This is a genomic window from Streptomyces scopuliridis RB72 (genome assembly GCF_000718095.1).
Lineage (GTDB): Bacteria > Actinomycetota > Actinomycetes > Streptomycetales > Streptomycetaceae > Streptomyces > Streptomyces scopuliridis.
Genome location: NZ_JOEI01000018.1, coordinates 1 through 115343 on the forward strand (window position 1 = coordinate 1; position 115343 = coordinate 115343).

Consider the following 115343-nt stretch of genomic DNA (forward strand, 5'->3'; position numbering starts at 1 on the left):
TCACGGGGGAACGGGGTACGGGGGAACGGGGCAGGGGGGTACGGGGGAGAACGGGGAACGGGGGAGAACGGGGTACGGGGGAACGCGCCGGTCCGGTGAGGCTCAGGGGGATGGAGCCTCACCGGACCGGCGCACGTATGTCCGCGGTGTACGTGCCGGCTTCAGCGTCCGCCGACCCGGCCGTGCAGCAGCCGCGAGAGCGCCGCGTGCACCTCGTCCATCGACCGCTCCGGCTGGAACGCCTGCCAGTCGAGCGCCGCCACGAGCACCATCCCGACCAGCGCCGCCGCCGTCAGCGGAACGTCGATCTCGTCGCTCAGCTCACCGCCCTCGACGGCCTCCCGGAGCACGCTCTCGACGACCGCGACGGCTTCCTGGCGAACCACCAACAGCGTCGACTGCCAGGCCCGGTTGGTCCGCCACAGCTCGGCGACGTACAGCTGAGTGAAGGCGGGATAGCGGTCGATGAAGACCAGACCGGCCCCGATCATCGCGTCCAGCGCCTCGATCTTGCTGCCGCCGCGCTCCGCCGTGGTGTCGGCCGCCGTGCGCAGGGACGAGGCGAGCAGCCCGACGCCGTGCCGCAGCAGCTCCTCGAAAAGCTCCGTCTTGCTCTTGAAGTTGTAGTAGACCGTGCCCTTGGCGACGCCGGCGCGCTCGGCGATCTCGTCCACCGTCGTCGCCGAGAAGCCCTGTTCGGCGATGAGGGTCACCGCGGCCTCGTAGAGCTTCTGCCGGGTGGCCTGGCGGCGGGTGCTGCTGCTGTCCATGGCGACGATTGTCACAGGTCCTCCGCTGTCAGAGGTCTTCCGCGCTCACAGGCTCAGCTCGGGGTGGAGCCGGTCGAGCGTCCACACCTGCTTGCGCCGCGCGGACAGGGCGGTCAGCGCCAGCGCGCCCGCGGTGAAGGCGGCGAGCACGGCACAGGCCTGCCATACGGGGCCGAGTCCGCCGCCCGAGATGAGCCTGCGCAGCGCGTCGACCACGTAACTCATCGGCAGGAAGGGGTGGATGGCGCCGAAGAAGCCCGGACTGGTCTGGACGGGATAGGTGCCGCCCGCCGAGGTCAGCTGGAGCATCAGCAGGGCCAGTACGAGGATCCGGCCCGCGGGTCCGAAGCGGGCGTTGAGCCACTGGACGATCGCGGTGAAGCAGCAGGTGACCAGCGCCAGGAAACCGACCGTTCCGGCGGCGCGCGCCATTTCCAGGCCGATGGCCCAGTGCAGTACGGAGATCAGCGCGCCGACCTGGAGCAGTCCGATCGCGGCGACCGGCAGCCAGCCCGCGAGGGCGATACGCCAGGCAGAGGCGCCGGCGGCCAGCGCGCGCCGGTTCAGCGGCTGGATCAGCATGTACGCCACCATCGCGCCGACCCAGAGGGAGAGCGGGATGAAGTACGGGGCGAAGCCGGTGCCGTAGTTGGGCGCGGCGTGCAGCGAGCGCGAGGCGAGCTGGACGGGGTCGGCCATCACTTCCGTCCGCCGGTCCCGGTCGGTCTTGTCGTAGTCGGGGATCTTGCCGACGCCGTCGTTGAGCCCTCCGGCCAGCTCGGTCGATCCGTCGGCGAGCTTGAAGAGCCCGCCGTCGAGGGTGTCCGCGCCGGTACTGAGCTTGCCGACACCGGTGTTGAGGGTGGCGGAGCCCTTCTTGGCGTCGGTCAGTCCGGTGTGCAGTCGGCCCGCGCCCTCGGCGACCTTCCGAGCGCCGGTGTTGAGGGCGTTGATCTTCGTGACGGCGGTCTCCAGGTCCTCGTCCAGCGTCGGCGCGTGCTCGGCGAGCGCCTTCGCCTGCTTCTGGAGCGTGGCGAGCCGGCCGTCCAGCGCCTTCAGATCGCCTTTGTTGTTCGTCACCAGGGTGTTGACGTCATCGGCGACGGCGGCCACGTCCGCGGCGGCGGTCCTGGCGCGGTTGAGGGGCGGGCAGGCGCTGGGGTCCGCACCGGGGGAGGCGGTGCTGGGGGCGGGATCGGGGGCGGCGGGGACGTTCTCGCAGCGTTCCGTATAGAGGGAGTTCAGCTCGTCGGAGGCCAGACGGGCCTTCGTCGCGGCGCCGGGCGCGGCCTTCACGAGCAGCCCGAGGTCGTCCCGTATCGACTGGGAGGAGTCCGCCACGAGCCGCGCCGCATCACCGATCGTCTTCCCGTTGTCCTTGAGGTACGGACGGACGTTCCCCGCCATTGAGTTGATCTTGTCGGCGAGCGACTGGGTACCGGCGGCGACCTGTTGGGCGCCGGTGTCCAGATCACTGGCACCCGTACCGAGCTTCTTCAGTCCGTCCGCCAGGTCACCGCTGCCCTCCTTGGCGGTCTTCAGCCCGTCCACGAGGTCCTTCGAACCCTTCTGGGCCTTTCCGATACCGCCCTTGAGTTCGTCGGCGCCCTTGGCGGCCTTCGCGGTGGCGTCATGGATGTCCGAGAAGGAGATGAAGATCCGGTCGAGGAAGGAGCGGGAGGCGTTGGTCGAGGCGGCGGTCCGTACCTCGGAGAACACGGTCCTGGAGATCTGCCCGACGATGTAGTTGTTCGCGTCGTTCGTACGGACCTGAAGCGCGCCGGTCCCGGGGGCGTCGCCGGAGCTGGACGCGATCCGTTCGCTGAGGTCGGCCGGCATGGTCAGGGAGAGGTAGTACGAACCGTCCTCCACGCCCTCGCGCGCCTCGGCCGCGCTCACCTCGTGCCAGGCGAAGACCTTGCTCTCGCGCAGGCCCCGGGTGATCTCGTCACCGGCCGCGATCTTCCGGCCCGCCGCGGTGGCGCCCTTGTCGTCGTTGACGAGCGCGACGGGGATCCGGTCGAGCCGTCCGTACGGATCCCAGAACGACCACAGATAGAGCGCGCCGTACAGCAGCGGCAGCAGCAGGATCGCGACGAGCGCGGCGCGCGGCAGTTTTCCCCTGCCGAACCGCTTCAGCTCAAGCGCGGCCAGTTTCGGCGAGCGCATCGGCCGTCCCTTCCTGGTTGTTCCGTGTACGGATGACGGTGTCGGTGTCCGCGTTCTCGGGGGCCTGGCCGCACACGGCGAGCACGGTCGTGCCGGCCCCGGCGACGGACCGCAGCAGCCGCCAGGCCTCCGCGCGGTCGGCGTCGGAGAGCTTGAGGTCCAGATCGTCCACCGCGAGCAGCCGGGGCCGGCCGATCAGCGCGAGGGCGACCGAGAGGCGCAGCGCCTCCAGCCGCTCCAGATCACGCACCGCTGTGCGCTCGCCCTTGGGCAGCGCGGCCGTGTCGAGCCCGGCGGCCGTCAGCGCGGCGTCGATACGGTCCCGGGCCTCGGCGGTCCGCCGGGCGCGTGGCCGCAGCAGGGCACGCGGGGACCCGCCGAACCGGCGTTGCAGCAGGGCGCGTTCGCGCAGATGCTCGGCGACGGTCAGTGCCGGGTCGAGATCGCTGACGCCCGGGACGTGGCCGAGGCCGCTGATCCGGCGTACGGCCGCCATGGCGCGGGGCAGGGGCAGGCCGGCGATCTCGGCGTGGCCTTCGGTGGGGCGCATACGGCCGGTGAGCGCGAGCAGCAGACACGTGCGCCCCGAGCCCGAGGGGCCCTCGATCACGACGACCGTGCCGGGCGCGGCGTCGACGCGTACATGACGGAACGCCCAGCCGCGCGTGCCCTTGAGCCCGAAGTCCTCGGCGACGACGGCCGCGCCGTGCGGGCCGTCCCGTCGGCTGCCTGCGCGTTCCTCGCTGTCCCCGCGTTCCCGGCTGTCCACGGGCCGCCCCCATCTTTTGTACTGACTGGTCAGTGCAAAAGCTACTCCGAACCCGCGTACGAGGCAAAGTCGCAGGTCAGGGCCGATTGTCAGTGGTGCCCCTCACCATGGACACATACGGCTACAGCACCGTCACACGACGACAGGAGGTTCCGTCATGGCCAGCTCCTACGCCGGTGCCGCACGTCGGCGCCGTACAGACGGCCCTGCCCCTGCCCTGACCGGTCCGCCGAGCGATGTCCACCCCGTCCTGCGCAGGGCCACGGCCCCGCCCGCGGCCCTCGATCTCCTCGCCAAGGCGCACGCGGGCCTGGACGAGGCCGCCGCGCTGGACGCTCCGAACGAGCGCTATGCCACCGCCCATCTCGCCGCCCTGCGCACCGCCGCCGCGGTGCTCGCCGCCCGAGGCCGTCCGGAGACCACGCCGCAGCGGCGGCGGCGTATCAGGAGCGCCTGGGAGGTCCTCACCGAGATCGCGCCCGAGCTGTCCGAGTGGAGCGCTCTCTTCGCCTCGGGCGCCCCGCGCAGGGCGCGCGCCGAGGCGGGCATACCCGGCGCGGCCACCGGCCGTGACGCGGACGATCTGCTGCGCGACGCCGGTATGTTCCTGCGCCTGGTCGAGCGGCTGCTCGTGCTCGAACCGGTCCTGCCCCAGCCCCGCGCCGAACACCCCCGGCAGGGCGATGCCGCTGGGTGACCGGGACCCACCGTTGAGGCAATAGGGTGGGCGGAGCCTGCACCGTTCACGCCCCGCCACCAGGGGCGGCACCGCGCCGAGGAGTCAACTGCCGTGTCGGACCGTTCCCCTGTTACCGGTGGGGAGACGCCCTCCCGCCCCCGCGGCGCCCTGCGTACCGCCGTGGTCTGGGAGGTCCTCAAGGACGCCCTCGGCCGCCGCGCCAAGGTGGCGGGCACCGACGTTCTGGACGTGCTCGACACCGGAGGGGGGACGGGCAGCTTCGCGGTGCCCGTCGCCCGTCTGGGTCATCGCGTGACCGTGGTGGACCCCAGCCCGAACGCTCTCTTCGCGCTGGAGCGCCGGGCGGCCGAGGCCGGGGTCGCCGAGCGTGTCCGCGGGGTGCAGGGGGACATCCACGGCCTCTTCGACGTGGTCGAGCGCGGCGGCTGCGACGCGGTGCTCTGCCATGGCGTCCTGGAGTACGTGGACGATCCGGCCGAGGGTGTACGGAACGCCGTGGAGGCCCTGCGCCCGGCCGGGGCGCTCAGCCTGCTCGCCGCGGGTCTGGGCGGCGCCGTGCTCGCCAGGGCGCTCGCCGGGCATTTCGCCGAGGCCCGGCAGGCGCTCACCGACCCGGCGGGCCGCTGGGGCGAGGGCGACCCGGTGCCCCGGCGCTTCACCGCCGAGCAGCTCACGGAACTGGCCGCCGGAGCCGGCCTCCGGGTCAGCGCCGTGCACGGCGTACGGGTCTTCTCGGATCTGGTCCCCGGCGGGCTGGTGGACACCCAGCCGGGCGCCCTGGACGCGCTGCTCCAGCTGGAAGCGGCGGCGGCGGAGCTGCCCGCCTTCCACTCCATCGCGACCCAGCTGCACGTCCTGGGCGAGAAGCGGGACTGACGCGATTCCCCGTCCTGAAGCCATTCCGAAGCCTTCCCGAGGCCTTCCCAGAGCCGTCCTGGGCCGTTCTGGGCCGCCCGGAGCACTTCCGGAACGCTGATCGCGTGGCTGATCAGCCACGCAGCCGTACATGGAGTACGCCACAGGCCCCCCGGTGGGGCGTTGGGCGCCGTATGATCGGGGTACACCATCCGGCATGACGGATCGATGGTTGGGGAATCAACGCCTCAGCGGCCGAGCCGACATGGCGGCCCGGAATGGCGAATTGGCGTTGAGGGCGGGTTTCACGGGGGCGATTCCCTGCCTATCCTTGAAGGAGCCGCATACCGGTCGCCCCCCGCGACCGACGACTAGGAGGACTCCGTGCCGCTCTCGGAGCACGAGCAGCGAATGCTCGAGCAAATGGAGCGAGCGCTGTACGCCGAAGATCCCAAGTTCGCGACAGCGCTTGAGGGAAGCGGGCTGCGTACGTACACCCGGCGACGGGTCTACCAGGCGGTCGCAGGCTTCCTGGTGGGTATCGCGCTCCTCATGGCCGGAATGGTCGCCCAGCAGATCTGGATCAGCGTGGTGGGGTTCCTCGTCATGCTGGGCTGTGCGGTCCTGGCGGTCACCGGCTGGCGCAAAGCGCCCAAACCAGGTCAGCAGCAGGCGGCGGGCGGCCCATCCGGCGGCCCCGCGGCCGCACCATCGAGACAGCGCCGCTCGATGATGAACCGCATCGAGCAGCGGTGGCAGCGCCGCCGCGACGAACAGGGTCAGTGAACGGCACGACGAACGGTACGACCGAGGGGCGAACGCGTCAGGCGTTCGCCCCTCGGTCGTTTCCGGAGGCTGTTTCCCGAAGCCGGGGGCACCGAAGTCGCCGAAGCCGGGGGCACCGAAGGGCGCCCGTCGGCGCCCCGGGCCCCCGGCTTGCCGCTCAGCCGCGCTGACGCGAGGGGCGCCAGCGCATGGTGGCCGCCCTGGTGGCCTGCGAGAGCCGCTGAGGGCTCCAGCGGGCCGTGAGGGACGTCCAGCGCTCCGAGGCGGCCCAGACCACCCGTACGGACGAGCGGGGCGCGAGGAGTGCGCGCAGCCGGGTCCAGCGGCCGGCCGAGGCGCCCAGCCCCTCCCGGACCCGCCGGGCGTCGTCGGCGAGGCCCGTACCCGGCCGTGGCTCCGGCGCGTACAGCACCTGCTCCACGGAACCGGCCACCCGGTGCACCGCCTCGGCCGCCGCTCCCTCCAGCCGGCCCAGACGCACGATGCGCTCCGCCGCCTTCCGCGGCGTCCGTGATTCATCGGGCGGGACCCCGTGGTCCCAGGCCGTATCGGTGATCTCCCGCCAGGCCGCCAGCGTGCGCGCCGTCGCGTCCGCGGAAGTGCGCCCCCCGGAGCCCAGCCGCCGGGCCCGGATCCTGGTCCGCCAGAGCAGGGGCAGCAGCGGCAGCGCCACCACCGCCAGCCCGCCCAGGACGATCCACAGCACGGTCTTCAGCGGGAAACCCGAGTCCGTCGGCGGCAGGGCGGCGCCGGGAGCGACCGTGCCGCACTCGCCCAGCTGCCGCGACGGCGCCGGGCAGCTGTCCGAGGCGGACGGCGCGACGGACGGGGCGTCCGAGGCGCTCGTGTCGGGACTGGCCGCGTCGCTCGGCCCGCCGGACGGCACGTCCGCGCGGGTGTAGTCGGGCGCGCTGCCCCGGCTCGGCGTCGGCTCGAACCGGGTCCACCCGACGCCCTCGAAGTACAGCTCGGGCCAGGCGTGCGCGTCACGCAGCCCGACGGACATGCTGCCGTCCGGCTGCGGGGTGCCCGGCGTGAAGCCCACCGCGACCCGCGCCGGGATGCCGAGCGTGCGGGACATCGCCGCCATCGCGAAGGAGAAGTGGACGCAGAAGCCTTCCTTGTTCCTGAGGAACCGCGTGATCGCCGTGACGCCGGTGCCCGAGTCGACCTCGGTGTTGTAGGTGAAGCCGCCGTCCTGCGCGAACCAGTCCTGGAGCCTGACGGCCTTCTCGTAGTCGTTGGCCGCGCCCCGGGTGACATCGAGCGCGGTCGACTTCACCATCTGCGGCAGGACCGCCGGTACCTCGGTGTACTCACTGCGCAGGGCCGACGGGGCCGGGGGCGCCGCGGCGAGCTGTTCCCGGGTCGGGTTCACCAGCAGGCTGCCGACCTCGTACTGCGCGCCGCGCGTCGACTGCCCGCGGTCGCCCACCAGCGTCCTGCCCGCCGGCTCGAAGCGCCAGCGCCCCTCGATGTCCACCTGGGTCGCCGGGTAGGGCATCGGCAGATAGTTCTGCCGGTACCAGCCGGCGGCCGAGATATTGGTCCTGATCTCGGTCGTGCTGACCCCGGGGCCCAGCCCGGGGGAGCCGGGCAGCCGGTCGGGTACGTCCTCGACCTTGCGCTGCGAGAACCGCCAGGACGTGCCGTCGAACCTGTCCAGCGCCATGATCCGCAGATACATGTCCTGGGTGTCCTGCGCGTTCGTCCTGTACCGCAGCGCCTCGCGGTCCTCCGGCTGGTTCAGATTGTCCTGGAGCGAGATCAGCGGGTTGACCGCGGAGATCGTGCCCCCGCCGCCCACCCCCGAGCCGCTCCCGCCGCCGGTGCCGCCCAGCAGACCGCCGTCCAGCGCGGGCAGGGCGGCCGGGACCACCAGCGCGACACCCAGCGCCACCACACCGATACGGCGTCCGGTACGGACCGGGGCGCGCCCGTCCGAGGCGTCGGGGCCGGACGAGAACCGGCCCGTACGCGGCGCGCCGCCGAACACCCGGCCCCACTGGGACAGCCGGTCCCGGCCCTCCGCCAGGAGCAGCAGCAGATAGCCGGCGGCCGCGAGCAGGAACCACAGCCAGCCCCCGGCGCCGCCGGAGAGCCCCGCCGCGACCGAGTAGAGCGCGAGCAGCGGCAGTCCGGCCGGGGCCGCGCTGCGGAAGGTCACCGCGATCGCGTCCACCGCGAGCCCGATGACCAGCACGCCGCCGATCAGCATCAGCCTGATGCCGTCGGTCGCGGGCGCCGGTATCGCGTACCGCCCGACGTCATCGCCGCCCTCGGTGAGCAGCCGGCCGAACTGCGCGAAGACCTCGGGGGTCGGCACGATGCCGAGCAGCGCCTGGTCCCGGGCGAAGACCACCGTGAGCATCAGCAGGGCGGCGAGGCCCTGGAGCGCCACGGTCAGGGTCCTGGCCAGCGGCACCCGCCGGGTCAGCGCGCCGACCCCGCCGACGACCGCCACCATGATTCCGGCGTGCAGCAGCCAGAGGGCCGGTTCGACCAGCGGCAGCAGTGCGCCCGCCGCCATCAGCGTGGCGGCGAAAGCGCACAGCGCCAGCCTTCCGCTACCGCTCATGACCATCCTCCGGAGAAGCCTGTCGTACCGCCCGTGACGGCCGATTCCGATCGCTGCCGCGCGGCCCGCTGCCACAGCTCGGGCAGCGCGGCCCCCGAGGGCACGGCGAGCGCGGTCCAGCCCGCTTCGCGCAGCCGCCGCAGCCGGTTCTCGACGGGCCCCGCGGGTCCGGCGCCCTGCGTCCAGCCGGTGCTGTCCAGTACGAAGGCGACGGCCACGGCGCTGCGCTGCCGCATCCGGGCCGCCACCGCACTCTGCTCCTCGTCCAGATCGCCGAAGAACGCGACCAGCAGTCCTTCGGTGGCGCCGCGCAGGACCGCGTACGCGGGGGAGAGGTCCGTGCCGTCGGAGTGCTCGACGACCGCGAGCGTGTCCATCATCAGTCCGGCCGAGTCGGCGGATTCCTGGGTGGCCCCCGCGAAGCCGTCGGCGCTCTCGCCGGGCATGGAGCTGCCGGTGTCCGTCAACAGCCGTACCGCGAAGCCGCGTTCCAGCAGATGAACCAGGGCGGAGGCCGCGCCCGACACCGCCCATTCGAAGGCGGAGTCGGGGCCCGCGCCCTGGTAGGCGCTTCGCCGGGTGTCCAGCAGCACCGTGCATCTGGCCCGCTGCGGCTGCTCCTCGCGACGCACCATCAGCTCGCCGTAGCGGGCCGTGGAGCGCCAGTGCACCCGGCGCAGATCGTCGCCGTGCCGGTAGCCGCGGGGGATCACATCGTCCTCGCCGGCCAGCGACAGCGAGCGCTGCCGCCCCTCGCCGTACCCCGACGCCTCGCCCCCGAGCCGTACCGGTGGCAGCGGTTCGGTGCGCGGGACGACGGTCAGGGTGTCGTACGCGCTGAACGAGCGGGTCAGCTCGCACATCCCGAAGGGGTCGCTCAGCCGCAGCTGGAGCGGTCCGAGCGGATACCGCCCGCGCAGATCCGAGCGCACCCGGTAGGACACCTCGCGGCGGCCGCCCGGCTCGACCCGGTCCAGCACGAAGCGGGGGCGCGGGCCGAGCACGTACGGCACATGGTCCTGGAGCATCAGCAGCCCGGTGGGCATCCGCGTGACGTTGTCCATCCGCAGCTGCACCCGCGCCTCGGAGCCCGCCGGGACCCGGGAGGGCGACAGCCGCCGGCTGCCCGCGACCCGGTAGCGGGTGCGGTAGAGGACCGCCACGCAGAGCAGCGGCAGCACGGCGAGCAGGAGCCCCACGCGCAGCAGATCCGACTGGCCCAGGACATAGGCGCAGACGGCCGCCGCGACCCCGGCCGCGAGGAACGACCGGCCGCGCGTCGTCAGTCCGGACAGCGCGGCCCGCATCCCGCCCTTCTCCTCGCCGCCCTCGGCCACCGGCCCCCCGGGTGCCATCACAGCCGCCGTACGCCGGGCTGCTGGCCGTAGAGCGGTCCGCCGTGCGGCGCCTGGCGCCCGGGGCTCTGGCCACCGCCCGCCGTCGGCACCGGCACGCGCTGCAGGATCTCCAGCACGACCTGCTCGGCGGTACGGCGGTTGAGCTGTGCCTGGGCCGTGGGCAGCAGCCGGTGCGCGAGCACCGCCGTCGCCAGGGACTGCACATCGTCCGGCAGCGCGTAGTCCCGTCCGCTCAGCGCCGCCGCGGCCTTCGCGGCGCGCAGCAGATGGAGCGTCGCGCGCGGCGAGGCGCCGAGTCTGAGGTCGGGGTGGTTACGGGTCGCCCCGACCAGCTCGACCGCGTACCGCCGCACGGACTCGGCGACATGGACCGTCCGCACCGCGTCGATCAGCTTCACGATGTCGTGCGCGTGGGCCACCGGCTGGAGGTCGTCCAGCGGAGATATCCCGCCGTGCACGTCCAGCATCTGCAACTCGGCCTCCGCGCTCGGATAGCCGATCGAGACCCTGGCCATGAAGCGGTCGCGCTGTGCCTCGGGCAGGGGGTACGTCCCCTCCATCTCCACCGGGTTCTGCGTGGCCACCACCATGAAGGGGCTGGGCAGTTCATAGGTCTGCCCGTCGATGGTGACCTGGCGCTCCTCCATGGACTCCAGCAGCGCCGACTGGGTCTTGGGCGAGGCGCGGTTGATCTCGTCGCCGATCACGATCTGAGCGAAGATCGCGCCCGGCTTGAATTCGAAGTCCCGCCGCTGCTGGTCGTAGATCGACACTCCGGTGATGTCCGAAGGCAGCAGGTCGGGGGTGAACTGAATGCGCCGCACCGAACAGTCGATGGAGCGCGCGAGCGCTTTGGCCAGCATGGTCTTGCCCACGCCGGGGACATCCTCGATCAGAAGATGCCCCTCGGCGAGCAGCACGGTCAGCGAAAGCCGTACGACCTCCGGCTTGCCCTCGATCACACCCTCCACCGACGCGCGCACCCGCTCCGCTGTGGTGGTCAGATCTGTGAGGCTCGCTCGATCGTCATAGGTCGTCACCCGGCCCTCCTCGGCCCTTTCCTCGGGCCGATGCTCATCAGACGGCCCGGCCCTCCCCGAAACACGGACACCGTCTCCGGATGGTTCCGGAACGGTGTCCCACACGCATTCTTGTTGCCGTTACCGCTTCGTGTCATCCGCCTGTGGATAAGTGGGTGTGATATGTCGGCTTTGCTGTTTATCTCGTGACGGCCTGTCCCATGACGGCGCTCAGGCGCTGGGATCGATCTCCCGCAGCAGCCCCGTCTTCACGTCGAAGACGAAACCGCGGACGTCGTCGGTGTGCGGCAGGAAGGGCGACGTCCTGATTCGCTGCATCGACTGCCGTACGTCCTGATCGACATCGCGGAACGCCTCCACGGCCCAGGCCGGCCGCTGTCCGACCTCCATCTCCAGCTCGTGCCGGAACTCCTCGGTCAGGCTCTCCAGACCGCAGCCGGTGTGATGGATCAGGACGACGCTGCGCGTGCCCAGCGCCCGCTGGCTGATGGTGAGGGAGCGGATGACGTCGTCGGTGACGACACCGCCCGCGTTGCGGATGGTGTGGCAGTCACCCAGGGAGAGCCCGAGCGCGTCGTGCAGGTCGAGCCTGGCGTCCATGCAGGCGACCACGGCGACCCGCAGTACCGGGCGCGCGTCCATGCCCGGGTCGTCGAACCCGGCAGCGTAGAGGAGGTTGGCGTCGATGAGCCGGTCGGTGACCGTCCCGCCGGAGCGGGCCGCGCCGGCGGGAGCCTGGACGGGCTCTGCGGGGAGGTGTGCGGAAGTCGACATACCTATGACGGTAGTCGTCGCCGCGCCGTTAAGCCTGCTGTGAGAGGGGACAAAGAACGTCAACGTGGCTTGGTGTGACCTAACCCACACGGGTGAGTCCGGCGGGGCTGAGCGAGTGAATTGTGCCGTTTATGGTCTTGTGGTGAGTGACCCTTGCGACGCGCTGACCGGTTGATTGACCGGAAGAGCGAGTGGACTAAAGTGACGCGAAGTTCACGGACACATCCCGGACACATTCCGAACCCACCACAATATTCCCGCATGTCGCGGCGTACGTGCGGCTCGGCCTCCTCCCGCTCGGCGGTCGGCCGACGCCTCTTCCGGCGCCGGCGGACCACCTCCCCTTCTGAGCGGGCGGGGACCCGGCGGTACGTACGGCCGCGCCGGATCTGAGAGGGCGCATGAGCGAGCGCAGCGAGCGAATCATGGAGAGCCGCGCGCCCGCGGACCGTGAGGGACGCGCATGAATCAGGTCCGGCACGTTCCCGTGATGCTCCAGCGGTGCCTCGACCTGCTGGCCCCCGCCCTCGCCGAGCCCGGCGCGGTCGTGGTCGACTGCACCCTCGGTCTCGGCGGACACAGCGAGGCCCTCCTCTCCGCCTTCCCCGCCGCACGGCTGGTCGCGCTCGACCGCGACCAGGAGGCGCTGCGCCTCTCCGGCGAGCGGCTCGCCCCGTTCGGCGACCGCGCCACCCTCGTCCACGCGGTCTACAACGAACTGCCCGACGTGCTCGCCCGGCTGGGCATCCCCCGCGTCCAGGGCGTGCTCTTCGACCTCGGCGTCTCCTCGATGCAGCTGGACGAGGCGGAGCGCGGCTTCGCCTACGCCCAGGACTCCCCCCTCGACATGCGCATGGACCAGTCGTCCGGCGTCAGCGCCGCCGAGGTACTCAACACCTACCCGCCCGGCGAACTGGTCCGGATCCTGCGCGCGTACGGCGAGGAGAAGCAGGCCAAGCGGATCGTCTCCGCGGTCGTCAGGGAGCGGGAGAAGGAGCCCTTCTCGCACAGCGCCCGGCTGGTCGAGCTGATCCGCGACGCCCTCCCGCAGGCCGCCAAGCGCACCGGCGGCAACCCCGCCAAGCGCACCTTCCAGGCCCTGCGCATCGAGGTCAACGGCGAGCTGTCCGTCCTGGAGCGGGCCATCCCGGCCGCCGTGAAGTCCCTCGCCCTCGGCGGCCGTATCGCCGTCCTGTCGTACCACTCGCTGGAGGACCGCCTCGTCAAGCAGGTCTTCGCGGCCGGGGCCACCAACACCGCGCCGCCCGGTCTGCCCGTCGTCCCCGAGCGCTATCAGCCCCGGCTGAAACTCCTCACGCGCGGCGCCGAACTCCCCACCGAGGAAGAGATCGCGGAGAACCGCCGCGCGGCCCCGGCGCGGCTGCGGGGGGCGCAGCGGATCCGGGAGGACTCTCTGTGAGCGGACCGGCCAAGCAGTTGAGGGGGCGGGCCGCGCGGCTCGCCCAGCTGATGCCGTCCGGATCCAGTTCGGCGGCGCGCACCCCCTTCGTCCTGCTGGTCGTGCTGCTCCTCGGCGGCGGTCTGATCACCCTGCTGCTGCTGAACTCCTCCCTCAACGAGGGCTCGTTCCAGCTGAGCGAGCTCAAGAAGCGGACGACCGACCTCACCGACGAGGAGCAGGCCCTGCAACGGGACGTGGACAACCGCTCCGCCCCGTACGCCCTGGAGCGGCGGGCCCGTGAGCTCGGCATGGTGCCCGGCGGCAGCCCCGCCTTCCTCAACCCGGACGGTACGGTCCGCGGCGTGCCCGGCGCCGGGGCGTCGCCCTCCGCCCAGCCATCGGCGCAGTCGGCCGGCCGGCCCTCTCCCATGGAGGAGGCCCCGCCCTCGGCTGTCTCGTCGCCGTCTCCCGCGCCCTCCGCCCCGGCGTCCTCTTCCCCCGTTACGTCCCCTCTTACGTCCTCCTCCGCCTCCGCCCGTGAGATCCCCGGGCGGGCCCCCGCACCGGCAACCGGCACGCCGGCCCCGACGACCCCCGGCAGGTGACCCAGTGCCCTCCCAGGAACCCCCGCGCCGCCGGGTGCCCAAGCCCGCGCGCTCCGGGAACGACGGACGGTCCCGGCCCGCGTCCCGCCCCGCGGCCCGCCGCCCCGGGTCCCGTAACTCGCGGCAGATCAGGCTCGGCAGCCCCCGCCCCCGGCTGCGGCTGGTCAGCCTCGGACTGACCCTCGTCATGCTGGCGTTCGTCGTCCGGCTCCTCCAGGTACAGGCGGTCGACGCCAGCGCGTACGCCGCCAAGGCGGAGAAGAGCCGCTACCTCAGCCACACGATCGCGGCCGAGCGCGGGGAGATCACCGACCGCTCCGGGATCGCGCTCGCCACCAGCGTCGACGCGTACGACATCACCGCCGACCCGTCGATGTTCACCGCCGACTTCACCAAGGTCCCTGACGCCCCCGAACAGGCCGCCGCGCTGCTCGCCCCGATCCTGGGGGTGGAGAGCGCCGTCATCGTGAAGAAGCTCAGGACCCCCGACTCCCCCCGCTACACCGTGCTGTCACGCCGCCAGACCCCGCAGGTCTGGAACCAGATCAAGGACCTCAAGCGCGTCCTCGCCGAGAAGGCGAGCAAGGCGAGCAGGGCCGCCAAGGGGAAGGCCGCCGGCGGCGCCACCGTCAGTGTGCTGTCGGGCGTCCTCCAGGAGGCCAGCAGCAAGCGCGTGTACCCCAACGGCGATCTCGCCGCCGGGATACTGGGGTACGTCAACGCCGCGGGCCGCGGCGCGGGCGGTGTCGAATCCATGCTGGACAAGCAGCTGGCCGGCGAGGACGGAAAGGTCACCTACGCCCAGTCGGGAGGCCGCCGCGTCCCCACCGCCAGTTCCCGCGAGACCCCCGCCGTGCCCGGCTCCGACATCGAGCTGACCATCGACCGGGACATCCAGTGGGCCGCCCAGCAGGCCATCACCGATCAGGTGAAGGAGTCCAAGGCGGACCGCGGCTATGTGGTGGTCCAGAACACCAGGACGGGCGAGGTGCTCGCCATGGCCAACGCCCCCGGATTCGACCCCAACGACGTCTCCGCGGCCAACTCCGCCGCCATGGGCAACGCGGCCCTCCAGGACGTGTACGAGCCCGGCTCCACCAGCAAGGTCATGTCGATGGCCGCCGTACTGGAGGAGAAGGCCGCCACCCCCGGCACCCATGTGGTCGTCCCGAACCGGCTGCACCGCGGGGACCGGCTCTTCAAGGACGACATCGACCACCCCACCTGGAACCTGACCCTCAACGGTGTCCTCGCCAAGTCCAGCAATATCGGCACCATCCTGGCGACCGGCCAGCTCGGCAAGACGCAGCCCGAGGCCAACAAGGTCCTCCACTCGTATCTGAGCAAGTTCGGCATCGGCAGCCCCACCGGTCTCGGCTATCCCGGCGAGACCCAGGGCATCCTGGCCCAGCCGCAGGACTGGTCCACCTCACAGCAGTACACGATCCCCTTCGGCCAGGGCCTCTCCCTCAACGCGATGCAGGCCGCCTCGGTCTACTCGACCATCGCCAACGGCGGCGTACGGATCGAACCCACCCTGATCCGCGGCACGCAGGGCCCCGACGGCCGCTTCACCGCCGCCCCCGCGCCCAAGAAGACCCGCGTGGTGAGCGAGCAGACCGCCAAGACGGTCGCCACCATGCTGGAGTCGGTCGTGGGCGACGAGGAGGGGACCGGCACCAAGGCCGCCATCCCCGGCTACCGCGTCGCGGGCAAGACGGGTACGGCCAACCGGGTCGACCCGAAGCTCGGCGTCTACAAGGGCTACACCGCCTCCTTCGCCGGCTTCGCGCCCGCCGACGACCCGCAGATCACCGTCTACTGCGCCATCCAGAACCCCACCAAGGGCAGCTACTTCGGCGGACAGATCTGCGGCCCCATCTACAAGAAGGTCATGGAGTTCGCTCTCAAGACCCTGCAGGTCGAACCGACCGGCAGTAAACCCGCCCGGCTGCCGGTCACCTTCAAACCCGGCGAGTGACCCCAGGGAAAGCCCCAGTGACAACCATCACCCCCGATTCCGGGAACCACCCGGAACCCCCCGCGCACCAGTCCCCCTCACGTGGCTCAGGGCCCGCGGAGCCCGGTACGCTCACCGCCGTGCCACAAGCTGATCAGTACCGAACCACCCCGAAGGACGCCCCTGTGAACCATCCGGGGACGCCCCGTCCGGACCGGGTACGCCCGACCTCCCTCGCGGAGCTGGCGGCCCGGCTGGGCGCCGAGGCACCGGACCCGGGGGAGGTGAGGGGCCCCGGGGAAGCGACCGGCATCACCCACGACTCCCGGGCCGTACGCCCCGGAGACGTGTACGCCGCCCTCCCGGGCGCCCGCTTCCACGGCGCCGACTTCGCCGCCCAGGCCGCCGACCTCGGGGCCGCCGCGATCCTGACGGACCCGGCGGGCGCCGAGCGCGCCGCGGCCACCGGTCTGCCGGTCCTGATCGTCCCGGACCCGCGGGGCCGCATGGGGCAGCTCGCCGCCGAGATCTACGGACACCCCGGCAGGGATCTGCTCCAGATCGGGATCACCGGCACCTCCGGCAAGACCACCACGGCGTATCTCATCGAGGGCGGACTGCGTGGCGCGGGCCACCGCACCGGCCTGATCGGCACCGTGGAGATGCGCATCGACGACGAGCGCATCAAGTCGGAGCGCACCACCCCCGAGGCCACCGACCTCCAGGCGCTCTTCGCCGTCATGCGCGAGCGGGGCGTCGAATCGGTCGCGATGGAGGTCTCCAGCCACGCGCTGGTGCTCGGCCGGGTCGACGGCTGTGTGTTCGATGTCGCCGTCTTCAACAACCTCAGCCCGGAGCACATGGAGTTCCACTCCGGCATGGAGGACTACTTCCAGGCGAAGGCGCGGCTCTTCACCCCGGAGCGCAGCAAGACCGGCGTGGTGAACTTCGACGACGAGTACGGCCGCCGGCTCGTCGCGGAGGCGACCGTACCGGTCACCACCTTCTCCGCGGAGGGCCACCCGGACGCCGACTGGCGCGCCGAGGACGTCGAGGTCGGCTCGCACGGCTCCACCTTCACCGCGATCGGCCCCAAGGGGGAGCGCGTCCGGGCCGAGGCGCCGCTGCCGGGACCGTTCAACGTCGCCAACACCCTGGCGGCCATCGTCACCCTCGCCGTCGCCGGGATCGACCCGCACACCGCCGCCGACGGCATCGCCGCGGTCCCCGGAGTGCCGGGCCGGCTGGAGCGGGTGGAGGCCGGCCAGCCGTATCTCGCCGTCGTCGACTACGCGCACAAGACGGACGCCGTCGAATCGGTCCTGCGCTCCCTGCGCAAGGTCACCAAGGGCAAGGTGCATATCGTCCTCGGCTGCGGCGGCGACCGCGACAAGACCAAGCGCGGCCCCATGGGCGCGGCGGCGGCCCGGCTCGCCGACACCGCCGTACTGACCTCCGACAACCCGCGCGGCGAGGACCCGCTCGCGATCCTCGCCGCGATGCTCGCGGGCGCCGCGGAGGTGCCGATCCATGAGCGCGGGGAGGTCCTGGTCAACGCCGACCGGGCCTCCGCCATCGCCGCCGCGGTGGCACTGGCCCAGGACGACGACACCGTACTGGTCGCCGGCAAGGGCCATGAGCAGGGCCAGGACATCGCCGGGGTGGTTCGCGCCTTCGACGACCGTCAGGTCCTGCGCGAGGCCATCGAGCGCTCCCTCCGCCAGGAGCCGGGCCGTGAGCCCGGCCACGAGCACCGTCACGAGAACAACAGTCAGGGATGACCCAGTGATCGCCCTCTCTCTCGCCGAGATCGCCGCCATCGTCGGCGGGCAGCCGCACGACATACCGGATCCGGCCGTCCGTGTCACCGGATCCGTCGTCTACGACTCCCGCGCGGTGGAGACCGGCAGCCTGTTCGCCGCCTTCGCCGGGGAGCGCGTCGACGGCCACGACTACGCGCGGCGTGCCGTCGAGGCGGGCGCTGTGGCCGTACTGGCCACCCGCCCCGTCGGTGTGCCCGCGATCGTCGTGGACGACGTCGTACGCGCCCTCGGCGCCCTCGCCCGTACCGTCGTGGAGCGCCTCGGCGCCACCGCCGTCGCGCTGACCGGCTCGGCCGGCAAGACCAGCACCAAGGACCTCATCGCCCAGCTGCTCCAGCGCAGCGCGCCCACGGTCTGGCCGGAGGGCAATCTCAACAATGAGATCGGCCTGCCGGTGACCGCCCTGCGGGCCGTCGAGGACACCCGCTATCTCGTCCTCGAAATGGGCGCGCGCTACATCGGCGACATCCGCTACCTCACCGGACTCGTCCCGCCCCGGATCGGCCTCGTACTGAACGTCGGCACCGCCCACATCGGCGAGTTCGGCGGCCGGGAGCAGATCGCCCAGGCCAAGGGGGAACTGGTCGAGTCCCTGCCGTCCGCGGCCGAGGGCGGGGTGGCGGTGCTCAACGCCGACGACCCGCTCGTCCGCGCGATGGTCACCCGCACCAAGGCCCGTACCGTCCTGTTCGGAGAGTCAGACGAAGCAGACGTACGGGCAGAGAACGTCCGCCTCACCGAGACCGGACAGCCCGCTTTCCGGCTTCGAACACCCTCCGGGTGCAGCGACGTGACGCTGCGGCTGTACGGTGAGCACCACGTGTCGAACGCGCTCGCCGCGGCCGCCGTCGCCCATGAGTTGGGCATGTCCGTCGACGAGATCGCCGTGGCGCTCTCCGAGGCGGGAACCCTCTCCCGCTGGCGTATGGAGGTCACCGAGCGCTCGGACGGCGTGACGATCGTCAACGACGCCTACAACGCGAACCCGGAATCCATGAGAGCGGCGCTCCGCGCGCTGGTCGCCATGGGTGGTGCCTCACGGGCCACGGGGGGCCGTACGTGGGCGGTGCTCGGCCCGATGGCCGAGCTGGGTGACGAATCGCTCGCCGAGCACGACGCGGTCGGACGGCTCGCCGTCCGGCTCAACGTCAGCAAGCTCGTGGCAGTCGGGGGCAGGGAAGCGTCCTGGCTGCAACTGGGCGCTTACAACGAGGGTTCGTGGGGTGAGGAGTCGGTGCACGTGTCCGACGCGCAGGCGGCGGTCGACCTGTTGCGCAGTGAACTGCGTCCGGGAGACGTCGTGCTGGTGAAGGCTTCGAGGTCGGTCGGTCTTGAGCGAGTCGCCGAGGCACTGATCGAGAACGCCACCGAGGGCGAGGTCGCCGGCCGATGAGGCAGATCCTCTTCGCGGGAGCCATCGGGCTCTTCCTGACCCTGATCGGCACCCCGCTGCTGATCAAGCTCCTGGCCCGCAAGGGATACGGGCAGTTCATCCGGGACGACGGCCCGCGCACGCACGGCAGCAAGAAGGGCACGCCCACGATGGGCGGCATCGCCTTCATCCTGGCCACGCTCATCGCCTACGCCCTGGCGAAGGTGATCACCGGCGAGGACCCGACCTTCTCGGGTGTGCTGGTGCTGTTCCTGATGGCCGGGATGGGGCTCGTCGGGTTCCTCGACGACTACATCAAGATCGTGAAGCAGCGGTCGCTCGGCCTGCGGGCCAAGGCGAAGATGGCCGGCCAGCTGATCGTCGGTATCGCCTTCGCGGTGCTGTCGCTCCAGTTCGCCGACTACCGCGGCAACACCCCCGCCTCCACCAAGCTGTCGTTCGTCACGGACTTCGGCTGGTCGATCGGCCCGGTGCTGTTCGTGGTCTGGGCGCTGTTCATGATTCTCGCGATGTCCAACGGTGTGAACCTGACGGACGGTCTCGACGGTCTCGCCACCGGCGCCTCGGTGATGGTCTTCGGCGCGTACACCTTCATCGGGCTGTGGCAGTTCCAGGAGTCGTGCGCCAACGCGACGACCCTGACCAACCCCAACGCCTGTTTCGAGGTACGGGATCCGCTGGACCTCGCGGTCGTCGCCTCGGCGCTGATGGGCTCCTGCTTCGGCTTCCTGTGGTGGAACACCTCACCGGCCAAGATCTTCATGGGGGACACCGGCTCGCTCGCGCTCGGCGGCGCGCTCGCCGGTCTGGCGATCTGCTCCCGTACGGAGTTCCTGATGGCCATCCTGGGCGGCCTCTTCGTGATGATCACCATGTCCGTGGTCATCCAGGTCGGTTCGTTCAAGATGACCGGCAAGCGCGTCTTCCGGATGGCACCGCTCCAGCACCACTTCGAACTCAAGGGGTGGTCCGAAGTCCTTGTGGTGGTCCGCTTCTGGATCATTCAGGGCATGTGCGTCATCGTGGGTCTGGGGCTCTTCTACGCGGGCTGGGCGGCCGAGAAGTGAACTGGCAGGGCAAGCGGGTCACCGTCGCGGGTCTCGGGGTCTCCGGGATCCCGGCGGCCCGGGTGCTGCGCGGACTGGGCGCGGAGGTCACCGTCGTCAACGACGGCGACGACGAGCGGGCCCGCGCCCAGGCCGCCGAGCTGGAGAAGCTGGGGGTCACCGTCCGCCTCGGCGACGGGGCGACCCTCCCCGACGGCACCGAGCTCGTCGTCACGGCCCCCGGCTGGAAGCCGGACAAGCCGCTCTTCCTGGCCGCCGAGGCGGCCGGGGTGGAGATCTGGGGCGATGTCGAGCTGGCCTGGCGGCTGCGCGGGCCCGGCGCGGCCCCCTGGCTCGCCGTCACCGGCACCAACGGCAAGACGACGACCGTCAGGATGCTCGCCTCGATCCTGGCCGCCGCGGGGCTGCGTACGGCCGCCGTCGGCAATATCGGCGTCTCGCTGCTGGACGCGGTCACCGGCGAGGAGACGTACGACGTACTCGCCGTCGAGCTGTCCAGCTACCAGCTGCACTGGGCGCCCAGCCTGCGCGCCCACTCCGGCGCCGTGCTCAACCTCGCTCCCGACCATCTGGACTGGCACGGCTCCATGGCGGCGTACGCGGCCGACAAGGGCCGGATCTACGAGGGCAACAGCGTCGCCTGCGTCTACAACGTGGCCGACCCGGCCACCGAGGACCTGGTGCGCGCGGCCGACGTCGAGGAGGGCTGCCGCGCGATCGGCTTCACCCTCGGCACCCCGGGACCGTCCCAACTCGGCGTCGTGGACGGCATCCTGGTCGACCGCGCCTTCGTCGAGAACCGCCGGGAGCAGGCCCAGGAACTCGCCCACGTCTCCGACGTCAACCCGCCCGTCCCGCACAACATCGCCAACGCGCTCGCCGCCGCGGCGCTGGCGCGCGCGTACGGTGTCGAGCCGGCCGCCGTACGTGACGGACTGCGCGCCTTCCGCCCCGACCCGCACCGGATCGAACGCGTCGCGGAGATCGCCGGCGTCACGTACATCGACGACTCCAAGGCCACCAACACCCATGCCGCGGAGGCGTCGCTCGCGGCGTACGACCCGATCGTCTGGATCGCGGGCGGTCTCGCCAAGGGCGCGACCTTCGACGAACTCGTCGGGGCGTCCGCGAAGCGGCTGCGCGGTGTGGTCCTGATCGGCAAGGACCGCGCGCTCATCCGGGAAGCCCTCGCGCGACACGCCCCCGAAGTCCCGGTCGTGGACCTCGACCGGACCGACACTGGGGCGATGTCGGCCGCGGTCCGCGAAGCGGCACGGCTCGCGCAGCCGGGGGACACGGTACTGATGGCCCCGGCCTGTGCCTCGATGGACATGTTCGTCAACTACAACAAGCGGGGCGAGGCGTTCGCGGACGCGGTACACGCCCTCGCCGCCGAGCACGCCTGACCGGTGTCGCAGCAGCAGGCCGCAGCCCACTGACCACTCGCGCCAGCCGCGCCAGGCACGACTGGAGGGGACAGCGACGATGGCGGCCGACGACACCGCGGACCGAGATCCGCGGCCCGCGCCGGGGCCCGTCCGGCGCGGCTGGGGCTTCCTGGGCGCGCTTCAGGGCGCTCCCGTTCTCGCGGGGGCGCCCGGTGGTGTGAAGGCCCCCGAGGAGAGCGCGCACGCCGGTGCGGGCGCCCGCGCGGGGCGCCTGGCAGGGCTCCTGCTGCGCGGCCGGGCCGCCGGAGCCGCCGTACGCCGTACGCCCGCCGCCCGGCGCGGAGGCGGCAGGAGCGGCACACCCCGGCGGCCGCGCGGCGGACCCCGGCGCTTCTACGAGCGGATGCGGCGCGCCTGGGACCGGCCGCTCACCGCGTACTACCTGATCCTCGGCAGCGGTCTGCTGATCACCGTGCTCGGTCTGGTGATGGTCTACTCCGCGTCGATGATCTACGCGCTCCAGCTGTCGCTGCCCGCCACGTACTTCTTCCGCAAGCAGTTCCTCGCGGTCGTCCTCGGCACCGGCCTGCTGCTGCTCGCCTCCCGCATGCCGATCAAGCTCAACCGCGCGCTCTCGTACCCGCTGCTGGTCGGTACGGTCTTCCTGATGGTGCTCGTCCAGGTCCCGGGGATAGGGCGTGCCGTCAACGGCAACCAGAACTGGATCTATCTGGGCGGCCCGTTCCAGCTCCAGCCCAGCGAGTTCGGCAAACTGGCGCTGATCCTCTGGGGCGCCGATCTGCTCGCCCGTAAACAGGACAAGCGGCTGCTGACCCAGTGGAAACACCTGCTGGTGCCGTTCGTCCCGGTCGCCCTGATGCTGCTCGGACTGATCATGCTCGGCGGCGACATGGGGACCGCGATCATTCTCACGGCGATCCTCTTCGGGCTGCTCTGGCTGGCGGGCGCCCCCACCCGGCTCTTCGCCGGGGTGCTGGCCGTCGCCGGGCTGATCGGCTTCGCGCTGATCAAGACCAGCGAGAACCGGCTGTCGCGGTTCTCCTGCGTCGGCGCGATCGATCTGGGCCCGGACGGGGAGTGCTGGCAGGCGGTCCACGGGATCTACGCGCTGGCCTCCGGCGGATGGTTCGGTTCAGGCCTCGGCGCGAGTGTGGAAAAGTGGGGTCAACTGCCCGAACCGCACACCGACTTCATTTTCGCCATCACCGGGGAGGAACTGGGTCTGGCGGGGACGCTGTCGGTACTCGCACTGTTCGCGGCTCTAGGCTATGCGGGTATCCGCGTGGCCGGACGCACGGAGGATCCCTTCGTGAGGTACGCCGCGGGAGGTGTGACCACCTGGATCACGGTGCAGGCCGTGATCAACATTGGTGCGGTGCTCGGCCTGCTGCCGATCGCCGGAGTCCCGCTCCCGCTGTTCTCCTACGGAGGGTCGGCCCTGCTGCCGACCATGTTCGCTATCGGGCTGCTGATCGCGTTCGCGCGAGAGGATCCCGCCGCGAAAGCGGCCCTGGCCATGCGACGGCCCGGGGTGAGATGGAAGACGATGAGACGGCGCGTCAAGAAGCGTCCGTCCGGAGAGCGGTGAATTTCGGTGCATGTCGTACTCGCCGGTGGGGGGACCGCCGGCCACATCGAGCCCGCGCTCGCCCTCGCGGACGCCCTGCGCAGGCAGGACCCCACCGTGGGGATCACGGCCCTCGGCACGGAGCGCGGACTGGAGACCAGGCTCGTACCGGAGCGGGGGTACGAGCTGGGGCTGATCCCCGCCGTACCGCTGCCGCGCAAACCCACGCCCGAACTGATCACCGTCCCCGGGCGGCTGCGCGGCACGATCAAGGCCGCCGAGCAGATCCTGGAGCGCACCAAGGCGGACTGTGTGGTGGGCTTCGGCGGCTATGTCGCGCTGCCCGGCTATCTGGCCGCCAAACGGCTCGGGGTGCCGATCATCGTCCATGAGGCCAACGCCAGGCCGGGACTGGCCAACAAGATCGGCTCGCGGTACGCGGCCGGTGTGGCCGTCTCCACCCCGGACAGCAAGCTGCGCGGCGCCCGCTACATCGGCATCCCGCTGCGCCGCACCATCGCCACCCTCGACCGCGCTCGCGTACGCCCCGAGGCGCGCGCGGCGTTCGGGCTCGACCCCAATCTGCCGACGCTGCTCGTCTCCGGCGGCTCGCAGGGCGCGCGCCGGCTCAACGAGGTGATCCAGCAGATCGCTCCGGTGCTCCAGCGCTCCGGAATCCAGATCCTGCACGCGGTCGGTCCGAAGAATGAAATGCCGCGCGTGGACAACATGCCCGGAATGCCGCCTTATATCCCGGTACCGTATGTGGACCGGATGGACCTCGCGTACGCCGCGGCCGACATGATGCTCTGCCGCGCGGGCGCGATGACCGTCGCCGAACTCTCCGCCGTCGGACTGCCGGCCGCCTATGTACCGCTGCCCATCGGCAACGGTGAACAGCGGCTCAACGCCCAGCCGGTGGTGAAGGCCGGCGGTGGACTGCTGGTCGATGACGCCGAACTGACCCCCGAGTGGGTCCAGAGCCATGTGCTCCCGGTGCTCGCCGATCCGCACCGGCTGTACGAGATGTCCCGCGCGGCCTCCGAGTTCGGCCGTCGGGACGCCGATGATCTGCTCGTAGGAATGGTGTACGAGGCGATCGCCGCACGCCGCCAGGCGTAGCGGCGCAAGGAGGCAGGGGAGCGTGGCCGGACCGACGACCGCAGAGCGTGGCACCCGACCGCGGTCGGAGTCCGGCCGCCCCGACGAGGGGCCGCCGGCCCGCCGGTTCGGGCTCCCCCGTCTCCGCCTCTCTCCCCGTCCGCTGATCGCGCTCATCGCCGTGGCCCTGCTGGTCGCGGGCGGGATCTGGGCGCTGTACGGCTCCTCGTGGCTGCGGGTGGAGAAGGTGCACACCTCGGGCACGGACGTGCTCACGCACACCGAGGTCGAGACCGCAGCCGCCGTGCCGGTCGGGGCGCCGCTGATTTCCGTCGACACGGACGGGATTGAGGCGCGGCTCCGTCAGAAGCTGCCGCGTATCGATTCGGTCGAGGTGGTCCGTTCATGGCCGAACGGCATCAGGCTGAAAGTGATCGAGCGAAAGCCCGCGCTGCTTCTCGAAAAGGGAGCAAAGTTCATCGAAGTGGACGCCGGGGGTGTGCGTTTCGCCACGGTCGAGAAGGCGCCCAAGGATGTCCCCCTCCTCGAATTGACGGTGGATCAGTCAGCCGGAACGCAACGCTTCGGAACGGAGCGGCTGATGCGCGAAGCGGTACGGGTCCGCGCCGAACTGCCGGAGAAAGTGGCCGGGGACATCAGGGTCGTACGGGTCCGTTCGTACGACTCGATCTCCCTGGAGCTGACCGGCGGCCGTACGGTGATGTGGGGAAGCGGAGAGGACGGCACGGCCAAGGCGCGTGCGCTCACCGCTCTCATGAAAGCCGTCCCCAAGGCGGGGCACTTCGATGTGAGCGCACCCACCGCGCCTGCGGCGTCGGGGAGTTGACGGGCATATGTGCTGGCCAGCACCCTGGTTGGTCAGCGCTATGGGTGATCACATAGGGTGAAAAGAAAAACGGGAGGTTCGGCGTGTTCGTTGAACGTGCGCCACTTGTCGACTTAGTGTCCTGTTCGGAAGAGTCCAAGAAGCGGACACACTGGTAACCCTGAACTTCAACGTGAGGGTTTGGGTCGGCGTTTCGGACCGTCCCATCGGCATCAGTCGTCGCGGCGCCACATCAGCGAAGCGACGACACGTAACTCGAGGCGAGAGGCCTTCGACGTGGCAGCACCGCAGAACTACCTCGCAGTCATCAAGGTCATCGGTGTCGGCGGCGGTGGTGTCAATGCCATCAACCGAATGATCGAGGTCGGCCTCAAGGGCGTCGAGTTCATCGCGATCAACACCGACGCACAAGCCCTGTTGATGAGCGACGCCGACGTCAAGCTCGACGTCGGCCGTGAACTCACCCGCGGCCTCGGCGCCGGAGCCAACCCGGCAGTCGGCCGCAAGGCGGCAGAGGACCACCGCGAGGAGATCGAGGAGGTCCTCAAGGGGGCCGACATGGTCTTCGTCACCGCCGGCGAGGGTGGCGGCACCGGCACCGGCGGCGCGCCCGTCGTCGCCAATATCGCCCGCTCGCTGGGCGCCCTCACGATCGGTGTGGTCACCCGCCCGTTCACCTTCGAGGGCCGCCGTCGCGCGAACCAGGCGGAGGACGGCATCGCCGAACTCCGCGAAGAGGTCGACACCCTCATCGTCATCCCCAACGACCGGCTGCTGTCCATCTCGGACCGCCAGGTCAGCGTCCTCGACGCGTTCAAGTCCGCGGACCAGGTGCTGCTGTCGGGTGTCCAGGGCATCACGGACCTCATCACCACCCCCGGTCTGATCAACCTCGACTTCGCCGACGTCAAGTCCGTGATGTCCGAGGCGGGCTCCGCGCTCATGGGCATCGGCTCGGCCCGCGGCGACGACCGCGCGGTGGCCGCCGCCGAGATGGCGATCTCCTCGCCGCTCCTCGAAGCGTCCATCGACGGCGCCCGCGGTGTCCTGCTCTCCATCTCCGGCGGTTCCGACCTCGGTCTCTTCGAGATCAACGAGGCGGCGCAGCTGGTCAGCGAGGCGGCCCACCCCGAGGCCAACATCATCTTCGGCGCCGTCATCGACGACGCCCTGGGCGACGAGGTACGGGTCACCGTGATCGCGGCCGGCTTCGACGGCGGACAGCCGCCGACCCGGCGCGAGACCGTACTGGGCGCGGGCTCCGCGAAGCGCGACGAGCAGCCGGCGCCCTCCCGGTCCTCGGACACCGGCCGCTCCTCCGGGCTCGGCACCGTACCGCCGCGCGAGGACGCCCCGGCCAGGCCCGAGCCCGTTCCGGCGGTCAACGAGAAGCCGCTCTCCCCGGTGAGCCCGCCGCAGGTTCCCCCGGCCCGTCCCTACCAGGACAGCCAGGCCGAGGAGCTGGACGTCCCGGACTTCTTGAAGTGATACGACAGCACGAAACACGGAGCGGCGCGCACTTCGCCTTCACCGACCGGTGGGGCGGGGTGAGCGCCGTTCCGTACGCTCAGCTCAATCTCGGCGGCGCGGTCGGCGACGATCCCGGGGCCGTCCGCACCAATCGCGAACTCGCCGCGAAGTCCCTGGCGCTCGACCCCGCGCGGGTCGTCTGGATGAACCAGGTGCACGGCCGCGATGTGGCCGTCGTCGATGGACCGTGGACGAGCGCGGACATCCCGGCCGTCGACGCGATCGTCACGCAGCGGCGCGGACTGGCACTCGCCGTACTCACCGCGGACTGCGTTCCGCTGCTGATGGCCGACCCGGCCGCCGGGATCGTGGCCGCCGCCCACGCCGGCCGTCCCGGTCTGGTCGCGGGGATCGTACCGGCCGCCGTCGAGGCGATGATCACACTGGGCGCGGAACCTTCCCGGATCACCGCCCGTACCGGACCGGCCGTCTGCGGTCGCTGTTACGAAGTCCCGGCGCGGATGCGGGACGAGGTCGCCGCCGCCGTGCCGGAGGCCCACTCCGAGACCAGCTGGTCCACCCCGGCCGTGGATGTCGTCGCCGGGGTCCACGCACAGCTCGACGCGCTCGGGGTGCGGGACCGGCAGCGCTCGGCGGTCTGCACACTGGAGTCGGACGACCACTATTCGTACCGCCGCGACCGCACCACCGGACGGCTCGCCGGCTATGTCTGGCTGGACTGATAAGCGCATGAAGGACCGGAAGACCGAACTCGCCGCGAATCTGGCGAGGGTGGAGGAACGTATCTCCGCCGCCTGCGCCGCCGCCGGGCGCGCGCGGGACGAGGTGACCCTGATCGTGGTCACCAAGACCTACCCCGCGAGCGATGTCCGCCTGCTCCATGAACTCGGCGTACGGCACGTCGCCGAGAACCGTGACCAGGATGCCGCGCCCAAGGCCGCCGCCTGTGCGGATTTGTCGCTGACCTGGCACTTTGTTGGTCAATTGCAGACGAACAAGGTCCGCTCCGTAGCCAGTTACGCCGAAGTCGTGCAGTCTGTCGACCGGATCAAGCTCGTTTCCGCGCTCTCCGCCGCGGCGGTGCGCGCGGAGCGTGAGCTGACCTGTCTGATTCAGGTCGCCCTCGACGCCGAGTCCGGTGAACGCGGTGCGCGGGGCGGCACGGCACCCGACGGAATTGAGGAGTTGGCCACAGCGGTGGCCGGTTCACCAGGACTGCGGCTCGGCGGTCTGATGACCGTGGCGCCGCTCGCCGGACCGTACGCGGGACGGCAACAGGCGGCGTTCGAGCGGCTGCTGGAATTCTCATCCCGCCTGCGCGCGGACCATCCGGCTGCGAACATGGTCTCAGCAGGGATGAGTGCGGACCTTGAGGACGCTGTGAAGGCCGGTGCGACACATGTACGCGTCGGTACGGCGGTACTCGGAGTCCGACCCAGCCTCGGGTAACGTCGCGAAGCAAGTCGGACCACAGCAGAAAATATGGTCATTTCGCCAAAAAGCGGACAGACCTAGTGGATCGCGGGCACTTGGTGACGAGGCCGATCCACCACAGAGCGGAGGACTCAGAGCATGGCCGGCGCGATGCGCAAGATGGCGGTCTACCTCGGCCTCGTGGAGGACGATGGGTACGACGGCCGGGGCTTCGACCCCGACGATGATTTCGAACCCGAGCCGGAGCCCGAGCGGGAACACCGGCGTCACCAGCCCGTGCGTCAGCAGGAGCGGGAAGAGCCGGTACGGCTGCCCCAACCGCCGGCGCAGCGCGAGCGTGAGCCGGTGTCGCTAGCGGCAGAAAGCGGACGTCCCGCCCGAATCGCCCCCGTGGCGTCCATCACACCTGAACGTCCGAGCCTGGAGAAGAACGCACCGGTGATCATGCCCAAGGTTGTGTCCGAGCGGGAGCCCTACCGCATCACCACACTGCACCCGAGGACCTACAACGAGGCCCGTACTATCGGGGAACACTTCCGCGAGGGCACTCCAGTGATCATGAATCTGACCGAGATGGACGACACCGATGCGAAGCGACTTGTCGACTTTGCCGCGGGACTTGTCTTCGGTCTCCATGGCAGCATTGAGCGAGTGACCCAGAAGGTGTTCCTGCTGTCTCCTGCTAACGTCGATGTCACGGCGGAGGACAAGGCCCGCATCGCAGAGGGCGGGTTCTTCAACCAGAGCTAGGAAGCAGCACCGGGAACGACCCGGTCGCACGGCGGGAAAGTCCCGGCGAGCGGCCGGACCAGAGTGAGCCAGGGGAGAGGGAAGCAGCGGGATGGGCGTCGCACTACAGGTGGTTTACATCGCTCTGATGTGCTTCCTCATCGTGCTTATTTTCCGGTTGGTCATGGACTACGTCTTCCAGTTCGCCCGCTCATGGCAGCCCGGCAAGGCGATGGTGGTCGTTCTGGAGGCCACCTACACTGTCACCGATCCACCGCTCAAGCTTCTGCGGCGGTTCATTCCGCCGCTGCGTCTCGGGGGCGTGGCACTCGACCTGTCCTTCTTCGTTCTGATGATCATCGTTTACATCCTGATCTCGCTTGTGAGCAACCTGGCGAGGGGAATGTGAACGATACGGTCTTGCCGACTGCCGACGACTACGTAGAGGTGAAGTAGAGATGCCGTTGACCCCTGAGGACGTGCGGAACAAGCAGTTCACGACCGTCCGCCTCCGAGAAGGCTACGACGAGGACGAGGTCGATGCCTTTCTCGACGAGGTCGAGGCCGAACTGACCCGCCTGCTCCGCGAGAACGAGGACCTGCGCGCCAAGCTGGCCGCCGCCACGCGTGCCGCCGCGCAGAACCAACAGCAGCAGGGTATGCGGAAGCCTCCCGAACAGCAGGAACGGCCGGGTGCCCCGGTACCCGCCGCCATATCAGGACCGCCGCAGCAGCAGCAGCCCCCGCAGATGGGTCCCCCCCAGCTGCCCGGTGGTGCTCCGCAGCTGCCCGCGGGTCCGAGCGCGCACGGCCACGGCCCCGGTCCGCAGGGTCATGACCCGCGCGGCCAGCACGGCCCCGGACCGATGGGCCAGGGCGGCCCCATGCAGCAGGGCGGCCCGATGCAGGGCGGTCCCATGCAGCAGGGTGGCCCCATGGGCCAGGGCGGTCCGATGGGCCAGGGCGGCCCCATGCAGCAGCAGGGCGGCCCCATGGGTGGACCGATGGGCGGCCCCATGGGCGGCCACGGCCCGGGGATGCCCCAGCCCGGTCAGGGCCCCGGCGGCGACAGCGCCGCGCGAGTCCTCTCGCTCGCCCAGCAGACCGCTGACCAGGCGATCGCCGAGGCGCGCTCCGAGGCCAACAAGATCGTCGGCGAGGCGCGCAGCCGTGCCGAGGGTCTGGAGCGGGACGCGCGCGCCAAGGCGGACGCGCTGGAGCGGGACGCGCAGGAGAAGCACCGCGTGGCGATGGGCTCCCTGGAGTCCGCGCGCGCGACGCTGGAGCGCAAGGTCGAGGACCTGCGCGGCTTCGAGCGCGAGTACCGTACGCGGCTGAAGTCCTACCTGGAGAGCCAGCTGCGTCAGCTGGAGACCCAGGCCGACGACTCACTGGCCCCGCCGCGGACCCCGGCGACCGCGTCGCTGCCGCCGTCGCCGTCCATGGCTCCGGCCGGTGCGGGCGCGATGGGACACAGCATGGGAGGCAACCCGTCCATGGGGGGCTCCATGGGCGGTTCCATGGGTGGCCACACGCCCTCGCCGGGTCCGTCGTACGGCGGTCAGCAGCAGATGTCGCCGGCGATGACCCAGCCGATGGCACCGGTGCGGCCGCAGGCACCGCAGCCGATGCAGCAGGCGCCGTCGCCGATGCGGGGCTTTCTGATCGACGAGGACGACAACTGAGGGGCGGGGTGCGCGTGAGCAGCGCGTAGCCGTCGGCAGGCTGAGGGGCTGGGCCCGGGGTATTTACCTCGGGCCCAGCCCCTTTTTTTGGGTGCGGGTGCGGGTGCGGGTGCGGGTGCGGGTGCGGGTGCGGTGGCCGGCGCGGGCGTGTGCGTGGGCCGCTGCGCGGGGCTCTCCCCTGACCCGCCCCTTCCCGAAACCGGGGCGCTGCCCGGGACCCCGGCCCCCACCGTTCCGGTGGGGTGGGTACGGACGGCGGGGCGGACCCCGCACCCCAGGGCGCCGGCTTCGCGGCGCCGACGCACCGGGCGCCACCGTCCCGGTGAGCCCCGGCTGCACCGGCTTTCGCGTCGCGGAACCTCGCGCCGGAGTGCGCCGGCTTCGCGGCGCTACCGTCGCGTGGGGGTGGAGGTGGGACAAAGGCGGGCGGACACAGGAACGGCCCGGACCGGGGATGCCGGGCCGGGCCGCTCGGGGGGCGTTAGATCTTGCGCAGGCGGAACGTGAGGGAGAGGCCCTCGTCCGTGAAGGGGGTGCCGTACGCGTCGTCCGCTTCGCCCGTGGCGAAGTCCGTGGCGAGGACCTCCTCGGAGATCAGCGGGGCGTGTGCGGTCAGGGCTTCCGTGGTGGACGGGGAGGATGTCGTCCAGCGGACCGCGATGCGGTCCGCCACGTCGAGGCCGCTGTTCTTGCGGGCCTCCTGGATGAGGCGGATCGCGTCACGGGCCAGGCCCGCGAGGCGCAGCTCCGGCGTGATCTCCAGGTCCAGGGCGACCGTCGCCCCGGAGTCCGAGGCGACCGACCAGCCTTCGCGCGGGGTCTCCGTGATGATCACCTCGTCGGGGGCGAGCGAGATCGGCTCGCCGTCGATGGTCACCGTGGCCGTACCGTCGCGCAGGGCGGCGGAGAGGGCCGCCGCGTCCGCCTCGGCGACGGCCTTGGCCACCGCCTGGACGCCCTTGCCGAAGCGCTTGCCCAGCGCGCGGAAGTTCGCCTTGGCCGTGGTGTCGACCAGCGAGCCGCCCACCTCGGAGAGCGTCGCCAGCGAGGAGACGTTCAGCTCCTCGGTGATCTGGGCGCGCAGCTCGGCGGAGAGGTCCTCGAAGCCCGTCGCCGCGATCAGCGCGCGGGACAGCGGCTGGCGGGTCTTCACGCCCGACTCGGCGCGCGTCGCGCGGCCCAGCTCGACCAGCCTGCGTACCAGCGTCATCTGCCGCGACAGCGCCGGATCGATCGCCGTCAGGTCGGCCTCCGGCCAGCTCGCCAGGTGGACCGACTCCTCCGCCTCGGCCGTCACCGGCACGATCATGTCCTGCCAGACCCGCTCGGTGATGAACGGGGTCAGCGGGGCCATCAGCCGCGTGACCGTCTCGACCACCTCGTGCAGCGTGCGCAGCGCCGCCTTGTCGCCCTGCCAGAAGCGACGGCGCGAGCGGCGTACGTACCAGTTGGAGAGATCGTCGACGAAGGCCGAGAGCAGCTTGCCGGTGCGCTGGGTGTCGTATGTCTCCATGGCCTGGGTGGTCTGGTCGACCAGCGCGTGCAGCTCGCTCAGCAGCCAGCGGTCGAGCAGCGGGCGGTCGGCCGGCGCCGGATCGGCCTGGCTCGGGGCCCAGTTGGAGGTGCGCGCGTACAGGGCCTGGAAGGCGACCGTGTTCCAGTACGTGAGCAGCGTCTTGCGGACGACCTCCTGGATCGTGCCGTTGCCGACGCGGCGGGCCGCCCACGGGGAGCCGCCGGCCGCCATGAACCAGCGGACCGCGTCCGCGCCGTGCTGGTCCATCAGCGGGATCGGCTGGAGGATATTGCCCAGGTGCTTGGACATCTTGCGGCCGTCCTCGGCGAGGATATGGCCGAGGCAGACCACGTTCTCGTACGACGACTTGTCGAACACCAGCGTGCCGACGGCCATCAGCGTGTAGAACCAGCCGCGTGTCTGGTCGATCGCCTCCGAGATGAACTGCGCCGGGTAGCGCTTCTCGAAGAGGTCCTTGTTCTTGTACGGGTAGCCCCACTGCGCGAACGGCATCGAACCCGAGTCGTACCAGGCGTCGATGACCTCCGGGACCCGGACGGCCTCCAGCGAACAGCCCTCGGTGGGGCAGCCGAACGTGATCTCGTCGATGAACGGGCGGTGCGGGTCCAGCGCCGACTGGTCGGTGCCCGTCAGCTCGCTCAGCTCCGCGCGCGATCCCACGCACGTCAGGTGGTTGTCCTCGCAGCGCCAGATGGGCAGCGGGGTGCCCCAGTAGCGGTTACGGGACAGCGCCCAGTCGACGTTGTTGTTCAGCCAGTCCCCGTACCGGCCGTGCTTGACCGAGTCCGGGAACCAGTTGGTCTTCTCGTTCTCCTCCAGCAGCCGGTCCTTGATGGCCGTCGTACGGATGTACCAGGACGGCTGCGCGTAGTAGAGCAGCGCGGTGTGGCAGCGCCAGCAGTGCGGGTAGCTGTGCTCGTAGGGCACATGGCGCAGCAGCAGGCCGCGCGTGCGCAGGTCCTCGGTGAGCGCTTCGTCGGCCTTCTTGAAGAAGACCCCGCCGACCAGCGGGACGCTCTCCTCGAACGTGCCGTCGGGGCGGACCGGGTTCACGACCGGGAGGCCGTACGCGCGGCAGACCTTGAGGTCGTCCTCGCCGAAGGCCGGGGACTGGTGGACCAGACCCGTACCGTCCTCGGTCGTGACGTACTCGGCGTTGACGATGTAGTGCGCCTCGGTCCCGTCCGGGAAGTCGATCAGCGCGAAGGGGCGCTTGTACGTCCAGCGCTCCATCTCACGGCCGGTGAACGACTCGCCGGTGGTCTCCCACCCCTCGCCCAGCGCCTTCTCCACCAGTGGCTGGGCGACGACGAGCTTCTCCTCGCCGTTCGTCGCGACGACATAGGTGACATCGGGGTGCGCGGCGACGGCGGTGTTCGAGACCAGGGTCCAGGGGGTGGTCGTCCAGACCAGCAGCGCCGCCTCGCCCGCGAGCGGTCCCGAGGTGAGCGGGAAGCGGACGAAGACCGAGGGGTCGACGACCGTCTCGTAGCCCTGCGCCAGCTCATGGTCGGACAGGCCCGTCTGGTCGCGCGGACACCAGGGCGCGACGCGGTAGTCCTGGACCAGCAGGCCCTTGTTGAAGATCTCCTTCAGCGACCACCAGACGGACTCGACGTACTCCGGGTCCATCGTGCGGTACGCGTCGTCCAGATCGACCCAGTACCCCATGCGGGTCGTGAGCTCGGCGAAGGCGTCGGTGTGCCGGGTGACGGACTCGCGGCACTTGGCGTTGAACTCGGCGATGCCGTACGCCTCGATGTCCTGCTTGCCGGTGAAGCCCAGCTCCTTCTCGACGGCCAGCTCGACGGGCAGGCCGTGGCAGTCCCAGCCGGCCTTGCGGGCGACGTGGTAGCCGCGCATGGTGCGGAAGCGCGGGAAGACGTCCTTGAAGACCCGGGCCTCGATGTGGTGCGCGCCCGGCATGCCGTTGGCGGTGGGCGGGCCCTCGTAGAAGACCCACTCGGGGCGGCCCTCGGACTGTTCGAGGCTCTTGTCGAAGACCTTGCTCTCGCGCCAGAAATCGAGCACGGCGTGCTCCAGCGCGGGCAGATCGACCTGGGCGGGCACCTGGCGGTACTGGGGCGGGGTCACTGGTGTCATGGGGCGCTTCCTCCGGCGGAACTGCGGCATCTCCGTCGGAGGGACGAGAGCAGTGCTCCCGCGGTACCACCCTCCTTGGCCCCGGGCGTGCGCCGCCCGTGGCCCCCTCATTGGGGTCGCGCTGCCGGTTCTACTCGCTCCGGTGGGACCGGGGCTTTCTTCCGGCGGCTCCGGGGTGATGCTTCACTTCGCGCTCTGCCCCCGGGCTCTCACCGTCCCCGGGTCGCTCATGGCCGCGTACGACGCTACTCGTCCCCATCCACGCCTCTCGCTCGGCCCAGTGTACGGGGCCGGGCGGGGCGCGGCCGACCGGTTTACGCGGGGAGCGCCGTACGGCCGAACGTATGACCCGAATGGTTATACCGGCCCGGTGGGCTCGGCGGCGGCCCCTCGGCGGATTACCGGGCGGCGAGCTGGGCACAACCGATGCAGGCTGGTCTTGTCGTCGACGTGGGGAGGGCCGATCCGGCGGCGTGCCCCGTTGCCGCGGGGCTGGGGTCGATTTATCGTCCCAGCACGATTCGCGAGCAAGATCACCCTATGTGAAGGGGCCGCGGCCATGGTGGCGAAGAAGACCGCCGCGAAGAAGACGACCGCGGCGAAACCGGCGACCGAGAGCGCGGCCAGGACCACGGCGAAGGCCACAGCGAAGTCGGCGGCGAAGAAGACACCGGCCAAGAAAGCACCGGCGAAGAAGTCCGCGGCCAAGGAAGCAGCCAAGAAGACGGCCAGGAAAGCGACCAAGAAGGCACCGGCGAAGAAGACGGCCGCGAAGAAGTCCGCGGCCAAGAAGGCGGCGCCCGGCCGGGCGGCCGCCGGTGAGACCGCGAAGAAGGCCGCGTCCGCGGCCGAGGGGGCGGCCCAGGCCGCGGAACAGACGGGAGCCAGCACGGTGGGAGCGAAGAAGACCGCGGGCGGCGGGGGTACGGCGGCCGGCCGGCGTGGATCGGGGGCCGCGACGGCGGTCCCCACCGCGCGCGCCGCCGCCACACCCCCGGAGGAGCTGGCCGTACGGCCGGGCGAGGATCCCTGGACGCCGGAGGAGGTCGCGGCGGCCCGCGCCGTGCTGGAGAGCGAGGTGGCCAGACTGCGCGCCGAGATCACCTCGTCCGAGACCGCGCTGGCCGGGCTGATGCGGGACTCCGGGGACGGGGCGGGTGACGACGACGCGGACACCGGCACGAAGAACATCACGCGGGAGCACGAGATGTCGCTCGCGGCCAACGCCCGCGAGATGCTGGAGCAGACCGAGCGGGCGCTCCAGCGGCTCGACACCGGTACGTACGGGCTCTGCGAGGTCTGCGGTAAGCCGATCGGCAAGGCCAGGATGCAGGCGTTTCCGCGGGCCACACTCTGTGTGGAGGACAAGCAGAAACAGGAACGTCGCGGCTGAACGCGTTCGCGTGTGCCGTACGCTCGTCCTCAGTCAGGTACCTAGGGTTGAGGAACTTACGTGGCAGAGGCGGAGCGCAGCATCGGTACGCCGGAGGTTGACGACGAGGCCGCGGCTGCCGCCGAGCAGCCCAGAGGGAAGCGCAGGATCGCCGCCCTCTTCGCCGTGGCCGTGGTGGCTTATCTGCTGGACCTCGGCAGCAAGATGCTCGTGGTGGCCAAGCTGGAGCACCACGAGCCGATCGAGGTGATCGGCGATCTGCTGAAGTTCGAGGCGATCAGGAACCCGGGCGCCGCGTTCGGTATCGGCGAGGCGTTCACGGTGATCTTCACGTGTATCGCGGCGGCGGTGATCGTGGTGATCGCCCGGCTGGCCCGCAAGCTGTACAGCCTGCCCTGGGCGATCGCGCTGGGTCTGCTGCTCGGTGGCGCGCTGGGCAATCTCACCGACCGGATCTTCCGTTCGCCCGGCGTCTTCCAGGGCGCCGTGGTCGACTTCATCGCGCCCGCGCACTTCGCGGTCTTCAATCTCGCCGACTCCGCGATCGTCTGCGGCGGCATCCTCATCGTGCTGCTGTCGTTCCGGGGTCTCGACCCCGACGGGACCGTCCACCGGGACTGAGGGTCCGGGGGCGCGCGGTCCGGCGCCTTGTAGCTACAAGGCATACTCGACAGGTGAGCTTTCCCGAGATCAGAACCCTGCCCGTGCCCGATGGCCTGGAAGGCGAGCGCGTCGACGCCGCCATCGCCCGTATGTTCGGGTTCTCCCGTACGAAGGCGGCCGAGCTGGCCGCCTCCGGGAAGGTCCTGGTCGACGGCGCCGTCGTCGGGAAGTCCGAGCGTGTGAACGGCGGGGCCTGGCTGGAGGTCGAGATGCCGGGGGCGGCCGTCCCCGTGCAGATCGTGGCCGAGCCCGTCGAGGGCATGGAGATCGTGCACGACGACGACGACATCGTGGTGATCGTCAAGCCGGTCGGCGTCGCCGCGCACCCCAGCCCCGGCTGGAGCGGTACGACCGTCATCGGCGGCCTGGCCGCCGCCGGCTACCGCATCTCCACCTCCGGGGCGGCCGAACGGCAGGGCATCGTGCACCGGCTGGACGTCGGGACCTCCGGGCTGATGGTGGTGGCCAAGTCGGAGCGCGCGTACACGCTGCTCAAGGCGCAGTTCAAGGAGCGGGTCGTCGACAAGCGCTACCACGCGCTGGTGCAGGGCCACCCGGACCCGATGAGCGGGACCATCGACGCCCCCATCGGGCGCCATCCGAACCACGACTACAAGTGGGCGGTCACCGCCGAGGGCAAGCCGTCGGTGACGCACTACGACCTGATCGAGGCGTTCCGGTCGGCCTCGCTGCTGGACATCAAGCTGGAGACGGGCCGTACGCACCAGATCCGGGTGCACATGTCCGCCCACCGCCATCCGTGCGTGGGCGATCTGACCTACGGCGCCGATCCGACGCTGGCCAAGCGGCTTGGGCTGACCCGGCAGTGGCTGCACGCCGTACGGCTCGGCTTCGAGCACCCGTCGGACGGGCGATGGGTGGAGTACTCCAGCGGCTACCCCGACGATCTCCAGGCCGCGCTGGACAAGGTCAGGGCGGAGAGCAACGGATGACCCCGGGCGGCGACGGCGCCGGCTTCCAGGTGCGGATCGCGGCCGGACCGGCGGACATCGAGGCGTGCTTCGCGGTCCGCAAGGAGGTCTTCGTCGTCGAGCAGCGGGTCTCCGAGGACATCGAGTACGACGGCCGTGACGCGCGGGCGCTCCAGCTGCTCGCGATCCGCGAGGACGGGACGCCGCTGGGCACCGCGCGGCTGCTGTACGGGCCCGAGGCCGCCGACAGGACCGGCGGGGACCCGTCCGTCGGCTCGCTGGGACGGCTGGCGGTCGTCGCGTCGGCCCGCGGTCTCGGTATCGGCGTGGCGCTCGTACGGGCCGTCGAGGACGCGGCCCGCGAGCGCGGCCTCACGGTGGTGGACCTGCACGCGCAATCGCACGCGCTGGGCTTCTACGAGCGGCTGGGATACGCGGCGTACGGCCCCGAGTTCCAGGACGCGGGCATAGCGCACCGGTCGATGCGCCGGACGCTTCTGCCGTAACGCTTTCGATCACTGGAGGGCCCACCGTGGACCAGTTGGCGCTGCTGCTCGTGCTGTTGCTGGGCGCGGTGGTCACGGTTCCGCTCGGGGAGCGGCTGGGGCTGCCCTCGCCGGTGCTGATGACCCTGGCGGGGATCGTCCTGGCGCTGCTGCCGTTCGTACCGAACGTTCAGGTGCCGCCGGACTTCATCCTTCCGCTGCTGCTGCCGCCCCTGCTGTACGCCGCCGTACAGCGCACCTCCTGGCGGCAGTTCGCGGCGAATGTGCGGCCGATCCTGCTGCTCGCGGTCGCGCTCGTCTTCGTGACGATGGCGGCCGTCGCGGCGGTGGCCAACTCCATCGTGCCCGGACTGCCGATCGCCGCCGCGGTCGCGCTCGGCGCGCTCGTCGCCCCGCCCGACCCGGTGGCCGCGACCGCCGTCGCGGGCTCCCTCGGACTGCCCCGGCGGCTGGTCTCGATCCTGGAGGGCGAGGGGCTCTTCAACGATGTCACCGCGATCGTGCTCTACCACGTGGCGATCGCCGCGGTCGTCAGCGGAACGTTCTCCTGGCCGAACGCGGTCGGCTCGCTGGTCCTGTCCGCGGTGGTGGCCGTGGCGATGGGGCTCGCGCTCGGCTGGATCTCCAACAAGCTGATGTCGGTGCTCGGTGACGCGACGCTGCAGATCGGACTCTCGCTGCTGGTGCCGTTCGTCAGCTATGTGCTGGCCGAGGAGCTGCACGGCTCGGGTGTGCTCGCCGTCCTGACCACCGCGCTCTTCCTGGCCACGCACACGGCGGACGCCGACGACGTGATGGGGCGGCTGGCCGGCAACTCCTTCTGGCAGATCGTCGACACCCTGGTGACCGGCGTCGCCTTCGGTCTGATCGGGCTGGAGCTCCACAACGCCTTCGGCGCGGCCGGCGGCCACGCGTACGAGATGCTCGGCTGGGGCGCGGCGGTCATCGGGGTCGTCGTGTTCGTACGGCTGCTGTGGCTGCTGCCGGCGACCTGGCTGGCCAAGCGGATGCACAAGCTCCGCGACTACGACGAGGAGATCCCGACCAGCTGGCGCGAGACCGTCGTCATGTGGTGGGCCGGGATGCGCGGGGTGGCCTCGGTCGCCCTGGCGCTGGCGATCCCGCTGAAGACCGACAGCGGCGAGCCGTTCCCCGGCCGCGAGGAGATCATCTTCATCGCGTTCGCGGTCATCATCGCCACCCTGGTCATCCAGGGCCTGACCCTGCCCTGGCTGGTCCGGAAGCTCGGCGTGCGGGCGGACACGGACGCGGAACGCGAGCTGGAGCACTCGCTCGCGATCCGCGCCGCCAAGGCGGCCAAGCGCCGGCTCAGGGAGATCGAGGACGTCGAGGACCTGCCGGAGGAGATCAGCGAGCGGCTCCAGCGCGGCGCGGGCGACATCGGGGTGCGGATCAGCCCCGATCTGATCGATGACGAGCGGCGTGAGTGGGTCACCAAGCGGGTGGAGCGCATCAAGACCGTCCAGCGCATTCAGCGCGAGATGATGTCGGCGGCCCGCCACGAGGTCCTCTCGGCCCGCAACGAGCCCGGCTCGGACCCGGAGATCGTGGACCGCGTCCTGCGCCACCTGGACGTGCGCAGCATGCGCTGAGCGAGCGTGTGCGCGGTCTCAGCCGCGGCCCGTGCGGGGCCGCGGCGTGTCCTCGTCGCGGTCTCCCTCGTCGTGCTCGTCGTGCTCGTCGCGCTCGTCCCGTTCCGTCCGCTCGGCGGGCAGCGGGCTCCGGCCGCGCGGGAGAAGTCCATGGGCGAGATCCGTCGAGATCCTCGGCAGCGCGTACGGATGCGTCTCCACCAGCCAGCCGATCAGCTGCTCGCGTACCGCGCAGCGCACCGTCCAGATGTCGTCCGCGTCCTTGGCCGTGACCACGGCGCGCACCTCCATGGTGGTCGTGGCGGTGTCGGTGACCGTCAGATTCCAGGCCCTGCCGTCCCAGGCCGGGCACGCCAGCAGGATCTCGTGGAGCTTCTCGCGCATCGGCCCCATCGGCGCCGAGTGATCCAGCTGGAAGAAGACGGTGCCGGTCATCTGGACCCCGCCGCGCGACCAGTTCTCGAACGGCTTGCTGGTGAAGTACGACACCGGCATCGTGATGCGCCGCTCGTCCCAGGTCCGTACGGCGAGGAAGGTGAGCGTGACCTCCTCGACCACGCCCCACTCGCCGTCCACCACCACCGTGTCGCCGATCCGCACCATGTCCCCGAACGCGATCTGGAAGCCCGCGAAGAGATTGCCGAGCGTGGACTGCGCGGCCACACCGGCGACGATGCCGATGATGCCCGCGGAGGCCAGGATCGAGGTGCCGATGGCCCGCATGTCGGGGAAGGTGAGCAGGATCGCCGCCGCCGCGACCACCACGACGACCGCCGTCACGATTCGCATGATCAGCGTCACCTGCGTACGGACCCGGCGGATCCGGGCCGCGTCCCGGGTCGTGGCCGCGTAGCGGGCGTACGTGGACTCCACCGCCGCCGACACGATGCGTACCACCAGCCAGGCACCGGCGCCGATGAGCACCAGCGAGAGCGCCCGGCCGATCCCGTCGTGATGGCTCTCGATGATCCGCCACCGGGTCTGCCGGAACGTACCGCGCAGCAGGGCCGTGAGCAGGACCACCTGGAGCGGCAGCCGGCAGCGCCGCAGCAGCCCCCACAGCGGGGTATCGGAGTGCCGGGCGTCCGCGCGGCGCAGCACCAGATCGACGGCCCAGCCGAGCGCGAGCGTCAGCAGCACCGAGCCGCCGAGCACGAGAAGTGGGCGCAGTACGTTCTCCATGGCTCCCTCGTCGGGTGTCGATACGGGCTGGCAGGATGGCCGGATGGACATCATGCTCTTCCATTCCGTTTACGGTCCGCGCCCGGCCGTGCACGCCGCGGCGGACCGGCTGCGTGCCGCCGGGCATCAGGTGCGCGTGCCCGACCTCTTCGAGGGCCAGACCGCGACCTCTGTGGAGGAGGGTATGGCCTTGAAGGAGAAGATCGGAAAGGACGAGCTGCTGCGCCGCGCGGTGCTGGCCGCCGCGCCGTACTCGGAACGCGGTCTGGTGTACGCGGGTTTCTCACTCGGCGGCTCGATCGCGCAGACTCTGGCGCTCGGCGACACCAAGGCGCGCGGGCTGCTGCTGTTGCACGGTACGTCCGAGATCGCGGAGAACGCGTCCGTGGACGACCTGCCCGTACAGCTGCATGTCGCGGACCCGGACCCGTTCGAGTCGCACGACTGGCTGACCGCCTGGTACCTGAAGATGCGGCAGGCCGGCGCCGATGTGGAGATCTACCGCTACCCGGGGGCGGGGCATCTCTACACCGACCCCGAGCTGCCGGACTACGACGAGCGGGCCGCCGAGGAGACCTGGCGGACCGGGCTCGCCTTCATCGACTCGCTCTGAGGCCGCCTGAGGCGGTTCTGAGGCCGCTCCGAGGCCGGGGACCGGCCAGCGTACGGGCCGCTCCGCCCGTTCCACCCGTTGCGAGCCCGGCCCGGAGGGTTCCCGCCTCCGGGCCGGGTGGTTTCCCTGGTCAGCCCTTGAGGGCCTTGGTGACCGCCGCGTTGAACTCCGCCACCGTCATGGGCGGGTTCTCGGTGCCCTCGGCGGTGAGCTTCTTGCCGTCCAGCTTCAGCGTCGGGGTGCCGCTCACCCCGCTCTTGTCGAAGGTGGCGGACATCTTCATCGCCCAGGCGTCGTACGTACCGTCCGTGACGTCCTTCTGGAACGCCTTGTTGCCCTTGAGCGCGCTCACCGAGTCCGCCACCTGGATCAGATAACTGTCCTTGGCGAACTTGTCGTTGGTCTCCTCGGGGTGGAACTTCGCCGAGTACAGCGCGGTCTTGTACTGGAGGAACGCCTCGGGGCTCACATTGAGCGCCGCGCCCAGCGCCGACAGGGCGTTCTTCGAGCCCGTGCCGTTGTCGGAGTTGTCGATGAAGGTCGCGCCGACATACTTGATCTTGAATGTGCCGGAGTCGACGCCGTTCTGGACGGTCTCGCCGACCGTCTGCTCGAAGCTCGCGCAGACCGGGCAGCGGGAGTCCTCGTACAGCTCCAGCGTGTTCTTTGCGTCGGCCTTGCCGATGACGACGGTCGTACCGTCCGTACCCTCGGTGTTCTTCGGGGCGACGACGGACTTCTCGTCCTTCATCGCCTCCCAGTGCGAGGGCTTGTTGGCCTGGACGACGGCGAAGCCCACGCCGCCGGCTATCGCGAGGACCACGACGGCCGAGCCGAGGACGACGAGCTGGCGGCGGACCTTGTCCTTCTTCGCCTGCCGCTCGCGCTCCTCGCGCAGCCGCTCGCGGGCTGCCGCCTTGTTGGCCTGGTTGTTGCGTGCGCTCATGATGGTTCACTCCGTGTGATGACGTAACTGCTGGGGGACGGGGCGCGGCTCAGACAGAGCTGAGCGCGAGGCGCGGCGGCCCCCGCCGTCCTACGGAGTGCACGAGAAGGCGGGTACGGGACGGCCGCGGGCGGGCGGCGGGGCGCGGCCCGCGCCGTACGGCCCGGCGGACCGTGCCCGCCGCCGCGACGGCGATCAGCAGCGGGCGGAAGGCACAGGCGCCCGCGGCCCGGACCAGCCGGGAGAGCGCGGACTCGCCGTGCCGCAGCCAGGCCGCGGCGAGCAGCCCGACCGAGACATGGGCGGCCAGCAGCAGCCAGGGCAGAGCCGGGTCGGGAGAGTTCAGCAGCGTGGACGCGGTGGCCTCGGGGGAGACCACCCCGGGCAGCGGCGTACCGAAGGCGCCCCCGCACAGGACATCGAGGCCGACCGAGCGCAGCGACCCCGCGACGGGGCCGCCGGCCGGGCCGTAACAGACGTGCTGGCCGCTGGTGAAGACGGTGTCCGCGGCCAGTTCGAGCGGGACGAGCAGGGCCGCGATCCGCCAGAAGCCCCGCTCGCGGCCCGCCGCCGCGTACGCGACCAGGAACACCACGACGCTGAGCGCGGCGACGACGGTCAGGGGCAGCGGGGCCCGGGACAGCAGCACATGCGAGCCCGCGGACAGTGTCACGACCAGTGCCGTGAACAGTGCTGCCCGCGCCGCCCTGAGCCGCGTCCCTGATATGTCCATCGTCGCCGAGTGTGCCATGCGTCCCTGTAAGCGGTCCTTAAAAAACGGGCAGGCCTCAGCCCAGCCGGCCGTTGCGGAACAGGTCGACGAAGATCTGGTGGTCGGCCCTGGCCCGCGCCCCGTACGCGTGCGCGAAGTCCACCAGCAGCGCGCCGAAGCCCTCCTCGTCGGCCGCGATCGCCGCGTCGATGGAGCGCTCCGTGGAGAACGGCACCAGCGAGTGGCCGCTCTCGTCGTCCGCCGCCGCGTGCATCGTGGCCGTCGCGCGGCCCAGGTCGGCGACGACCGCCGCGATCTCCTCGGGATCGTCCAGATCCGACCAGTCCAGATCGACGGCGTACGGCGAGACCTCCGCCACCAGCTGCCCCGTCCCGGCCAGCTCGGTCCAGCCCAGCCATGGGTCGGCGTGGGCCTGGAGCGCCCGCTGCGAGATCACCGTGCGGTGGCCCTCGTGCTGGAAGTACTCCCGTACGGCCCGGTCGGTGATGTGCCGCGAGACCGCCGGGGTCTGCGCCTGCTTCATATAGATCACGACATCGTTTTCCAGGGCGTCGCTGTTGCCCTCCAGCAGGATGTTGTACGAGGGCAGCCCCGCGGAGCCGATGCCGATGCCGCGCCGTCCGACGACGTCCTTCACGCGGTACGAGTCGGGGCGGGCCAGGCTGGACTCGGGGAGGGTCTCCAGATAGCCGTCGAAGGCCGCGAGGATCTTGTAGCGGGTGGCGGCGTCCAGCTCCATGGAGCCGCCGCCCGGCGCGAAGCGGCGCTCGTACTCCCTGATCTCGGTCATCGAGTCGAGCAGCCCGAAGCGGGTCAGCGAGCGGGCCGAGCGCAGGGCGTCGAGCAGCGGGCCCTGGGCGGTGTCCAGGGTGAAGGGCGGGACCTCGTCGTTCTTGGCGCCGGTGGCCAGCGCGTGGATCCGCTCGCGGTAGGCGCCCGCGTAGATCTCCACCAGTTCGGTGATCTGCTCGTCACTGAGTGCCTTGGTGTAGCCGATCAGGGCCAGGGACGCGGCGAAGCGCTTCAGATCCCAGGTGAAGGGGCCGACGTACGCCTCGTCGAAGTCATTGACGTTGAAGATCAGCCGGCCGTTGGCGTCCATGTACGTACCGAAGTTCTCGGCGTGCAGATCGCCGTGGATCCATACCCGGCCGGTGCGCTCGTCGAGGAAGGGGCCGGTGACCCCGCTCGCCGTACGCTCCCGCTCCAGGTCGTGGTAGAAGAGGCACGCCGTGCCCCGGTAGAAGGCGAACGCGGAGGCCGCCATCTTCCGGAACTTCACCCGGAAGGCCGCTGGATCGGCCGCCAGGAGCTCACCGAACGCGGTGTCGAAAACGGCGAGAATCTCCTCGCCGCGCTGCTCGTCAGCTGCTTCAACGGGTCGCGGGACCGACATCGCGGGGTGCCTCCTGGTGCATGACAGTGGAGTGAGGGGCCTCGTCGCCCCTCGGAGTGGGCAACGCGTGACGCTACTCGCGAGTGCCCGCCGCTGTCAGTCCCGAGACGTAGACTTCGAGGCTGTCCCCCCAGACTGTCCGCAGCGCTGTGGGACCCCGGGTTCACCCCTGGAGAACAACAGATTCACCCCTGGAAACCACACCGTGTCGTCCGCTCGCTGGAGGCCCTCGCCGTGACCAAGCCGCCGTTCACGCACCTGCATGTCCACACCCAGTACTCGCTGCTGGACGGTGCCGCGCGGCTGGGGGACATGTTCAACGCCTGCAAAGAGATGGGCATGTCCCATATCGCGATGACGGACCATGGCAATCTGCATGGCGCCTACGACTTCTTCCATCAGGCGAAGAAGGCGGGGGTGACGCCGATCATCGGGATCGAGGCGTACGTGGCGCCCGAATCCCGGCGGCTGAAGCGGAAGGTGCAGTGGGGCCAGCCGCACCAGAAGCGGGACGACGTGTCCGGTTCCGGTGGTTACACGCACAAGACGATCTGGGCGGCGAACCGGACCGGGCTGCACAACCTCTTCCGGCTCTCCTCGGACGCGTACAAGGAGGGCTGGCTCCAGAAGTGGCCCCGGATGGACAAGGAGACCATCGCGAAGTGGTCGGAGGGGCTGATCGCCTCGACGGGCTGCCCCTCGGGGGAGCTCCAGACGCGGCTGCGCCTCGGCCAGTTCGACGAGGCGCTTAAGGCGGCCTCCGAGTACCAGGACATCTTCGGCAAGGACCGTTATTTCCTGGAGCTGATGGACCACGGCATCGAGATCGAACGCCGGGTGCGGGACGGGCTGCTGGAGGTCGGCAAGAAGCTGGGCATCCCGCCGCTGGTCACCAACGACTCCCACTACACGTACGCGAACGAGGCCACCGCCCACGACGCGCTGCTCTGCATCCAGACCGGCAAGAACCTCTCCGACCCGGACCGCTTCCGCTTCGACGGCACCGGCTACTACCTCAAGTCGACCGACGAGATGTACGCGGTGGACCTGTCCGACGCCTGGCAGGAGGGGTGCGCCAACACCCGCCTGGTCGCCGAGCAGATCGACACCGAGGGCTGGTTCCAGGAGCGGAACCTGATGCCGAAGTTCGAGGTGCCCGAGGGCTTCACCGAAGTCTCCTGGTTCCGCGAGGAGACCATGCGCGGCATGGCCCGCCGCTTCCCGAACGGCATCCCGGAAGACCGCATGCGCCAGGTCGAGTACGAGATGGGCATCATCATCGACATGGGCTTCCCGGGGTACTTCCTCGTGGTCGCCGACTTCATCATGTGGGCGAAGAACAACGGCATCGCGGTCGGCCCCGGCCGTGGCTCCGCCGCCGGTTCGATCGTGTCGTACGCCATGGGCATCACCGACCTCGACCCGATCGAGCACGGCCTGATCTTCGAGCGGTTCCTCAACCCCGAGCGCATCTCCATGCCCGATGTCGACATCGACTTCGACGAGCGCCGGCGCGGTGAGGTCATCCGCTACGTGACCGAGAAGTACGGCGCCGACAAGGTCGCCATGATCGGCACGTACGGCAAGATCAAGGCGAAGAACGCGATCAAGGACTCGGCGCGGGTGCTGGGTTACCCGTACGCGATGGGCGACCGGCTCACGAAAGCGATGCCCGCCGACGTCCTCGGCAAGGGCATCGACCTCAACGGCATCACCGACCCCAAGCACCCCCGCTACGGCGAGGCGGGGGAGATCCGGGGGATGTACGAGAACGAGCCGGATGTGAAGAAGGTCATCGACACCGCGAAGGGTGTGGAGGGCCTGGTCCGGCAGATGGGTGTCCACGCGGCCGGCGTGATCATGTCCAGTGAGACGATCACCGACCACGTCCCCGTCTGGGTCCGGCACACCGACGGTGTGACGATCACGCAGTGGGACTACCCGCAGTGCGAGTCGCTCGGCCTGCTGAAGATGGACTTCCTCGGCCTGCGCAACCTGACCATCATGGACGACGCCGTCAAGATGGTGAAGTCCAACAAGGGCGTCGACCTCGACCTGCTCTCGCTGCCGCTCGATGACCCGAAGACGTACGAACTGCTCTGCCGCGGCGACACGCTCGGTGTCTTCCAGTTCGACGGCGGCCCCATGCGCTCCTTGCTGCGCCAGATGCAGCCCGACAACTTCGAGGACATTTCCGCCGTCTCGGCCCTCTACCGGCCGGGCCCGATGGGCATGAACTCGCACACGAACTACGCGGAGCGCAAGAACGCCCGCCAGGAGATCACCCCGATCCACCCGGAGCTGGAGGAGCCCCTCAAGGAGGTGCTCGGGCTCACCTACGGTCTGATCGTCTACCAGGAGCAGGTACAGAAGGCCGCCCAGATCGTCGCGGGGTACTCGCTCGGCGAGGCCGACATCCTGCGCCGCGTGATGGGCAAGAAGAAGGCCGACGAACTAGCGAAGAACTTCGTCCTCTTCGAGGCGGGCGCCAAGAAGAACGGCTTCTCGGACGAGGCGATCAAGGCGCTGTGGGACGTTCTGGTGCCGTTCGCCGGATACGCGTTCAACAAGGCGCACTCCTCCGCGTACGGACTGGTCACCTACTGGACCGCGTATCTCAAGGCCAACTACCCCGCCGAGTACATGGCGGCGCTCCTGACCTCCGTGAAGGACGACAAGGACAAGTCGGCCGTCTACCTGAACGAGTGCCGGCGCATGGGCATCAAGGTGCTGCCGCCCAACGTCAACGAGTCGCTGTCCAACTTCGCCGCGCAGGGCGACGACGTGATCCTGTTCGGCCTGACCGCCGTCCGCAACGTCGGCCAGAACGTTGTCGACTCGATCATCCGGTCCCGCAAGGCGAAGGGTAAGTACGCCACCTTCCCCGACTTCCTCGACAAGGTCGAAGCGGTCGTCTGCAACAAGCGCACCGTCGAATCGCTCATCAAGGCCGGCGCCTTCGACGAGATGGGCCACACCCGCAAGGGCCTGGTCGCCCATCACGAGCCGATGATCGACAACGTGGTGCAGGTCAAGCGCAAGGAGGCCGAGGGACAGTTCGACCTCTTCGGCGGGATGGGCGAGGAGGAGACCAGCGAGCCCGGCTTCGGACTCGACGTCGAATTCTCGGACATCGAGTGGGACAAGTCGTATCTGCTCGCCCAGGAGCGGGAGATGCTCGGTCTGTACGTCTCCGACCACCCGCTGTTCGGTATCGAGCATGTCCTGTCCGACAAGTCCGACGCCGCGATCTCCCAGCTGACCGGCGGTGAGCACGCGGACGGCGCGGTGGTCACCATCGGCGGCATCATCTCCGGTCTCCAGCGGAAGATGACCAAGCAGGGCAACGCGTGGGCGATCGCGACGGTCGAGGATCTGGCCGGCTCCATCGAGTGCATGTTCTTCCCCGCGACGTATCAGCTGGTCTCCACGCAACTGGTCGAGGACACCGTCGTCTTCGTCAAGGGCCGGCTCGACAAGCGCGAGGACATCCCCCGCCTCGTCGCCATGGAGCTGCAGGTCCCCGACGTGTCGTCGGCGGGCACCGACGCTCCTGTCACCATCACGATCCCGACGGTGAAGCTCACCCCGCCGATGGTCAGCAGGCTCGGTGAGATCCTCAGCCACCACCGGGGCAACTCCGAGGTCAGGATCAAGCTCCAGGGCGCCAGGAAGACCACGGTGCTCCGGCTCGACCGGCACCGCGTCCAGCCCGATCCGGCGCTCTTCGGCGACCTGAAGGTCCTGCTGGGCCCGTCCTGCCTGGCTGGATAGCCCTGCCTCGGTGAGGCGGACGCATATGAGGGGCACCCCAGCACGTGGGATGCCCCTCATACGGTTACGGACGGCGGGTGGTGGGGTCAGTTGTGGCCGAAACGCTTCTGCTTGCCCTTGTGGGCTACATCCGTCGGCGTGATCCTTGACTGCACCTGCTCTGACCGGTCCTCCATCGACGAGGACTTCGACTCTTCGGTGCCACGCTCGGCGTCCGAGCGGGCGTGCTGCCTGTTGCTGCGATCCCGGTTCTTGTGCTTGGCCATGGTGCTGCCTCCTGCCGGGGGTTTGGATGCCAGGCCGCGTCAAGCCTCACATACACCGCCAATCGGCGCATTTTGGATCATTGCCGTGTGTAGTGGTCCCTCGTCAGGGGCCTGATCGGTTCTGTAGCGCCGATACGCCACGCCGATGATCGAGTTCCGGACGTTAAGCCTCTTGCCGTCGGGCAGACTCGAAGGAAACCCGCAGTAACTCCCGATCTCACGATCCCGAGGTTCCCGAAAGAAGGTGGAACACGTGGACCGCTGCGTCGTCCTGGTGGACGCCGGCTATCTGCTGGGCGCCGCCGCGAGTCTCCTCGCCGGAGAACCGGCCCGTTCCCGCATCACCGTCGACCACGCCGCCCTCATCCAGGGCCTGCGCGAACGGGCCGAGGCCGATACGGAACAGCCGCTGCTCCGTATCTACTGGTTCGACGGTGCCCCCGATCGGGTCCCGCAACCCGAGCACCGCCGGCTGCGGGTCATGCCGCGCGTCACCGTCCGGCTCGGCGCCCTCACCCGCAGCGACGGGCGCTGGGCACAGAAGGGCGTGGACGCGGCGATGCACGCGGAGCTGACCGAGCTGGCCAGAAATCGCGCCTGCTCGGACGTGGTGCTGGTGACCGGGGACGGGGATCTGCTGCCCGGCCTGATGTCCGCGAAGGAGCATGGCGTCGCGGTCCATCTCTGGGCCGTGCAGGCCGCCGACGGCGACTACAACCAGTCCGAGGACCTGGTCGCCGAGGCCGATGAGCGGCGGGTGCTCGACCGGGCCTGGATCACCAAGGCGGTACGGGCCAAGGACCTGGGCGGCGTTTGCGCGCCACCGCCGGCACCGCGGCCCGAGATCGCGGCGATTCTCTCGGCGCCGCTGCCGGAGTCGGCGCTGGCCGCGTCTGCGGAGCGGGCGGCGGAGGCGGAGGCGGCGGGCAGCGCCGCGGCTGCCGCCGCGGGTGCCGGGCGCAACGGCTCGTCGCCCGCGCCCGCCCCCGCGGGGCCCGGCGCGGAGCCCCCGTCCGCCACGGGCAGCAAGGGCGTCCCGACGCCCAAGGACCTGGCGGGCCTGCGCGGCCCCGGCGCCCCGACGCCGGGTCCGTCGGGGCAGCAGTCCGGACAGCAGTCCGCACAGCATCCGGCGGGGGCGACGCTGCGGTGGTCCTCCGACAAGGGGTGGATCGAGCGACCGGGCAGCGGCACGGCGGGCGAGCCGCCGGAGACGGCCTCGCTGCCGACCCTGGCCCAGCTGACCAGCGCGGAGCAGCGCTGGGCGGACCGGGAGGAGGACATCACCACGGTGGGGGGCGATCCCTTCGAGGTGGGGCAGGTGTTCGCGCGGCGGTGGATGGAGCGGCTGCCGGAGGCGGGGCATGTGCAGAAGCTGTCCGTGATGTATCCGCGGGTGCCGCACCGTATTGACGGGGAACTGCTGCGGTATGCGGCGCGGTTCGGTCTGCTGGCGCATAAGGACGACCAGATCGATGAGCATGACCGGTATGCGATTCGGGCGGGGTTCTGGCGGGAGATCGATGTGCGAGCGGCGGCGGATACGGCTTCGCCGTAGGTTGCGGGTTGCGGTTGCGGCTGCCTGGGCCGGGGGCCGGAGCCTCCGGAGGTACATGTCCGGACGGCATGATTTACGGCGCGCAGCTGCCCACAGTCGGAAGACGGGCGTTCGCGCGCCACAAATCACGCTTTAGTGTCCGGACACGCACCTCCTACGACCCCGGCCCCCTCCCGCCGGTGGGTCGGCCCGATCGCCGCCCCGGTGGGGGTGAGGGGGTGGGTGCAACCCGGTGGTCCCCCAACCCGCCTCCCCTTGCTGGGGGTTGGGGCGGGTGCGGAGGTGCGTGTCCGGACGTAAAGCGTCGCAGCTCGCGCGAAGCGCGGTGAGGAAAGCAGTCCGGACACGGACCTCCGGAGGCCCCGGCCCCCGGCACCACAACGCACCCGCACAAGAAAACCGGCCCGGACACCCGCACCCGCACCCGCACTCGGAAACCGGCCCTGGCCAAAGACGACCCCCACCCCCGCCGGAACCGTCCCGTACCGCCACAACGTAAGGTCCTTGCTCGTGAGTACGGTGTGCGTGGTGCGCGACTTGGTCAAGACGTACCCCGCCGCGCGCGGCAGGCGTGGCGTCCCCGGGACGTCCGCGGTGCGGGCCACCGATGGGGTTTCGCTCGATGTGCGGCGCGGTGAGATCTTCGGGCTTCTCGGGCCCAACGGCGCCGGCAAGTCCACGCTCGTACGCCAGCTCACCGGCCTGATGCGGCCCGACTCCGGTGACGTCGAGGTCCTCGGGCACGATCTGGTGCGGCATCCCGAGCGCGCCTCCCGGCTCATCGGGTATCTCGGCCAGGAGTCGACCGCGCTGGACGAGCTGACCGTCGCGCTCGCGGCGGAGACCACCGGCCGGCTGCGCGGGCTGTCGCTGCGGGTGGCGCGGGCCGAGCGGGACGATGTGCTGGCGGAGTTGGGGCTCACCGAGATCGCCGGGCGGCCCCTGAAGAAGCTGTCGGGAGGTCAGCGGCGGCTGGCCTGTTTCGCCGCCGCGCTGGTGGGGGAGCGGCCCGTGCTGGTTCTGGATGAGCCGACCACCGGTATGGATCCTGTCGCGCGGCGCGCGGTGTGGGCGGCCGTGGACCGGCGGCGGGCCGAGCACGGCGTGACCGTACTGCTCGTCACGCATAACGTCATCGAGGCCGAGACCGTGCTCGACCGGGTCGCCGTGCTGGAGCGGGGCAGGGTCATCGCCTGCGACACCCCGTCCGGGCTCAAGGAAGAGGTCGCCGGTGAGGTGCGGGTGGAGCTCGTGTGGCGCGAGCGCGCGCCGCTCGATGTTCCCGAGGTCGCGGCGCTGCGCGATTCGGCGCAGGAGTCGGGGCGCCGCTGGGTGCTGCGGCTCGCACCGGACGAGGCGCGCGCGGCGGTCGCCGCGGTGACCGGCGGCGCGGCCTTCGCGGCGCTGGACGATTTCACGCTGGCGACGCCGAGTCTGGAAGATGTCTATCTGGCGCTCGGCGGCCGGGCGAAGGGGCTGGTCAAGGCGTGAGCAGCCGTTTCGCGAGCGACGCACGTACGTACGCCCGTACCGAACAGGAGCAGCACCAGGTGAGCATCGTGCCTGCGGAGGCCGTGTCCGGGAGAGTCAGCACGGCGGCGGAGACCGTGAACGAGCCGGCGGACGGCGCGCCCGCGCCGCTCGCGCCCCGGGCGCGGCTGCTGCCCTCGCTCGCGGCCGTGTACCGCGCCCAGCTGTCCCGGGCCCGGGTCGCGCGGATCCCGCTGCTTTTCGTGGCGACGTTCCAGTCGGTCGGGATCATGATCCTGATGCGGGGCGTGGTGGACGGGGGCGACGAGGCGCGTGCGGTGGTCGCCGGGTCGAGTGTGCTCGTCGTCGCGTTCGTGGCGCTCAATCTGCTCGCCCAGTACTTCGGTCAGCTCCGTGCGAGCGGTGGGCTCGACCACTACGCCACCCTGCCCGTGCCGCCCGCGGCGGTGGTGCTCGGCGCGGCGGGTGCCTATGCCTCGTTCACGGTGCCAGGCACCGCGGTCACGGCCGTCGCCGGCAGTGTCCTCTTTCAGCTGCCGCTCACCCATCTCTGGGTGCTGGTCGCGGTGATTCCGCTGTCGGGCGCGGCGCTCGCCGGTCTGGGCGCGGCGCTCGGACTGCTCGCGCCCCGTCAGGAGCTGGCGACGCTGCTGGGCCAGCTGGGCATGTCGGCGGCGCTGCTGCTGGGTGTGCTGCCCGCGGACCGGCTGCCGGGACCGATCGGGTACGCGCGTGATCTGCTGCCCTCCACGTACGGGGTGGAGGCTCTTGCCCGTACGTTCGACGCCCGTCCCGACTGGCCGGTGGTCGCTTTCGACCTGGCGGTGTGCGCGGCCGTCGGTGTGTGCTCGCTGGCCGTGGCGACCTGGGCGTACCGGAGGGCGGCGGTCCGATGAGGCACCCCTTGGCCGGGACTGGCACGATGGCACAGTGACCGCACCCTTGACGCCGCCCCATCAACCGCCGCACGACGATCCCTGGCAGACACCGCCGGCCGGGGGATCGCCCTATCCCGGGGCCGAAGCGGAGAAGGGGCCCGATATGAGGACCGAACTGCGCCAGGCCGTCGTGGTGATGGTGGCGGTCGCGGTCCTGGGGGTGGCGCTCGGGCTGCTGTGGCTGTGGCTGTCGCCTCGTGTCCCGTTGATCTCGGACGAGACGGCGGTCTTCCTCAAGGACACCGAGGGCGAGGAGGCGATCGCGGCTGACGGTACGTTCATGCTGCTGGCGCTCGCCTTCGGGCTGGTCAGCGCGGTGCTGGTGTTCGTCTTCCGCAGGCGTGGCGGTATCCCGCTGGTGGTGGGCCTGGCGCTGGGCGGACTGCTGGGCGCGGTGGTGGCCTGGCGGGTCGGCGTCTGGTTCGGCCCTACGTCGGACGTGGTGGCGCATGCCAGGGCGGTCGGCAAGGGCGTCACGTTCGACGCGCCGCTCGCACTGAACGCGAAGGGCGGGCTGCTGGCGTGGCCGATCGCGGCGATGGTGGTCCATCTGCGGAGTCGCCCAAGTACGTCCAGTACGAGGGCGATCCTCCGCCTTGCGATGCACGGCACCAGACGCCGCGGGCTGATCCACGAAGATCGACCGGACAGGCCCTAGGGGGCGTCAGCTCCGGCCGATGGGGGCCATGACCGCCGACGTGAGGGCCGCCAGATCCGCCGGGGACAGCTCGACCTCCAGGCCCCGGCGGCCCGCCGAGACACAGATCGTCGCATGGGCCTCCGCCGACGCGTCCACTACGGTGCGTAGCCGTTTGCGCTGGCCCAGGGGTGAGATTCCACCGCGTACATAACCTGTCGTACGTTCCGCGGCCGCCGGGTCCGCCATCGAGGCGCGTTTGCCGCCGACGGCCGCCGCGAGAGCCTTCAGATCGAGCGAACCGGCGACCGGCACGACAGCCACGGTCAGTTCGCCGTCGACGTCCGCGACCAGGGTCTTGAAGACCCGGTCGGGAGAGACGCCGAGGGCCTCGGCCGCCTCCTCGCCGTACGAGGGCGACGCAGGGTCGTGCGCGTACGCGTGCAGGGTGTACGGCGTGCCCGCAGCCGTCAGGGCGACCGTCGCGGGGGTGCCTCCGGACTGCTGCTTCTTGGACTTCTTCGCCAAGGCGGTTCTTTCCGGGGTGAGTTGAGGGGTGTCAGTTGGGGCTGGGCGGCGTGTGCGTCAGGGTCACGGCGGGCAGCGAGGGGAGATGGCGGATCACCGCCGTCTCGGCCCGCAGGAGCTTCAGCTCCTCGCGCAGCCGGGCCGCGATGTCCGGGGCCTCCAGCAGCCGCTGCTTGGCCGGGATGTCGAGTACGGCCGCCGCGGCGACCAGATAGGACACCACCGAGGGCTCGTCGGGCAGTTCGTCGCCGGAGAGCGAGCGCTCACGCGCCCCGGCCAGCCGCTTCTGGTAGTTCCGGAACGCGCGCAGCACGCCTTCGGCGAGCGTGCCCGCGCCGTCGCCCGTCTCCTCGGGGAGCTCTTCCAGCTCGGCCGTCAGATACGGGCCGCTCGCGTCGACCGAGAGCAGCCGGACGCGGGTGGTGCCGGTGGCCACCACCTCGAAGCTGCCGTCGGGGCGCTCGCGGATGGTCGCCGCGTCGGCGACGCAGCCCACCGGGTGGAAGGATTTCAGGGGGTCGGGGCCGAAGCCGGCGGCGGGCCCACGGTCGGTCAGGGCGGTTCCGTCCGGCATTCCGGGTGCTGTCGGCGCGACTTCGTGCCCGTCGCGGATGGCGACCACGGCGAAGCGGCGCGGCTCGGACTCATCGGTCTTGAGCAGCTCGCGCATCATCGCGCGGTAGCGCTCCTCGAAGACGTTCAGAGGCAGGACGAGGCCGGGGAACAGCACCGCGTTCAGCGGGAAGAGAGGGAGGCGTGCGGTGGTCACAACGGTCAAGCGTAGTGGCCGCGGGGCCCTCTCCGTTCTGTCCTGCTCCGCAAAGGCATCGCCGAGGCCACTTGGATCCGTACGGCGTGCCGCGATTCGAGGAACTGACCCAGCGGATCGTCGGTGAACGAGGTCCACGGGAAGGACGTCGCGTACGGGCCGATCAGCCGGAACTGCTCCAGCGCCTCCTCCCACCGCCCCCGTTCCACCAGCACGTACGCCAGCAGATTGCGCACCTCGGCCGGCCACGGGTCGCCCGCCCCGTACTCGGCGGAGACCGCGATCGCGAGATCGGCCGCCGCGTCGATCCGGTCCGCCTGTACGGAGGTGGGCTCGCCGCTCAGCAGCAGCGTGAAGGCGGCGCGCACGGGCAGCGCGCGGACGAGGGAGCCGGGCAGGGCGTCGTGCGCAGCCTGCTCGGCGAAGTCGAAGCACTCGCGGTGCGAGCCGTACCACTCGGCGGAGAGGTACTGGAGGGCCGCGACATGGCAGCCGTAGTGGTGCGAGGAGCGGCGTACAGCCCGCTCCCACAGCGACTCGAACGCGGTGTGGGTGGCGTGCGTACCGCGGGCGTGGTCGAGCGCGACCCGCCAGGGCACCGGATCGCGTGGATCGCCGGCGGCCGCCGCGTCGATCATCGGGCCCGTCTCCCGGAGCCGCTCGGCGCGGGCCGGTGACTCCCAGGCCCTGCGGATGGCCAGCTCGGCCCGGACGAGCAGCGCGTCGGGATCGCGGGGCGCGGCGCGCAGCCAGGCCGTGAGCCAGCCGTCCCGGCCGTACGCGAACGCGGCCAGCCGCATCACATAGCGGTCGCGGTTCTCCCACTCGGCGGCCTCGCGCGTCGTCGCGAGCAGCTTCGCCGCGGGCTCGTACTCGCCGAGAGCGGCGGCGACGAGCGCGGGAGCGAGCCGCTCGTCGGGAGCGTCGAGCAGCACCGCGTCGTCCGGCGGCAGCCCGGCGGCGAGCTGCGGGGTGTGCCGGACCATACGCGCGGTGCTGATCAGGGCGCGGAGCAATGACATGGTGCGGACCATTGAAAACCGCAGGTCGCGGACGCGCCAGGGGGCGGCTGTGAAGCTTTCGTATCGGGCGAAAAGGTTGTAGCGCCCAAAGTCAAGGCGAGGTAAAGAAACCCGGGATGCCGATACATCCCGGGTGCCGAGCTCTTACAACTAGCCGCGCCGCAGGAGCCGCGACGCGCCCGCCGCCACCGTCGTCGCCAGGATCCAGCCCAGCATGATCAGCGCCGCCGCCGCCCACTGCCAGCCGCCCTCCAGCAGCCAGTAGCCGTCCTGGCCCAGGTCGATCACCGGGATCAGCAGATCCAGGGCGAACAGCGCCGGGTTCCACGCCGGGTGGCCGTCGCCCTTCATCGCCGGTGGAGCGTGGCGGGCGAAGGCGACCGTACTGGCTCCCCACAGCACCGCCATCCACAGCGCCGCCCGGCCCGGCCGGTAGCCGTAGGCCACCGTCCAGTCCTGGAGGTAGCCCCAGAGCTTCGCTGCGAGCGGCAGCGTCTCGCGGCGCCGGCGCTGTTTGGCGAGGAGGACTTCGCGCGCGTCCGCGTCCTCGCCGCTGTTGCGCAGGACCTGGGCCAGGCGTTCGTACGGCTCGGGGGAGTACTCAGGGGTCGCCGCCGCCACCCACTCCAGCCGCCTGATCAGCGGGAAGTGGCCGAACGGGACGAGGTTCTCGTACACGAAACCGCCCATGGCGAGCCCGCCGGGGCCCGGCCAGCTGGTCGACATGTCGACCAGCGTGATGATCTTCGCGCCGCTCAGGACGACCCGGCCGTCCTCCACCCGCTCGCACTTGAACCGCAGCTCGGGGGTGTTGATCCGGCGCAGCGACAGCTCCTCCGTGGGGGCGAGATAGAACCGCGCCTGGTCCATGTCGACCGCGTCGCCGAAACGCCCGTCGTCCAGCCGCACCCCACCCCGGCACTCGAAGCGCTGCAGCCGCGTGCCGAGGAACGGCGTGGCGACGCTGCCGACGCCGTGCGGGGGCGTCATCCCCGGGTCGCCGGTCTCCGTGCTCACCCACGCGCCCGTCATGTACAACGAGCGCTCCACCGTCAACTGCGGGGCGTTGAGTGCCCGACGCTCCTCCGCCGCGCGCAGCCGGCTGCCCCGCAGGCTCAGCGACACACCGATCTTGGCGCCGCGCAGACTGACCTCGCCATATGTCTCGATCTGATCGGCCTGGAGGTCCTGGGCGACGGACATTCCGTCCGCGGTGATCGCCCGGCCCAGCCGGTCGGGCCGTACATCGATCTGGCTGATCAGCAGATCCGTACCGATTTGCGCGTCGGTCAGCCGGATGCCCCGCTCGACCCGGCAGCGCGGCAGATGGAGATCTCCCTCGGTGTGCAGCCGGGCGGCCTCCAGCCGGGGGATGGCGCAGCCCACCATCCGCAGGGTCGTGAAGTGCGACTCGGGCAGCACCACCTCGTTCTCGAAACGGCAGTGGTTCAGCTCGACGTACGGGGCGATCGTGCCGCCCGCGAGATTGAGCGTGCCGGTGATCTGCACCCCGCGGAGCTTGAGCGCGGAGACCCGGCCGGGCAGCGCGGCAGGGCCGTTGAGCAGCAGTAGCGCGATGACCCTGGCGCGGACGCTGCGGTCCGTGCCCCAGGGACGCGGCGCGAAGGGGTCGTTCAGTAATGCGTCCGACGTGCTCAGGTCGTACGTGCTGCCGTTGCGGAACGACTGCCACATGCCGAGTTCCGCCGCGCTGAGCCAGTCGGGAGATTCGTCGTTCTGCGGCTCGGTCACTGCCGCGCCTCCGCTTCCCCTGTGCGTACAGATGGTCCGTACAACTGATGACGGATGGTCCGTGCGACTGATGAAAGGTGGTCGTACATGCGTTGTTCCCGCTGAGTGACGTGCTGAACGCTAATGGTGACCCGGAGTGAACATGGCGTGTATCAGCCAGTGATACGCGCGACCGGCGGCCTGATCCGGTCTGAGAGAATTGACCCCGTGATCTCACGAATCGATCTGCGCGGCGACACCCTCCCCGAGGGTGGAGACCTGCGTGACCTGCTGCCCCGAGCCGAGTTCGACGTGGAAGCCGCCCTGGAGAAGGTGCGCCCGCTCTGCGAGGACGTGCGCCATAGGGGTACGGCGGCGCTGATCGATGCCGCGGAGAAGTTCGACGGAGTGACGCTGGAGCGGGTCCGCGTGCCCGAGAAGGCCCTTATTGACGCCCTGGAAGCGCTTGATCCGGCCGTACGGGCCGCGCTGGAGGAGTCGATCCGGCGCGCCAGGCTCGTTCACCGCGCGCAGCGCCGCTCCTCGCACACCACTCAGGTCGTGCCCGGCGGCACGGTCACCGAGAAGTGGGTGCCGGTCGGACGGGTGGGGCTCTACGCGCCCGGCGGACGGTCCGTCTACCCGTCGTCGGTGATCATGAACGTGGTGCCGGCCCAGGAGGCGGGCGTCGAGTCCATCGCCCTGGCCTCTCCCGCGCAGAAGGAATTCGGCGGTCTGCCGCACCCGACGATCCTGGCCGCGTGCGCGCTGCTCGGGATCGACGAGGTGTACGCGGCCGGTGGCGCCTCGGCCGTCGCGATGTTCGCGTACGGCACCGCGGGCCCCGACGGCTGCGCGCCCGCCAACATGGTCACGGGCCCCGGCAATATCTGGGTCGCCGCCGCCAAGCGCTACTTCACCGGCCGGATCGGCATCGACGCCGAGGCGGGCCCGACCGAGATCGCGGTCCTCGCGGACGCGACCGCCGATCCGGTCCATGTCGCGGCCGACCTGATCAGCCAGGCCGAGCACGACCCGCTGGCCGCCGCCGTCCTGGTCACCGACTCCGCCGAGCTGGCCGACGCCGTCGAGAAGGAGCTGGAGCCGCAGATCGCGGCGACCAAGCACATCGAGGACCGGGTGGTCCCCGCGCTCTCCGGCCGGCAGTCCGCGATCGTGCTGGTCGACTCCGTCGAGGACGGCCTGCGCGTCGTCGACGCGTACGGCGCCGAGCACCTGGAGATCCAGACCGCCGACGCCGCCGCGGTGGCCGCGCGGGTGCGCAACGCGGGCGCGATCTTCGTCGGCCCGTACGCCCCGGTCTCGCTCGGCGACTACTGCGCGGGCTCCAACCACGTACTGCCGACCGGTGGTTGCGCCTGCCACTCCTCGGGGCTCTCCGTCCAGTCCTTCCTGCGCGGTATCCACATCGTGGACTACAGCGAGGAGGCGCTCGCCGAGGTCGCCCACCATGTGGTGACCCTCGCCGAGGCCGAGGACCTGCCCGCGCACGGCGCGGCGCTGAAGGCGAGGTTCGCGTGGAAGGTGCCCGGAAAGTGACGTTCGGTATCGACGATCTGCCTGTACGGGACGAGCTGCGCGGCAAGTCCCCCTACGGCGCGCCCCAGCTGGACGTCCCCGTGCAGCTGAACACCAACGAGAACCCGTACCCGCTGCCCGAGCCGCTGGTCGAGCGGATCGCCGAGCGCGTCCGCGAGGCCGCCCGGGGCCTCAACCGCTACCCCGACCGGGACGCGGTCGAGCTGCGCACCGAGCTGGCCCGGTATCTGACCCGCACCGGAAAGCACCCGCTGACCGCCGCGAACGTCTGGGCCGCCAATGGCTCCAACGAGGTCATCCAGCAGCTGCTGCAGACCTTCGGTGGCCCCGGCCGTACGGCGATCGGTTTCGAGCCCTCTTACTCGATGCACGGCCTGATCGCCCGCGGCACCGGCACCGGCTGGCTCTCCGGCCCGCGCAACGAGGACTTCACCATCGATGTGGAGGCGGCGCGCAAGGCCCTCGCCGAGCACCGCCCCGACGTCGTCTTCATCACCTCGCCCAACAACCCCACGGGCACCGCGGTCGACGCCGGGACCGTCCTCGCGCTCTACGAGGCCGCCCAGGCCGCCAGGCCGTCCCTGGTCGTGGTCGACGAGGCGTACGTCGAATTCAGCCACCGGGACTCCCTGCTGCCCCTCATCGAGGGCCGGCCGCGGCTCGTCGTGTCCCGCACGATGTCCAAGGCGTTCGGGGCGGCCGGGCTGCGTCTGGGCTATCTCGCCGCGCATCCCGCCGTGGTCGACGCCGTCCAGCTGGTGCGCCTGCCGTACCACCTCTCCGCCGTCACGCAGGCCACCGCGCTCGCCGCGCTGGAGCACACCGATACGCTGCTCGGGTACGTCGAGACGCTCAAGGCCGAGCGGGACCGGCTGGTAGGGGAGTTGCGGGCGATCGGTTACGAGGTCACCGAGTCGGACGCGAACTTCGTCCAGTTCGGCCGCTTCGAGGACTCCCACGCGGCCTGGCAGCGGATCCTCGACCGGGGTGTCCTCATCCGTGACAACGGCGTACCGGGCTGGCTGCGGGTGACCGCGGGCACCCCGTCCGAGAACGACGCGTTCCTCGACGCGGTACGCGACCTCAAGAAGGAGCAGCGCGCATGAGCCGCATCGGCCGCGTGGAACGCAGTACGAAGGAGACCTCCGTCGTCGTCGAGATCGATCTCGACGGCAGCGGCAAGGTCGATGTGTCGACCGGGGTCGGCTTCTACGACCACATGCTCGACCAGCTCGGCAGGCACGGCCTGTTCGACCTCACGGTGAAGACCGAGGGCGATCTGCACATCGACTCGCACCACACCATCGAGGACACCGCGCTGGCCCTCGGCGCCGCCTTCAAGCAGGCCCTCGGCGACAAGGTCGGCATCTACCGCTTCGGCAACTGCACCGTCCCGCTGGACGAGTCGCTCGCCCAGGTGACGGTGGACCTGTCGGGGCGGCCGTATCTCGTGCACACCGAGCCCGAGAACATGGCGCCGATGATCGGCGAGTACGACACGACCATGACCCGGCACATCCTGGAGTCGTTCGTCGCCCAGGCGCAGATCGCGCTGCACGTACACGTTCCGTACGGGCGCAACGCGCACCACATCGTGGAGTGCCAGTTCAAGGCCCTCGCCCGTGCTCTGCGGTACGCCTCCGAGCGCGACCCGCGTGCGGTGGGGATTCTTCCTTCGACCAAGGGTGCTTTGTGAGCGACGCACACGCGGCCGCCGGGCCGCAGGTGGACACGATGGCCGCACCTCTGCGCCGCGTGGGCGACGGTGACATAAGCCGCTGCCGCGGCGGGGCGAACGGGGAGACGCTGTGACCGGTCTGTCGACCATTCTGATCGTCGTGGGGCTCTTCCTCGCCGGCGGTGTGTACTCCTTCCACAAGCAGAAGCTGCCCAAGGGCGTGATCGTGCTGCTGGGAATCTGCTCCGCGCTGTGTCTGATCGCCGGAGTCCTGCGCATCCAAGGGATCTGGGAATGAGCAAGAACGTCGTCGTCTTCGACTACGGGTTCGGTAATGTCCGCTCCGCGGAGCGCGCCCTCGCCAGGGCCGGCGCCGACGTCGAGATCACCCGCGACTTCGACCGCGCCATGAACGCCGACGGGCTGCTCGTCCCGGGTGTCGGGGCCTTCTCCGCCTGCATGCGGGGGCTCACCGCCGCCCGCGGCGAGTGGATCATCGGCCGCAGGCTCGCCGGCGGTCGGCCCGTCATGGGGATCTGCGTCGGGATGCAGATCCTCTTCGAGCGCGGTATCGAGCACGGCGAGGAGACCGAGGGCCTCGACGAGTGGCCCGGTACGGTCGCGCCGCTCAAGGCCCCGGTCGTCCCGCACATGGGGTGGAACACCGTCGAGGCGCCGGAGGGCAGCCGGCTGTTCGCCGGGCTGGACCCGGAGGCCCGCTTCTACTTCGTGCACTCGTACGCCGTGCACGAGTGGGGCCTTGAGGTCACCAACCCCAAGATCCGCGCCCCCAAGGTCACCTGGGCCACCCATGGCGAGCGGTTCGTCGCCGCCGTGGAGAACGGCGCCCTGTGGGCCACCCAGTTCCACCCCGAGAAGTCCGGCGACGCCGGCGCCCAGCTGCTGACCAACTGGATCGGAACCCTCTGATGTCATCTGTGCCCCCGGGGCCCTCTGTGCCGAAGCTCGAACTCCTGCCCGCCGTCGACGTCCGCGACGGCCAGGCCGTCCGGCTGGTCCATGGCGAGTCCGGTACGGAGACGTCGTACGGCTCCCCGCTCGAAGCGGCCCTCGCGTGGCAGCGCTCGGGCGCCGAGTGGCTGCATCTGGTCGACCTCGACGCGGCGTTCGGCACCGGTGACAACCGCGCGCTGATCGCCGAGGTCACCGACGCCATGGACATCAAGGTCGAACTGTCCGGGGGCATCCGCGACGACGCCTCGCTCGCCGCGGCCCTCGCCACCGGCTGCACCCGCGTCAACCTCGGTACGGCCGCGCTGGAGAGCCCCGAGTGGGTCGCCAAGATCATCGCCGAGCACGGCGACCGGATCGCGGTCGGCCTCGACGTACGCGGTACGACGCTGCGCGGGCGCGGCTGGACCCGTGACGGCGGTGATCTCTACGACACACTGGCCCGGCTCGACTCCGAGGGCTGCGCGCGGTACGTCGTCACCGACATCGCCAAGGACGGCACCCTCCAGGGCCCCAACCTGGAGCTGCTCAAGAACGTCTGCGCCGTCACCGACAAGCCGGTCGTCGCCTCCGGCGGGGTCTCCTCGCTGGACGATCTGCGCGCGATCGCCACGCTCGTGCCCGAGGGCGTCGAGGGCGCGATCGTCGGCAAGGCGCTGTACGCCAAGGCGTTCACCCTGGAAGAGGCGTTGGCGGCGGTGTCCGGATGAGTGACGGCGTACGGGAAGGCGCACGCGCCGGGGAGGTACGGAAGATCTCGTCCGGCGGCCCGTGGGAGGACTCCATCGGCTACTCCCGCGCGGTGGAACTCCCCAACGGCCTTGTCCTGGTGGCCGGGTGCACGGCGATGATCGACGGCAGGATCGCGGCGGGCGGCCCGTACGAACAGGCGAGGGCCGCCTTCGGGGTCGCCGTCAAGGCGCTGGAGGAGCTGGGGCTCGGCGCGGAGCATGTGGTGCGCACACGTATGTACATCACCCACGTACGGGACTCCGACGAGGTGGGCCGCGCCCACAAGGAGCTGTTCGACGCCGTACGTCCGGCCGCGTCGATGATCGTCGTCTCCGGCTTCATCGACCCGAGTCTGGTCGTCGAGATCGAGGTCGAGGCGTACCGGCCCGAGGCACACCGGGGAGGTGCCGGATGACTCTCGCCGTACGGGTCATTCCCTGTCTGGACGTGGACAACGGCCGGGTGGTGAAGGGCGTCAACTTCCAGAACCTGCGGGACGCGGGCGACCCGGTCGAGATGGCCAAGCTGTACGACGCGGAGGGCGCCGACGAGCTGACGTTCCTCGACATCACCGCCTCCTCCGGCGACCGCGAGACGACGTACGACGTGGTGCGCCGCACGGCCGAGCAGGTCTTCATCCCGCTCACGGTCGGCGGCGGCGTACGCACCCCCGAGGATGTCGACAAGCTGCTGCGGGCGGGCGCGGACAAGGTCGGCGTCAACACGGCGGCCATCGCGCGCCCCGATCTCATACGGGAGATCGCCGAGCGCTTCGGGCGCCAGGTGCTGGTGCTGTCGGTCGACGCGCGGCGCACGCCCTCGGGGTCCTTCGAGGTGACGACGCACGGCGGACGCAAGGGCACCGGCATCGACGCCGTCGAATGGGCGCACCGCGCGGCCGAGTTGGGGGCGGGGGAGATCCTGCTCAACTCGATGGACGCGGACGGTACGAAGGACGGCTACGACACGGAGATGATCGCGGCCGTACGCGCGCATGTCACCGTGCCCGTCATCGCGTCCGGGGGCGCGGGCAGGCTCGCGGACTTCGCGCCGGCCATCGAGGCGGGCGCCGACGCCGTACTGGCCGCCTCCGTCTTCCACTTCGGTGATCTGCGGATCTCGGAGGTCAAGGGCGCGCTGCGCGGGGCGGGTCATCCGGTGCGCTGATCCGGGGCGTTGGCCTCGGTGGGGGTCCGGGGCGTTGACCCCGGTGCGGATTCGGTAGTTCGGCCTCCGTTCGTGAAGGCCGGGCAGGTCCGGTGAGAACCGGCGAGAACTGGTGAAGACCGGTGAACTCGCCGGTGCTTATCCGCCGGTTGCGCCGCGACAGTGGAATCGCCAGTCATCATCGCGGTTCCATTCCGGTGCGCCCGGCGGCATCCGACGGTTTGCGGCGGCTTCAGGCGGCTTCCGGTGTGGCTCCGTCACGACCGAGAGGCACCCGCCGTGTATCCGTCCTCCCCACCACGCCCCGCCACCTCCCACTCCCCGCGTTTATGGGCGGGCGCGCTCGCGACCGCCGCGCTGGTCGCGGCGCTGATCCCCGGCGCGTCCGGTGCGCGCGCCGCCGGCCCCGCCGGGGCCGCGGACAATCCGTACGAGCGCGGACCGGCCCCGACCGTGGCGTCCATCGAGGCCGACCTGGGCCCGTACGCCGTCTCGCAGACCCCGGTCTCCCCGGTCTCCGTCAGCGGATTCGGCGGCGGCACGATCTACTACCCGACATCCACGGCGGACGGCACCTTCGGCGCCGTGGCGATCGTGCCCGGCTTCACCGGCACGCAGTCGAGCCTCAGCTGGCTCGGACCGCGGCTCGCCTCCCAGGGGTTCGTCGTCTTCACCATCGACACCATCACCGTCCTCGACCAGCCCGCGAGCCGGGGCCATCAACTCCTCGCCGCACTCGACTATCTGACGGAGCGTTCGGCCGTCAGCGGCCGGATCGACAGCGCGCGGCTCGGCGTCATGGGCCACTCGATGGGCGGGGGCGGCACCCTGGAGGCCGCCAGGAGCCGTACCTCACTGAAGGCGGCCATCCCGCTGACCGCCTGGAACCTGGACAAGACCTGGCCCGAGGTGCGTACCCCCACCCTGGTGGTCGGGGCCGACGGCGACACCGTCGCGCCCGTCGCCACGCACTCCGAGCCGTTCTACACCTCGCTGCCGGGCTCGCTCGACAAGGCGTATCTGGAGCTGAAGGGAGCCACCCACAACGCGCCGAACACCGCGAACACCACGATCGCGAAGTACAGCGTCTCCTGGCTGAAACGGTTCATCGACAGTGACACCCGCTACGAGCAGTTCCTCTGCCCCCTGCCCCAGCCGGGCCCGGCGATCGTGGAGTACCGCGGGAACTGCCCGCACCCCTCCTGATCCTCAGGATTTATTGCGCAGTTTATATTGCGCAACTTTTCTTTCCGATCTAACCTCGGAGGCATGTCGGACACGGAACCTCGCAGAATCACGGACCTCGACACGCTCAAGGCGTTCGGTCATCCGCTGCGCATGAAGCTCTACCGGGCGCTCTACATCGCGCGTACGGCCACCGCTTCGCAGCTCGCCGACCAGGTGGACGAGGCCGTCTCACTGGTCAGCTACCACCTGCGCAAACTCGCCGATCACGGGCTGATCGAGGAGGCCGAGCCGCAGGGGAACGACGGACGGGAGCGATGGTGGCGGCAGGCCTCGCAGGGGCTGAGCTTCCATGACGCGGACTTCCACGACGCGCCGGAGAAGGCCGCTACCCACGCCGCGGTAGGACGGATGTCCTTCGAGCAGCGCTCCGATCTCTACCGCGGCTATCTCGACACTCAGGCAGCCTGGGGCGCCGAGTGGCGTTCGGCCTCCTTCAGCAGTGAGTACCTGGCCCCGCTCACCGCCGCGGAACTGGCCGCGCTCAGCGACGAGTTGCACCGGCTGGTCAAGAAGTACGAAGCCGCCGGCCGGGCCGCCGAGGGCGCGGGGGACACCGAGGGGCGCGAGAACGTCGCGCTGCACCTGTACGGATTCCCGTTCCGCGTCTGAGGCCGGACCGTCAGCCCAGGGCATCGCCCCGCCCCGGCCCCGAGAGGATCGCGCCCCCATGAGCGCCACCGCCGTACCCACGCCCGCCGCCCCGGCCCCGGAGCGACCCGCCCACCGTGACCGCAACGTACTGCGCTGGCTCGCCGCCTACACCGCCTCCATGGTCGGCGACAGCGTCTACTACATGGCCCTGTCCTGGGCCGCGATCCGCACCGGCAGTCCCGGGCAGGCCGGTCTCGTACTCGCCCTCGGTGCCGTTCCGCGCGCCGTGCTGATGCTCGGCGGGGGAGTGCTCGCCGACCGTTTCGGGCCGCGCCGGGTCGTCATCGGCAGTGACGCGGCGCGCTGTGTCTTCATCCTGGGCATCGCGGTGGCGCTGCTGTTCACCACCCCCTCCCTCTGGCTGCTGATCACGGTCGCGCTCGTCTTCGGGGCCGTGGACGCGCTCTTCCTCCCCGCCGTCGGCGCCCTGCCGCCCCGGATCACCGCGCCCGGCCAACTGGCGCGTGTCCAGGGCATGCGGGGGCTCGCGGCCCGAATCGCCAATGTCACCGGCGCGCCGCTCGGCGGGCTCGCGGTGGCGCTCGGCGGCTCGGCCATGGCCTTCGCCGTCGCCGGGGCGCTGTTCGCGCTGTCGCTCCCGCTGCTGCTCGCCGTACGCATGATCCCGGGGCCGGCGAAGTCCCCGGCGGACGGCGCGGAGGCCGGCACCGCCTGGGGCGAACTGCGGGACGGGCTGCGCCACATCCGCCGCCATCGTGTGCTCGCCCCGCTGATGCTGGTGATCGCCGTCGGTGAACTGGGCTTCGTCGGCCCGCTCAACATCGGACTCACCCTGCTCGTCCAGGAGCGCGGCTGGGGCGCCGACGGCATGGGATGGATCGTCGCGGCCTTCGGCGTCGGCGCGGGCGTCAGTTCACTGCTGCTCACCGTGCGCGGACGGATGCAGCGCGCCGGACTCGTACAGTCCGTCGTCCTGTGCGGCGGAGCCGTCGCCGTCGCCGCACTCGCGTACGCGCCCTCGCTCGGCCTGGCCGTCCTCGCGGGCGTCTTCATCGGACTGCTGGCGGGGCTGAGCGGCGCGCTGACCGGAGCCCTGCTCCAGACGGCGGCCGACCCGGCCTATCTGGGCCGGGTCACCTCCGTGGCGACACTCTTCTCGCTCGGCGTCGCACCGCTCTGCTATCCGGTCACCGGTGCGGCGGTCGGTCTGTGGGGCACGGGTCCGGTCTTTGTCGTCAGCGCGGCCGTATGCGGTACGGGGGGCCTGCTCGGCCTCTGCTTCAAGGCCCTCCGCCGTGCCGAACTGCCCGCGCCCTGAGGCACGTAGCCCCCATGTCAGGCCCCTGGGCAAGTAAGTCCGAAGTCCCGTCTGCCCGGGGGCGGACGACGCCACTTCGGACTTACTCGTCTAGTGCCGCGACCGGGCAAACATTGCCGGGAGGGGCACTAGATACCGAGGCTCGCTTCCTGGAGCCGGGCGATCGCGTCCTTGTCGCCGTCCAGCTCCACATGCGCCGCCGCCTGCCGGCCGAACGCGAAGAGCAGCAGCTCCCCCGGCTCGCCGGTGACCGTCACCACCGGTGTGCCGCGGTGGGCCACGGCCGTCTGGCCGTCCGGGCGGCGCAGCACCAGGCCGACCGGGGACTTCCGGCCCATCATCCGGCCGCCCTTCTCCAGCCGCGACCACAGCGTGTTCGCGAAGACGCTGTCCAGCTCCCGGGGCGACCAGTCCGGCTGCGCCCGCCGTACGTCCTCGGCGTGGACATAGAACTCGACGGTGTTCGCGACCTCGTCGATCTGCTTGAGCCCGAACGGGGACATCCGGGGCGGGCCCGTACGGATCAGCTGGATCAGCTCCTCGTACGGCTTGGCGAGATACTCCGCCTGCACCCGTTCGAGCCGGTTCTTGAGCACGGCCAGTACCGTCCCGCCCGCCGCGTCGGGGCGGCGCTCGCGGACCACGACATGGGCCGCGAGATCGCGGGTCAGCCAGCCTTCGCAGAGCGTCGGCGCGTCGGGGCCCGCCGCCTCCAACAGGTCGGCGAGCAGAAGTCGTTCACGCTTCGCATGGGTCGACATACCGTAAGCCTACGGCGGCCCGGCCGCGTCCGCCCAGTGGACGTCCCGGTCGCGCGTCCCGCGGGCGCGGCACAATGGCCGTATGACCAGCACGCCCCCACCCGCGGGCCCGGCCGGCGGGCTCGACCCCGCCATCGCCGACCGGCTCAAGCGCAGCGCCGACGGCCTCGTCCCGGCCATCGCCCAGCAGTACGACACCGGCGAGGTGCTGATGCTCGGGTGGATGGACGACGAGGCCCTGCACCGCACCCTGACCACCGGCCGGTGCACCTACTGGTCGCGCAGCCGGGGGGAGTACTGGGTCAAGGGCGACACCTCGGGCCATGTCCAGCACGTCAAATCCGTCGCCCTGGACTGCGACGCCGACACCGTCCTGGTCCAGGTCGACCAGGTGGGCGCCGCCTGCCACACCGGCGCGCGGACCTGCTTCGACGCCGACGTACTGCCGCTCGGCCACTGACGTCCCGGCCGTACGGGTACGTCGTACCGTACGGAGCGACCGCCGGTGACCGTACGGAGCGGACGTTCCACTGTCCGCGCCCAACGCCTCCCGCCCAACGAGTAGGGTCAGCCGCCATGGACCTTGAGACCTTCCGCAAGCTGGCGGTGGACCGCCGCGTCATCCCCGTCAGCCGGCGCCTCCTCGCGGACGGCGACACCCCGGTCGGCCTGTACCGCAAGCTCGCCGCCGAGCGCCCCGGCACATTCCTGCTGGAATCCGCGGAGAACGGCCGCTCCTGGTCCCGCTACTCCTTCATCGGGGTACGGTCCGCCGCCACCCTCACCGAGCGGGACGGCGTCACCCACTGGCTCGGCACCCCGCCCGTCGGCGTCCCCGTCGACGGGGACCCGCTGGCGGCCCTGCGCGCCACCGTGGAGACCCTGCACACCCCCCGCGACCTCTCCTCCGGCATGCCGCCCTTCACCGGCGGCATGGTCGGCTACCTCGGCTACGACATCGTCCGGCGGCTGGAGCGGATCGGCGAGCACGGCCGCGACGATCTGCGCATCCCCGAGCTGACCATGCTGCTCACCTCGGATCTTGCCGTACTCGACCACTGGGACGGCACCGTCCTGCTGATCGCCAACGCCATCAACCACAACGACCGCGACACCGGTGTGGACGAGGCGTACGCGGACGCCGTCGCCCGGCTCGACGCCATGGCCGCCGATCTCGCCGAGCCGGTACGGTCCGCGCCCACCGCGCTGCCCGCCTCCGAACTGCCCGAGTACACCGCGCTCTGGGGCGGTCCCGACTACCAGGCCGTGGTCGAGGACATCAAGGAGCGCATCAGGGCGGGCGAGGCCTTCCAGGTCGTCCCCTCCCAGCGCTTCGAGACCCCCGTCACCGCGAGCGCGCTGGATGTCTACCGGGTCCTCCGGGCCACCAACCCGTCGCCGTACATGTATCTCTTCCGCTTCGAGGGCTTCGACGTCGTGGGCTCCAGCCCGGAGGCGCTGGTCAAGGTCGAGGACGGCCGGGCGATGGTCCACCCCATCGCCGGCACCCGGCCGCGCGGCGCCACACCGCAGGAGGACCAGGCCCTCGCCGACGAACTGCTCGCCGACCCCAAGGAGCGCGCCGAGCATCTGATGCTCGTGGACCTCGGCCGCAACGACCTCGGCCGGGTCTGCGAGCCCGGCACGGTCGAGGTGGTCGACTTCATGTCCGTCGAGCGCTACTCGCACGTCATGCACATCGTGTCGACGGTGACCGGACGGGTCGCCGAGGGGCGCGGCGCCTTCGACGTACTGACCGCCTGCTTCCCGGCCGGCACGCTCTCCGGGGCCCCCAAGCCGCGCGCCATGCAGATCATCGACGAGCTGGAGCCCACCCGTCGCGGACTGTACGGCGGCTGCGTCGGCTATCTCGACTTCGCCGGGGACTCCGACACCGCCATCGCCATCCGTACCGCCCTGCTGCGCGACGGCACGGCGTATGTGCAGGCGGGAGCGGGTGTCGTCGCCGACTCCGACCCGGTCTCCGAGGACACGGAATGCCGTAACAAAGCCGCGGCGGTGCTCCGCGCCGTCCACACGGCCAACCGGCTGAACGCCGGGTAGGAGGCCGCCCCACCTGTCCGCGGGGCCTCTGACCCCCGGGCGGCCGGGCGGGTGGAGCCGTAGGGGATAGTGGGGTGCGTGAGTGCCGTACCCGTACCCCAGCCCCGTACCGCAGGACCCGCGGCCACCGCCAGGAGCGGCGGTGGCGGCCGTCGCGCTCTGGCCGCGGCGCTGCTGCTCGGTGCCGCAGGCGCCGCCGTCGCGCTGATCGCCTCCGGCCAGATCTGGGCCGAGGGCACGGCGGCCGTCGGCGGCGGTTCCGTGCCGCTCGACGCCGACGGCCGGGATGTCACCGGCGTTCCGGCCGCCCTCGGCATCGTCGGACTCGCGGCGCTCGTCGCCGTCTTCGCCGTACGCGGAGCGGGGCGCGTCCTCGTCGCCGCGCTGCTCGCGCTGAGCGGAGCGGGCGCGGCCGTCGCCGCGTTCCTCGGAGCGTCGGACAGCGCGGCCCTCGACGAGAAGGCCGCGAAGACCACCGGCGACAGCGCCGCCACCGTCGACGCCCTGACCCATACCGCGTGGCCGTACGTGACCGTGGTCGGTGGCGTGCTGATCCTGCTGGCGGGGGCGCTGGCCCTGCTCTACGGGCGGCGCTGGCCGGGGATGTCAGGCCGCTACGAGCGGCCCGCGCCCGCGGGTGCGGGCGGGCCCGGCGGCGGGCCAGGGGGGCGCGGGCGCGCGGGCCGTACGGCGCCCGCGGTGGACCCCGACCGTCCCGAGGACCTGTGGAAGGCGCTGGACCGGGGCGAGGACCCGACGCGGGAGAGCTGACCCACCGAGGGGAGAGAGACGACCCACCGGCGGGCCGCCGGCGGGAGAGAGGTGACTCACATCGGCGGACCCCACGGGCCGGTACGGGTATCGCGTGCGGGACAATGTGGGTTGAGCGTCCGACTCACACAGCGCAACAGCAACGAGGAGCAACTCATGGCGGGCACCAGCCACGGACACACCCCGGCCGCCTGGACCGGCGTCACTATCTCCTTCATCGGCTTCTGCATCGCGGGAGTCTTCATGGTGGCGGCGAATCAGCCCGGATTCTGGGCCGGTATCGGCGTGGTCCTGCTCGGTGGTGTCGTCGGCCTGGCGATGAAGGCCGCGGGCCTGGGCATGCCGAAGGAGTCGGCGGCGATGGCGGAGGCCAGGGCCGCGGCGGTGAGGCAGCAGATCGAGAACCCGGCCGGGACGCAGGTCCGGCCCGAGGCCCAGCCCCAGACCCAGGGTCCGGCGCAGGCGCAGGCGCAGGCGCAGACGCAGGCCGTCTGACGGACCGGGTCGGCGCGCCACGCTCCCTTCTCGCGCCTACCGATTCGCGTTTCGCGTTTCGCGCGAACCGAAACGCACCGAGGGCGCAGTCCGGCGAGACCCGGGCTGCGTCTTTTCGTACGAGCGGGGACAATCACCGGGTGGATGACGCCCTGCCTGTGCCCGCGCCCGACCGGTCGGCCCGCCCGTCGACGGCGCGGCGGCTGCTGCCGCCGCTCGTCACCCTCGCCGGGGTGGCCGCCGCCTTCACGTACGTCGGGCTGGTCGACCCGAACGAAACCGGCCACTACCCGGTCTGCCCGCTGTACGGCCTGACCGGCGTCCTCTGCTTCGGCTGCGGCGGGCTGCGCAGCGCCCACGCCGTCGCGCACGGCGACTGGATCGCCGCCCTCGGCGACAACGCGCTCGCCACCGTCGGCTACCCGGTCTTCGCCGTCCTGTGGGTGGTGTGGGCCGTCCGTGCGGGGAAGGCGCTTCCTGTGGCGATCAACCTGCGGCCTGTCTGGTGGTGGGCCCTCGGCGGGGTGATCCTGGCCTTCAGCGTCGTCAGAAACGTGCCGTTCGGCTCGTGGCTCGCGCCATGATGGTCCAGGCGGTGTCATGCTCGGTCCACCGGATGCGGGTCCTCCGGCCAGTTCCGGATAGCATCGATATGGCTGATCCTGATCCAATGGCCGATCTGATCAGCGACCGAGCTTGATTCGAACCAGTCCCGGAAGGGGGCCGCTCGCGTGAGTGTGCTCGACGAGATCATCGAAGGCGTACGCGCCGACCTCGCAGAGCGGCAGGCGCGCGTGGGCCTTGACGAGCTCAAGGAGCGCGCCGCGAAGGCGCCCCAGGCCAAGGACGGTGTCGCCGCGCTGCGTGGCGAGGGCGTCCATGTGATCTGCGAGGTCAAGCGCTCCAGCCCGTCGAAGGGCGCGCTCGCCGCGATCGCCGACCCCGCGGCCCTGGCCGCCGACTACGAGGCGGGCGGCGCGGCCGTCATCTCCGTACTGACCGAGCAGCGGCGCTTCGGCGGTTCGCTGGCCGACCTGGAGGCCGTACGCGCCAGGGTCGACATCCCGGTCCTGCGCAAGGACTTCATCGTCACCTCGTACCAGCTGTGGGAGGCGCGGGCGTACGGCGCCGACCTGGTGCTGCTGATCGTCTCCGCGCTGGAGCAGCCGGCCCTGGTCTCGCTGATCGAGCGCGCCGAGTCGATCGGGCTCACCCCGCTCGTCGAGGTGCACGACGAGGACGAGGTGGAGCGGGCCGTGGACGCCGGGGCGAAGATCATCGGTGTCAACGCGCGCGATCTGAAGACGCTGAAGGTCGACCGGAGCACGTTCGAGCGGGTCGCGCCCGAGATTCCGGCCGGCATCGTGAAGATCGCCGAGTCGGGGGTGCGCGGGCCGCACGACCTGATCGCGTACGCGAACGCCGGGGCCGACGCGGTGCTTGTCGGTGAGTCGCTGGTGACCGGGCGGGACCCGAAGTCGGCGGTGGCGGATCTGGTGGCGGCGGGTGCGCATCCGGCGCTGCGGCACGGGAGGGACTGAGCTCGCCGTGTCTGTGTCTTTCGTTGCCGTGCGTGTGCCGCACGCGCCGCTGGCGCGGGGGTGCCGTCCGCGTGGGTGCCGGGCGCCGGCGCGGCGGGTGCATGGGCGACGGGTGCGGTACGTGATCGGCGATGAGCCGGGGCAGGTCAACGGGATGCGATGGCGCGGGGCCGCGCGTTAGGCGTGGCCTTTGCGGTGCGGTGTCCGCGGGTTGTGTGTGCGGTGCCGCGCTGTGTGCGGGCGCGTTGTGGGTGCGGTGACTGTGCGTTGTGCGGTGCCGTGCCTGGGGTGCGGTGACTGTGCGTTGTGCGGTGCCGCGCCTGGGGTGCGGTGACTGTGCGTTGTGCGGTGCCGCGCCTGGGGTGCGGTGACTGTGCGTTGTGCGTACGGTGCCGTGCCTCCGTGGCCGGTTCCTGGACTGCGCAGTGTCCATATGCGGCTCCGCCGCGTGGTCACCGCGCTTCGCGCGAGCTGCGACGCTTTACGTCCAGAAACCGGCCACTGCGGCCCGTCCCCTCGCGTCCGTTGCCGGGTGCCGGGGGTGCCTCGCTCTGGCGCATACGGTGAATCCCGTCTGCCGCTCTCCGAGGAGTCGTTCGTCGATGTCCGAGTTTTTTGTTCCTGACCCTGACGGTCATGTGCCCAGCGCCGAAGGGTACTTCGGTGCCTTCGGCGGCAAGTTCATTCCCGAGGCGCTCGTCGCCGCCGTCGACGAGGTCGCCGTCGAGTACGAGAAGGCCAAGGGCGACCCCGCCTTCGCCGCCGAGCTCGATGACCTCCTGGTCCACTACACCGGGCGCCCCAGCGCGCTGACCGATGTCCCGCGGTTCGCCGAGCACGCCGGTGGCGCTCGGGTGTTCCTCAAGCGGGAGGATCTGAACCACACCGGCTCCCACAAGATCAACAATGTGCTGGGGCAGGCATTGCTGACGAAGCGGATGGGCAAGACCCGGGTCATCGCCGAGACCGGGGCCGGGCAGCACGGCGTTGCGACCGCGACCGCCTGTGCGTTGTTCGGGCTCGAATGCACCATCTATATGGGGGAGATCGACACCGAGCGCCAGGCCCTGAACGTGGCCCGGATGCGGATGCTCGGTGCCGAGGTCGTGCCCGTGAAGTCCGGGAGCCGGACGCTGAAGGACGCCATCAACGAGGCGTTCCGCGACTGGGTCGCCAATGTGGACCGTACGCACTATCTGTTCGGGACGGTCGCGGGACCGCACCCCTTCCCCGCGATGGTGCGGGACTTCCACCGGGTCATCGGCGTCGAGGCACGGCGGCAGATCCTGGAGCGGGCCGGGCGGTTGCCCGATGCCGCGGTGGCGTGTGTGGGGGGCGGGTCCAACGCGATCGGGCTCTTCCACGCGTTCATCCCCGACGCGGGCGTGCGGCTGGTGGGCTGTGAGCCGGCCGGGCACGGGATCGGGACGGGCGAGCACGCCGCCACCCTGACCGCGGGCGAGCCCGGCATCCTGCACGGGTCGCGGTCGTACGTCCTCCAGGACGAGGAGGGCCAGATCACCGAGCCGTACTCGATCTCGGCCGGTCTCGACTATCCCGGCATCGGCCCCGAGCACGCGTATCTCAAGGACAGCGGGCGCGGGGAGTACCGGGCGGTGACCGATGACGACGCGATGCGGGCGCTGCTGCTGCTGTCGCGTACGGAGGGCATCATTCCGGCGATCGAGAGCGCGCACGCGCTGGCCGGTGCCCTGGAGGTGGGGCGGGAGCTGGGCGAGGACGGGCTGATCATCGTCAACCTGTCCGGGCGTGGCGACAAGGACATGGACACGGCCGCCCGCTACTTCGGGCTGTACGACGGGGAGGGCACCAAGTGAGCGGGAACATCCAGCTGCTGAGTGACACGCTCGCGGCGGCGAAGGCCGAGAACCGCGCCGCGCTGATCGCCTATCTTCCCGCCGGGTTCCCGTCGGTGGACGGCGGGATCGCGGCTGTGAAGGCCGTCTTCGACGGGGGCGCGGACGTGGTCGAGGTGGGGCTGCCGCACAGCGACCCGGTGCTCGACGGGCCCGTCATCCAGACCGCCGACGACATCGCGCTGCGGGGCGGGGTGAAGATCGCGGATGTGATGCGTACGGTCCGCGAGGCGTACGAGGCGACCGGTAAGCCGGTGCTCGTGATGACGTACTGGAATCCGATCGACCGGTACGGGATCGAGCGGTTCACCGCCGAGCTGGCCGAGGCGGGCGGCGCCGGGTGCATTCTGCCGGATCTGCCCGTGCAGGAGTCCGAGCTGTGGCGTGAGCACGCCGAGAAGCACGGGCTGGCGACCGTGTTCGTGGTGGCTCCGAGCAGCAAGGACGAGCGGCTGGCGAAGATCACGGCGGCGGGCAGTGGCTTCGTGTACGCGGCGTCGCTGATGGGCGTCACCGGTACGCGTGCTTCGGTGGGCCTGGAGGCCAGGAATCTGGTGGGGCGTACGCGCGCCACGACCGCGCTGCCGGTCTGTGTCGGGCTCGGGGTGTCCAACGCCGAGCAGGCGGCCGAGGTCGCCGGATTCGCGGACGGTGTGATCGTCGGGTCCGCGTTCGTGAAGCGGATGCTGGACGCGGCGGACGAGGTGGCGGGGCTGGCCGCGGTGCGCGCGCTCGCGGGTGAGCTGGCCGAGGGCGTTCGCAAGCGCTGACGGGCGACCTCACCCGTACGGGTGGACCTGGGACCGGGGAGGTGCGTAGGCGCCTCCCCGGTTCGTTGCTGTGGGCGTGAGCGAGAAGAACCGTGAGGAAAAGCGGAGCGCGAGAGAGCGGCTCCAGCAGGAACGTGCGGCGGACAGGACGCGGGAGAAGCGCCGGCGGACCCTCGTCGTCTCCGCGGCGGTGGTCGGGGTCCTCGGCCTGGTCGCGGTGGTCGGGCTGGTCGTCGCGAATGTCGGCAAGGACAAGGCCGACAGCGCGGGCGGGCCGGTCAGCGCGCCGTCGGGGCTGACGGGCAAGGACGATCTGGCGATCCCCGTGGGAGCGACGGACGCGCCGTCCACGCTCACGGTGTGGGAGGACTTCCGCTGCCCGGCCTGCGCCCAGTTCGAGAACGGCTTCAGGAGCACGATCCAGGAGCTGGAGAAGGCCGGGGAGCTCAAGGTCGAGTACCACCTCGCCACGATCATCGACGGCAATATGGGCGGTACGGGCTCGCTGCGCGCGGCCAACGCGGCGGCGTGCGCGCAGGACGCCGGCCAGTTCGCCCCGTACCACGATGTGCTCTACCAGAACCAGCCGGCGGAGACGGACGACGCCTTCGCCAAGAACAGCCATCTGCTGGATCTGGCGGGCAAGGTCGACGGGCTGGAGTCCGCGCCCGGCTTCCGGGAGTGCGTCGACGGCGGCAAGCACGACGACTGGGTGAACAAGTCCGCCGAGGCGTTCCGCACGGGTGGTTTCTCCGGGACGCCGACCGTGCTGCTCAACGGTGAGTCGGTCTTCCCGAAGAAGGGCAACGAGAACATCACGCCCGACAGCCTGAAGAAGTGGGTCAGGGAGGCCAACAAGGGCAAGAAGGCGGGCTCGACCACGCCGTCCGCGCCCTCCTCGATCCCGGTCGAATCGACGCCCGCGGGGACCCCGCCGGCCTGAGCTCGTTATGCAGAAGTTGCCGGGCGGGTTGCCGTAGGTCCCGCCCGGCACTGTAGCGTCGGTTCTGCCATGGACCTTGCATACATTCCCAGCCCGTCGACCGGAGTGCTCCATCTCGGACCGCTCCCGCTGCGCGGCTATGCCTTCGCCATTCTCGTCGGGCTGTTCGTCGCCCTCTGGATCGTCAACCGGCGTTGGGTCGCTCGCGGCGGCAAGCCGGGAACGACCACGGACATCGCCGTCTGGGCCGTACCGTTCGGTCTGCTCGGCGGCCGGCTGTACCACGTCATCACCGACTACGAGCTGTACTTCGGTGAGGGGCGCAACTGGGTCGACGCCTTCAAGATCTGGGAAGGCGGCCTCGGCATCTGGGGCGCGGTGGCGCTGGGCGCGGTGGGCGCGTGGATCGGCTGCCGCCGCCGGGGGATCGCGCTTCCGCCGTACGCCGACGCGCTGGCCCCGGGCCTCGCCATCGCCCAGGCCTTCGGACGCTGGGGAAACTGGTTCAACCAGGAGCTGTACGGCAAGCCGACCGATCTGCCGTGGGCGCTGAAGATCAGCGAGGGCCCCAACCGGGAGGCCGGTCTCTACCACCCGACGTTCCTGTACGAGTCCCTGTGGTGCCTCGGCGTCGCTGCCCTGGTCATCTGGGCCGAGCGTCGCTTCAGGCTCGGACACGGACGGGTCTTCGCGCTCTATGTCGCGGCGTACTGCGCGGGCCGCGCCTGGATCGAGTACATGCGGGTCGACGAGGCGCACCACATCCTGGGCCTCCGGCTCAATCTGTGGACCGCGATGATCATCTTCGTCCTCGCCGTGGTCTATCTGGTGATCTCCAGCAAGGTGCGGCCCGGCCGCGAGGAGATCGTGGAACCGGAGAAGGACGCCGCCGTCCCGGCGAAGGACGCCGACGCCTCCGAGAAGGACGCCGACGCCTCCGAGAAAGACGCCGAGGAATCCGCTGGGACTGACTCCGGTGAGGCCGTGGTGACCGCCGAGAAGACGGAGGATCCGGTCTCCGGAGCGGCCAAGGACGGGCACTGAGCCCACCGGCTCACCGGCGGCTCGCCAGCGACAGCGTCCTGCGGGCCGCCGCCACGATCGCCGCGTCCACGAAACGGCCGTCCGGCAGCGCGTGCGCTCCCGCGTCGGCCGCCGCCGCCTCGATGATCTCCTCGGCCTCGACGATCTCCCGGGCGGTGGGCAGATACGCCCGCTCGATCACCGGCAGCTGGCGCGGGTGGATCGCCGCCCTGCCGACGAGCCCCAGCGCCCTGCCGTGGCGGCAGGACGCCGCGAGGCCGTCCAGGTCCTGTACGTCGGGGTAGACCGACTGGGCGGGCGGTGCCAGGCCCGCCGCGCGGGCCGCGACCACGGCCCGGCTGCGTGACCAGTCCAGGCCCGCGTCGTCCCGTACCCCCAGATCGGCGCGGAGATCCGCCTCGCCCAGGGCGATGCCATGGACCGCCGGGTGGGCGGTGGCGATGGCGTGGGCGTGTTCCACGGCGAGGGCCGATTCGAGCAGCGCGTAGAGCGCGACATCGGGCGCGCGCGACGCGACGCGGTGGATGTCCGAGGCGTGGCCGACCTTGGGAACGCGCAGCCCGGAGAGGCCCGGGAGGCCGGCCAGCGACGGCAGGTCCCGTTCGTCGGCGATCCGGACATGGACCGGGATCTCGTGGGGGGACGCGAGGAACTCGGCGGTGGCGGCGCGCGCGTACTCCTTGCGGTCCGGCGCCACCGCGTCCTCCAGGTCGACGATCACCACGTCCGCGCCACAGGACAGCGCCTTCGCCATCACCTCAGGACGGTCCCCGGGCGCATAGAGCCAGGTGAGCGGGGCCGTCACAGCGCGCCGGCCGAGCGGAGGGCAGCGATCTCGGGCCGCGACAGGCCCAGCTCGGCCAGGACGGTGTCGGTGTCCGCACCGTGCGGGCGGCCCGCCCAGCGGATGGCACCGGGGGTCTCGGAGAGCCGGAAGAGGACGTTCTGCATCCTGAGGGGCCCCAGCTCCGGGTCGGGGACCTCGGTGACGGTGTCCAGGGCCCGGTACTGGGGGTCCGCCATGACCTCCCGGATGTCGTAGACGGGCGCGACCGCCGCCTCGGCCTTCTCGAACGCGGCCATGGCCTCCTCACGGGTGTGCCGGGCCATCCAGTCGCCGACGGCGCCGTCCAGCACGTCCGCGTGGTCCGCGCGCCCGCTGCCAGTGGTGAACCACGGCTCGTCGATCAGCTCAGGGCGGCCCACCAGGCGCATCACGCGCTCCGCGATGGACTGCGCGGAGGTCGAGACCGCCAGCCAGGAGCCGTCGGCCGTGCGGTACGTATTGCGCGGCGCGTTGTTACGGGAGCGGTTGCCGGTGCGTGGCTGTACGTAGCCGAGCTGGTCGTACCAGAGCGGCTGCGGCCCGAGGACGGTCAGGATCGGCTCGATGATCGCCAGATCCACCACCTGGCCACGGTCCGTGACGGCCCGGCCGCTGAGCGCCGTCATCACCGCGTACGCCGTGGCCAGCGCGGCGATCGAGTCGGCCAGCCCGAAGGGCGGCAGCGTGGGCGGCCCGTCCGGCTCGCCGGTGACGGCGGCGAACCCGCTCATCGCCTCGGCGAGCGTGCCGAACCCCGGGCGGTGGGAGTACGGGCCGAACTGTCCGAAGCCTGTCACCCGGGTCAGGACGAGCCGGGGGTTGGCGGCGGACAGTTCGTCCCAGCCGAGGCCCCATTTCTCCAGGGTGCCCGGCCGGAAGTTCTCGATGATCACATCCGCTCCGGCGGCGAGCCGGAGCAGCAGATCACGGCCGCCCGGGGTGGAGAGATCGAGGGTGATGGGGCGCTTGTTGCGGCCGAGCAGCTTCCACCACAGGCCCACGCCGTCCTTCGAGGGGCCGTGGCCGCGCGACGGGTCGGGGCGGGTGGGGTGCTCGACCTTGATCACCTCGGCGCCGAAGTCACCGAGCATGGTGGCGGCGAGCGGGCCCGCGAAGAGCGTGGCGAGATCGAGGACGCGCAGCCCGGCGAGCGGCGGGGCGGGCTGGTCGGGTGCGGGCCGCTGAGGGGCGGGGCCGCTGGGGGCGGGGTCGTTGCAGGCGGGCGCGGTCATCGGACCTCGATCTCGGTGCGGTACGGCATGGACGTGGACGCCCCGGGGCGCCGCACGCAGAGCGCGGCGGCGGCCGACGCCCAGCGCATCGCCTCGGGCATGGGGCGGCCCTCGCAGAGCGCGACGGTGAGGGCGCCCACATAGGTGTCGCCGGCGCCGGTGGTGTCCACGGCGGAGACCCGGGGCGCGGTCACGGTGACGGGCGCCGCGTCACGGGCCGCGTACAGACTCCCCGCCGCTCCCATGGTGATCACGACCTCGGGGACCTGCCGGAGCAGGGCCTCGGCCGCTCCGCGCGGGGCGGCGATCCCGGTGAGGGTGGCCGCCTCGTGCTCGTTGGGGACCAGCAGATCGACGGCGGCGAGGAGTTCCGGCGGCAGGGGCTGGGCGGGCGCCGGGGTGAGGACGGTACGTACGGAGTGCCGGCGCGCCGCCTCCGCTCCCTCCAGCACGGCGCTCAGCGGAAGTTCGAGCTGGAGGAGCAGGGCGTCGGCGGCGGCGATCACGGTCTCGTCGCCGGGGCCGAGCCCGCTGACCGTACCGTTCGCCCCCGGGATGACGACGATCGCGTTGCGGCCCTGGTCGTCGACGACGATATGGGCGGTGCCCGAGGCACCCTCGTCGGTGCGCAGGAGATCCGTGTCGACCCCGGAGGCTTCGAGGGTGTGCCGCAGCAGTTCTCCGTACTCGTCCGCGCCGACCGCGCCGATCATCGCGACCTCACCGCCCGCGCGGGCGGCGGCGACGGCCTGATTGGCGCCCTTGCCGCCGGGGATCGTGCGGAACTCCCGTCCGGTCACGGTCTCCCCGTGCTTCGGGGCGTGCGCGACATACACGACGAGATCCATATTGGCGCTGCCGAGCACCACGATGCCGCTCATGTGCGACGCGCCTCCTTCTGGGGTTCCTGCCCGGCCGGGCCGTGGGTCACGGCGCGGGTCAGTTCGGCGAGGGTGTCGAAGCCGGTGCCGTCGAACCCGGCGACGGAGGTGGCGAGCCGGTTCTTGAGCGGGGCGGTCCAGTGTTCCGGCAGCCTGGCCGGATGACCGGCCAGCAGTCCGGCGACGGAACCGGCCGTCGCGCCGTTCGAGTCGGTGTCCCAGCCTCCGGACACCGCACGGCAGATGGAGCCGCCGAAGTCGCCGTCCGCGTGGGTCAGCGCGGCGGCCAGCAGCGCGGCGTTGGGCAGGACATGGACCCAGTGATAGTGGCCGTAGGCGGCGTGGAGCGCGTCGGCCACGGTCTCGAAGTCCCGGTGCGCGCGGGCGGATTCGATCCCGAAGGCGACCGCTTCGGCGAGTCGGGAGCGCGGCGGTACGACGGACAGCCCGGCCCGCAGACAGCCGTGCACCTCGTCGGTCCGGGCCGCGGCGGCGATGACGGCCGCGACGAACATCGCTCCGTACACCCCGTTCGCCGTATGAGTGAGCGTCGCCTCCCGGTGCGCCTGTGCGGCGGCGGCCGCCGGGTCGCCGGGGTTCGTCCAGCCGTGGACGTCGGCGCGGATGGCCGCCCCGATCCACTCCCGGAACGGATTGCGGTACCGGGCGGTCTCCGGCGGCTCGATCCCGGCGAGCAGATTGCGGTACGCGACGCGCTCGGCGGTGAACGTACGCCCGGCCGGCAGCTCGTCCAGCCAGAGCCGCGCGACATCGGCGGTGGTGAAAGCGCGGCCGTGGCGCCGGAGCAGAAGCACCGTGAGCAAGGGGTAGTTGAGATCGTCGTCCTCGGGCATCCCGTCGATGTTCTCGGCGAGCGAGGTCGGCGCCGAGCGGCGGTTCCACGGGTACGCGGCGGCGAGCTCGTCCGGCACCCCCTCGGCCGTGAACCAGGTGCGCAGCGGCCAGTTGCCGGTGGCGCGGGCGAGGGCCCGGATTCCGGAGAGGGGCAGCTTCTCGACGGGTTTGCCCAGCAGACAGCCCACGGCCCGGCCGAGCCAGGCGGCGTGCAGCCGGGGGACGGAGAGGGCGGGCGACGGCTCGGCCGGGGTGTCCGGCCAGGAGGGGCACGCGGCCCTGATCGCGGGCAGATCCGTCGGTTCTCTCTCCGTCGGCGGCGTGGGCAGCAGGGCCAGTTCGTTCAGCAACTCACCGGCGAGTGCGCGTAGTTGCGGCGTGGCCGGTACGGGGGAGGCGCCCGCGCGGTCCGGGGCGGGCAGGCCGCCCGCCGCGTGCCAGCGGTCGGCGATCCGGGTCGCGTCCCGGCCGTCCTGCGCGGCCTGGCGCAGTTCATGGCCGATCAGATCCTCGGGCTGCACCCAGGTGAGACGCAGGTCGGTCATCGCGCGCCCGCCGGTTGCCGCGCGTCGGTGATATGAGGAGACGTCACCTGTGAGGGCGTCAGTTCGACGAAGGCCGACTCGTGCGCACGGCGGCGCTCCGTATCGCGGGCGAACACCTCGTACGCCACCTTCGTCAGTGCCCGCGCCGGGGTGTGCAGATCGAGACGGCTCGCCTCGGCCACGTCCCGTGCCCACTCGGCGGGGACGGCGGCCTCGCCGCCCAGTGCCCCGGCGAGCGCGCCGCTCATGGTGGCGATCGAGTCGCAGTCCCGGCCGTAGTTCACCGAGCCGAGGACCGTACGGCGGTAGTCGCCCGCGCCGATCAGCAACATGCCGAGCGCGATGGGGAGTTCCTCGATGGAGTGCAGCCGGGAGGGGCGGCGGGCGCCGAGCGACGGGGCGCGGTAGTGCGGGCCGACCGTGTCGAACGGTGCGACCGCCTCGCGCAGCCCGCGCAGCGCGGACTCCGTGTCGCGATGCCGGGCGGCCACCGCGCACACCGCCTCGATCGCCGCGCGCGTCCCGTCCTTCGCCAGGCCCACGCACGTCGCCACGACCGACGCGGGCGTGGCGTCCGGCAGGCAGGCGGCGGCCACGGCGGCGGCGAACACCCCGGCGGCCTCGCGCCCGTACGAGGACTGATGCGCGCCGGCCACCTCGATCGCCTCGGCGTAGGCGGCGGCCGGATGCGCCGCGTTGACCAGGCCGATGGGTGCCATGTACATCGCCGCACCGCAGTTGACGATGTTTCCGGTGCCCGCCTCGCGCGGATCGACATGTCCGTAGTGCAGCCGGGTGACCAGCCACTTCTCGGCGAGGAAGATCCGCTGGAGCGGCAGCGCCTCGGTCTCCAGCTCGGGGATCCAGCGCGGGGTGGAGATGAGATCGGGGACGAGATGGTCGGCGACCGCGTACGCGTCGAGATGGTCGCGGACCTTCTCGTACACCCGGATCAGCGCGTGTGTCATCAGGGTGTCGTCGGTGATGTGCCCGTCGCCCTTGTGGTACGGGGCGAGCGGGCGGGCGGTGCGCCAGTCCTCGTTCCACGGTCCGACGATGCCGGACACCCGGCCGCCGTGCCGTTCCACGATCTGCTCGGGGGAGTACCCCTCGACCGGACCGCCGAGCGCGTCACCGACGGCCGCGCCGATCAGACAGCCGGTGATCCGGTCAGTGAGGGGTGGTGTCGTCGGGGGTGCGCTCTGTGGTGTGGTGCCGGACTGTGGCGTCGTACCGGACTGTGGCGTCATGTCGGAATTGTCCACCCGGAGTGGTCAGTTCCGTGGCTGCGAGCAGTCCGGCGAGTTCGACGAGATCGGTCCCCGCGAGCCGGGGGAGAGCACACCCCGCCAGGGTCCGGCAGGCGTCCCGCCAGGCGGCCGGTACGGCGTCGCCCCCGCCGAGCGCGCCGGTCAGCGCGCCGGCCAGCGCGGGCGCGGAGTCGGCGACCCTGGAGAGACAGGCGGCGGCGGGCACCGCTCCGGCGACACTGCCCCCGGCGGCGAGGGTCAGGGCGAGGGCGACCGGGACGGTCTCGGCCGCGGCGATGCCGTAGCTGTAGACGTGGTCGACGATCTGATGCTCCAGCAGCGGTACGAGCGCGAAGGCGCCGGCCGGTTCACCGGCGAAGTCGCGGGCCAGCTTGACGGCGTGGCGGGCGTTGCGGCCGATCTCCGTGGACTCGGGCAGCTGGTCGAGGGCGGCCTCGACGGCGGCCTCGGTGTCCCCGCCGCCGAGGGCCGTCGCGACGGCCGCGGCCATGGCGCGGGCGCCGTGCACCCCGTCGCCGTCCTGGGTGTACCGGGCGTCGAACTCGGCGAGTCCGGCGGCGGCGGCCGGATCGCCGGGGTGGACGACGGCGAGCACGGCGGCCCGTACGCACGCGGCGTCGTCGAAGTAGTGCGGGTTGTCATGGCCGGTGGCGGGCGGGCGCAGCCCGGTGGCGAGATTCCCGAGGCCCGCGCGTACGGAGATCCGCGCCCGCAGGGGCGGTACGGCCGACTCCACCTCGGGCGCGCGGGCCGCCGCGGCGGCGATCTCGCCGGCGAGGGAGTTCCACGCGCGATCGATGGCGGCCCGCATCCGGAGGTCGGGGCCCAGATGCCGGAAGAGATCGCCGGCGGCGGTGAGCACGGACCCGGCGGCGAAGGCGGCCCACTCGGCGTCGTCGGAGGGGCCGAGCCTGAGCGGCTCGGGGGGCTGGTTGAGCGCGATGGGCACGGGGAGGGTGGTGGTCGCGTTCTGCTCGGCGAAGGTGTCCAGCTCCCGGGTGAGCCGGCGCGTCCACTCGGGCATCCGCGCGGCCCGGTGGCGGGCGGCGGGCCACCCGGCGGCGTCCCCGGCGGCGAGCCCGAGGAGCAGCCCTTCGATCCGGCGGAGAGGGGCGTCGGGGGAGCCGTCTTCGGCCGCCGCGTACGGGGTGTCGGGGCCGGCGGCAGGCGGCGGCCCGTCCGCGCTTCCCGCTCCGGCCGGCACCTGCCGGAGGCCGCCGGTGCCGCCCGTACCGGGGCCCGGCCGTGTGTCGGCTCCGACCGGCCCGTAGGGAGCCTCGGCCCCGGGTGGCGCCTGCGGTCCTTCGGCGCCGCCCGTGCCGGAGTCCGGAGCGTACGGAGCCGCCGCGGTCTCCGGCGCCGGCCTCGTGTCCGTCGTCGCCGGGCAGCCGGTGCCGGGAGCTTCCGGCACGCGGGACGCGACGGCCCATGCCCGGTCCTCGCGCGCCCGGTCCCGCTCGATCGCTGTCATGACGCCACCCTTTCGTCGTAGTCCGGCATGAGCAGGTCCGCGATGTCCAGTACGTGGTAGCCGCGCATCGAGGGCAGGCAGCTGCCCCCGACCGGGCCGATGGCCGAGGCCCATTCCCCGGGGATCGCCGCCGCCCCCGACATCGCCCCCGCCAGGGCGCCCGCCACCGCCGCGGTGGTGTCGGCGTCCCGGCCCATGTTGACCGCCGTCAGGACCGACATACGGAAGTCCCCGCGCGCCGCCGCGAAGGCGCCGAAGGCCAGGCCCACCGCCTCGGGGGCCAGATCCGTCCAGGGGTAGCCGCCGATGACCACCGAGGAGCGGACGGCGCGCTCCATCGTGAGCGTGTCGGGGTACGTACGCTGCGCGGCGACGACCCCGCGGCGCAGGGTGCGGGCCGTCCAGGAGTCCATCGGGACCACGGAGAGCGCGGCGGCGATCACCGACGCGGGCCCGGCGCCGCCCATCGCGGCGGCGACCCCGGCCGCCACCGCCCGGCCGCCGTAGATCCCCTCGCCGTCGTGGCTGACCCGGCCGTCGACGGCGACCAGCCGCGCGGCCTCCTCGGGGCGGCCCGCGGCGAAGACGCCGAACGGCGCCGCGCGCATCGCGAGCCCGTCGCTCCAGGCGTGCCGGTGCTGGGCCGTGATGGGCGCGGCGAGCCCGCGCCGCAGATTCTCCAGCGTGCCGCGCTCGCTGAAACCGGCCCCGCGGAAGGGGCCCTCGTCATGGTCCGCGAGCCAGTGGTGCCAGGCGTTCTCCACATGGGCGACGGTCAGGGCCGAGCCGTGCCGGGCGAGCAGCAGCCCGGAGAAGATCGCGTACTCGGTGTCGTCCGTGCCCGCCGGGCTGTCGGCCACGAACCCTTCGATACGGCCCCAGCGGCGGCGGATCTCGGAGGGCCGCATGTTCTCCGCCGGGGCGCCGATCGCGTCGCCCACGGCGAGCCCGAGCAGGGCACCGCGCGCCCGGTCTCGGAGTACCGCGACCGCGTCGACGGCGGGGTCGCGAGGTACTGACTCCATGGTGTGGCCCTTTCGCGCGAGCCTGTGACACCGCATCCGTGTCTCCGCATCTCTGCCACACGGAGGGCCGGGGGAGTCCGGGAAACCCCGCTGTCACCCGGGTGACATCTCCGCCGAGGCCCGCCCCAAGGCCGGTAAGTACGGCCTTCCTTGCTGGCGGGAGCCATTTTTCGTGCGTACTTTCGAAGCGTTGAGAGGGGTGGCACCGGTCTCCGGCGGACCGGGATCCGCCCCCGCGAAAAGGGGAGAAGCATGTCCATCATCGAGACCGAGGCAACGCTCCACGAGGCCCACCGCGACAATCACACGCATCGCGATGTCAACGGCGGCTGGCTGCGTCCCGCGGTGTTCGGCGCGATGGACGGACTGGTCTCCAACCTGGCGCTGATGACCGGTGTCGCGGGCGGCGCCCTCTCCCAGCAGACGATCGTGATCACCGGCCTCGCGGGTCTGGCGGCCGGTGCCTTCTCCATGGCCGCCGGCGAGTACACCTCGGTCGCCTCCCAGCGCGAGCTGGTCCAGGCCGAACTGGAGGTGGAGCGCGGGGAGCTGAGGAAGCACCCCGCCGACGAGATGGAGGAGCTGGCCGCGCTCTACGTGTCACGCGGCGTGGAGCCGGAGCTCGCCCGCGAGGTGGCCCGGCAGCTCTCGAAGGACCCCGAGCAGGCGCTGGAGATCCACGCGCGCGAGGAGCTGGGGGTCGACCCGGACGATCTGCCGTCGCCGCTGGTCGCGGCCGTGTCGTCGTTCGGTTCGTTCGCGCTGGGCGCGCTGCTGCCCGTACTGCCGTATCTGCTCGGCGCCACCGCGCTGTGGCCCGCCGTGCTGCTGGCGCTGATAGGGCTCTTCGCCTGCGGTGCGCTGGTGGCGCGGGTGACGGCGCGCAGCTGGTGGTACAGCGGGCTGCGGCAGCTGTTCCTCGGCGGAACGGCCGCGGCGCTCACGTACGGGCTCGGAGCCCTGTTCGGCGCGGCTCTCTAGGGCGGGACTTTTCCCCCGGCCTGGGGCATCCCGAATCCGGGAGCGAGGCTCTAACCTGGACAGGGCCCCCGAGGGCGGGCGGGCGGAAACGCCCGCCCTGTAACGTACGTCCCCGCGCGTTCCGGCCTCCGGGATGCGACACTTTGCCAGCGCCATACCGGCAGCCCGTTACCCGGCGGTTTCGAGTCGGTAATGACCGGGCATGAGCCGTAGGCGCCGCGGGCAACGAAGCCTGCTCCGCCCCAACTGACCGGACGGCGATCTGTCCGTCTGCTCCCCCCTTCACCGCTATGCGCGGTGTCCACATGCTGGAACACGCTATCCGCTTCCCGAGAAGCTGCCCATCATGTAACCTGCACGAAATTTCTTGGAGGGCCAACGTCGTCCCTCGGTACTCGCATATGCCACGACGACGACGGGAGAGCCGATGCGTTCCGACGCCTGGTCGCCCATGGACGGTCGCCCCGCCCCGCAAGGGATGTACGACCCCCGTAACGAGCACGACGCCTGTGGCGTCGGGTTCGTGGCCACCCTCACCGGTGTAGCCAGCCATGCGCTGGTGGAGCAGGCGCTGACCGTACTGCGCAATCTCGAACACCGCGGCGCCACCGGCTCCGAGCCGGACTCCGGCGACGGCGCCGGAATCCTCCTCCAGGTCCCGGACGCCTTCCTCCGCGAGGTCGCCGGATTCGAGCTGCCCGAGGCCGGCTCGTACGCCGTCGGCATCGGCTTCCTGCCCGCCGACGACGCCACGGACGCCGTCTCGCGCATCGAGACGATCGCCGCCGAGGAGGGCCTGACCGTCCTCGGCTGGCGCGAGGTCCCCGTCGCCCCCGAGCTGCTCGGCGCCACCGCCCGCTCGACGATGCCGGCCTTCCGCCAGCTGTTCGTCGCGGACGGGACGAGCGCGGGCATCGCCCTGGACCGCAAGGCGTTCCTGCTGCGCAAGCGCGCCGAGCGCGAGGCCGGGGTCTACTTCCCGTCGCTCTCCGCCCGGACGATCGTCTACAAGGGCATGCTCACCACCGGGCAGCTGGAGCCGTTCTTCCCGGACCTCTCCGACCGCCGCTTCGCGACCGCGATCTCGCTGGTCCACTCGCGGTTCTCCACCAACACCTTCCCGAGCTGGCCGCTCGCCCACCCGTACCGCTTCGTCGCGCACAACGGCGAGATCAACACGGTCAAGGGCAACCGCAACTGGATGCGCGCCCGCGAGTCGCAGCTGGCTTCCCGGACGTTCGGCTCCGCCGACAATGGACGCAGTGGTAACGAGGCGCTGGAGCGGATCTTCCCCGTCTGTACGCCGGACGCCTCCGACTCCGCGTCCTTCGACGAGGTCCTCGAACTGATCCACCTCGGTGGCCGGTCGCTGCCGCACTCCGTGCTGATGATGGTCCCCGAGGCGTGGGAGAACCACGACACCATGGACCCGGCCCGGCGCGCCTTCTACCAGTTCCACGCCACGATGATGGAGCCCTGGGACGGCCCCGCCTGTGTCACCTTCACCGACGGCACCCAGGTCGGCGCGGTCCTCGACCGCAACGGACTGCGTCCGGGCCGTTACTGGGTGACCGACGAAGGGCTCGTCGTCCTCTCCTCCGAGGTCGGCGTCCTCGACATCGACCCCGCCAAGGTCGTCCGCAAGGGCCGCCTCCAGCCCGGCCGGATGTTCCTCGTCGACACCGCCGAGCACCGCATCATCGAGGACGACGAGATCAAGGCGTCCCTCGCCGCCGAGCAGCCCTACCAGGAGTGGCTGGAGACCGGCGAGATCGAGCTGTCGGACCTGCCCGAGCGCGAGCACATCGTCCACACGCACGCCTCCGTCACCCGCCGCCAGCAGACCTTCGGCTACACCGAGGAGGAGCTGCGCGTCCTGCTCGCGCCGATGGCCCGCGCGGGCGCCGAGCCGATCGGCTCCATGGGTACGGACTCGCCGATCGCCGCGCTGTCCGCCCGGCCCCGGCTGCTCTTCGACTACTTCACCCAGCTCTTCGCGCAGGTCACCAACCCGCCGCTGGACGCCATCCGCGAGGAGCTGGTCACCTCACTGCGCTCCTCGCTCGGCCCGCAGGGCAATCTGCTGGAGCCGGCCGCCGCGTCGTGCCGTAGCGTCACCCTGCCCTTCCCGGTGATCGACAACGACGAGCTGGCGAAGCTCGTCCACATAAACGCCGACGGCGACATGCCCGGCATGAAGGCCGCCACGCTCTCCGGTCTCTACCGGGTCGGCGGCGGCGGTGACGCCCTCGCCACCCGCATCGACGAGATCTGCGCCGAGACCGACGCCGCGATCGAGAGCGGCGCCCGGATCATCGTGCTCTCCGACCGGCACTCCGACGCCGAGCACGCCCCGATCCCCTCGCTGCTGCTCACCGCGGCCGTGCACCACCACCTCATCCGCACCAAGCAGCGCACCCAGGTCGGGCTGCTGGTCGAGGCCGGTGACGTCCGCGAGGTGCACCATGTCGCGCTGCTCATCGGCTACGGCGCCGCCGCCGTCAACCCGTACCTCGCCATGGAGTCCGTCGAGGACCTGGTCCGCGCCGGTACGTTCATCGAGGGCCTGGCGCCCGAGCAGGCGATCAGGAACCTGATCCACGCGCTCGGCAAGGGCGTCCTGAAGGTGATGTCCAAGATGGGCATCTCCACCGTCGCCTCCTACCGGGGCGCGCAGGTCTTCGAGGCTGTCGGCCTGGACCAGTCCTTCGTCGACAAGTACTTCAACGGCACCGCCACCAAGATCGGCGGCGCCGGTCTCGATGTCGTCGCCGAGGAGGTCGCCGCCCGGCACGCCAAGGGCTACCCGGCCTCCGGGATCTCCGCGAGCCACCGCAAGCTGGAGATCGGCGGCGAGTACCAGTGGCGCCGCGAGGGCGAGCCGCACCTGTTCGACCCGGAGACCGTCTTCCGGCTCCAGCACGCCACGCGCTCGCGCAGCTACGACATCTTCAAGCAGTACACGAGCCGGGTGAACGAGCAGTCCGAGCGGCTGATGACGCTGCGCGGCCTGTTCAACTTCGCCGCCGGCCGGGCGCCCGTACCGCTGGACGAGGTCGAGCCCGCCTCCGAGATCGTCAAGCGCTTCTCCACCGGCGCCATGTCGTACGGCTCGATCTCCCGCGAGGCGCACGAAACCCTCGCCATCGCCATGAACCAGCTGGGCGGCAAGTCCAACACCGGCGAGGGCGGCGAGGACGCGGACCGGCTCTACGACCCGGCCCGCCGCTCCTCCATCAAGCAGGTCGCCTCCGGCCGCTTCGGTGTCACCAGCGAGTACCTGGTCAACGCCGACGACATCCAGATCAAGATGGCCCAGGGCGCCAAGCCCGGCGAGGGCGGACAGCTGCCCGGCCACAAGGTCTACCCGTGGGTCGCCAAGACCCGGCACTCCACCCCGGGCGTCGGTCTGATCTCCCCGCCGCCGCACCACGACATCTACTCCATCGAGGATCTCGCCCAGCTGATCCACGACCTCAAGAACGCCAACCCGCAGGCCCGCATCCATGTGAAGCTGGTCTCCGAGGTCGGCGTCGGCACCGTCGCCGCGGGTGTCTCCAAGGCGCACGCCGATGTCGTCCTGATCTCCGGACACGACGGCGGTACGGGCGCCTCGCCGCTCACCTCGCTCAAGCACGCGGGCGGCCCCTGGGAGCTGGGCCTCGCCGAGACCCAGCAGACCCTGCTGCTCAACGGTCTGCGCGACCGCATCGTCGTGCAGACCGACGGCCAGCTGAAGACCGGCCGCGATGTCGTCATCGCCGCGCTGCTGGGCGCCGAGGAGTTCGGTTTCGCGACCGCGCCGCTCGTCGTCTCCGGCTGCGTCATGATGCGCGTCTGCCATCTGGACACCTGCCCGGTCGGTATCGCCACCCAGAACCCGGTGCTGCGCGAGCGGTTCTCCGGCAAGGCCGAGTACATCGTCAACTTCTTCCAGTTCATCGCCGAGGAGGTCCGCGAACTCCTCGCGGAGCTGGGCTTCCGTACGCTCGAAGAGGCGGTCGGCCACGCCGAACTGCTCGACACCGAGCGGGCCGTGAACCACTGGAAGGCGCAGGGCCTCGACCTGAAGCCGCTCTTCCATGTGCCCGCGCTGCCCGAGAACGCCGTACGCCACCAGGCCATCGGCCAGGACCACGGCCTGGAGAAGGCGCTCGACAACGAGCTGATCAAGCTCGCCGCCGACGCGCTGAGCGCCGAGAGCGCCGAGGCCGCCCAGCCCGTACGCGCCCAGATCGGCATCCGGAACATCAACCGGACCGTCGGCACCATGCTCGGCAACCAGGTGACCAAGAAGTTCGGTGGCGCGGGCCTGCCCGACGACACCATCGACATCACCTTCACCGGCTCCGCGGGCCAGTCCTTCGGCGCGTTCCTGCCGCGCGGTGTCACGCTGCGTCTGGAGGGCGACGCCAACGACTACGTCGGCAAGGGCCTCTCCGGCGGCCGGGTCGTCGTACGGCCCGACCGCGGCGCCGACCACCTCGCGGAGTACTCCACCATCGCGGGCAACACCATCGCCTACGGCGCGACCGGCGGCGAACTGTTCCTGCGCGGCCGGACCGGCGAGCGCTTCTGCGTCCGCAACTCCGGTGCCACCGTCGTCTCCGAGGGCGTGGGCGACCACGGCTGCGAGTACATGACCGGCGGTCACGCCGTCGTCCTCGGCGAGACGGGCCGTAACTTCGCGGCCGGTATGTCGGGCGGCGTCGCGTACGTCATCGACCTCGACGCCGACAACGTCAACGCCGGCAACCTCGGCGCCGTCGAACAGCTCGACGACGCCGACAAGCAGTGGCTGCACGATGTGGTGCGCCGCCACCAGGAGGAGACGGGCTCCACCGTCGCGGAGAAGCTGCTCGCCGAGTGGGACACCGCGGTGGACCGCTTCAGCAAGATCATCCCGACCACGTACAAGGCAGTGCTCGCCGCCAAGGACGCCGCCGAGCTGGCCGGTCTCTCGGAGACCGAGACCACCGAGAAGATGATGGAGGCGGCGACCAATGGCTGACCCGAAGGGCTTTCTCACCACCGGCCGCGAGGTCGCCAGGACCCGCCCCGCCGAGGAGCGCGTCAAGGACTGGAACGAGGTCTACGTTCCGGGCTCGCTGCTCCCGATCATCAGCAAGCAGGCCGGGCGCTGTATGGACTGCGGCATCCCGTTCTGCCACAACGGCTGTCCGCTGGGGAATCTGATCCCCGAGTGGAACGACTACGCGTACCGCGAGGACTGGACGGCCGCGAGCGAGCGGCTGCACGCCACCAACAACTTCCCGGAGTTCACCGGGCGGCTCTGCCCGGCCCCCTGTGAGTCGGCGTGTGTCCTCGCGATCAACCAGCCCGCCGTCACCATCAAGAACGTCGAAGTCTCGATCATCGACAAGGCGTGGGACAGCGGCGATGTCACCCCGCAGCCGCCGGAGCGGCTCTCCGGCAAGACCGTCGCCGTCATCGGCTCGGGCCCGGCCGGACTGGCCGCCGCCCAGCAGCTGACCCGGGCCGGTCACACCGTCGCGGTGTACGAGCGCGCCGACCGGATCGGCGGGCTGCTGCGGTACGGCATCCCCGAGTTCAAGATGGAGAAGTCGCACATCAACCGGCGTATCGAGCAGATGCGCGCGGAGGGCACCAAGTTCCGTACCGAGATCGAGATCGGCCGGGACATCGACGCGGCGAAGCTGCGCAAGCGGTACGACGCCGTCGTCATCGCCGCGGGCGCCACCGTGTCGCGCGATCTGCCCGTCCCGGGCCGTGAGCTCAACGGCGTCCACTTCGCGATGGAGTACCTGCCGCTCTCCAACAAGGTGCAGGAGGGCGACCTGACGGTCTCCCCGATCTCCGCCGAGGGCAAGCACGTCGTGGTCATCGGCGGCGGTGACACCGGCGCGGACTGCGTCGGTACGGCGCACCGCCAGGGCGCGGCCTCCGTCACCCAGCTGGAGATCATGCCGAAGCCGGGCGAGGAGCGCGCCGCGCACCAGCCGTGGCCGACCTTCCCGATGCTCTACAAGGTCACGTCCGCGCACGAGGAGGGCGGTGAGCGGGTCTACTCCGTCTCCACCACCCACTTCGAGGGCGACGAGGACGGCAACGTCCAGTTCCTGCACCTGATCGAGGTGGAGTTCAAGGGCGGCAAGCTGGAGCAGAAGCCGGGCACGGAGCGGAAGATCCCGGCCCAGCTGGTCACGCTCGCCATGGGCTTCACCGGCACCGACCAGGAGAACGGTCTGGTCGAGCAGTTCGGCCTGGAGCTGGACGAGCGCGGCAACATCGCGCGGGACGCGGACTTCGCGACCAACGTGCCCGGCGTGTATGTCGCCGGTGACGCGGGCCGCGGCCAGTCCCTGATCGTGTGGGCGATCGCCGAGGGCCGCTCGGCGGCGCGCGGTGTGGACCGGATGCTGACCGGCGCGAGCGATCTGCCGGCCCCGATCCGTCCGACGGACCGTGCGCTGACGGTCTGATACGTCACCGGTTTCCCTCACGGTCACCGGACTTCACCTCAACAAGACTCCCGTACAACGGCGTACGGGCGGTGGTGGCCCGGGGAGCGTCTCCCGGGCCTTCCCGCAAGACGCGGCGCCTGCCCCAGTCCCCGACCGGACGATGGCAGGCGCCGTGGTGCGTGACGGCTGGCATAATCGCGAGACTCGCCGCCCGTCGACCACAGAGGACCCAGCATGGTCACCGCCCCCGCCCCGGACACGGCGCCCTCCGGACCTGCCCTCAGTCTCCGGAAGGTGGAGGAGACGGCCCCGGCGCTGGTCAGCCTCTACAAGAGCGCGGCGGTGTCGCTGGCGAAGAACGGGCTGAGCGGGCAGCGCGCGGCTGTGTATCTCGTCCTCGACTACTCGGGCTCGATGCGGGAGTACTACAAGGACGGGAGCGTCCAGGCCCTGGCCGACCGGGTGTTGGGGCTCTCCGCGAATCTCGACGACGACGGCATCGTGCCCGTCATCGTCTTCTCCACGGACATCGACGCGGAGTCGCACATCTCGCTGGCCGGCCATCAGGGCCGGATCGACGCGATCGTCGCCGGGCTCGGTCACATGGGCAGGACCAGTTACCACCTGGCCATGGACGCCGTCATCGACCACTACCTGGACAGCGGCTCGACCGCCCCGGCGCTGGTGGTCTTCCAGACGGACGGCGGCCCGGTCAGCAAGCCGGCCGCCGAGCGGTATCTCTGCAAGGCGGCCGAACTGCCGCTGTTCTGGCAGTTCATCGGCTTCGGCGACCCGGACAGCAGACAGTTCGACTTTCTCCGCAAGCTCGACGAACTCGCCGTCCCGGCGAGACGGCGCGTCGACAACGCCGGGTTCTTCCACGCGGGCGAGGATCCGCGCCGGGTCGAGGACTCCGTACTGTACGACCGGCTGGTCGGCGAGTTCCCGCAATGGCTGGGCCGGGCACGGGAGTTGGGCATCGTCACATGAACCCCCGGATCCTGGGCGCGGCGGGACGGCCGGCCGTGCCGTGGAAGAACGGCGGCGGAGTCACCCGCGAGATCGCCTCCTGGCCCGAGGGCGCGGGGACGGCGGACTTCGACTGGCGGATCAGCCTCGCGGACGTCGCCGCCGACGGCCCGTTCTCCACCTTTCCCGGGGTCGACCGGACCCTGACCATGGTCGAGGGCGCCGGCATGGACCTCACGGTCGGCGGCCGGCGCAGGCTGGTCGACGAGCGCTGCGTCCCGGCGGACTTTCCCGGCGATCTCCCCACGCACTGCCAGCTGCTTGCGGGCCCGGTCGTCAACTTCAATGTCATGTGGCACCGGGAGCGGGTCTCGGCGTCGGTCGCGGTCGTACGCGGCTGCCTCCCCGTCCCCGTACCACCGGGGGCGACGGTGGTGGCCGTCGCGCTGGAGAGCCCGGCGACACTCGGGAGCGCCACGCTGGCCCGGTACGACGCGGCGCTCCTGGCCCCGGAGACGGCCACGGGGGACTCGGCGCCGGGTCCGGCGGGCGCGCCCCTGACGCTCCGGAGCGAGGGACCGGCGGCGCTCGTCACGCTCCGGCGAGCAGTCCGTCGATGAGCACGCGGAGACGCGCGCCGAGGCCTGGTCACCGGCGGGAACACCTCGCCGACACCGGCACGGCGCGACGCCTGTGGACGGCCGGCGTGGCACTGACCGGTACGGACCCGGCTCCCGGTGCCGGCTGAGCCCGGCAGGTCGTTCGCCCTCACCTGTGTCACCCGTGGAGGGCGCCGCCTTCCGGCAGAAGCGTTGCCGTGGGGCCGTGCGCGGTGAGCCGGCCGGCGTCCAGCAGATGCACGGTGTCGGTGTAGGCCGCGACCAGGTGCGGTTCGTGGCTGACCAGCGCGATGGCCATGTGCCGTTCGGTACGCAGGCGTTGGAGGAGTTCCATGACGCCGGTGGCCGTGTCCGGGTCGAGGGCGGAGGTGATCTCGTCGCAGAGCAGGAAGTCGGGTTCCGTGGCCAGGGCGCGGGCGATGGAGACGCGCTGGCGCTGGCCGCCGGAGAGTTCGGCGGGGTAGCGGCGGGCGAAGTCGGCGGGCAGCTCGACCTGTTCGAGGAGTTCGGCGATCCGCTCCGGGACCCGGTCCCTGGCCAGGCCGCCGTGCAGCCGGAGTGGACGGGCCAGGGCGGCGCTGACGGTACGGGAAGGGTTGAGCGCGTCGAGCGGATTCTGCGGGACCAGCTGGATGCGCCGGTGGTGTGCGCGCCCGCGCCCCCGCGCCGTTCCGGCGAGCGGCTGCCCGTCGAGGGTGAGGGTTCCGGAGTCGGCCCGGTGAAGGCCGACCAGGACCCGCAGCAGCGTGGTCTTACCGGAGCCGGAGGGCCCGACGATGCCGGTGGCGGAGCCGGGGGGCGCCGTGAAGTCCACCGCGTCCAGGGCGTGTTGCGCGCCGCCCCGGTGCGGGAAGACCACGCTGACGGAGCGCGCGGCGATCCCCACCGCCTTGTCCGGAATGCCGGTCGGCGACGCGGTCCTGGGGGCCGGTACGCGGGCGCGCGCGGGCGCGGAGAGGCGTACGACCCGGTCGGCGCAGGTGGCGACGAGTTCGGGATCGTGGCAGGCCATGACGATCGCCAAGCCGCGTGTGGTGGCCAGATGGCGCAACAACTGGGCGATTTCGTCGCGCAGTGCCGGGTCGAGCCCGGCGGTGGGCTCGTCGAGCAGCAGGATCTCCGGGGTGCGGGCCAGCGCGCGGGCGAGGGCGACCCGGCGCTGCTGGCCGCCGGAGATGGCGGTGGGCCGTCGGTCGGGGAGCCCGTCGTCGGTGGGCAGCCGGACTTCGCGCAGCAGGCCGAGGACGGCCCGCTCGCTCGGGTCGGTGGCGGTCTCGGCGATGAGCTGACGGACCCTCATGCGCGGGTTGAGCGCGGACCCGGGGTCCTGTCCCACGTACGCGAGCCGGGTACGGCGCAGCTGGCGCAGCGCCTCAGGGGCCAGGGCGGGGATGTCGTGGCCGAGGACGTCCAGCGTGCCGGAGGCGATGGCGGCGCCTGCGGGAAGGTGGCCGAGGAGGGCCCGCAGGAGCGTGGTCTTGCCGGAGCCGGAGACGCCGGTCAGAGCGGTGATCTGTGCCGCGTGGACGGTCAGGCTGGTGGGCGGGAGCAGCACGGGGCCCCCGGGAACGCGTACGGAGAGGCCGGTGACCGTCACCAGGGGCGCGGAGGTGTCCGTACCACCGTCGGCGAGAGGTCCGTCCGGGACGTCCCGGGTGGCGGCCGGGTGTGCGGCGTTGCTCACGAGGTGGTCACCGCCTTACGTGCGGAGCGAGGGGCGAGGGAGGCGGAGGCGAGGTTGACGCTGATGGCGAGGGCGGCGATGGCCAGGCTGGGGGCGACCACGGCCCAGGGGTTGAGGAGGATGCCCGGCGCGTTCTCGCGGATCATCAAGGCCCAGTCCGCCGCCGGTGGCTGCGGGCCGATCTGCAGGAAGCCCGCCATGGAGATGATGTACACGGCTTCGACGAAGCGCAGGCCGAACAGGGCGAGTACGGTCGCGCGCAGATTGGGCAGCAGTTCCCGGGCGGCGATGTACGGGAGTGACTCGCCCCGGGCCGTGGCCGCCTCGACGTACCCGGCGTTCGCCAGGGGCGCGGCGGCGCCGGCGACGATACGTACCGCGTACGGCGTGCCGAGCACGATCGCGGCGCCGATGACGGCCCACCGTCCGCCGCCGGGCCAGGCGAGGGCGATGAGCATGATGCCCAGCACGGGCGGCAGCAGGATGAGGACATCGGCCGTACGCTCCACGGCGCGGCCCAGGGTGGGGTGCAGGACCGCGAAGCACCCCAGCAGCGTGGCCAGCAGGGTGACGACGGCGGCGACCAGGAGGGCGCTGCCGATGAGGGCCGTGCCGCCGTGCAGAAGCCGGCTCATGACGTCCCGTCCGAGCTGGTCGCCACCGAGCGGCGCGCCGTCGCCGGCCGCCGCGAACGGGGCGGTGACGGGCGTGTCGATGGGGTGGGCGGCGAGGTACGGGCCGATCAGGGCCAGCAGAACCAGGATCAGACCGGGTACGACGCGGCGCAGCGCGCGGTAGCGGGCGCCGCCGGGGCGACGGCCCGCGGTGAGGGACGTGCTCGTGGGCGCGCTCATGGACGGGCTCCCAGGACGCGGGCGCGGATGAGGTCGGCGGCCAGCAGCACGAGGCTGATGGCGGCGCCGCCGCAGATGACGACACCGGCGATGAGCGGGGTGTCGCGACTGGCGACGGCGCTGGCCAGCACACCGCCGATCCCCGGGTAGTTGAAGAGCGCTTCCACGACGACCGTGCCGCCCAGCAGCATGCCGGTGGAGGTGGCGAAGCCGGTGGCGATGGCGGGGACCGCTCCGGGAAGGGCGTGGCGCAGGATGATCCGCCGCGTCGGCAGACCGTCCAGCCGGGCGGCCTCGACATGCGGGGCCGCGGCCTGGTCGGCGAGCGCGCCGCGCACGATGGTCGTGTTCCAGCCGGTCTGGGGGATGACCAGCGCCAGGACCGGCATGATCAGCATGGTCCAGGTGGCCGGGTCGCCGTCGGCGCCGGTCAGGGTGACGGCGGGCAGCCAGCCGGTCCACAGCGACAGGACGAGCAACAGGCCGACGGAGATGACGAATTCGGGGACCGCGAACGCGGAGGTGGCGGCGTGCCCGATGATCCGGTCGGCCGGGCGGCCCGGCCGGGCGGCGGCCCAGCACCCCAGGGCCAGCGCCGCCGCCACGGTGAGGAGGAAGGCGCAGCCCGCGAGCAGCAGGGTGTTGGGGAACGGATCGGCGAGCAGGTCGGTGACCTTCTGCCCGCGGGCGGAGGTGCCGAGATCGCCGGTGGGCAGGGCCGTCATCCACTCCCCGAAGCGCTCCCACACGGGCCGGTCGAGGCCCAGCAGCTGACGCCGCGCCGCCACATCGGCGGCGCTCTCGCCGCGTTCGGAGGTCGCGGTGGCGGCGTCCCCGGGCAGCAGTTCGACGGCGGCGAACACCGCGGCGAGGAGCACCGCGAGCAGCAGCACCCGCCGGGCCACGACCGCGGCGACGCGGCCGAGGAGCGGGAGCGTACGGCGGGGCGCGGTGGCCGCCCGGACGGGGGCGGCCACCGCGCTGTCCTCGGCCGTCCGGCTCAACGCGGCCGCACGTTTCAACGCAGCCACACGTTTTCGAGCTGGACGCGGCCGTAGCCCGCGAGCGTGGGCAGGCCCTGGACCTTGGCGGCGGCGAGGTCGATGCCGTCCGCCATGCCCCACAGGAGGTAGCCGGACCGGTCGAACTCGATCTGCTGGAGTTCGCGCAGCGCCGTGGCGCGGGCCTTCTCGTCGGCGGTGCCGATGACCTTGCGGTAGGAGGCGTCGAAGTCCTTGTCGGCGAAGCCGGCCTCGTTCTGTCCGGCTTCGCTGACCAGGGTCTTGGAGGCGAAGAACACGACGGAGTCGTTGGTGCCCCAGTAGCTGGTGTACAGGTCGCCCTTGAGCCAGGTCTTCTCGTAGAAGGCGCCGGACTCCTGCTTGACGACCCTGATCTTGATACCGGCCTCACGGGCCTGGGCGGCGAACAGCGTGGCGGATTCGGCGAGTCCGGAGATGTCCTCGGTGGTGACCAGATCGTAGGTCCTGGAGAGGTCGAACTCCGCCTCGGTCAGCAGCTGCTTGGCCTTGGCGAGGTCGCGCTCGCGCTGCGGGATGTCCTTGGCGTAGTGCGGGTCGCCGGTGCCCATGATGTCGTTGGCGACGGTGCCGTAGCCGGACAGGACCTGCTTGACCATGGCCTCCCGGTCCACGACCAGGCGCAGCGCCTCCCGTACGCGGGCGTCGGCGAACGGGCCGCTCGCGGTACGCATCACGAGGGGCATCGACATGTCGTTGGGGCGGCGTACGACTTGGATGTCCTTACGGGACTCGGCGGTCCGCGCGGCGACGGCACCGGCGTTGGAGGCGACGTCGATCTGCCCGGCGAGCAGCGCGTTGGCCATCGCCTGCGGTGTCTCGAACATCGTCACCTCGATCGCGTCGAGGAGAACCGTTCCGCCGTACCAGCTGTCGTTGCGCACCAGCCGGGCGTTGCCGCCGCGGTACCAGTCGAGCGTGAACGGGCCGGTGCCCGGAGCCTTCTCCAGAGCGCTGTCCGGGGTGTCCTTCTTCAGGACGAACGTGGTCAGCCGGGTCAGGAGCGGGAGTTCGGCGTTGGCATAGTCGGAGATCAGTACGACCGTGTCGGCGCCCTCGGCCTTGATGTTCTCGGCCTTGATGCCGGGCAGCCGCGCGGCGCCGGAGGGCGTGCCGCGCAGCCGGCGCAGCGACCACACGACGTCCTCGGCGGTGACCGGGCTGCCGTCGTGGAACACGGCGCCCTTGGCGAGCGTGAAGCGCCAGGTCTTCAGGTCCTTCGACGGCTCCCAGGAAGCGGCCAGGCGCGGCAGGGTGTTGGGCTTCGCGCCGGGGACGGTGAGCGTGTCGTACACCAGGGCCAGCACCAGGTAGTCACTCTCGTTGCCCTGCGTGCCATGGGGGTCGCGGGTGATGGCCCCGGCCCGGCCGAGCGCGCCGATGCGGAGCGTGCCGCCCTTCTTGGGCTTGCCGCCCGTGGCCGCGGGTTCGGCGGAGGTGCCGCCCCCCGAACAGGCGGCCAGCAGAGCCGCCGTGCCTATCGCCCCGCCGGCCCAGAGCACTTGGCGCCTGGTGAAGTCCACGTACGTCCTCGATCCACATTCAGAGCAGCTGGTGGGTTTTTAGGGTTGCCTTGCCTAACTTTAATGCTAGCGTTCGGGGCGCTTCCCACCCACCCCCCATTCCGACGGAAACGGATACCTTGTCATGGGCTCGGCAGCCGCACCTGTCCGTCAGCTCGATCCCCACACCGTGGCCGAACTCCGCTCGGCCGCGGAGAAGATACTCGCCGCATTCGGTACGTCGGCGGCCTCCCCCGCACTGCTGGAGCACGTCGCCCGTACGGCAGGCGCGTTCAGCGACACCCTGCGCCATCACTGCCGGCCGGTCGACACCGACGACGGTCTGTTCGTGCTGCGCGGCCTCGACGTCGACGACGAGGCGGTCGGACCCACACCCGAGGGCTGGGCCACCGCCGGAGACAGCGGCGCGGGCGCCCTCTACGACCTCACGCTCCTGCTGCTCGCCACCGTGATGGGCAACCCGATCGCCTGGGAGGGCCAGCAGGACGGCCGGTTCGTCCACAACATCGTCCCCGCCCCCGGCCATGAGACCGCGCAGACCGGCGCCAGCAGCGCGGTGCTCCTCAGCCCGCACACCGAGGACGCCTTCCACCCCGGCCGCGCCCACCTTCTGATGCTCGGGTGCGTGCGCAACCACGACCACATCGCCACCACCGCCGCGGGCATCCGCAAGACCCGCCTCTCGGACCAGGACATCGAGACGCTGGCCCGCCCGGTGCTGCCGATCCTGCCCGACGACGCCTACGCCGAGGCCCAGGGCTACACGGATCAGCTGCCCCCGGCCGTGCCCGCCCTCTTCCCGGCCGAGGACGGGACGACGCTGCGCTTCGACCCCGCCTACACGCCGGTCGACCGGGCCGACGCAACCTACCGGGCCGCCTACCGGCGTCTGGAGGCCGAACTCGCCCGCGTCTCGGTCTCGGTGAGTCTCGCCCCGGGGGAGGTCCTCGTCGTCGACAACGACCTGGTCGTCCACGGCCGCGTTCCCTTCCGGGCCCGCTACGACGGCACCGACCGGTGGCTCAAGCGCGCCTCCGTCCGGGTCCCCGGGCGCCGCACCCGGCCGCCGGCCGAAGCCGATGAGCACGGTTACGGTCAGGCCGCGCTCGAAGCGCACGCGAGCTGAACTCCCGCCCCCGCCCCGGAGGAAGGACACCATGAGCGACACCCCGACCGCGCCCGCCGACGCTCCTGTATCCGTCGACGCCCCGATATCCGCCGACACTCCGGCATCCGGCGGTACCGCGGTATCCGGCGACGACACGAGTCTGCGGATCCTCTCGACCACCGATCTCGCCGGGATCGACATCTCGCCGGCCGATGTGGTCGCCACCGTGGAGGACGCCTACCGCACCCTGCACAGCGGCCTCTCCGACAACCCCCGGAAGCTGACCGTCAAGCCACCGGACGGGCACTCGGTCTCGTACGCGATGCTCGGCCGGGACGGCTCCCGCGATGTCGTCGCGATCAAGACCTCCTACAAGCACGGCCTGGACAAGGGCCGCGACGCACAGCACTACTACACCTCGCTCACCCTCTACGACGATGTCACCGGTCTGCCGGTCGCGATGATGGACTGCTCCCGCATCGGCTCCCTGCGCACCCCCGCCGTCTCCGCGCTGCTGGCCCGCGAATGCGCGGCCCCCGGCGCCCGTAACGCCCTGGTCATCGGCACCGGCACCCAAGGACGCCTCGCCCTGCCGTTCCTGCTCACGACGCTGCCCGAGCTGGACCGGCTGATGCTGTACGGCACGCACCCCGACGGCATCGCCGCCGTCCGCGAGCAGTTGCGCGCCCATTTCCCCGACCGTGACGTGGAGATCGTCACCGATCTGAGCGCCGCCGCGTCGGACGCGGACGTCATCGTCGCGACGGCGGGCGCGCACACTCCGGCCGCCGTCGAGGCGGACTGGCTCAAACCCGGCGCGCTGTCCGTCCTCGTCGGCCACGGCCTCGCCCCGTCGACCCTGCACCGGGCCGACCGGATCATCGCCACCAGCGAGGCGCAGATGAACGTCACCGGCACCGACATGGCCGATGCCCACGGCGAACTGCCCCCGGTCGACGCCGAGTTCCCGCCCGTGATCGCTGGTGACGCCGTCGGCCGCCGCTCGGCGACGGAGCGGATCTTCGCGTACAACAGCGGCCTGGTCGTCACCGACATCGCCCTCGGCCATCGCTTCGCCCAACTCGCCCTGGAACGGGGCCTGGGCACCGAGGTGCCGCTGTGGCGGTGAGCGCCGGCCCCTGGCCCACCCTCCCCGTCGTGCCCGATCCCCGCGCCGAAGCGGTCCTGAGCAGCGGACTGATCGAGGAGCTCTCCTACGCGCTGGGCGGCCCGTTCCACTTCCTGCTCCCCGACACCTTCGACACCAACCTCCGGGCCCTGCGGGAGGCCCTGGCCGAGGCCGGTGTCGACGGGGTCGTGTACTTCGCGAAGAAGGCCAACAAGGCGGCCGTGTGGATCGAACGCTCCGCCGAGGGCGGGGCGGGGGTCGACATCGCCTCCGTCGGCGAACTGCGCGAAACCCTCGGCCACGGCGTCCGCGGGGAGGACATCGTGGTCACCGGCCCGGCCAAGGATCCCGCGCTGCTGCGACTCGCGGTCCGGCACGGCGCGCTGATCGCCGTGGACGCGCTCGACGAACTCGACGCGCTCATCACGACCGTACGGACCGGACGCGTACGCCGGGCCCGGCTGCTCCTGCGCTGTCTGCCGCCGGCCCAGCCGCACAGCCGCTTCGGCATGAACGACACGGAACTGGCCACCGCCCTGGACCGCTGCGTCCGGGCGGGCGACGCCGTACGCATGGAGGGGTTCAGCTTCCATCTGTCCGGCTACGCGATCCAGCCGCGCGCCGACCTCGCCGGGCAACTGGTCGATCTGTGCCTCAAGGCCCGCGCCCTGGGCCTGGACGCCGATCGGGTCAGTATCGGCGGCGGCCTCGCGGTCAGCTACACCGACGCCGAGAGCTGGTGCGCCTTCCTGGACGTACAGAACAGCGGCCACTACCACGCGGACAGAACCTTCGACACCGCCGACTTCTACCCGTACCACTCGCCGCACGCGGGAGCCGGTGCGCTGCGTACGCTGCTGGCCACCCGCCCGGAGGGGTACGGGCAGAGCCTCGCCGGTCTGTTGCGGGACTCCGGCGTCACGCTGCTGATGGAGCCCGGACGCGCCCTGCTCGACCGGGCCGGCGCCACCGTATTCCGGATCCAGGGCGTCAAGGACCGTGCCGGCTACCAGCTCCTGACCGTGGACGGCACCAGCCTGAGCCTGTCCGAGCAGTGGTTCAACAGCGAGTACCTGCCCGACCCGTATCTGCTCCCGATGAATCCGGAGGCTTCCGCGGGGGTGTGGCCCGCCGCCGTCGGCGCGGCGACCTGTCTGGAGTCGGACATGCTCACCTGGCGGAAGATCCCCTTCACCCGGCGCCCCCGCGCCGGTGACCTGCTGGTCTACCCCAACACGGCCGGCTACCAGATGGACTCCAACGAGTCGGCGTTCCACGATCTGGCCCTCCCGCCCAAGGTCGTGATCGACCGCACCGATCGTGACCGGCCACGCTGGCGGCTGGACCGCCACTTCACCTGACGCGGGCACGACGCCCGTACGTACGGACCCAGGGACGACCCCCGCACCGACCCCCGCACCGACCCCCACAGGAGTAATCGATGCCCGGAGCACTTCAGCGCCCCGCCGTGGTCTCCCGCGTATCCGACCTCATCGGCCGCACCCCGCTGCTGGAACTCGCCACCACCGAAACGGGCTCCCGTCTGCTGCTGAAGCTGGAGATGTTCAACCCCACCGGTACGGCGAAGATCCGTATGGCCCGTCAGATGATCACCGACGCCGAGGAGCGCGGTGAACTGCGCCCCGGCGGCCGGATCATCGAGTCCACGTCCGGCAATACGGGCCTCGGACTCGCGGTCGTCGCCGCCGAGCGCGGCTACACCTTCACCGCCGTCGTCGACCACCACGCCGCCGCCGACAAGCTGCGCGGGATGAAGGCCCTGGGCGCCGAACTCGTCTACGTCGTGGACGACGGCACCGAAGAACTGGCCACGGCAGCCCGCGAGGAACTCGCCGAGGAGCTGGCGCGCGGCCAGGACAACACCTTCTTCACCGAGCAGCACAACAACCCCAGCAACGGCGTCGGCTATTTTCCCGTCGCCCACGAACTCCACGAAGCCCTCGACGGGAGGCTCGACGTCCTCATCGGCGCGGTCGGCACCGGCGGCGCCCTGTGCGGCACCGGCCGTGAGCTGCGCACGCTCATACCCGGTCTCGTCACGATCGGTGTCGAACCCAAGGGATCGATCGCGTTCGGCGGGCCGGCCCACGACTACTACCAGTCCGGCACCGGCACCCCGGAAGGCGCCGAGATCGGAGCCCTGGTCGACTTCGACCTGATCGACGAGGGAGTGAAGGTCGGCGACATCGAGGCGTTCGCGACCTGCCGCGCCGTCGCCCGTACCGGCCTGCTCATCGGCGGCTCGGCGGGCGGTGTCGTCCACGAGGCGCTGACCCGGCTGTCCACGCTTCCCCCGGGCACGACTATGGTCGCCCTCGTCAACGACGGCGGGGAGAAGTACCTGGACACCGTCTTCAACGACGACTGGATGCACGCCCGAGGTCTCCTCGATCCCGCAGCGGAACGGGAGATCGATGAACTCCTCACCAAACTCCGCGGGAACCGATAACCCCATGCTGACCACCCTCCTCCGCGACAGCCGCGCCCTCGCGACTCTCGCCGTACCCCTGGTCCTCACCCAGCTCGCCCAGGTCGCCCTGACCACCACGGACACGGTGATGATGGGCATGCTCGGCACGGCGGAACTGGCGGCCGGCGGCCTGGCCATCGTCATCTTCAACCAGCTCCGCACGATGGGCGTCGGCCTCGTCACCTCCGTCGGCAACCAGATAGCCGCGGCGGCGGCCCGCGCGGAGCGGGCGACGGGCACGGCGGGCAAGGCCAAGGGCGAGGGGGAGGGGCAGGGCGAGGGGCACGCCGGGGGAGCGGCGGAGCACGAGGAGGTACGCGGCATCGTCCGCGCGAGCATGGCCGTCGCCACGCTCGCCGGTATCGCCGGCGCGGTCCTCATGATCCTCATCGGCCAGACGCTGACCTGGCTCGGCCAGGACGCGGCTGTTGTCGACCGCGCCCAGACCATGCTGATCGCGCTGGCCCCCGGTCTGCTGCCGTGCCTGTGGTTCCAGGCCATCCGGCAGTTCACCGTCGGCATGCGACGCCCGCAGGCGCTGCTCCGGATCACCCTCGCGTCCATCGCCGTCAACGCCGGCCTGAACTGGGTCCTCATCCATGGCACGTGGGGCCTGCCCCGGCTGGGCCTGACCGGCGTCGGCATCGCCACGTCCAGCGTCTACCTCCTGTCGTTCGTCGCCCTGTACGTCTCGGCGAAGCGCGACAGCGAGCTGGCGCCCCTGCTCACCCTGAACGCGGCCAAGGCCGATCCGGCGACCGTCCGGCGCCTCATCGGCCTGGGCATCCCGATCGCCGCCACGTACGGCTCCGAGGCGGGCTTCTTCTCCGTCACCGCCCTGATGGCCGGCTCTTTCGGACCGGCCGCCCTCGCCGCGCACACCGCCGTCAACCAGCTCGTCTACATCGTCTTCCAGGTCGCCGTCGGCCTCTCCCACGCCGCGTCCATCAACGTCAGCCGCGAACTCGCCCTCGGCCGCCACGACGATGCCCGCCGCATCAAGAACACCGCGCTCGCCTGCGCGGCGGCCGTCATGACCGTGGTCGGCATCGGCTACCTCACCCTGCCGCGCCTGGTCCTCGCCCCGTTCCTCGACTCCGGCTCCGACCAGGCCCTCACGATCGCCACGCACCTGCTGATCGTCACCGCGTTCCTCCAGTTCTTCGACTGCGCGCAGAACATCGGCGTCGGTCTCCTGCGCGGCCTGGACGACACCCGGAGCGGCTTCCGCATCACCCTCATCGGCTACTGGGCCGTGGGCCTCCCCGCCGCATGGCTCCTCGCCTACCCCCTCAGCCTGGACACCCTCGGCATCTGGCTCGGCCTGCTCACCGGCCTCGCGACCACCGCCGTACTGCTTCTGCGCCGCTACTCCGACACCCTCGCGACCCGAGCCACGGCCCACGCACTGGCAGCGCCGTGAGCGGACCAAGATCGGAACTTATTGTTCAACTTCGTTCACGCTTGGTGTACTTACGCGCCTTTTACTCTTCGGTATCTTCACGTGTGCACCACATGAATGGTGCTCATGTGACGAAGAGACAGAGGAATGATGACGGTTCACACACTCGCGCCCCACGGGCGCGGGCGGCCATGGTCCGGGGGGAAACTCCGCTTCATAGCGGGGAGTCTGACCCTGGCGCTGGCCATCACTTTGCTCGACGGCGCACGTCCGGCCATGTCCGCCCCGCCCCGGACGCCCGCCGCGCCGGAGAAGCCCGCGGCCACGCAAGCGGCCGACATCGCGTCAGCACGCGTCACCGCGCGGCTGTCCGGCACACGCGTCGAGGCTCTGTCGGAGCGGACGGAAACCTCCACCACGTGGGCCAACAAGGACGGTTCGCTCACCACGGAGCTGACGGCCGGTCCGATCCGGTTCGAGGACGGGATCACCGGCGCGTGGCGGGACGTGGACCTGGATCTGGTCAGCGGCGCGGACGGCTCCGTGGAGCCGAAGGCACACCCCCGCGGGCTGAAGCTCGCCGGCAGGACCGGCGCTCCCGCGGCCTCGTTGAAGGCGGCGCAGGCTTCCCGGGCCACCGACCTGGTCACGCTCGGCGAGGGGGATCAGCAGATCACCCTCCAGTGGAAGGGCGGCCTCCCCACGCCGGAACTGGCCGGCACGCGCGCGGAGTACGTCAACGCCGTGCCCGGCGCGGACGTGGTGGTGGAGGCGACCCGCACGGGTTTCGAGCAGTTCGTCGAGATCAAGAAGAGGCCCGCCACCGACGGCTTCTCCTACACCCTGCCGCTGAAGGCCAAGGGCCTCAAAGCCAAGCAACAGGCCGATGGCAGTGTGCTGTTCACCGACAAGAAGAACAAGAAGCAGGCGGTGATGCCCGCGCCGGTGATGTGGGACTCCACCGTCGACCAGCGATCCGGTGAGCACACCCGCCGCGTTCCCGTCGCGATGAAGGTCGTGGCCAAGGGGTCCTCGGTCGATCTGGTGATCACGCCGGACGCGACGTTCCTCGCCGACCCGGACACGAAGTACCCCGTGACGGTGGACCCCTCCACCTCCTCCCTCTCCAGCGTCTTCGACACCTATGTCCAGCAGGGCGAGACCGTCGACTGGTCGAACGACGTGGAGCTGGATCTGGGCAACCCGGGTACGAAGAACGCCGACGGCACCCCCCGTACCGCGCAGTCCTTCATCTCCTGGAACACCTCGCCGATCCAGGACGCGCTGGTATCCGACGCGAAGCTCTCGCTGTGGAACTTCCACTCGGGCAACAACGTGGACTGCAAGGCGTACCCGTGGGAGGTGTGGTCGTCCGGCGCGGCCTCCACGTCCAGCCGGTGGACGAACCGGCCGGCCATGACGGCCAAGAAGGCCACCTCCACCGAGACGCGCGGCAATGCCTCGTGCACCACCCAGCCCGATGGGTGGATCAACGCCAACGTCACGACGCTGGTCCAGGACTGGGCGTCCGCCAAGGCCACCCGCGGGCACATGGGACTGCGAGCCACCGACGAGAGCGTGCTGGCGCAGTGGAAGCGGGTCAACTCGGCCAACGCCGCGGCCAACCCGCCCAAGCTGGTCGTCACGTACAACTACCGGCCGCGTACCGGCACCAAGCAGGAGGCCGGCCCCCCGTACTTCTCCTACTCCGGCGCCTACACCGTCAACACCGTCACTCCCACGCTGCGTGACACCTTCGTCGACGCCAACGGTGACAAGGTCAACGGCACCTTCCAGATTTTCGACAACGCCACGAACCTCCAGGTCGGCGATGTCATCGTCTCGCCGTACGTGCCCTCAGGGCAGGTCGCCTCGGTGACGGTGCCCTCGGGTGTGCTGAGCAACGGCAAGACCTACAAGTTCCGTACCTCGCCGTATGACGGCACCCACTACAACGTGGGCTGGTCGGCGTGGAAGACGTTCACCGTCGACACCAGCTCGCCCTCGGCCCCGGCGAAGATCACATCGACGGACTACCCGTCGGACAAGTGGGTCAAGGGCGCCGGCCAGGCAGGTGTCTTCACCGTCACCCCGCCCGCGGCCGACCACAACTGGCTCGAATGGTCCCTGGACGGAGTGACCTGGTCCAAGGTGGCGACCAGCGGCGCGAGTTCGGACAGGACGATTTCCGTCACCCCGCCGAAGAACGGCACCCACACCCTCCAGGTGCGGTCCGTCGACAAGGCGGACAACAAGTCCGAACCTGTCGAGTACACCTTCCACGCCGGACCGGGCGGATTCGTCCAGCCGGCCGACGGCGAGCGCACCGCGCGCCGGATGCCGCTGGTCGCCGAGGCCGAAGCCGGTAAGTACGACAAGGTGTCCTTCTCGTGGCGGCGCTCGGAGGCCGACGCGTGGACGGCGATTCCCGCCGGTCATGTCACGGCGGGGGGTACGCCGCTGACCGCGTGGCCGGTGCCGCTGACGAACGGCAAGAACGCCGCTCTGGTGTGGAACGCCACCGACACGGTCGACCCGGACGGTTCGGTGCAGATCAAGGCCGACTTCACCGGCCCGGCCGGTGCCACCGGCGAGACCCCGCCGCTGGCGGTCGTGGTCGACCGCAACGCCGACGGCGCGGCGGCGGCCGAGGCCGGCCCCGGATCGCTCAACCTCCTCACCGGTGACTACACCCTGTCGGGAACCGATGTGTCCGTGCTGGACATGACGGTCACCCGCAGTGTCTCTTCCCGGTCGGCGAACGCCGGGGCCACGCAGGACGGCCAGGCGCCGATCTTCGGCAAGGAGTGGGTGGCGGGAACAGTCGCCCAGGCGGTCCAGTCGGACTACTCGGAGCTGCGCAAGACCTCGGCGACCTCACTGGACGTCGTCACGGCCGACGGTGAGACGATCTCCTTCACCGCCAACGCGGCCAGGACCGGCTGGGTACCCGAGCCCGGCAGCGAGGACCTGACCCTCAAGGGCTCTCTCACGTCCGGTGACTTCACCCTGTCGAACACCGACGGAAGCGTCACCACCTTCAGCCCCGTGGCGGGTTCGAGCACCGCGTGGCCCGTCTCCCGCTCGCTGATCGACGGGCAGGCCAACTCCACCACCGAGGTCGTCTCCGAAGCCGTCACCGTTGACGGCAAGGTACTGGCCCGGCCCAAGCGGGTCATCGCGGCCACCAGCGCGGTGACGCTCGGCACCTGCGAGGCGACCCCGTCGACCCGGGGCTGCCGGGTCCTGGAGTTCGTGTACGCCGCCTCCACCACCGCGACCGGCTCGTCCCTGGGCGAGTTCAAGGGCCAGGTCTCCGAGATCCGCCTCTGGGCGACGTCCCCCGGTGCCTCGGCGTCCACCGCGACCGCCGTGGCGTCGTACCGCTACGACGACGCCGGGCGGCTGCGCGAGACCTGGGACCCCAGGATCAGCCCCGCGCTGAAGACGTCCTACACCTACGACAGTGCCGGGCGCGTCACCCAGATGAAGCCCCCGGGGCAGCTGCCGTGGAGCTTCACCTACGGCAAGGTGGGCACCGACCCGGTCTCCGGCGAGGGGATGCTTCTCAAGGTTACCCGGCCGACCCTCAAGGCCGGATCCGCCGGCGAAACCGACGGCAACACCGCCCAGACGTCCATCGTCTACGGCGTTCCGCCGACCGGAACGAAGGCACCCCATCCGCTGGGCGCCAGTGACGTCAAGGCGTGGGGGCAGCTTGAGGCCCCCACCGACGCCACCGCCGTCTTCCCCGCCGACGCCGTGCCCTCCTCGCACGACGGCCAGGCCCTGAGCGCGGGCGACTACCGCCGTGCCATGGTGCATTACCTCGACAGCTCCGGCCGCGAGGTCAACACCGCCGACGCCGGCAAGAACATCACCACCACCGAGTACGACCGGTTCGGCAACGCGGTCAGGGAACTGTCGGCGGCCAATCGTGCCCTGGCGCTCGGCGGCACCGACAGCGCGAAGGCGCAGCTCGCCGATCTCGGTATCGCCGCCCTGCCGTCGGCGGAGCGAGCGGAGCTGCTGTCCAACCGCGGCATCTACAACGCCGACGGCTCCCGCGAGGTCGAGACGCTCGGCCCGCTGCACCGCGTCGTACTGGAGTCGGACCTCAAGGAGGGCACCACCACGGTGGCGGCCGCGGGCGAGCAGGCCGTCGCCCGGCACCGCACGGTCAGTGAATACGACAGCGGACGCCCCACCGACGGCACGGCCTCCGTCTCCGACAAGGTCACCAAGAGCACGGTGAGCGCCCAGCCGCGCAACTGGCCGGCGCTCAACGCCGACCCGCGGGTCACCCAGACGGTCTACGACTGGGTCAAGGGCCAGCTCACCAGCACCATCCAGGACCCGGGCGGTCTGGCCATCACGGAGAAGGCCACGTACGACAGCTCCGGGCGCCTGATCAGCCGCAGCCTGCCCGCTTCCGGCGGAACCGACGCGGGCACGCAGATCACCGACTACTACACCGGCGACGGCACCGGCGTCTGCGGCGGAAAGCCCGAATGGGCCGATGAGGAGTGCCGCACACGCCCGGCCGCCACGGTCACGGGAGGCGGATCCAACCCCTCCGAGCTGGTGACCACCACCGCCGAGTACGACCGGTGGGGCGAGACCGCCAAGCTGACCGAAACCGCCAACGGCAGCACCCGCGTCAAGACCACCACCTACGACGCCGCGGGCCGCGCCTCGACGGTCACCACCAGCGGAGGGACCGGCACCGCGGTCCCGGCCGTGACGACGACGTACGACCCGGACAGCGGCAAGGTCGCCACGATCACGTCCACGGACGGTGGCACCGTCAAGAAGAGCTACGACCAGCTCGGCCGCCTGATCTCGTACACCGACGCCGACGGCGGCGTGACCACCAGTCAGTACGACGCCGAGGGGCAGCCGCTCCTGGTGAGCGACAACATCCCCTCCAGCACCGCCTACGCCTACGACACCACGGCCGACGCCCGGGGACTGCCCACCTCCATCACCGACTCGGTGGCCGGAACGTTCACCGTCACCTACGACGCCGACGGCCAGGTCCTGACCCGGAAACTGCCCGGCGGCTTCACCATGCGCCAGAGCACCAACCCGGCAGGCATGCCCACCGAGCGCAGCTACAGCCGCGACAGCGACGGGGAAGTCCTCTTCTCCGAAACCATCGTGCCCACCGTCCACGGGCAGCGCTCCTCCTACACCGGCTCCGCCGGCCAGACGGCGGGAGAGACCTACACCTACGACAAGACCGGAAGGCTCGTCCGGGCCGCGGACGACGCCGTCGACGGCACCTGCGTCACCCGCAGCTACACCTTCGACAAGAACTCCAACCGCAAGACCCTGACCACCGCCGCCGCGGCCCCCGGGCTGGAGTGCACCACCACAGGCGGAACGACCACCACCCACACCTACGACAGCGCCGACCGCCTGGTCGACGCCGGCTACACCTACGACGCCTTCGGCCGCACCACCGCGGCCCCCGGCACCACGCTGGCGTACTACACCAATGACCTGGTCCGTCAGCAGACCACCGGAAACCAGCGCCAGATCTGGACCCTCGACTCCCAGCTGCGCTCCCGCGCCTGGACGGTCGAGACCAATGCCTCGGGCAGCTGGACCACGACCCAGTCCAAACTCAATCACTACAGCTCCGACGCCGACACTCCGCGCTGGACCGTGGAGGACACCGCCACCGGCGCCCTGACCCGCAGCGTCAACGGCTTCGACGGCCAGCTCGCCGCGACCACCGCCAAGAGCGGCGGAACCGTCCTCCAACTGGTCAACCTGCACGGTGACGTGGTGATCCAACTGCCCACCACGGCCGGACAGGCCGCCACGGTCCTCAACACCGACGAATACGGCAACCGCGCCCCGGACCAGGCCGCCACCCGCTACGGCTGGCACGGCGGTATGCACCGCTCCAGTGAGACCCTCACGGACCTCACTCTCATGGGCGTGCGCCTCTACAGCCCGGCCCTGGGACGCTTCCTGTCCGCCGACCCGGTGCCGGGAGGCAGCTGCAACGCGTACGACTACGCCTGCGCCGACCCGGTCAACAACGAGGACGTGACCGGCTGCGCGACCTGCCGGGTCCCCAAGCACGCCTGGACCGGCCGCAGTTACACGACCGTCCTGCGCACCACCGGCTGGAGCTACGGCAGCTGGCAGAACCACAACTACCACTGGTTCTGGGACGTCGTCAGCGGCGACTGGGGCCCGCTGCCCATCACGTCCTGGAAGCGCCAGTACAAGTACCGCAAGCAGTACGTCTTCAAGTGCAAGGTCGTGGCCTGGTACGGCTGGGGCCGCCAGAAGATCCTGGCGACCTTCGAAACCCGCTACCAGTACTCCTACCGCGACCGCACCACGTACCGGGTCGCCTGGTCGGGCTTCAAGTGGACCCGCACCGGCGGCTGGAGCTGGACCCGGACATCCCGGACCTACGTCTCCTCGTACCGGATCGTCTACACACGAGGCTGACCGGACCACTGACCGACCCTGAGTAGTGTGGCGATCCGCAGATCACTTTCTGCGGATCGCCACCGCCACTCTCCCCCCGCAGACCCGCAGACCCGCAGAACCGCACCGGAGACACGTCATGCTGTTCGTCATCGCCCTCATCGGAATCTCCCTACTGGGCTTCACCCTGTGGTACTCGCTGCGCGTCACCAAACTGCGCGACCTGCCCACATGGCGCCGATTCCTCCCCCTCGGCCTCCTCCTGCTCTCCACCGCGGCCAGCCTGCTGCGGGCCGTCGGCATCCCCCAGATCGCGAACGCGGTCGCGTTCCCCCTGCTCCTGGCCGCGATCGCGGTGTCGGTGGCGGAGGTACGGGCGGAGAGCAGGCGGCGCGGTGCGGTCGTCCTCGGCGAGAAGTAGCGCAGGTATCACCCGGCGTTCACGTTGTTCCGGCGCTGAGGGTCTGTGCGACGGATCGGCGGGCCGCGATGCGGGCGATCAGACGCAGCCCGAGCAGGACCGGGACCGGCAGCATCGTGGACAGTCGTGTCAGGCGGGCCCAATTGCTCGCAGGCCCGCAACCAGCGCAGGTCCGCCTGCAACCGCAGAGCGACACCCTCCAGCAGCAAGCCGGCGGTCGAGCCGTCCGGCTCGGCCAGCAGCGCGCGCTGCGCCTGCCGCAGGCGTCTCAGCAACTCGCGGCGGTGCACGGCCACCAGCTCCACCGGATCGGCGAGCCGGGCCGCTTTCGCCGCCGACAGCTTGAGGTGGAGCTCGGCCAGGTCCTGCTTCGGCCAGTTCACCTCGGTCAGCCAGGTGGCCACCCGCTGCCGTCCGGCCGGTGTCAGCGCGTACACCTTCCGGTCCGGCGGCCCTTCCGTTCGTTCGCGGACGACCAGTGCCGCTCGTTCCAGCCGGGCCAACGTCACATAGACCTGGCCCGCGTTCATCGATTCCCCGAGCGGACCGAGTACCCGCCGCAGCCACGCGCGGAGGTGGTAGCCGTGCGATGGCTCCTTCGCGAGCATCGCCAGCACCACGTCTTGCATGCGTCCCCCTAACGACCAGCTCATGGATAGCGGGTTAGCCGTCACAGGAGCCAACCGAGGCCCTGCCCGCTCCTGTTACCGTCCGTAATCCTGCCTGGTGGCGAGAGGTGACTGCGCTCACCGGCTCCGCCGCCCGGCCTGAGCCGGGCGGCGGGGTGGGTCACCGGTTGCCGTCGGGCACCAGGGAACCGTCGGAGGTGTCGGGCAGGTCCTGGCGGTGCTGTTCCTGGAGCGGGACGAGGGTGGTCCCGTTGAGGTCCGCGTGGACCCTCCGGGCGATGTTCTCGATCACCGCGACGCTGGCGGGCATGCCCGTGTTGTCGGCGGTCAGGACGGCGAGGCCGTAGTCATGCCCCTGCCCGGTGAACGCGCCGACGCTGTGCACACGCCATCCGCCGCTGCTGCGCTGCAGCCAGCCGTTCTTGACATGTACCGTCGCTTCGCTCGGCGCGCCCGCGGGGACGCCCCAGCGCTGAGCGGGGATCACCTGGTTCATCAGGCCCAGCGCGTAGGCACGGCGGTCGTCGTCGAGAACGGAGTTCACCGAGGTGAGCAGCTCCATCAGCCTGAGCTGGTCGGCGGCGTTGATCCGCGTCAGCCCCCAGTAGCCGTCCGGGTCGGGGGTCGTGTGCTCCATGCCCGCGAGGCGCAGGAAGTCCGAGATACGGGCGAGACCGAGCCGCTTCCACAGCGTGGTCGTCGCGTCGTTGTCGGACGCCGTGATCATTTTGGTGGTGAGGGTGCGCTCGGACGAGGTCAGGTCCCGGTTCTCGTTCTGGGCCCGGCGCAGGAGCGCGCCCAGAACGATGACCTTGACGACGCTCGCCGAGTCGTACCACTGGTCCGCGTTGAACGCGCACTTGGTGCCTGTGGTGCGGTCGTACAGAGCGACGGAGACCCGTCCCGTGAGGGTGGCGTCCTCCACCACGGCCTGGATGTCCTCGCGGAGCCGGTTCGCGAGGCCGGCTTTGTCGGACGTGCAGGAGACCTCGGACCGGGGCTGCTCCGCATCGGTGGCGGGTAGCGCGCTCGCCGGGCAGGCCGTGGCCAGGAGCGCGGCGGCGGTGCCGACGAGGACGGACACGGTCGCGGTGCGCCGAAGGCGACGGGGAAGGATGGAAAGGGGAGAAGACAAGCGTGTTCCCTAGGGGGTGTGCGGAGGGGGGTGGGCCGAGTGCGCCGACGTATGGTCGTGCAGCACGTCGATTTCCCGCCTCTGGAAGATGTCCCTTTCCGTTTTTGGCGTCACAAGATCTGATGACCGATGCGACAGAGTGGTACCCCGCTCGGGCCGTTCAGTCCCGTTCCGTCTCACCCGTCGGCTCGGAGGCAGGTCGATCGCTGGTGTCCGTGCAGCTGGGGAGATCGCGACGGTGAGAAGCACACCAAGCGGCATCCGGCAGAACTGGCCGGATGCCGCTTGGTGAGCCCTGATCGGGTCTTGCCGATGCCGTCCATGAGGTCATGGACAGCACCGACTGCCGCCGCTGCCCGGACCGGTCGCGGGACGGGTCAGGACGACAGAGAAGCAGCCGGAGTGGTGGCCGGAGGACCTACGAGGACGAGGACGGGGTCTGCTTCATGTGGTCGACGACGGCGCGCGTGATGATGGCGCTGGTGTAGTTGACGGTGCCGGGCTTGATCACGACGCCCTCTTCCTTCATCTGCTTCACCTGAACGTTGCGCTCGCCGAGGAAGGCATGGGTCTTCTTGTCGAAGATCCACTCCTCGCGGGCGCCGCTGGTCTCGTCCAGCCGGGCGACGGCGACGCCGGGCCGGCCCGCCGCGTCGACGGCGTCGTTCACGACGACCACCCCGGGGATCTTCGCGGCGGTCTTGAACAGCGCCGGGTACAGCTCCGCGGGCGGGTAGCTCTCGCTGAGCAGGTCCCCGATCGTGCTGAACGCCTGCTGGTCGGGGGAGTTGCCCTGGCCGGCGGTCTCCTTGTAGATCTTCGCCAGCAGCTGGTCGGGGTCGGTGGTGAGCTTGGTCAGGTAGTCGTACGACGGACCGTTCAGGCCTGCCTTGTAGGGGTTGCCCTGCTCGTCGGGCAGGCTCAGGGTCTCGCCCTCGGGAGTGTCGTTGACCGCGGGGTCGATCAGCCAGCCCTTGGTGCCGTCGGCGGACATCCAGCTCTGCCGGGTGTGCAGGGGGTGGCTGGCGAGGCTGCTCCTGCCGTCCACGGTCTTGACGAAGGTGGTGGCCGTCTTGGACTCGATGTAGATGAACTGGCCAAGCCCGACGCGCGGGTGGGGCGTGCCGGAGGCGGCGGCGAGCGAGATCTGGTCGAGCAGCTGGGGTGCGCCGTCGGCGCTGGCGGTGCCGAGGTCGGTGGTCAGGGCCGGCCCGGTGGCGGGACCGCTTCCGCCACCGCCGTTGTTGAGCACCGAGGCGGTCACGATCACGCCCGCCACCACCGCGGCCATCGCGGGCAGCGCGATCGCCAGGCGCGGCAGCCGCGGCCGCCGGGCCCTCTTGCCCGGGGCGGGGGTCGCCGTACGGTCGTCGCTCTGCCGCATGTCGTGGATCTGGGCCATCAGACGCTCCTTGTGGAACTGGTGACGGCCCGGCGGCAGGTCGCGCGCTGTCCGGGACATGAGCTGGGCGCTCTCGTCCATGTCGGCCGGGTGCTGCCGGGACGGGTTCGCGTTCATCGGTTTCCTTCCTGTACGGGCCGGATCGCGTTGTCGTGATCGCCTCTTATCTGTCGGACGGGGAGGACGGCTTCCCGTTTCCCGCGCACTTTTTTCCGGGCCCCCTCCCGTCCGGGGCGCGACAGCTCGGTCGCCGGCCGGGGCGTGGCGCCCAGCGGGCGGGCGAGTTCGGCCTCGGCCAGCGCGCGCAGCTTCCTGCGGGCCCGGGACAGCCGGGAGGCGACGGTGCCGACGGGGATGCCGAGCGCCTCGGCCGCGGCCTCGTAGTCCAGGCCCTCGCCCAAGCAGAGCGCGATGACCTCCCGCTCGGGCCGGCGCAGCGCGGCAAGGGAGGTGAGAACGGTCGCGAGACGCCGGCGGTCGTCGATCCGGTCGGCCACCTCGTCGGCGTGGTCGGGCACCGACAGCTCGGCCGCGGCGGCGGCGTTGGCGGCGGCCCGGTACCGGCGGTTGGACCGGAACTGATTCCGCGCGGTGTTGGTGGCGATCCCCAGCAGCCAGGGCCGCAGCGAACCCCCCTCGGGATCCACCCTCTCCCGCAGCCTCCACGCCTCCATGAACGTAGCGGCCATGACGTCCTCCGCGGTCGACCAGTCGGCGGTCAGCCGGAACGCATGGTTGTAGATCGCGCGCGCAT

The 115343-nt window shown here is 71.1% G+C and carries 95 protein-coding genes and 2 pseudogenes (1 of these 97 running past the window's edge); 64 read left to right on the forward strand and 33 right to left on the reverse strand.

Translation table 11 applies throughout. The features are described from left to right. Window positions 1-161: 161 nt before the first annotated feature. The 3 genes from IF11_RS0122515 to IF11_RS0122525 are packed head-to-tail and all read right to left on the reverse strand — an operon-like array spanning window position 162 to window position 3708. Complete coding sequence (locus IF11_RS0122515) at window positions 162-770, reverse strand: TetR/AcrR family transcriptional regulator (protein WP_030353493.1); 609 nt, start codon at window positions 768-770, stop codon at window positions 162-164. 45 nt (window positions 771-815) lie between these two features. Further along, window positions 816-2939 (reverse strand): YhgE/Pip family protein, encoded by a 2124-nt coding sequence (locus IF11_RS0122520; RefSeq protein ID WP_030353494.1) that lies wholly within the window; start codon window positions 2937-2939, stop codon window positions 816-818. Beyond that, on the reverse strand, window positions 2911-3708 hold the full coding sequence (locus tag IF11_RS0122525; protein WP_051746141.1) for an ATP-binding cassette domain-containing protein: 798 nt from the start codon (window positions 3706-3708) through the stop codon (window positions 2911-2913). Before IF11_RS0122525 ends, IF11_RS0122520 begins: the two co-directional genes overlap by 29 nt. 157 nt (window positions 3709-3865) lie before the next feature. Between IF11_RS0122525 and IF11_RS0122530 the strand changes: the two genes are divergently transcribed. The 3 genes from IF11_RS0122530 to IF11_RS0122540 all read left to right on the forward strand — a co-directional run bounded on the left by IF11_RS0122530 (window position 3866) and on the right by IF11_RS0122540 (window position 6049). Next, a complete protein-coding gene (locus IF11_RS0122530) occupies window positions 3866-4405 on the forward strand; it encodes an SAV_6107 family HEPN domain-containing protein (RefSeq protein ID WP_030353496.1) in 540 nt (179 codons plus the stop codon). Window positions 4406-4567: 162 nt separating this feature from the next. Next, window positions 4568-5284 carry a class I SAM-dependent methyltransferase gene (locus tag IF11_RS0122535; protein ID WP_037728386.1) on the forward strand — a complete coding sequence of 239 codons (717 nt, stop codon included), beginning with the start codon at window positions 4568-4570 and terminating at the stop codon, window positions 5282-5284. Between the two features lie 363 nt (window positions 5285-5647). Further along, window positions 5648-6049, forward strand: coding sequence for a DUF3040 domain-containing protein (locus tag IF11_RS0122540; RefSeq protein WP_030353498.1), 402 nt, complete (start codon window positions 5648-5650; stop codon window positions 6047-6049). A 157-nt stretch (window positions 6050-6206) separates the two neighbouring features. Here the strand turns inward: IF11_RS0122540 and IF11_RS0122545 are convergent, their stop codons facing one another. The 4 genes from IF11_RS0122545 to IF11_RS0122560 form a co-directional block, all read right to left on the reverse strand. Beyond that, window positions 6207-8627: a transglutaminase TgpA family protein gene (locus IF11_RS0122545; RefSeq protein WP_030353499.1), complete on the reverse strand. Its 2421-nt coding sequence runs from the start codon at window positions 8625-8627 to the stop codon at window positions 6207-6209. Next, window positions 8624-9982, reverse strand: a complete 1359-nt coding sequence (locus tag IF11_RS0122550; RefSeq protein ID WP_030353500.1) for a DUF58 domain-containing protein — start codon at window positions 9980-9982, stop codon at window positions 8624-8626. Before IF11_RS0122550 ends, IF11_RS0122545 begins: the two co-directional genes overlap by 4 nt. Then, window positions 9982-11025, reverse strand: a complete 1044-nt coding sequence (locus IF11_RS0122555; RefSeq protein WP_030353501.1) for an AAA family ATPase — start codon at window positions 11023-11025, stop codon at window positions 9982-9984. The genes IF11_RS0122550 and IF11_RS0122555 overlap by 1 nt, the downstream gene beginning before the upstream one ends. Before the next feature lie 210 nt (window positions 11026-11235). Next, window positions 11236-11799 (reverse strand): beta-class carbonic anhydrase, encoded by a 564-nt coding sequence (locus IF11_RS0122560; RefSeq protein ID WP_030353502.1) that lies wholly within the window; start codon window positions 11797-11799, stop codon window positions 11236-11238. A gap of 463 nt (window positions 11800-12262) precedes the next feature. Between IF11_RS0122560 and rsmH the strand changes: the two genes are divergently transcribed. The 16 genes from rsmH (at window position 12263) to IF11_RS0122640 (ending at window position 30312) form a co-directional block, all read left to right on the forward strand. Further along, a complete protein-coding gene (gene rsmH, locus IF11_RS0122565) occupies window positions 12263-13219 on the forward strand; it encodes a 16S rRNA (cytosine(1402)-N(4))-methyltransferase RsmH (protein ID WP_030353503.1) in 957 nt (318 codons plus the stop codon). After that, window positions 13216-13806 (forward strand): cell division protein FtsL, encoded by a 591-nt coding sequence (gene ftsL, locus IF11_RS0122570; protein WP_030353504.1) that lies wholly within the window; start codon window positions 13216-13218, stop codon window positions 13804-13806. Before rsmH ends, ftsL begins: the two co-directional genes overlap by 4 nt. 4 nt (window positions 13807-13810) lie before the next feature. Beyond that, window positions 13811-15787, forward strand: a complete 1977-nt coding sequence (locus tag IF11_RS0122575; protein ID WP_030353505.1) for a peptidoglycan D,D-transpeptidase FtsI family protein — start codon at window positions 13811-13813, stop codon at window positions 15785-15787. A gap of 17 nt (window positions 15788-15804) precedes the next feature. Further along, window positions 15805-17547 carry a UDP-N-acetylmuramoyl-L-alanyl-D-glutamate--2,6-diaminopimelate ligase gene (locus IF11_RS0122580; protein WP_078490854.1) on the forward strand — a complete coding sequence of 581 codons (1743 nt, stop codon included), beginning with the start codon at window positions 15805-15807 and terminating at the stop codon, window positions 17545-17547. A gap of 4 nt (window positions 17548-17551) precedes the next feature. Then, the gene (locus IF11_RS0122585) at window positions 17552-18982 is read left to right on the forward strand and encodes a UDP-N-acetylmuramoyl-tripeptide--D-alanyl-D-alanine ligase (protein WP_030353507.1); all 1431 of its coding nucleotides are present in this window, start codon (window positions 17552-17554) and stop codon (window positions 18980-18982) included. Further along, on the forward strand, window positions 18979-20049 hold the full coding sequence (mraY, locus tag IF11_RS0122590; RefSeq protein ID WP_030353508.1) for a phospho-N-acetylmuramoyl-pentapeptide-transferase: 1071 nt from the start codon (window positions 18979-18981) through the stop codon (window positions 20047-20049). Before IF11_RS0122585 ends, mraY begins: the two co-directional genes overlap by 4 nt. Continuing rightward, window positions 20046-21455, forward strand: a complete 1410-nt coding sequence (gene murD / locus IF11_RS0122595; protein ID WP_240627689.1) for a UDP-N-acetylmuramoyl-L-alanine--D-glutamate ligase — start codon at window positions 20046-20048, stop codon at window positions 21453-21455. Before mraY ends, murD begins: the two co-directional genes overlap by 4 nt. A 79-nt stretch (window positions 21456-21534) precedes the next feature. Further along, entirely contained in the window at window positions 21535-23046 is a 1512-nt protein-coding gene (ftsW, locus tag IF11_RS0122600; RefSeq protein WP_211266755.1) for a putative lipid II flippase FtsW, read from the forward strand. Window positions 23047-23052: 6 nt separating this feature from the next. Continuing rightward, complete coding sequence (gene murG / locus IF11_RS0122605; protein ID WP_030353511.1) at window positions 23053-24147, forward strand: undecaprenyldiphospho-muramoylpentapeptide beta-N-acetylglucosaminyltransferase; 1095 nt, start codon at window positions 23053-23055, stop codon at window positions 24145-24147. Window positions 24148-24169: 22 nt separating this feature from the next. Next, window positions 24170-24973: a cell division protein FtsQ/DivIB gene (locus IF11_RS0122610; RefSeq protein WP_030353512.1), complete on the forward strand. Its 804-nt coding sequence runs from the start codon at window positions 24170-24172 to the stop codon at window positions 24971-24973. 276 nt (window positions 24974-25249) lie between these two features. Further along, window positions 25250-26461 carry a cell division protein FtsZ gene (gene ftsZ, locus IF11_RS0122615; protein WP_030353513.1) on the forward strand — a complete coding sequence of 404 codons (1212 nt, stop codon included), beginning with the start codon at window positions 25250-25252 and terminating at the stop codon, window positions 26459-26461. Beyond that, window positions 26458-27186, forward strand: a complete 729-nt coding sequence (gene pgeF, locus IF11_RS0122620) for a peptidoglycan editing factor PgeF (protein WP_030353514.1) — start codon at window positions 26458-26460, stop codon at window positions 27184-27186. Before ftsZ ends, pgeF begins: the two co-directional genes overlap by 4 nt. A 7-nt stretch (window positions 27187-27193) precedes the next feature. Beyond that, entirely contained in the window at window positions 27194-27913 is a 720-nt protein-coding gene (locus IF11_RS0122625) for a YggS family pyridoxal phosphate-dependent enzyme (protein ID WP_030353515.1), read from the forward strand. A 123-nt stretch (window positions 27914-28036) separates the two neighbouring features. After that, on the forward strand, window positions 28037-28648 hold the full coding sequence (locus IF11_RS0122630) for a cell division protein SepF (RefSeq protein ID WP_030353516.1): 612 nt from the start codon (window positions 28037-28039) through the stop codon (window positions 28646-28648). 91 nt (window positions 28649-28739) lie between these two features. Further along, entirely contained in the window at window positions 28740-29036 is a 297-nt protein-coding gene (locus IF11_RS0122635) for a YggT family protein (protein WP_030353517.1), read from the forward strand. 49 nt (window positions 29037-29085) lie between these two features. Beyond that, the gene (locus IF11_RS0122640; RefSeq protein WP_030353518.1) at window positions 29086-30312 is read left to right on the forward strand and encodes a DivIVA domain-containing protein; all 1227 of its coding nucleotides are present in this window, start codon (window positions 29086-29088) and stop codon (window positions 30310-30312) included. A gap of 481 nt (window positions 30313-30793) precedes the next feature. Here IF11_RS0122640 and ileS read toward each other — a convergent pair whose 3' ends face one another. Further along, window positions 30794-33943: an isoleucine--tRNA ligase gene (ileS, locus tag IF11_RS0122645; RefSeq protein WP_030353519.1), complete on the reverse strand. Its 3150-nt coding sequence runs from the start codon at window positions 33941-33943 to the stop codon at window positions 30794-30796. A 568-nt stretch (window positions 33944-34511) separates the two neighbouring features. Between ileS and IF11_RS0122650 the strand changes: the two genes are divergently transcribed. Genes IF11_RS0122650 through IF11_RS0122670 form a run of 5 tightly spaced genes read left to right on the forward strand, consistent with a single transcriptional unit; the run spans window position 34512 to window position 39059 of the window. Further along, the gene (locus tag IF11_RS0122650; RefSeq protein WP_030353520.1) at window positions 34512-35345 is read left to right on the forward strand and encodes a TraR/DksA family transcriptional regulator; all 834 of its coding nucleotides are present in this window, start codon (window positions 34512-34514) and stop codon (window positions 35343-35345) included. Window positions 35346-35405: 60 nt separating this feature from the next. Continuing rightward, entirely contained in the window at window positions 35406-35966 is a 561-nt protein-coding gene (gene lspA / locus IF11_RS0122655) for a signal peptidase II (protein WP_030353521.1), read from the forward strand. A 53-nt stretch (window positions 35967-36019) separates the two neighbouring features. Then, complete coding sequence (locus IF11_RS0122660; RefSeq protein ID WP_030353522.1) at window positions 36020-36961, forward strand: RluA family pseudouridine synthase; 942 nt, start codon at window positions 36020-36022, stop codon at window positions 36959-36961. Then, entirely contained in the window at window positions 36958-37446 is a 489-nt protein-coding gene (locus tag IF11_RS0122665; protein WP_030353523.1) for a GNAT family N-acetyltransferase, read from the forward strand. The genes IF11_RS0122660 and IF11_RS0122665 overlap by 4 nt, the downstream gene beginning before the upstream one ends. A gap of 26 nt (window positions 37447-37472) precedes the next feature. Further along, window positions 37473-39059, forward strand: a complete 1587-nt coding sequence (locus IF11_RS0122670; protein ID WP_030353524.1) for a Na+/H+ antiporter — start codon at window positions 37473-37475, stop codon at window positions 39057-39059. A gap of 18 nt (window positions 39060-39077) precedes the next feature. On the opposite strand, the gene IF11_RS0122675 is transcribed toward IF11_RS0122670, so the two are convergent. After that, window positions 39078-40241 (reverse strand): mechanosensitive ion channel family protein, encoded by a 1164-nt coding sequence (locus IF11_RS0122675; protein WP_030353525.1) that lies wholly within the window; start codon window positions 40239-40241, stop codon window positions 39078-39080. 43 nt (window positions 40242-40284) lie between these two features. Here IF11_RS0122675 and IF11_RS0122680 point away from each other — a divergent pair, with 43 nt between their 5' ends. Further along, entirely contained in the window at window positions 40285-40854 is a 570-nt protein-coding gene (locus IF11_RS0122680) for a dienelactone hydrolase family protein (RefSeq protein WP_030353526.1), read from the forward strand. Between the two features lie 130 nt (window positions 40855-40984). Here the strand turns inward: IF11_RS0122680 and IF11_RS0122685 are convergent, their stop codons facing one another. From IF11_RS0122685 to IF11_RS0122695, 3 genes are read right to left on the reverse strand one after another with little or no spacing between them, the layout of a single operon-like run. Further along, a complete protein-coding gene (locus IF11_RS0122685; protein WP_030353527.1) occupies window positions 40985-41800 on the reverse strand; it encodes a DsbA family protein in 816 nt (271 codons plus the stop codon). 49 nt (window positions 41801-41849) lie between these two features. Then, window positions 41850-42533 carry a hypothetical protein gene (locus IF11_RS0122690; RefSeq protein WP_030353528.1) on the reverse strand — a complete coding sequence of 228 codons (684 nt, stop codon included), beginning with the start codon at window positions 42531-42533 and terminating at the stop codon, window positions 41850-41852. A gap of 55 nt (window positions 42534-42588) precedes the next feature. After that, entirely contained in the window at window positions 42589-43929 is a 1341-nt protein-coding gene (locus IF11_RS0122695; RefSeq protein ID WP_030353529.1) for a DUF2252 domain-containing protein, read from the reverse strand. A gap of 234 nt (window positions 43930-44163) precedes the next feature. Here IF11_RS0122695 and dnaE point away from each other — a divergent pair, with 234 nt between their 5' ends. Continuing rightward, window positions 44164-47703 (forward strand): DNA polymerase III subunit alpha, encoded by a 3540-nt coding sequence (dnaE, locus tag IF11_RS0122700; protein ID WP_030353530.1) that lies wholly within the window; start codon window positions 44164-44166, stop codon window positions 47701-47703. Window positions 47704-47789: 86 nt separating this feature from the next. Here the strand turns inward: dnaE and IF11_RS0122705 are convergent, their stop codons facing one another. Then, the gene (locus tag IF11_RS0122705) at window positions 47790-47969 is read right to left on the reverse strand and encodes a hypothetical protein (RefSeq protein WP_030353531.1); all 180 of its coding nucleotides are present in this window, start codon (window positions 47967-47969) and stop codon (window positions 47790-47792) included. A gap of 244 nt (window positions 47970-48213) precedes the next feature. Between IF11_RS0122705 and IF11_RS0122710 the strand changes: the two genes are divergently transcribed. The 4 genes and pseudogenes from IF11_RS0122710 to IF11_RS0122725 all read left to right on the forward strand — a co-directional run. After that, on the forward strand, window positions 48214-49527 hold the full coding sequence (locus IF11_RS0122710; RefSeq protein WP_078490857.1) for an NYN domain-containing protein: 1314 nt from the start codon (window positions 48214-48216) through the stop codon (window positions 49525-49527). 519 nt (window positions 49528-50046) lie between these two features. After that, on the forward strand, window positions 50047-51018 hold the full coding sequence (locus tag IF11_RS0122715; protein WP_030353533.1) for an ABC transporter ATP-binding protein: 972 nt from the start codon (window positions 50047-50049) through the stop codon (window positions 51016-51018). 59 nt (window positions 51019-51077) lie between these two features. Next, a complete protein-coding gene (locus IF11_RS0122720) occupies window positions 51078-51914 on the forward strand; it encodes an ABC transporter permease (protein ID WP_030353534.1) in 837 nt (278 codons plus the stop codon). Between the two features lie 34 nt (window positions 51915-51948). Beyond that, a pseudogene (locus IF11_RS0122725) lies at window positions 51949-52509 on the forward strand (ABC transporter permease); the annotation flags it as partial. Window positions 52510-52620: 111 nt separating this feature from the next. On the opposite strand, the gene ybaK reads toward IF11_RS0122725, so the two are convergent. The 4 genes from ybaK to IF11_RS0122745 form a co-directional block, all read right to left on the reverse strand. Beyond that, window positions 52621-53121 carry a Cys-tRNA(Pro) deacylase gene (gene ybaK, locus IF11_RS0122730; protein WP_030353536.1) on the reverse strand — a complete coding sequence of 167 codons (501 nt, stop codon included), beginning with the start codon at window positions 53119-53121 and terminating at the stop codon, window positions 52621-52623. Window positions 53122-53152: 31 nt separating this feature from the next. Then, window positions 53153-53890 (reverse strand): LON peptidase substrate-binding domain-containing protein, encoded by a 738-nt coding sequence (locus tag IF11_RS0122735; RefSeq protein ID WP_030353537.1) that lies wholly within the window; start codon window positions 53888-53890, stop codon window positions 53153-53155. Window positions 53891-53895: 5 nt separating this feature from the next. Continuing rightward, window positions 53896-54924: a hypothetical protein gene (locus IF11_RS0122740; protein WP_030353538.1), complete on the reverse strand. Its 1029-nt coding sequence runs from the start codon at window positions 54922-54924 to the stop codon at window positions 53896-53898. Window positions 54925-55062: 138 nt separating this feature from the next. Further along, on the reverse strand, window positions 55063-56664 hold the full coding sequence (locus IF11_RS0122745) for a hypothetical protein (RefSeq protein ID WP_030353539.1): 1602 nt from the start codon (window positions 56662-56664) through the stop codon (window positions 55063-55065). A gap of 207 nt (window positions 56665-56871) precedes the next feature. Between IF11_RS0122745 and hisD the strand changes: the two genes are divergently transcribed. The 11 genes from hisD to IF11_RS0122800 all read left to right on the forward strand — a co-directional run bounded on the left by hisD (window position 56872) and on the right by IF11_RS0122800 (window position 65930). Next, a complete protein-coding gene (hisD, locus tag IF11_RS0122750; RefSeq protein ID WP_030353540.1) occupies window positions 56872-58203 on the forward strand; it encodes a histidinol dehydrogenase in 1332 nt (443 codons plus the stop codon). Next, window positions 58200-59309, forward strand: coding sequence for a histidinol-phosphate transaminase (locus tag IF11_RS0122755; RefSeq protein WP_030353541.1), 1110 nt, complete (start codon window positions 58200-58202; stop codon window positions 59307-59309). Before hisD ends, IF11_RS0122755 begins: the two co-directional genes overlap by 4 nt. After that, entirely contained in the window at window positions 59306-59899 is a 594-nt protein-coding gene (gene hisB / locus IF11_RS0122760; RefSeq protein WP_030353542.1) for an imidazoleglycerol-phosphate dehydratase HisB, read from the forward strand. Before IF11_RS0122755 ends, hisB begins: the two co-directional genes overlap by 4 nt. A gap of 112 nt (window positions 59900-60011) precedes the next feature. Beyond that, complete coding sequence (locus tag IF11_RS41405) at window positions 60012-60179, forward strand: hypothetical protein (protein WP_030353543.1); 168 nt, start codon at window positions 60012-60014, stop codon at window positions 60177-60179. Beyond that, window positions 60176-60811 carry an imidazole glycerol phosphate synthase subunit HisH gene (gene hisH, locus IF11_RS0122770; RefSeq protein ID WP_030353544.1) on the forward strand — a complete coding sequence of 212 codons (636 nt, stop codon included), beginning with the start codon at window positions 60176-60178 and terminating at the stop codon, window positions 60809-60811. Before IF11_RS41405 ends, hisH begins: the two co-directional genes overlap by 4 nt. Before the next feature lie 26 nt (window positions 60812-60837). Then, complete coding sequence (priA, locus tag IF11_RS0122775) at window positions 60838-61563, forward strand: bifunctional 1-(5-phosphoribosyl)-5-((5-phosphoribosylamino)methylideneamino)imidazole-4-carboxamide isomerase/phosphoribosylanthranilate isomerase PriA (protein ID WP_030353545.1); 726 nt, start codon at window positions 60838-60840, stop codon at window positions 61561-61563. Beyond that, on the forward strand, window positions 61560-62000 hold the full coding sequence (locus tag IF11_RS0122780) for a RidA family protein (RefSeq protein ID WP_030353546.1): 441 nt from the start codon (window positions 61560-61562) through the stop codon (window positions 61998-62000). The genes priA and IF11_RS0122780 overlap by 4 nt, the downstream gene beginning before the upstream one ends. Further along, on the forward strand, window positions 61997-62752 hold the full coding sequence (gene hisF / locus IF11_RS0122785; RefSeq protein ID WP_030353547.1) for an imidazole glycerol phosphate synthase subunit HisF: 756 nt from the start codon (window positions 61997-61999) through the stop codon (window positions 62750-62752). The genes IF11_RS0122780 and hisF overlap by 4 nt, the downstream gene beginning before the upstream one ends. A gap of 279 nt (window positions 62753-63031) precedes the next feature. Beyond that, window positions 63032-63958: a bis(hydroxyethyl) terephthalate hydrolase gene (gene bdeA, locus IF11_RS0122790; protein WP_030353548.1), complete on the forward strand. Its 927-nt coding sequence runs from the start codon at window positions 63032-63034 to the stop codon at window positions 63956-63958. A 63-nt stretch (window positions 63959-64021) separates the two neighbouring features. Then, window positions 64022-64609, forward strand: coding sequence for an ArsR/SmtB family transcription factor (locus tag IF11_RS0122795; RefSeq protein WP_030353549.1), 588 nt, complete (start codon window positions 64022-64024; stop codon window positions 64607-64609). A 58-nt stretch (window positions 64610-64667) separates the two neighbouring features. Then, window positions 64668-65930 (forward strand): MFS transporter, encoded by a 1263-nt coding sequence (locus tag IF11_RS0122800; RefSeq protein ID WP_030353550.1) that lies wholly within the window; start codon window positions 64668-64670, stop codon window positions 65928-65930. Between the two features lie 128 nt (window positions 65931-66058). Here IF11_RS0122800 and IF11_RS0122805 read toward each other — a convergent pair whose 3' ends face one another. Then, complete coding sequence (locus IF11_RS0122805) at window positions 66059-66691, reverse strand: TIGR03085 family metal-binding protein (protein WP_030353551.1); 633 nt, start codon at window positions 66689-66691, stop codon at window positions 66059-66061. Window positions 66692-66773: 82 nt separating this feature from the next. Between IF11_RS0122805 and hisI the strand changes: the two genes are divergently transcribed. The 11 genes and pseudogenes from hisI (at window position 66774) to lgt (ending at window position 76196) form a co-directional block, all read left to right on the forward strand. Then, on the forward strand, window positions 66774-67151 hold the full coding sequence (gene hisI / locus IF11_RS0122810; protein ID WP_030353552.1) for a phosphoribosyl-AMP cyclohydrolase: 378 nt from the start codon (window positions 66774-66776) through the stop codon (window positions 67149-67151). Window positions 67152-67267: 116 nt separating this feature from the next. Beyond that, on the forward strand, window positions 67268-68755 hold the full coding sequence (locus tag IF11_RS0122815; RefSeq protein ID WP_030353553.1) for an anthranilate synthase component I: 1488 nt from the start codon (window positions 67268-67270) through the stop codon (window positions 68753-68755). A gap of 69 nt (window positions 68756-68824) precedes the next feature. Further along, window positions 68825-69526 (forward strand): TIGR02234 family membrane protein, encoded by a 702-nt coding sequence (locus tag IF11_RS0122820; protein ID WP_106979233.1) that lies wholly within the window; start codon window positions 68825-68827, stop codon window positions 69524-69526. Between the two features lie 156 nt (window positions 69527-69682). Continuing rightward, window positions 69683-69922, forward strand: a pseudogene (locus IF11_RS0122825) (HGxxPAAW family protein); the annotation flags it as partial. Window positions 69923-70161: 239 nt separating this feature from the next. Then, window positions 70162-70605 carry a DUF2752 domain-containing protein gene (locus IF11_RS0122830; RefSeq protein WP_078490859.1) on the forward strand — a complete coding sequence of 148 codons (444 nt, stop codon included), beginning with the start codon at window positions 70162-70164 and terminating at the stop codon, window positions 70603-70605. A gap of 147 nt (window positions 70606-70752) precedes the next feature. After that, complete coding sequence (gene trpC / locus IF11_RS0122835; RefSeq protein ID WP_030353557.1) at window positions 70753-71562, forward strand: indole-3-glycerol phosphate synthase TrpC; 810 nt, start codon at window positions 70753-70755, stop codon at window positions 71560-71562. Window positions 71563-71569: 7 nt separating this feature from the next. Further along, the gene (gene trpM, locus IF11_RS43240; protein ID WP_106979234.1) at window positions 71570-71743 is read left to right on the forward strand and encodes a tryptophan biosynthesis modulator TrpM; all 174 of its coding nucleotides are present in this window, start codon (window positions 71570-71572) and stop codon (window positions 71741-71743) included. A gap of 421 nt (window positions 71744-72164) precedes the next feature. Further along, on the forward strand, window positions 72165-73400 hold the full coding sequence (trpB, locus tag IF11_RS0122840) for a tryptophan synthase subunit beta (protein WP_030353558.1): 1236 nt from the start codon (window positions 72165-72167) through the stop codon (window positions 73398-73400). Next, complete coding sequence (trpA, locus tag IF11_RS0122845; RefSeq protein ID WP_030353559.1) at window positions 73397-74209, forward strand: tryptophan synthase subunit alpha; 813 nt, start codon at window positions 73397-73399, stop codon at window positions 74207-74209. The genes trpB and trpA overlap by 4 nt, the downstream gene beginning before the upstream one ends. A 76-nt stretch (window positions 74210-74285) precedes the next feature. After that, window positions 74286-75152 (forward strand): DsbA family protein, encoded by an 867-nt coding sequence (locus IF11_RS0122850; protein ID WP_030353560.1) that lies wholly within the window; start codon window positions 74286-74288, stop codon window positions 75150-75152. Between the two features lie 69 nt (window positions 75153-75221). After that, window positions 75222-76196, forward strand: coding sequence for a prolipoprotein diacylglyceryl transferase (gene lgt / locus IF11_RS0122855; RefSeq protein ID WP_030353561.1), 975 nt, complete (start codon window positions 75222-75224; stop codon window positions 76194-76196). A 10-nt stretch (window positions 76197-76206) separates the two neighbouring features. Here lgt and IF11_RS0122860 read toward each other — a convergent pair whose 3' ends face one another. From IF11_RS0122860 to IF11_RS0122890, 7 genes are read right to left on the reverse strand one after another with little or no spacing between them, the layout of a single operon-like run. Further along, window positions 76207-76950 carry an HpcH/HpaI aldolase/citrate lyase family protein gene (locus tag IF11_RS0122860; RefSeq protein ID WP_051746159.1) on the reverse strand — a complete coding sequence of 248 codons (744 nt, stop codon included), beginning with the start codon at window positions 76948-76950 and terminating at the stop codon, window positions 76207-76209. Between the two features lie 47 nt (window positions 76951-76997). Beyond that, entirely contained in the window at window positions 76998-78254 is a 1257-nt protein-coding gene (locus IF11_RS0122865) for a CaiB/BaiF CoA transferase family protein (protein ID WP_030353563.1), read from the reverse strand. Then, window positions 78251-79135 carry a ribokinase gene (rbsK, locus tag IF11_RS0122870; RefSeq protein ID WP_030353564.1) on the reverse strand — a complete coding sequence of 295 codons (885 nt, stop codon included), beginning with the start codon at window positions 79133-79135 and terminating at the stop codon, window positions 78251-78253. Before rbsK ends, IF11_RS0122865 begins: the two co-directional genes overlap by 4 nt. Then, window positions 79132-80535: an ADP-ribosylglycohydrolase family protein gene (locus IF11_RS0122875; protein WP_030353565.1), complete on the reverse strand. Its 1404-nt coding sequence runs from the start codon at window positions 80533-80535 to the stop codon at window positions 79132-79134. Before IF11_RS0122875 ends, rbsK begins: the two co-directional genes overlap by 4 nt. Next, the gene (locus IF11_RS0122880) at window positions 80532-81785 is read right to left on the reverse strand and encodes an ADP-ribosylglycohydrolase family protein (RefSeq protein ID WP_051746142.1); all 1254 of its coding nucleotides are present in this window, start codon (window positions 81783-81785) and stop codon (window positions 80532-80534) included. Before IF11_RS0122880 ends, IF11_RS0122875 begins: the two co-directional genes overlap by 4 nt. Beyond that, entirely contained in the window at window positions 81706-83277 is a 1572-nt protein-coding gene (locus tag IF11_RS0122885; RefSeq protein WP_244888240.1) for an ADP-ribosylglycohydrolase family protein, read from the reverse strand. Before IF11_RS0122885 ends, IF11_RS0122880 begins: the two co-directional genes overlap by 80 nt. Next, window positions 83274-84302, reverse strand: a complete 1029-nt coding sequence (locus IF11_RS0122890; RefSeq protein WP_030353568.1) for an ADP-ribosylglycohydrolase family protein — start codon at window positions 84300-84302, stop codon at window positions 83274-83276. The genes IF11_RS0122885 and IF11_RS0122890 overlap by 4 nt, the downstream gene beginning before the upstream one ends. A gap of 252 nt (window positions 84303-84554) precedes the next feature. Between IF11_RS0122890 and IF11_RS0122895 the strand changes: the two genes are divergently transcribed. The 5 genes from IF11_RS0122895 (at window position 84555) to IF11_RS0122915 (ending at window position 93318) form a co-directional block, all read left to right on the forward strand. After that, window positions 84555-85283: a VIT1/CCC1 transporter family protein gene (locus IF11_RS0122895; protein WP_030353569.1), complete on the forward strand. Its 729-nt coding sequence runs from the start codon at window positions 84555-84557 to the stop codon at window positions 85281-85283. Window positions 85284-85710: 427 nt separating this feature from the next. Further along, the gene (gene gltB / locus IF11_RS0122900) at window positions 85711-90294 is read left to right on the forward strand and encodes a glutamate synthase large subunit (protein WP_030353570.1); all 4584 of its coding nucleotides are present in this window, start codon (window positions 85711-85713) and stop codon (window positions 90292-90294) included. Beyond that, entirely contained in the window at window positions 90287-91747 is a 1461-nt protein-coding gene (locus IF11_RS0122905; RefSeq protein WP_030353571.1) for a glutamate synthase subunit beta, read from the forward strand. The genes gltB and IF11_RS0122905 overlap by 8 nt, the downstream gene beginning before the upstream one ends. Before the next feature lie 216 nt (window positions 91748-91963). Beyond that, on the forward strand, window positions 91964-92719 hold the full coding sequence (locus IF11_RS0122910) for a VWA domain-containing protein (protein WP_051746143.1): 756 nt from the start codon (window positions 91964-91966) through the stop codon (window positions 92717-92719). After that, window positions 92716-93318, forward strand: coding sequence for a HutD/Ves family protein (locus IF11_RS0122915; protein ID WP_030353573.1), 603 nt, complete (start codon window positions 92716-92718; stop codon window positions 93316-93318). The genes IF11_RS0122910 and IF11_RS0122915 overlap by 4 nt, the downstream gene beginning before the upstream one ends. A gap of 157 nt (window positions 93319-93475) precedes the next feature. Here IF11_RS0122915 and IF11_RS0122920 read toward each other — a convergent pair whose 3' ends face one another. The 4 genes from IF11_RS0122920 to IF11_RS0122935 are packed head-to-tail and all read right to left on the reverse strand — an operon-like array spanning window position 93476 to window position 98419. Continuing rightward, window positions 93476-95002 carry an ABC transporter ATP-binding protein gene (locus IF11_RS0122920; RefSeq protein WP_030353574.1) on the reverse strand — a complete coding sequence of 509 codons (1527 nt, stop codon included), beginning with the start codon at window positions 95000-95002 and terminating at the stop codon, window positions 93476-93478. Next, the gene (locus tag IF11_RS0122925; protein ID WP_030353575.1) at window positions 94999-95856 is read right to left on the reverse strand and encodes an ABC transporter permease; all 858 of its coding nucleotides are present in this window, start codon (window positions 95854-95856) and stop codon (window positions 94999-95001) included. The genes IF11_RS0122920 and IF11_RS0122925 overlap by 4 nt, the downstream gene beginning before the upstream one ends. After that, window positions 95853-96833: an ABC transporter permease gene (locus tag IF11_RS0122930; protein ID WP_051746144.1), complete on the reverse strand. Its 981-nt coding sequence runs from the start codon at window positions 96831-96833 to the stop codon at window positions 95853-95855. The genes IF11_RS0122925 and IF11_RS0122930 overlap by 4 nt, the downstream gene beginning before the upstream one ends. Window positions 96834-96874: 41 nt before the next feature. Next, window positions 96875-98419 (reverse strand): ABC transporter substrate-binding protein, encoded by a 1545-nt coding sequence (locus IF11_RS0122935; RefSeq protein ID WP_030353577.1) that lies wholly within the window; start codon window positions 98417-98419, stop codon window positions 96875-96877. 124 nt (window positions 98420-98543) lie between these two features. Between IF11_RS0122935 and IF11_RS0122940 the strand changes: the two genes are divergently transcribed. The 7 genes from IF11_RS0122940 to IF11_RS0122970 all read left to right on the forward strand — a co-directional run bounded on the left by IF11_RS0122940 (window position 98544) and on the right by IF11_RS0122970 (window position 111423). Beyond that, complete coding sequence (locus IF11_RS0122940; protein ID WP_030353578.1) at window positions 98544-99545, forward strand: TauD/TfdA family dioxygenase; 1002 nt, start codon at window positions 98544-98546, stop codon at window positions 99543-99545. Window positions 99546-99576: 31 nt separating this feature from the next. Beyond that, complete coding sequence (locus IF11_RS0122945) at window positions 99577-100656, forward strand: ornithine cyclodeaminase family protein (RefSeq protein ID WP_078490861.1); 1080 nt, start codon at window positions 99577-99579, stop codon at window positions 100654-100656. A 29-nt stretch (window positions 100657-100685) separates the two neighbouring features. Then, window positions 100686-102017, forward strand: coding sequence for a type III PLP-dependent enzyme domain-containing protein (locus IF11_RS0122950; RefSeq protein ID WP_420894627.1), 1332 nt, complete (start codon window positions 100686-100688; stop codon window positions 102015-102017). A gap of 80 nt (window positions 102018-102097) precedes the next feature. Then, window positions 102098-103126 carry a cysteine synthase family protein gene (locus IF11_RS0122955; RefSeq protein WP_030353581.1) on the forward strand — a complete coding sequence of 343 codons (1029 nt, stop codon included), beginning with the start codon at window positions 102098-102100 and terminating at the stop codon, window positions 103124-103126. 4 nt (window positions 103127-103130) lie between these two features. Continuing rightward, complete coding sequence (locus tag IF11_RS0122960; RefSeq protein WP_030353582.1) at window positions 103131-104570, forward strand: MATE family efflux transporter; 1440 nt, start codon at window positions 103131-103133, stop codon at window positions 104568-104570. Between the two features lie 255 nt (window positions 104571-104825). Continuing rightward, window positions 104826-111023, forward strand: a complete 6198-nt coding sequence (locus IF11_RS0122965; protein WP_240627881.1) for a DNRLRE domain-containing protein — start codon at window positions 104826-104828, stop codon at window positions 111021-111023. A 118-nt stretch (window positions 111024-111141) separates the two neighbouring features. Further along, complete coding sequence (locus IF11_RS0122970; RefSeq protein WP_030353584.1) at window positions 111142-111423, forward strand: hypothetical protein; 282 nt, start codon at window positions 111142-111144, stop codon at window positions 111421-111423. Between the two features lie 8 nt (window positions 111424-111431). Here the strand turns inward: IF11_RS0122970 and IF11_RS0122975 are convergent, their stop codons facing one another. From IF11_RS0122975 to IF11_RS0122990, 4 genes are all read right to left on the reverse strand, one after another. Continuing rightward, window positions 111432-112052, reverse strand: coding sequence for a PadR family transcriptional regulator (locus tag IF11_RS0122975; protein ID WP_078490862.1), 621 nt, complete (start codon window positions 112050-112052; stop codon window positions 111432-111434). A 160-nt stretch (window positions 112053-112212) separates the two neighbouring features. Then, window positions 112213-113187, reverse strand: coding sequence for a serine hydrolase (locus tag IF11_RS0122980; RefSeq protein ID WP_244888241.1), 975 nt, complete (start codon window positions 113185-113187; stop codon window positions 112213-112215). A gap of 418 nt (window positions 113188-113605) precedes the next feature. Next, entirely contained in the window at window positions 113606-114706 is a 1101-nt protein-coding gene (locus tag IF11_RS0122985) for a CU044_5270 family protein (RefSeq protein ID WP_030353587.1), read from the reverse strand. Further along, window positions 114703-115343 carry the 3' portion of an RNA polymerase sigma factor gene (locus tag IF11_RS0122990; RefSeq protein ID WP_030353588.1) on the reverse strand. It continues 70 nt past the right edge of the window, so only the last 641 of its 711 coding nucleotides appear in the window; the start codon falls outside the window, past its right edge; the stop codon is at window positions 114703-114705. The genes IF11_RS0122985 and IF11_RS0122990 overlap by 4 nt, the downstream gene beginning before the upstream one ends.

Bases quoted from the DNA above. Each gene is read 5' to 3' on its own strand.
- IF11_RS0122515 (WP_030353493.1), bottom strand. From the start codon at position 770: ATGGACAGCAGCAGCACCCGCCGCCAGGCCACCCGGCAGAAGCTCTAC.
- IF11_RS0122520 (WP_030353494.1), bottom strand. From the start codon at position 2,939: ATGCGCTCGCCGAAACTGGCCGCGCTTGAGCTGAAGCGGTTCGGCAGG.
- IF11_RS0122530 (WP_030353496.1), top strand. From the start codon at position 3,866: ATGGCCAGCTCCTACGCCGGTGCCGCACGTCGGCGCCGTACAGACGGC.
- IF11_RS0122545 (WP_030353499.1), bottom strand. From the start codon at position 8,627: ATGAGCGGTAGCGGAAGGCTGGCGCTGTGCGCTTTCGCCGCCACGCTG.
- IF11_RS0122550 (WP_030353500.1), bottom strand. From the start codon at position 9,982: ATGGCACCCGGGGGGCCGGTGGCCGAGGGCGGCGAGGAGAAGGGCGGG.
- IF11_RS0122560 (WP_030353502.1), bottom strand. From the start codon at position 11,799: ATGTCGACTTCCGCACACCTCCCCGCAGAGCCCGTCCAGGCTCCCGCC.
- rsmH (WP_030353503.1), top strand. From the start codon at position 12,263: ATGAATCAGGTCCGGCACGTTCCCGTGATGCTCCAGCGGTGCCTCGAC.
- mraY (WP_030353508.1), top strand. From the start codon at position 18,979: ATGAGGCAGATCCTCTTCGCGGGAGCCATCGGGCTCTTCCTGACCCTG.
- ftsW (WP_211266755.1), top strand. From the start codon at position 21,535: ATGGCGGCCGACGACACCGCGGACCGAGATCCGCGGCCCGCGCCGGGG.
- IF11_RS0122625 (WP_030353515.1), top strand. From the start codon at position 27,194: ATGAAGGACCGGAAGACCGAACTCGCCGCGAATCTGGCGAGGGTGGAG.
- IF11_RS0122630 (WP_030353516.1), top strand. From the start codon at position 28,037: ATGGCCGGCGCGATGCGCAAGATGGCGGTCTACCTCGGCCTCGTGGAG.
- IF11_RS0122635 (WP_030353517.1), top strand. From the start codon at position 28,740: ATGGGCGTCGCACTACAGGTGGTTTACATCGCTCTGATGTGCTTCCTC.
- IF11_RS0122640 (WP_030353518.1), top strand. From the start codon at position 29,086: ATGCCGTTGACCCCTGAGGACGTGCGGAACAAGCAGTTCACGACCGTC.
- IF11_RS0122650 (WP_030353520.1), top strand. From the start codon at position 34,512: ATGGTGGCGAAGAAGACCGCCGCGAAGAAGACGACCGCGGCGAAACCG.
- IF11_RS0122665 (WP_030353523.1), top strand. From the start codon at position 36,958: ATGACCCCGGGCGGCGACGGCGCCGGCTTCCAGGTGCGGATCGCGGCC.
- IF11_RS0122675 (WP_030353525.1), bottom strand. From the start codon at position 40,241: ATGGAGAACGTACTGCGCCCACTTCTCGTGCTCGGCGGCTCGGTGCTG.
- IF11_RS0122680 (WP_030353526.1), top strand. From the start codon at position 40,285: ATGGACATCATGCTCTTCCATTCCGTTTACGGTCCGCGCCCGGCCGTG.
- IF11_RS0122685 (WP_030353527.1), bottom strand. From the start codon at position 41,800: ATGAGCGCACGCAACAACCAGGCCAACAAGGCGGCAGCCCGCGAGCGG.
- IF11_RS0122690 (WP_030353528.1), bottom strand. From the start codon at position 42,533: ATGGACATATCAGGGACGCGGCTCAGGGCGGCGCGGGCAGCACTGTTC.
- IF11_RS0122695 (WP_030353529.1), bottom strand. From the start codon at position 43,929: ATGTCGGTCCCGCGACCCGTTGAAGCAGCTGACGAGCAGCGCGGCGAG.
- IF11_RS0122705 (WP_030353531.1), bottom strand. From the start codon at position 47,969: ATGGCCAAGCACAAGAACCGGGATCGCAGCAACAGGCAGCACGCCCGC.
- IF11_RS0122740 (WP_030353538.1), bottom strand. From the start codon at position 54,924: ATGGTCCGCACCATGTCATTGCTCCGCGCCCTGATCAGCACCGCGCGT.
- hisB (WP_030353542.1), top strand. From the start codon at position 59,306: ATGAGCCGCATCGGCCGCGTGGAACGCAGTACGAAGGAGACCTCCGTC.
- hisH (WP_030353544.1), top strand. From the start codon at position 60,176: ATGAGCAAGAACGTCGTCGTCTTCGACTACGGGTTCGGTAATGTCCGC.
- IF11_RS0122780 (WP_030353546.1), top strand. From the start codon at position 61,560: ATGAGTGACGGCGTACGGGAAGGCGCACGCGCCGGGGAGGTACGGAAG.
- hisF (WP_030353547.1), top strand. From the start codon at position 61,997: ATGACTCTCGCCGTACGGGTCATTCCCTGTCTGGACGTGGACAACGGC.
- IF11_RS0122795 (WP_030353549.1), top strand. From the start codon at position 64,022: ATGTCGGACACGGAACCTCGCAGAATCACGGACCTCGACACGCTCAAG.
- IF11_RS0122800 (WP_030353550.1), top strand. From the start codon at position 64,668: ATGAGCGCCACCGCCGTACCCACGCCCGCCGCCCCGGCCCCGGAGCGA.
- IF11_RS0122805 (WP_030353551.1), bottom strand. From the start codon at position 66,691: ATGTCGACCCATGCGAAGCGTGAACGACTTCTGCTCGCCGACCTGTTG.
- hisI (WP_030353552.1), top strand. From the start codon at position 66,774: ATGACCAGCACGCCCCCACCCGCGGGCCCGGCCGGCGGGCTCGACCCC.
- IF11_RS0122815 (WP_030353553.1), top strand. From the start codon at position 67,268: ATGGACCTTGAGACCTTCCGCAAGCTGGCGGTGGACCGCCGCGTCATC.
- trpB (WP_030353558.1), top strand. From the start codon at position 72,165: ATGTCCGAGTTTTTTGTTCCTGACCCTGACGGTCATGTGCCCAGCGCC.
- lgt (WP_030353561.1), top strand. From the start codon at position 75,222: ATGGACCTTGCATACATTCCCAGCCCGTCGACCGGAGTGCTCCATCTC.
- IF11_RS0122860 (WP_051746159.1), bottom strand. From the start codon at position 76,950: ATGGCGAAGGCGCTGTCCTGTGGCGCGGACGTGGTGATCGTCGACCTG.
- IF11_RS0122865 (WP_030353563.1), bottom strand. From the start codon at position 78,254: ATGACCGCGCCCGCCTGCAACGACCCCGCCCCCAGCGGCCCCGCCCCT.
- rbsK (WP_030353564.1), bottom strand. From the start codon at position 79,135: ATGAGCGGCATCGTGGTGCTCGGCAGCGCCAATATGGATCTCGTCGTG.
- IF11_RS0122875 (WP_030353565.1), bottom strand. From the start codon at position 80,535: ATGACCGACCTGCGTCTCACCTGGGTGCAGCCCGAGGATCTGATCGGC.
- IF11_RS0122880 (WP_051746142.1), bottom strand. From the start codon at position 81,785: ATGACGCCACAGTCCGGTACGACGCCACAGTCCGGCACCACACCACAG.
- IF11_RS0122885 (WP_244888240.1), bottom strand. From the start codon at position 83,277: ATGACAGCGATCGAGCGGGACCGGGCGCGCGAGGACCGGGCATGGGCC.
- IF11_RS0122890 (WP_030353568.1), bottom strand. From the start codon at position 84,302: ATGGAGTCAGTACCTCGCGACCCCGCCGTCGACGCGGTCGCGGTACTC.
- IF11_RS0122895 (WP_030353569.1), top strand. From the start codon at position 84,555: ATGTCCATCATCGAGACCGAGGCAACGCTCCACGAGGCCCACCGCGAC.
- gltB (WP_030353570.1), top strand. From the start codon at position 85,711: ATGCGTTCCGACGCCTGGTCGCCCATGGACGGTCGCCCCGCCCCGCAA.
- IF11_RS0122905 (WP_030353571.1), top strand. From the start codon at position 90,287: ATGGCTGACCCGAAGGGCTTTCTCACCACCGGCCGCGAGGTCGCCAGG.
- IF11_RS0122910 (WP_051746143.1), top strand. From the start codon at position 91,964: ATGGTCACCGCCCCCGCCCCGGACACGGCGCCCTCCGGACCTGCCCTC.
- IF11_RS0122915 (WP_030353573.1), top strand. From the start codon at position 92,716: ATGAACCCCCGGATCCTGGGCGCGGCGGGACGGCCGGCCGTGCCGTGG.
- IF11_RS0122925 (WP_030353575.1), bottom strand. From the start codon at position 95,856: ATGAGCGCGCCCACGAGCACGTCCCTCACCGCGGGCCGTCGCCCCGGC.
- IF11_RS0122940 (WP_030353578.1), top strand. From the start codon at position 98,544: ATGGGCTCGGCAGCCGCACCTGTCCGTCAGCTCGATCCCCACACCGTG.
- IF11_RS0122945 (WP_078490861.1), top strand. From the start codon at position 99,577: ATGAGCGACACCCCGACCGCGCCCGCCGACGCTCCTGTATCCGTCGAC.
- IF11_RS0122955 (WP_030353581.1), top strand. From the start codon at position 102,098: ATGCCCGGAGCACTTCAGCGCCCCGCCGTGGTCTCCCGCGTATCCGAC.
- IF11_RS0122960 (WP_030353582.1), top strand. From the start codon at position 103,131: ATGCTGACCACCCTCCTCCGCGACAGCCGCGCCCTCGCGACTCTCGCC.
- IF11_RS0122965 (WP_240627881.1), top strand. From the start codon at position 104,826: ATGTCCGCCCCGCCCCGGACGCCCGCCGCGCCGGAGAAGCCCGCGGCC.
- IF11_RS0122970 (WP_030353584.1), top strand. From the start codon at position 111,142: ATGCTGTTCGTCATCGCCCTCATCGGAATCTCCCTACTGGGCTTCACC.
- IF11_RS0122975 (WP_078490862.1), bottom strand. From the start codon at position 112,052: ATGCAAGACGTGGTGCTGGCGATGCTCGCGAAGGAGCCATCGCACGGC.
- IF11_RS0122985 (WP_030353587.1), bottom strand. From the start codon at position 114,706: ATGAACGCGAACCCGTCCCGGCAGCACCCGGCCGACATGGACGAGAGC.